This is a genomic window from Halomonas denitrificans, from assembly GCF_003056305.1.
GTDB lineage: Bacteria > Pseudomonadota > Gammaproteobacteria > Pseudomonadales > Halomonadaceae > Halomonas > Halomonas denitrificans.
In genome coordinates this window covers 165,087-277,342 of record NZ_PYVX01000003.1, presented here as the reverse complement: position 1 = coordinate 277,342, position 112,256 = coordinate 165,087, and the positions used below count along the sequence as shown (strand labels likewise).

103 protein-coding genes, 1 tRNA gene and 1 other RNA gene (1 of these 105 only partly in view) are annotated in these 112,256 nt (G+C 69.3%); 42 read left to right on the top strand and 63 right to left on the bottom strand.

The features are described from left to right. Positions 1-14 precede the first annotated feature (14 nt). Together C9F13_RS10720 and glyA are read right to left on the bottom strand one after the other, a co-directional pair. Positions 15-1,265, bottom strand: coding sequence for a sarcosine oxidase subunit beta family protein (locus C9F13_RS10720; protein WP_108446253.1), 1,251 nt, complete (start codon positions 1,263-1,265; stop codon positions 15-17). Between the two features lie 49 nt (positions 1,266-1,314). After that, complete coding sequence (gene glyA, locus C9F13_RS10715; protein ID WP_108446252.1) at positions 1,315-2,613, bottom strand: serine hydroxymethyltransferase; 1,299 nt, start codon at positions 2,611-2,613, stop codon at positions 1,315-1,317. Here glyA and C9F13_RS17495 point away from each other — a divergent pair. Then, positions 2,612-2,770, top strand: coding sequence for a hypothetical protein (locus C9F13_RS17495; protein WP_157955188.1), 159 nt, complete (start codon positions 2,612-2,614; stop codon positions 2,768-2,770). The genes glyA and C9F13_RS17495 overlap by 2 nt on opposite strands. A gap of 113 nt (positions 2,771-2,883) precedes the next feature. Here the strand turns inward: C9F13_RS17495 and C9F13_RS10710 are convergent, their stop codons facing one another. Continuing rightward, entirely contained in the window at positions 2,884-3,939 is a 1,056-nt protein-coding gene (locus tag C9F13_RS10710) for a GlxA family transcriptional regulator (RefSeq protein WP_245888760.1), read from the bottom strand. A gap of 385 nt (positions 3,940-4,324) precedes the next feature. Then, positions 4,325-4,401 (bottom strand) — tRNA-Arg (locus C9F13_RS10705). 225 nt (positions 4,402-4,626) lie between these two features. On the opposite strand from C9F13_RS10705, the gene C9F13_RS10700 reads away from it, so the two are divergent. Then, on the top strand, positions 4,627-5,409 hold the full coding sequence (locus tag C9F13_RS10700; RefSeq protein ID WP_245888759.1) for a c-type cytochrome: 783 nt from the start codon (positions 4,627-4,629) through the stop codon (positions 5,407-5,409). Between the two features lie 98 nt (positions 5,410-5,507). Here C9F13_RS10700 and rep read toward each other — a convergent pair whose 3' ends face one another. From rep to pyrE, 3 genes are all read right to left on the bottom strand, one after another. Next, entirely contained in the window at positions 5,508-7,574 is a 2,067-nt protein-coding gene (gene rep, locus C9F13_RS10695; protein WP_108446251.1) for a DNA helicase Rep, read from the bottom strand. Further along, a complete protein-coding gene (trmL, locus tag C9F13_RS10690) occupies positions 7,571-8,122 on the bottom strand; it encodes a tRNA (uridine(34)/cytosine(34)/5-carboxymethylaminomethyluridine(34)-2'-O)-methyltransferase TrmL (protein ID WP_245888758.1) in 552 nt (183 codons plus the stop codon). The genes rep and trmL overlap by 4 nt, the downstream gene beginning before the upstream one ends. A gap of 105 nt (positions 8,123-8,227) precedes the next feature. Next, positions 8,228-8,920, bottom strand: coding sequence for an orotate phosphoribosyltransferase (pyrE, locus tag C9F13_RS10685; protein WP_108446250.1), 693 nt, complete (start codon positions 8,918-8,920; stop codon positions 8,228-8,230). A 91-nt stretch (positions 8,921-9,011) separates the two neighbouring features. Between pyrE and C9F13_RS10680 the strand changes: the two genes are divergently transcribed. Then, on the top strand, positions 9,012-9,779 hold the full coding sequence (locus tag C9F13_RS10680; RefSeq protein ID WP_108446249.1) for an exodeoxyribonuclease III: 768 nt from the start codon (positions 9,012-9,014) through the stop codon (positions 9,777-9,779). A 295-nt stretch (positions 9,780-10,074) separates the two neighbouring features. On the opposite strand, the gene rph is transcribed toward C9F13_RS10680, so the two are convergent. After that, complete coding sequence (rph, locus tag C9F13_RS10675) at positions 10,075-10,812, bottom strand: ribonuclease PH (RefSeq protein ID WP_108446248.1); 738 nt, start codon at positions 10,810-10,812, stop codon at positions 10,075-10,077. 140 nt (positions 10,813-10,952) lie between these two features. Here rph and C9F13_RS10670 point away from each other — a divergent pair, with 140 nt between their 5' ends. After that, entirely contained in the window at positions 10,953-11,816 is an 864-nt protein-coding gene (locus tag C9F13_RS10670; RefSeq protein ID WP_108446247.1) for a YicC/YloC family endoribonuclease, read from the top strand. Between the two features lie 11 nt (positions 11,817-11,827). Here the strand turns inward: C9F13_RS10670 and C9F13_RS10665 are convergent, their stop codons facing one another. Beyond that, positions 11,828-13,009, bottom strand: a complete 1,182-nt coding sequence (locus tag C9F13_RS10665; protein WP_108446246.1) for an MFS transporter — start codon at positions 13,007-13,009, stop codon at positions 11,828-11,830. Positions 13,010-13,248: 239 nt separating this feature from the next. Between C9F13_RS10665 and gmk the strand changes: the two genes are divergently transcribed. From gmk to thpR, 5 genes are all read left to right on the top strand, one after another. Further along, positions 13,249-13,863: a guanylate kinase gene (gene gmk / locus C9F13_RS10660; RefSeq protein WP_108446245.1), complete on the top strand. Its 615-nt coding sequence runs from the start codon at positions 13,249-13,251 to the stop codon at positions 13,861-13,863. Between the two features lie 168 nt (positions 13,864-14,031). Further along, positions 14,032-14,295, top strand: a complete 264-nt coding sequence (gene rpoZ, locus C9F13_RS10655) for a DNA-directed RNA polymerase subunit omega (RefSeq protein ID WP_108446244.1) — start codon at positions 14,032-14,034, stop codon at positions 14,293-14,295. A 72-nt stretch (positions 14,296-14,367) separates the two neighbouring features. Further along, positions 14,368-16,512, top strand: coding sequence for a RelA/SpoT family protein (locus C9F13_RS10650; protein WP_108446243.1), 2,145 nt, complete (start codon positions 14,368-14,370; stop codon positions 16,510-16,512). 93 nt (positions 16,513-16,605) lie between these two features. After that, positions 16,606-16,995, top strand: a complete 390-nt coding sequence (locus C9F13_RS10645) for a RidA family protein (RefSeq protein ID WP_108446242.1) — start codon at positions 16,606-16,608, stop codon at positions 16,993-16,995. 22 nt (positions 16,996-17,017) lie between these two features. After that, positions 17,018-17,533: an RNA 2',3'-cyclic phosphodiesterase gene (gene thpR, locus C9F13_RS10640; RefSeq protein ID WP_108446241.1), complete on the top strand. Its 516-nt coding sequence runs from the start codon at positions 17,018-17,020 to the stop codon at positions 17,531-17,533. 43 nt (positions 17,534-17,576) lie between these two features. Here the strand turns inward: thpR and C9F13_RS10635 are convergent, their stop codons facing one another. Then, the gene (locus tag C9F13_RS10635) at positions 17,577-18,449 is read right to left on the bottom strand and encodes an SDR family oxidoreductase (RefSeq protein WP_108446240.1); all 873 of its coding nucleotides are present in this window, start codon (positions 18,447-18,449) and stop codon (positions 17,577-17,579) included. A 114-nt stretch (positions 18,450-18,563) separates the two neighbouring features. Here C9F13_RS10635 and C9F13_RS10630 point away from each other — a divergent pair, with 114 nt between their 5' ends. Continuing rightward, positions 18,564-19,484 (top strand): hydrogen peroxide-inducible genes activator, encoded by a 921-nt coding sequence (locus tag C9F13_RS10630; protein WP_108446239.1) that lies wholly within the window; start codon positions 18,564-18,566, stop codon positions 19,482-19,484. Next, on the top strand, positions 19,481-21,562 hold the full coding sequence (recG, locus tag C9F13_RS10625) for an ATP-dependent DNA helicase RecG (protein ID WP_108446238.1): 2,082 nt from the start codon (positions 19,481-19,483) through the stop codon (positions 21,560-21,562). Before C9F13_RS10630 ends, recG begins: the two co-directional genes overlap by 4 nt. A 57-nt stretch (positions 21,563-21,619) precedes the next feature. On the opposite strand, the gene C9F13_RS10620 is transcribed toward recG, so the two are convergent. From C9F13_RS10620 to C9F13_RS10610, 3 genes are all read right to left on the bottom strand, one after another. Beyond that, entirely contained in the window at positions 21,620-21,976 is a 357-nt protein-coding gene (locus C9F13_RS10620; protein WP_108446237.1) for a hypothetical protein, read from the bottom strand. Between the two features lie 65 nt (positions 21,977-22,041). After that, positions 22,042-22,317, bottom strand: coding sequence for an HU family DNA-binding protein (locus C9F13_RS10615; RefSeq protein WP_108446236.1), 276 nt, complete (start codon positions 22,315-22,317; stop codon positions 22,042-22,044). 215 nt (positions 22,318-22,532) lie between these two features. Next, positions 22,533-23,693: an FAD-dependent oxidoreductase gene (locus C9F13_RS10610; RefSeq protein ID WP_108446235.1), complete on the bottom strand. Its 1,161-nt coding sequence runs from the start codon at positions 23,691-23,693 to the stop codon at positions 22,533-22,535. A 160-nt stretch (positions 23,694-23,853) separates the two neighbouring features. On the opposite strand from C9F13_RS10610, the gene C9F13_RS10605 reads away from it, so the two are divergent. From C9F13_RS10605 to C9F13_RS10585, 5 genes are all read left to right on the top strand, one after another. Then, positions 23,854-24,330 (top strand): chorismate--pyruvate lyase family protein, encoded by a 477-nt coding sequence (locus C9F13_RS10605; protein WP_108446434.1) that lies wholly within the window; start codon positions 23,854-23,856, stop codon positions 24,328-24,330. A gap of 36 nt (positions 24,331-24,366) precedes the next feature. After that, positions 24,367-25,263 (top strand): 4-hydroxybenzoate octaprenyltransferase, encoded by an 897-nt coding sequence (gene ubiA / locus C9F13_RS10600; RefSeq protein WP_108446234.1) that lies wholly within the window; start codon positions 24,367-24,369, stop codon positions 25,261-25,263. A gap of 87 nt (positions 25,264-25,350) precedes the next feature. After that, the gene (gene phoB, locus C9F13_RS10595) at positions 25,351-26,040 is read left to right on the top strand and encodes a phosphate regulon transcriptional regulator PhoB (protein WP_108446233.1); all 690 of its coding nucleotides are present in this window, start codon (positions 25,351-25,353) and stop codon (positions 26,038-26,040) included. 1 nt (position 26,041) lies between these two features. Beyond that, the gene (phoR, locus tag C9F13_RS10590; RefSeq protein WP_108446232.1) at positions 26,042-27,370 is read left to right on the top strand and encodes a phosphate regulon sensor histidine kinase PhoR; all 1,329 of its coding nucleotides are present in this window, start codon (positions 26,042-26,044) and stop codon (positions 27,368-27,370) included. A 140-nt stretch (positions 27,371-27,510) separates the two neighbouring features. Then, positions 27,511-29,499 carry a methyl-accepting chemotaxis protein gene (locus tag C9F13_RS10585; protein WP_108446231.1) on the top strand — a complete coding sequence of 663 codons (1,989 nt, stop codon included), beginning with the start codon at positions 27,511-27,513 and terminating at the stop codon, positions 29,497-29,499. 17 nt (positions 29,500-29,516) lie between these two features. On the opposite strand, the gene cysZ is transcribed toward C9F13_RS10585, so the two are convergent. The 6 genes from cysZ to C9F13_RS10555 form a co-directional block, all read right to left on the bottom strand. Then, positions 29,517-30,257 (bottom strand): sulfate transporter CysZ, encoded by a 741-nt coding sequence (gene cysZ, locus C9F13_RS10580; protein ID WP_108446230.1) that lies wholly within the window; start codon positions 30,255-30,257, stop codon positions 29,517-29,519. An 81-nt stretch (positions 30,258-30,338) separates the two neighbouring features. Continuing rightward, positions 30,339-31,067 (bottom strand): phosphate signaling complex protein PhoU, encoded by a 729-nt coding sequence (gene phoU, locus C9F13_RS10575; protein ID WP_108446229.1) that lies wholly within the window; start codon positions 31,065-31,067, stop codon positions 30,339-30,341. Positions 31,068-31,090: 23 nt separating this feature from the next. Beyond that, positions 31,091-31,909 (bottom strand): phosphate ABC transporter ATP-binding protein PstB, encoded by an 819-nt coding sequence (gene pstB / locus C9F13_RS10570; RefSeq protein WP_211310946.1) that lies wholly within the window; start codon positions 31,907-31,909, stop codon positions 31,091-31,093. A gap of 32 nt (positions 31,910-31,941) precedes the next feature. Next, positions 31,942-33,501, bottom strand: a complete 1,560-nt coding sequence (gene pstA / locus C9F13_RS10565; protein ID WP_108446227.1) for a phosphate ABC transporter permease PstA — start codon at positions 33,499-33,501, stop codon at positions 31,942-31,944. Next, the gene (locus tag C9F13_RS10560) at positions 33,498-34,721 is read right to left on the bottom strand and encodes an ABC transporter permease subunit (protein ID WP_108446226.1); all 1,224 of its coding nucleotides are present in this window, start codon (positions 34,719-34,721) and stop codon (positions 33,498-33,500) included. Before C9F13_RS10560 ends, pstA begins: the two co-directional genes overlap by 4 nt. Before the next feature lie 68 nt (positions 34,722-34,789). Further along, a complete protein-coding gene (locus C9F13_RS10555; RefSeq protein ID WP_108446225.1) occupies positions 34,790-35,767 on the bottom strand; it encodes a phosphate ABC transporter substrate-binding protein in 978 nt (325 codons plus the stop codon). A gap of 176 nt (positions 35,768-35,943) precedes the next feature. Between C9F13_RS10555 and C9F13_RS10550 the strand changes: the two genes are divergently transcribed. Further along, a complete protein-coding gene (locus C9F13_RS10550; protein WP_108446224.1) occupies positions 35,944-36,351 on the top strand; it encodes an acyl-CoA thioesterase in 408 nt (135 codons plus the stop codon). Between the two features lie 82 nt (positions 36,352-36,433). On the opposite strand, the gene C9F13_RS10545 is transcribed toward C9F13_RS10550, so the two are convergent. The 3 genes from C9F13_RS10545 to hexR form a co-directional block, all read right to left on the bottom strand. Further along, positions 36,434-37,522 carry a TRAP transporter substrate-binding protein gene (locus tag C9F13_RS10545; protein ID WP_108446223.1) on the bottom strand — a complete coding sequence of 363 codons (1,089 nt, stop codon included), beginning with the start codon at positions 37,520-37,522 and terminating at the stop codon, positions 36,434-36,436. 115 nt (positions 37,523-37,637) lie between these two features. Next, positions 37,638-39,836 (bottom strand): DNA helicase II, encoded by a 2,199-nt coding sequence (gene uvrD, locus C9F13_RS10540; protein WP_108446222.1) that lies wholly within the window; start codon positions 39,834-39,836, stop codon positions 37,638-37,640. A gap of 58 nt (positions 39,837-39,894) precedes the next feature. Then, entirely contained in the window at positions 39,895-40,758 is an 864-nt protein-coding gene (gene hexR / locus C9F13_RS10535; protein ID WP_108446221.1) for a transcriptional regulator HexR, read from the bottom strand. A 268-nt stretch (positions 40,759-41,026) separates the two neighbouring features. Here hexR and C9F13_RS10530 point away from each other — a divergent pair, with 268 nt between their 5' ends. Then, the gene (locus C9F13_RS10530; RefSeq protein ID WP_108446220.1) at positions 41,027-41,242 is read left to right on the top strand and encodes a PA3496 family putative envelope integrity protein; all 216 of its coding nucleotides are present in this window, start codon (positions 41,027-41,029) and stop codon (positions 41,240-41,242) included. 97 nt (positions 41,243-41,339) lie between these two features. Here the strand turns inward: C9F13_RS10530 and C9F13_RS10525 are convergent, their stop codons facing one another. The 25 genes from C9F13_RS10525 to argC form a co-directional block, all read right to left on the bottom strand. Next, on the bottom strand, positions 41,340-42,680 hold the full coding sequence (locus C9F13_RS10525; protein WP_108446219.1) for a sodium-dependent transporter: 1,341 nt from the start codon (positions 42,678-42,680) through the stop codon (positions 41,340-41,342). Positions 42,681-43,023: 343 nt separating this feature from the next. Then, positions 43,024-43,887: a DUF72 domain-containing protein gene (locus tag C9F13_RS10520; protein ID WP_108446218.1), complete on the bottom strand. Its 864-nt coding sequence runs from the start codon at positions 43,885-43,887 to the stop codon at positions 43,024-43,026. Between the two features lie 2 nt (positions 43,888-43,889). After that, positions 43,890-45,725: a glutamine--fructose-6-phosphate transaminase (isomerizing) gene (gene glmS / locus C9F13_RS10515; RefSeq protein ID WP_108446217.1), complete on the bottom strand. Its 1,836-nt coding sequence runs from the start codon at positions 45,723-45,725 to the stop codon at positions 43,890-43,892. Positions 45,726-45,736: 11 nt separating this feature from the next. Beyond that, complete coding sequence (glmU, locus tag C9F13_RS10510) at positions 45,737-47,119, bottom strand: bifunctional UDP-N-acetylglucosamine diphosphorylase/glucosamine-1-phosphate N-acetyltransferase GlmU (protein WP_170121142.1); 1,383 nt, start codon at positions 47,117-47,119, stop codon at positions 45,737-45,739. A gap of 30 nt (positions 47,120-47,149) precedes the next feature. Further along, a complete protein-coding gene (locus C9F13_RS10505; protein ID WP_108446215.1) occupies positions 47,150-48,262 on the bottom strand; it encodes an FAD:protein FMN transferase in 1,113 nt (370 codons plus the stop codon). A 1-nt stretch (position 48,263) separates the two neighbouring features. Further along, positions 48,264-49,067: an undecaprenyl-diphosphate phosphatase gene (locus C9F13_RS10500; RefSeq protein WP_108446214.1), complete on the bottom strand. Its 804-nt coding sequence runs from the start codon at positions 49,065-49,067 to the stop codon at positions 48,264-48,266. An 84-nt stretch (positions 49,068-49,151) separates the two neighbouring features. Then, complete coding sequence (mgtE, locus tag C9F13_RS10495; protein WP_108446213.1) at positions 49,152-50,522, bottom strand: magnesium transporter; 1,371 nt, start codon at positions 50,520-50,522, stop codon at positions 49,152-49,154. Positions 50,523-50,666: 144 nt separating this feature from the next. Further along, positions 50,667-51,095 carry a F0F1 ATP synthase subunit epsilon gene (locus C9F13_RS10490; protein WP_108446212.1) on the bottom strand — a complete coding sequence of 143 codons (429 nt, stop codon included), beginning with the start codon at positions 51,093-51,095 and terminating at the stop codon, positions 50,667-50,669. A 24-nt stretch (positions 51,096-51,119) separates the two neighbouring features. Then, positions 51,120-52,496: a F0F1 ATP synthase subunit beta gene (atpD, locus tag C9F13_RS10485; RefSeq protein ID WP_108446211.1), complete on the bottom strand. Its 1,377-nt coding sequence runs from the start codon at positions 52,494-52,496 to the stop codon at positions 51,120-51,122. A 65-nt stretch (positions 52,497-52,561) separates the two neighbouring features. After that, complete coding sequence (atpG, locus tag C9F13_RS10480; protein WP_108446210.1) at positions 52,562-53,443, bottom strand: F0F1 ATP synthase subunit gamma; 882 nt, start codon at positions 53,441-53,443, stop codon at positions 52,562-52,564. Between the two features lie 71 nt (positions 53,444-53,514). Beyond that, positions 53,515-55,059 carry a F0F1 ATP synthase subunit alpha gene (gene atpA, locus C9F13_RS10475; RefSeq protein WP_108446209.1) on the bottom strand — a complete coding sequence of 515 codons (1,545 nt, stop codon included), beginning with the start codon at positions 55,057-55,059 and terminating at the stop codon, positions 53,515-53,517. A gap of 16 nt (positions 55,060-55,075) precedes the next feature. After that, complete coding sequence (locus C9F13_RS10470) at positions 55,076-55,615, bottom strand: F0F1 ATP synthase subunit delta (protein WP_108446208.1); 540 nt, start codon at positions 55,613-55,615, stop codon at positions 55,076-55,078. An 11-nt stretch (positions 55,616-55,626) separates the two neighbouring features. Further along, positions 55,627-56,097 carry a F0F1 ATP synthase subunit B gene (locus tag C9F13_RS10465; protein ID WP_108446207.1) on the bottom strand — a complete coding sequence of 157 codons (471 nt, stop codon included), beginning with the start codon at positions 56,095-56,097 and terminating at the stop codon, positions 55,627-55,629. A gap of 75 nt (positions 56,098-56,172) precedes the next feature. Further along, positions 56,173-56,400, bottom strand: coding sequence for a F0F1 ATP synthase subunit C (atpE, locus tag C9F13_RS10460; protein WP_089849248.1), 228 nt, complete (start codon positions 56,398-56,400; stop codon positions 56,173-56,175). Positions 56,401-56,458: 58 nt separating this feature from the next. Beyond that, positions 56,459-57,286, bottom strand: coding sequence for a F0F1 ATP synthase subunit A (atpB, locus tag C9F13_RS10455; protein WP_108446206.1), 828 nt, complete (start codon positions 57,284-57,286; stop codon positions 56,459-56,461). A 14-nt stretch (positions 57,287-57,300) separates the two neighbouring features. Beyond that, positions 57,301-57,687: an ATP synthase subunit I gene (locus C9F13_RS10450; RefSeq protein ID WP_108446205.1), complete on the bottom strand. Its 387-nt coding sequence runs from the start codon at positions 57,685-57,687 to the stop codon at positions 57,301-57,303. 227 nt (positions 57,688-57,914) lie between these two features. Continuing rightward, positions 57,915-58,829 carry a ParB/RepB/Spo0J family partition protein gene (locus tag C9F13_RS10445; protein ID WP_108446433.1) on the bottom strand — a complete coding sequence of 305 codons (915 nt, stop codon included), beginning with the start codon at positions 58,827-58,829 and terminating at the stop codon, positions 57,915-57,917. Positions 58,830-58,870: 41 nt separating this feature from the next. After that, positions 58,871-59,641, bottom strand: a complete 771-nt coding sequence (locus tag C9F13_RS10440) for a ParA family protein (protein WP_108446204.1) — start codon at positions 59,639-59,641, stop codon at positions 58,871-58,873. A 31-nt stretch (positions 59,642-59,672) separates the two neighbouring features. Continuing rightward, positions 59,673-60,335, bottom strand: coding sequence for a 16S rRNA (guanine(527)-N(7))-methyltransferase RsmG (gene rsmG / locus C9F13_RS10435; RefSeq protein WP_108446203.1), 663 nt, complete (start codon positions 60,333-60,335; stop codon positions 59,673-59,675). Beyond that, positions 60,332-62,236 carry a tRNA uridine-5-carboxymethylaminomethyl(34) synthesis enzyme MnmG gene (mnmG, locus tag C9F13_RS10430; RefSeq protein WP_108446202.1) on the bottom strand — a complete coding sequence of 635 codons (1,905 nt, stop codon included), beginning with the start codon at positions 62,234-62,236 and terminating at the stop codon, positions 60,332-60,334. The genes rsmG and mnmG overlap by 4 nt, the downstream gene beginning before the upstream one ends. Before the next feature lie 553 nt (positions 62,237-62,789). Continuing rightward, positions 62,790-63,563 (bottom strand): amino acid ABC transporter ATP-binding protein, encoded by a 774-nt coding sequence (locus C9F13_RS10425; protein ID WP_108446201.1) that lies wholly within the window; start codon positions 63,561-63,563, stop codon positions 62,790-62,792. 12 nt (positions 63,564-63,575) lie between these two features. After that, positions 63,576-64,247 (bottom strand): amino acid ABC transporter permease, encoded by a 672-nt coding sequence (locus C9F13_RS10420; protein ID WP_108446200.1) that lies wholly within the window; start codon positions 64,245-64,247, stop codon positions 63,576-63,578. A 110-nt stretch (positions 64,248-64,357) separates the two neighbouring features. After that, a complete protein-coding gene (locus C9F13_RS10415) occupies positions 64,358-65,125 on the bottom strand; it encodes a transporter substrate-binding domain-containing protein (protein ID WP_108446199.1) in 768 nt (255 codons plus the stop codon). Positions 65,126-65,239: 114 nt separating this feature from the next. Next, a complete protein-coding gene (gene erpA / locus C9F13_RS10410) occupies positions 65,240-65,593 on the bottom strand; it encodes an iron-sulfur cluster insertion protein ErpA (protein ID WP_108446198.1) in 354 nt (117 codons plus the stop codon). 232 nt (positions 65,594-65,825) lie between these two features. Continuing rightward, positions 65,826-66,860, bottom strand: a complete 1,035-nt coding sequence (argC, locus tag C9F13_RS10405; protein ID WP_108446197.1) for an N-acetyl-gamma-glutamyl-phosphate reductase — start codon at positions 66,858-66,860, stop codon at positions 65,826-65,828. A 128-nt stretch (positions 66,861-66,988) separates the two neighbouring features. Between argC and C9F13_RS10400 the strand changes: the two genes are divergently transcribed. From C9F13_RS10400 to C9F13_RS10380, 5 genes are all read left to right on the top strand, one after another. Then, positions 66,989-68,758: a chloride channel protein gene (locus C9F13_RS10400; protein WP_108446196.1), complete on the top strand. Its 1,770-nt coding sequence runs from the start codon at positions 66,989-66,991 to the stop codon at positions 68,756-68,758. A 9-nt stretch (positions 68,759-68,767) separates the two neighbouring features. Next, positions 68,768-69,199 carry a protoporphyrinogen oxidase HemJ gene (gene hemJ / locus C9F13_RS10395; protein ID WP_108446195.1) on the top strand — a complete coding sequence of 144 codons (432 nt, stop codon included), beginning with the start codon at positions 68,768-68,770 and terminating at the stop codon, positions 69,197-69,199. Continuing rightward, positions 69,199-70,056, top strand: coding sequence for a bifunctional hydroxymethylpyrimidine kinase/phosphomethylpyrimidine kinase (gene thiD / locus C9F13_RS10390; RefSeq protein ID WP_108446194.1), 858 nt, complete (start codon positions 69,199-69,201; stop codon positions 70,054-70,056). Before hemJ ends, thiD begins: the two co-directional genes overlap by 1 nt. A 178-nt stretch (positions 70,057-70,234) precedes the next feature. Then, positions 70,235-71,524: a glutamate-1-semialdehyde 2,1-aminomutase gene (gene hemL, locus C9F13_RS10385; RefSeq protein WP_108446193.1), complete on the top strand. Its 1,290-nt coding sequence runs from the start codon at positions 70,235-70,237 to the stop codon at positions 71,522-71,524. Positions 71,525-71,551: 27 nt separating this feature from the next. After that, complete coding sequence (locus C9F13_RS10380) at positions 71,552-72,799, top strand: P-loop nucleotide/nucleoside kinase family protein (RefSeq protein WP_108446192.1); 1,248 nt, start codon at positions 71,552-71,554, stop codon at positions 72,797-72,799. Between the two features lie 15 nt (positions 72,800-72,814). Here the strand turns inward: C9F13_RS10380 and C9F13_RS10375 are convergent, their stop codons facing one another. Continuing rightward, complete coding sequence (locus tag C9F13_RS10375) at positions 72,815-73,516, bottom strand: LuxR C-terminal-related transcriptional regulator (RefSeq protein ID WP_108446191.1); 702 nt, start codon at positions 73,514-73,516, stop codon at positions 72,815-72,817. 403 nt (positions 73,517-73,919) lie between these two features. Here C9F13_RS10375 and rdgB point away from each other — a divergent pair, with 403 nt between their 5' ends. The 4 genes from rdgB to C9F13_RS10355 all read left to right on the top strand — a co-directional run bounded on the left by rdgB (position 73,920) and on the right by C9F13_RS10355 (position 77,372). Beyond that, positions 73,920-74,531 (top strand): RdgB/HAM1 family non-canonical purine NTP pyrophosphatase, encoded by a 612-nt coding sequence (rdgB, locus tag C9F13_RS10370; protein WP_108446190.1) that lies wholly within the window; start codon positions 73,920-73,922, stop codon positions 74,529-74,531. Continuing rightward, a complete protein-coding gene (hemW, locus tag C9F13_RS10365; protein ID WP_108446189.1) occupies positions 74,528-75,721 on the top strand; it encodes a radical SAM family heme chaperone HemW in 1,194 nt (397 codons plus the stop codon). Before rdgB ends, hemW begins: the two co-directional genes overlap by 4 nt. Before the next feature lie 37 nt (positions 75,722-75,758). Beyond that, positions 75,759-76,439: a YiaD family glycine zipper/OmpA-like lipoprotein gene (locus C9F13_RS10360; protein WP_108446188.1), complete on the top strand. Its 681-nt coding sequence runs from the start codon at positions 75,759-75,761 to the stop codon at positions 76,437-76,439. 84 nt (positions 76,440-76,523) lie between these two features. Then, positions 76,524-77,372 (top strand): 23S rRNA (adenine(2030)-N(6))-methyltransferase RlmJ, encoded by an 849-nt coding sequence (locus tag C9F13_RS10355; protein WP_108446187.1) that lies wholly within the window; start codon positions 76,524-76,526, stop codon positions 77,370-77,372. A 355-nt stretch (positions 77,373-77,727) separates the two neighbouring features. Here the strand turns inward: C9F13_RS10355 and mnmE are convergent, their stop codons facing one another. The 4 genes from mnmE to rpmH all read right to left on the bottom strand — a co-directional run bounded on the left by mnmE (position 77,728) and on the right by rpmH (position 81,696). Beyond that, entirely contained in the window at positions 77,728-79,098 is a 1,371-nt protein-coding gene (gene mnmE, locus C9F13_RS10350; protein WP_108446186.1) for a tRNA uridine-5-carboxymethylaminomethyl(34) synthesis GTPase MnmE, read from the bottom strand. Positions 79,099-79,238: 140 nt separating this feature from the next. Beyond that, positions 79,239-80,927 carry a membrane protein insertase YidC gene (gene yidC, locus C9F13_RS10345; RefSeq protein ID WP_108446185.1) on the bottom strand — a complete coding sequence of 563 codons (1,689 nt, stop codon included), beginning with the start codon at positions 80,925-80,927 and terminating at the stop codon, positions 79,239-79,241. A 207-nt stretch (positions 80,928-81,134) separates the two neighbouring features. Further along, entirely contained in the window at positions 81,135-81,548 is a 414-nt protein-coding gene (gene rnpA, locus C9F13_RS10340) for a ribonuclease P protein component (RefSeq protein WP_108446184.1), read from the bottom strand. Between the two features lie 13 nt (positions 81,549-81,561). Beyond that, positions 81,562-81,696 carry a 50S ribosomal protein L34 gene (gene rpmH, locus C9F13_RS10335; RefSeq protein WP_008959105.1) on the bottom strand — a complete coding sequence of 45 codons (135 nt, stop codon included), beginning with the start codon at positions 81,694-81,696 and terminating at the stop codon, positions 81,562-81,564. A 554-nt stretch (positions 81,697-82,250) separates the two neighbouring features. Here rpmH and dnaA point away from each other — a divergent pair. The 4 genes from dnaA to gyrB all read left to right on the top strand — a co-directional run bounded on the left by dnaA (position 82,251) and on the right by gyrB (position 88,488). Further along, the gene (dnaA, locus tag C9F13_RS10330) at positions 82,251-83,720 is read left to right on the top strand and encodes a chromosomal replication initiator protein DnaA (protein WP_108446183.1); all 1,470 of its coding nucleotides are present in this window, start codon (positions 82,251-82,253) and stop codon (positions 83,718-83,720) included. 61 nt (positions 83,721-83,781) lie between these two features. Beyond that, positions 83,782-84,885, top strand: a complete 1,104-nt coding sequence (gene dnaN, locus C9F13_RS10325) for a DNA polymerase III subunit beta (protein WP_108446182.1) — start codon at positions 83,782-83,784, stop codon at positions 84,883-84,885. A gap of 55 nt (positions 84,886-84,940) precedes the next feature. Then, complete coding sequence (recF, locus tag C9F13_RS10320; protein WP_108446181.1) at positions 84,941-86,056, top strand: DNA replication/repair protein RecF; 1,116 nt, start codon at positions 84,941-84,943, stop codon at positions 86,054-86,056. A gap of 11 nt (positions 86,057-86,067) precedes the next feature. Then, on the top strand, positions 86,068-88,488 hold the full coding sequence (gene gyrB / locus C9F13_RS10315) for a DNA topoisomerase (ATP-hydrolyzing) subunit B (protein ID WP_108446180.1): 2,421 nt from the start codon (positions 86,068-86,070) through the stop codon (positions 88,486-88,488). Positions 88,489-88,615: 127 nt separating this feature from the next. Here the strand turns inward: gyrB and gmhB are convergent, their stop codons facing one another. The 3 genes from gmhB to glyQ form a co-directional block, all read right to left on the bottom strand. Further along, entirely contained in the window at positions 88,616-89,185 is a 570-nt protein-coding gene (gene gmhB, locus C9F13_RS10310; RefSeq protein ID WP_108446179.1) for a D-glycero-beta-D-manno-heptose 1,7-bisphosphate 7-phosphatase, read from the bottom strand. A gap of 249 nt (positions 89,186-89,434) precedes the next feature. Next, the gene (gene glyS / locus C9F13_RS10305; RefSeq protein WP_108446178.1) at positions 89,435-91,501 is read right to left on the bottom strand and encodes a glycine--tRNA ligase subunit beta; all 2,067 of its coding nucleotides are present in this window, start codon (positions 91,499-91,501) and stop codon (positions 89,435-89,437) included. Then, the gene (gene glyQ / locus C9F13_RS10300) at positions 91,501-92,463 is read right to left on the bottom strand and encodes a glycine--tRNA ligase subunit alpha (protein ID WP_108446177.1); all 963 of its coding nucleotides are present in this window, start codon (positions 92,461-92,463) and stop codon (positions 91,501-91,503) included. The genes glyS and glyQ overlap by 1 nt, the downstream gene beginning before the upstream one ends. 92 nt (positions 92,464-92,555) lie before the next feature. Here glyQ and rfaD point away from each other — a divergent pair, with 92 nt between their 5' ends. Continuing rightward, positions 92,556-93,512 carry an ADP-glyceromanno-heptose 6-epimerase gene (gene rfaD / locus C9F13_RS10295; RefSeq protein WP_108446176.1) on the top strand — a complete coding sequence of 319 codons (957 nt, stop codon included), beginning with the start codon at positions 92,556-92,558 and terminating at the stop codon, positions 93,510-93,512. Continuing rightward, positions 93,505-94,545 carry a lipopolysaccharide heptosyltransferase II gene (gene waaF / locus C9F13_RS10290; protein WP_108446175.1) on the top strand — a complete coding sequence of 347 codons (1,041 nt, stop codon included), beginning with the start codon at positions 93,505-93,507 and terminating at the stop codon, positions 94,543-94,545. Before rfaD ends, waaF begins: the two co-directional genes overlap by 8 nt. Here waaF and C9F13_RS10285 read toward each other — a convergent pair. The 3 genes from C9F13_RS10285 to C9F13_RS10275 are packed head-to-tail and all read right to left on the bottom strand — an operon-like array spanning position 94,542 to position 98,036. Next, positions 94,542-96,173 (bottom strand): sulfatase-like hydrolase/transferase, encoded by a 1,632-nt coding sequence (locus C9F13_RS10285; protein WP_108446174.1) that lies wholly within the window; start codon positions 96,171-96,173, stop codon positions 94,542-94,544. The genes waaF and C9F13_RS10285 overlap by 4 nt on opposite strands. Beyond that, positions 96,166-96,939, bottom strand: coding sequence for a glycosyltransferase family 2 protein (locus C9F13_RS10280; RefSeq protein ID WP_108446173.1), 774 nt, complete (start codon positions 96,937-96,939; stop codon positions 96,166-96,168). Before C9F13_RS10280 ends, C9F13_RS10285 begins: the two co-directional genes overlap by 8 nt. Continuing rightward, positions 96,936-98,036 (bottom strand): glycosyltransferase family 9 protein, encoded by a 1,101-nt coding sequence (locus C9F13_RS10275; protein WP_245888757.1) that lies wholly within the window; start codon positions 98,034-98,036, stop codon positions 96,936-96,938. The genes C9F13_RS10280 and C9F13_RS10275 overlap by 4 nt, the downstream gene beginning before the upstream one ends. A gap of 41 nt (positions 98,037-98,077) precedes the next feature. Between C9F13_RS10275 and C9F13_RS10270 the strand changes: the two genes are divergently transcribed. Beyond that, positions 98,078-99,217, top strand: coding sequence for a glycosyltransferase family 4 protein (locus C9F13_RS10270; protein WP_245888756.1), 1,140 nt, complete (start codon positions 98,078-98,080; stop codon positions 99,215-99,217). On the opposite strand, the gene C9F13_RS10265 is transcribed toward C9F13_RS10270, so the two are convergent. Continuing rightward, entirely contained in the window at positions 99,199-99,924 is a 726-nt protein-coding gene (locus C9F13_RS10265) for a 3-deoxy-D-manno-octulosonic acid kinase (RefSeq protein WP_108446172.1), read from the bottom strand. The two genes, C9F13_RS10270 and C9F13_RS10265, sit on opposite strands and share 19 nt — an antisense overlap. On the opposite strand from C9F13_RS10265, the gene C9F13_RS10260 reads away from it, so the two are divergent. The 3 genes from C9F13_RS10260 to waaA are packed head-to-tail and all read left to right on the top strand — an operon-like array spanning position 99,923 to position 103,741. Continuing rightward, positions 99,923-101,020 (top strand): glycosyltransferase family 9 protein, encoded by a 1,098-nt coding sequence (locus tag C9F13_RS10260; protein WP_108446171.1) that lies wholly within the window; start codon positions 99,923-99,925, stop codon positions 101,018-101,020. The genes C9F13_RS10265 and C9F13_RS10260 overlap by 2 nt on opposite strands. After that, complete coding sequence (hldE, locus tag C9F13_RS10255) at positions 101,010-102,440, top strand: bifunctional D-glycero-beta-D-manno-heptose-7-phosphate kinase/D-glycero-beta-D-manno-heptose 1-phosphate adenylyltransferase HldE (RefSeq protein ID WP_108446170.1); 1,431 nt, start codon at positions 101,010-101,012, stop codon at positions 102,438-102,440. The genes C9F13_RS10260 and hldE overlap by 11 nt, the downstream gene beginning before the upstream one ends. Further along, a complete protein-coding gene (waaA, locus tag C9F13_RS10250; protein ID WP_108446169.1) occupies positions 102,440-103,741 on the top strand; it encodes a lipid IV(A) 3-deoxy-D-manno-octulosonic acid transferase in 1,302 nt (433 codons plus the stop codon). Before hldE ends, waaA begins: the two co-directional genes overlap by 1 nt. Before the next feature lie 97 nt (positions 103,742-103,838). Here the strand turns inward: waaA and rpiA are convergent, their stop codons facing one another. Then, on the bottom strand, positions 103,839-104,513 hold the full coding sequence (gene rpiA / locus C9F13_RS10245) for a ribose-5-phosphate isomerase RpiA (protein WP_108446168.1): 675 nt from the start codon (positions 104,511-104,513) through the stop codon (positions 103,839-103,841). A gap of 151 nt (positions 104,514-104,664) precedes the next feature. Here rpiA and ilvA point away from each other — a divergent pair, with 151 nt between their 5' ends. After that, positions 104,665-106,179 carry a threonine ammonia-lyase, biosynthetic gene (gene ilvA / locus C9F13_RS10240; protein ID WP_108446167.1) on the top strand — a complete coding sequence of 505 codons (1,515 nt, stop codon included), beginning with the start codon at positions 104,665-104,667 and terminating at the stop codon, positions 106,177-106,179. Positions 106,180-106,621: 442 nt separating this feature from the next. Here the strand turns inward: ilvA and C9F13_RS10235 are convergent, their stop codons facing one another. From C9F13_RS10235 to C9F13_RS10225, 3 genes are all read right to left on the bottom strand, one after another. Next, complete coding sequence (locus C9F13_RS10235) at positions 106,622-107,254, bottom strand: 5-formyltetrahydrofolate cyclo-ligase (RefSeq protein ID WP_108446166.1); 633 nt, start codon at positions 107,252-107,254, stop codon at positions 106,622-106,624. Between the two features lie 9 nt (positions 107,255-107,263). Continuing rightward, a non-coding RNA gene (gene ssrS / locus C9F13_RS10230) (6S RNA) lies at positions 107,264-107,447 on the bottom strand. A 53-nt stretch (positions 107,448-107,500) separates the two neighbouring features. Continuing rightward, positions 107,501-107,800, bottom strand: coding sequence for a cell division protein ZapA (locus tag C9F13_RS10225; RefSeq protein ID WP_108446165.1), 300 nt, complete (start codon positions 107,798-107,800; stop codon positions 107,501-107,503). Between the two features lie 161 nt (positions 107,801-107,961). Between C9F13_RS10225 and C9F13_RS10220 the strand changes: the two genes are divergently transcribed. From C9F13_RS10220 to C9F13_RS10205, 4 genes are all read left to right on the top strand, one after another. Further along, entirely contained in the window at positions 107,962-108,540 is a 579-nt protein-coding gene (locus C9F13_RS10220; RefSeq protein WP_108446164.1) for a UPF0149 family protein, read from the top strand. A gap of 34 nt (positions 108,541-108,574) precedes the next feature. Further along, positions 108,575-109,912 (top strand): Xaa-Pro aminopeptidase, encoded by a 1,338-nt coding sequence (gene pepP, locus C9F13_RS10215; RefSeq protein ID WP_108446163.1) that lies wholly within the window; start codon positions 108,575-108,577, stop codon positions 109,910-109,912. A 65-nt stretch (positions 109,913-109,977) separates the two neighbouring features. Beyond that, positions 109,978-111,225, top strand: a complete 1,248-nt coding sequence (gene ubiH, locus C9F13_RS10210; protein ID WP_108446162.1) for a 2-octaprenyl-6-methoxyphenyl hydroxylase — start codon at positions 109,978-109,980, stop codon at positions 111,223-111,225. A 100-nt stretch (positions 111,226-111,325) separates the two neighbouring features. Further along, positions 111,326-112,256 carry the 5' portion of a UbiH/UbiF/VisC/COQ6 family ubiquinone biosynthesis hydroxylase gene (locus C9F13_RS10205; protein ID WP_108446161.1) on the top strand. The gene runs 359 nt beyond the window's last position, so 931 of the gene's 1,290 nt are visible here — the first part of the coding sequence; its start codon is at positions 111,326-111,328; the stop codon falls past the right edge of the window.

Genomic DNA, 112,256 nt, shown 5'->3' with positions numbered 1-112,256 from the left:
TCCTCTGCGGTGGATCAGTGCGCCACGCCGGCGGCACCGTGCTCGTCGACTAGCGCACCGGTGTTGAAGCGGTCGATGGAGAACGGGGCGGCGATCGGATGCATCTCGCCCTTGGCCAGACTGGCGGCGAACACGTGGGCCGAGCCCGGGGTGGCCTTGAAGCCGCCGGTGCCCCAACCGCAGTTGAAGTACAGCCCCTTGACCTTGGTCTTGGACAGGATCGGGCAGGCATCCGGGCAGGTATCGACGATGCCGCCCCACTGACGGTTCATGCGCACCCGGGAGAAGATCGGGAACATCTCGACGATCGCCTGCAGGGTGTGTTCCACGGTGGGATAGCTGCCGCGCTGACCATAGCCGTTGTAGCCGTCGATGCCGGCGCCGATGACCAGGTCGCCCTTGTCCGACTGGCTGATGTAGCCGTGCACGTGATTGGACATCACCACGGTGTCGAGCACCGGCTTGAGCGGCTCGGAGACCAGCGCCTGGAGCGGATGCGATTCCAGCGGCAGCTTGATCCCGGCCATCTTGGCCAGCACCCCGGAGTTGCCGGCGGCCACGCAGCCGACGGTCTTGGCTTCGATGTCACCGCGGTTGGTGTGCACGCCATAGATCTGGCCGTCGCGAATCTTGAAGCCGGTGACCTCGGTCTGCTGCAGGATGTCGACGCCGTGGGCATCGGCCCCGCGGGCGAAGCCCCAGGCCACGGCGTCGTGGCGGGCCACGCCGGCACGCGGCTGCCAGGAGGCCCCCATCACCGGATAGCGGGCATGCTTCGAGCAGTCCATGATCGGCACCAGCTCCTGCACGCCCTTGGCATCCAGCACCTCGCCGTCGATGCCGTTGAGGCGGTTGGCGTTGACCCGACGCTGGATGTCACGCATGTCCTGCAGGGTGTGACCCAGGTTGAGCACGCCGCGCTGGGAGAACATGACGTTGTAGTTGAGGTCCTGGGACAGCCCTTCCCACAGCTTCATGGAATGTTCGTAGAGCGCCGCCGCCTCGTCCCACAGGTAGTTGGAGCGCACGATCGTCGTGTTACGGGCGGTGTTGCCGCCGCCCAGCCAGCCCTTCTCGATCACGGCGACGTTCTTGATGCCGTGCTCCTTGGCCAGGTAGTAGGCCGTGGCCAGGCCATGGCCACCGCCGCCGACGATGATCACGTCGTACTGCTTCTTGGGCACGGGATTGCGCCACTGGCGCTCCCAGTTCTCATGATGGCTCAGCGCGTGCTTGGCCAGCCCGAAGCCTGAATAGCGTTGCATAGGGTCTTCTCCTCGAAGGTCCCCGCCGAGGCGCCGGCGGGGAGCGGGCTCACGCGATGGAGGTTTCGGTCGCCGCGACGGAAGCCGGGGCATAGACCGGGTGGCGCTCGCACAGCTCGGCCACCTTGTCGCGGACCTCGGCCTCGACGGCGTCGGTATTGCCACGTTCGGCCAGCACATCGAGGATGTCGCAGATCCAGCCGGCCAGGTCGCTGCACTCGGTCGCATCGAAGCAGCGAGTGGTCACGGCCGGGGTGCCGATGCGCAGGCCCGAGGTGACGAAGGGGCTCTGGGGATCATTGGGCACGGCATTCTTGTTGACGGTGATGTGCGCACGACCCAGCGCGGCATCGGCATCCTTGCCGGTCACCTCCTGCTTGATCAGCGAGACCAGGAAGAGATGATCGTCGGTGCCGCCGGACACCACATCGAAGCCGCGCTCCCTGAACACCCCGGCCATGGCCTGGGCGTTGTCGATCACCCGCTGCTGATAGGCCACGAATTCCTGACTCATGGCCTCCTTGAAGGCCACGGCCTTGGCGGCGATCACATGCATCAGCGGGCCGCCCTGCTGGCCCGGAAACACCGCACCATTGAGCTTCTTGTAGAGCGCGGCATCGCCATGTGCGGAGAGGATCAGGCCGCCACGCGGGCCGCGCAGGGTCTTGTGGGTGGTGGTGGTGACCACGTGGGCGTGGGGAATCGGGCTCGGGTAGTGGCCCGCGGCGACCAGGCCGGCCACATGGGCCATGTCGACCAGCAGCCAGGCCCCCACCTCGTCGGCGATCGTGCGGAAACGCCGCCAATCCACGACCCGCGAATAGGCCGAGAAGCCGGCGATGATCAGCTTGGGCTGGTGCTCACGAGCGAGGCGCTCGACCTCGTCGTAATCGATCTCGCCGGTCTCCGGGTTGAGGCCGTACTGCACGGCGTTGTAGTGCTTGCCGGAGAAATTGGGCGCGGCGCCATGAGTCAGGTGGCCGCCATGGGCCAGGCTCATGCCCAGCACGGTATCGCCCGGCTGGATCAACGCCATGAAGGCCGCGGCATTGGCCTGGGCCCCGGAGTGCGGCTGGACGTTGGCGTAGTCGGCGCCGAACAGGTCGCAGGCGCGATCGATGGCCAACTGCTCGACCACATCGACATGCTCGCAGCCGCCGTAATACCGCTTGCCCGGATAGCCCTCGGCGTACTTGTTGGTCAGCTGGGTACCCTGGGCCTCCATCACGGCGCGGCTGGCATAGTTCTCGGAGGCGATCAGCTCGACATGAGCCTCCTGGCGCACGACCTCGTCGGCGATGGCAGCGGCGATCTGGGCATCGAAAGTGGCAAGACCAACCTGATTCATGACTGACTCCTTCTTGTTATCGGCGGCGGGCAGGACGTGGATGGAAGCCATCGGCACCTGCCAGCGGGAAAATGGCCATCCTGATGCGCAGATCACTTCTGCGCCGCTTGTCCGGCTTACGTTCCGATTAAAGGCGATGGAGGAGTCCAAAGATTGAATAAATGCGACAGGATTTCTGAACACCGGGACACGTGGAAGGCGGCTGTCAGCGCGACTCGCCGGGCTGGCAGCCAGCATGAGGACACCCGTTTATTAGGGATAGCCGAGAAATCAGAGCGTCGACCGGCCGTCGATATGCAGGAAGAAGGGATCGACCCGGTCGCTGCCGGGTTCGCTGGCGCGCTTGCGCATTTCCGACGGCGTCGCGCCGAAGGCGCTGCGGAATTGGCGGGAGAAGTGGGCCGTATCGGCGAAACCACAGCGCTCGCCGATCTCGGTGATGCTCTTGCCGGTATAGTGCAACAGCCATAGCCCGTAGCGCAGGCGCAGGTCACGGGCGAACTTCTGGGGACCCACGCCCAGGATCTCGCGAAAGCGTCGCTCCAGGTTGCGGCGGGAGGTGCCCACCCGTTCCGATAGGGCGTCCATCGCGATCGCCTCGCCCAGGTGCTGCTCGAGCACGGCGATGGCGCGGCGCACCACACGATCCTCGATCTTGCCGAAGACCACCGGCTGGGGCTGGGGGTGGGTGCCGGCGCGGGCCTCGTCGAGGAGCATGATATTCAGGCTCTTCATCGCCCAGGCCTTGCCCAGATGGCGCTCGACCAGGTAGGCGGCCAGGTCTGCCGCCGCCGCCCCGCCGGCACAGGTGAGTCGATCCCCGTCATCGATGAACAGGCGATCGGCCACCGGCTGGATGGCGGGAAAGCGCTGGATCATGTCGCGATGGTGGTACCAGCTGACGCAGCACCGCCGCTCCTTCATCAGGCCCGCCTGGATCAGGGCGAACACCCCGGTGCACAGCCCCACCAGCGGCACACCGGCCTCCGCGGCCCGGCGAAGGTAGGCATGGGCGCGGGTATCCAGGCGGTCGTGATCATCCTGTACGCCGCCCACGACCACGATGTAATCGAAGGCGCCGGGATCCTGAAACGGCAGGCAGGGGGAGATGGCGGCGCCGCAACTGGACAGCACCTCATTCCCGGTACTGGCCATGAAGGTCCAGTGGCAACGCACCTGCCGCGAGCGGTCCCCCTCGTCCGCCGCCAGACGCAGGCAGTCGAGAAAGGCGGCGAAGGGCAGCAGCGTGAAGCGGTGGAGCAGGACGAAGCCCACCGCCAGCGGCTCACTCTTGTGAAGCGGACCGACCGTCGTGGCTGACATCATGGCGGACACTCTGGCATGTCTCTGAACCTCTCAAGGACCCTTACACTATCCCCTCGCCCGCCTCAGCACCACTCACGCTTTTGCCGTCATGCCATGCGGCTCGACGCTTCGCGTACCTGAAACCGACATCGACCACGCCCGCCGTGTCGCGGGCGTGGAACGTGAAAGGAGCCCGCGCCGGGGGCGCCTCGCGAGGGCACCGTGTTCGCATCCGCCATGTCACCCCCGGGAAACACTCCGAAGACATGACTTGGCCGGTCAAGGTCTCGCCCTGGGGCAATCCATGCAGCGGCATCGCCAGGCGAATCGGGGTTGCCGGCCAGCCCGGTCACAGGCGACAGACGACGAAAAGGGCCTGCGACAGTGTCGCAGGCCCTCGGATTCGTGGCGCGCCCGGCAGGATTCGAACCTGCGACCCTCGGCTTCGGAGGCCGATACTCTATCCAACTGAGCTACGGGCGCACGGCCTGGCGATGGGTGCCAGGCGGGCGCTATCCTACCCGCCCGCCAGAGCGCTGTCCAGCCGACATCCCGAGCGGCCGCCATCCCACCGTGAACCGTGGGGATTTTCCAGGCGTTGGCGATGTCGGTATACTGTCGCCCACTATATATGCGCGCCGTGGCGTCCACCGTCTGACGTGATGCCGAGCGTGATTCCGATGACAGGACCGTCGAGAGGTGGTGAGAGTGAAATCCAGCAAGCTGATCATGGGGTGCCTGGTCACCCTGGGCCTGAGCGCAGGCATGGCCGTTGCACAGGACGACGCGGCGCACGACGCCATCGCGGAACGCCTGAAGCCGGTGGGTGAGCTCTGCCTGCAGGGCGAGGACTGCGGCACCGCCATGGCCGCCGCCAGCGGCGGCGACAGCAGCGCCTCCTCCGGGGGGGCCATCGACGGGGCCGGCATCTACAACAACGTCTGCATGGCCTGCCACGAGACCGGCGCCGCGGGCGCACCGGTGCGCGGCGACGAGGCCGCCTGGAGCGAGCGCACCGGCAAGGGCTTCGAGACCCTGGTGAGCCACGCCATCAACGGCTTCAACGCCATGCCCGCCAAGGGCGGCAACCCGAACCTCTCCGACGCGGAAGTCGAGGCCGCGGTCGCCCACCTGGTCGAGCCGGTCATGGACGTGCCCGCCCAGGAGAGCGGCGGTGACGAGGCCGCCTCGGCCAGCGCCGAAGGCGAGGCGAGCGAAGCCAGCGCCGGTGCCGAGGCCGCCACGGCCGGCATCGATGGCGCCGCGATCTACAACACCGCCTGCATGGCCTGCCACGACACCGGCGCCGCCGGCGCGCCGAAGAAGGGCGACGCCGAGGCCTGGGCGCCGCGCCTCGAGAAGGGCACCGAGACCCTCTACAGCCACGCCATTAACGGCTTCAACGCGATGCCCGCCAAGGGCGGCAACGCGTCGCTCTCCGATGCCGAGGTCAAGGCGGCGGTCGATCACCTGGTCGGCGCCGCGCAGTAAGCACGCGGTCACGCGGAGACCAGCGGGGCGCCCTAGGGCGCCCCGCTTGCGTTGGAAGGTCGGCCGTCGATGACCGACCGCCGCCTTTAGGCCCGCTCTCAGCCCAGCAGTGAGCGAATCCCCGCCAGGGCATCCTTGCCCCGGGCCTGCTTCTTTTCCGGGTCCTCGCGGTCGGCGCGCCCCTCCCACTCCAGGTCGCCCTCCGGCAGCTCGTCGAGGAAGCGGCTCGGCGTGCAGTCCATCAGCTCACCGTAGGCCTTGCGCTGACGCGCCAGGGTCAGCGTCAGGGTGCGCCGCGCCCGGGTGATGCCCACGTAGGCCAGGCGCCGCTCCTCCTCCACGGTGCCCGCCTCCACGGCGTTGCGGTGGGGCAGCAGCTCCTCCTCCAGGCCCATCAGGTAGACGTGGGGGAACTCCAGCCCCTTGGAGGCGTGCATGGTCAAGAGCTGCACCCGGTCGGAGTCGTCCTCCTCGGCCTGCTGCTCGAGGATGTCGCGCAGCACCAGCCGGGAGATCGCCGACTCCACGTCGTCGGTCTCGGTCTCCGTGCTGGCCGCGTCCTCGGGATCGCGGTTCATGGACTTCTCGAGCTGATCGATCAGGATCCAGACGTTGGCCATGCGCCGCTCGGCGATGGTCGGCGCGCTGGCGTTCTGGTAGAGCCAGGCCTCGTAGTCCATCTCGTGGAGCATGCCGCGGATCGCCTCGAGGGCGTCGCCCTGATCCATGCGCCGGCGCACTCCGTCGATGAAGTGGGTGAAGCGCGACAGGCGGTCCATCGCTCGCTCCGGCAGCTGCTGGGCGAGGCCCAGCTCGTGGCAGGCCGCGAACAGCGAGATCGAGCGCCCTGAGGCCTGGTCGTTGGCGTAGTTGGCGAGCTTCTCCAGGGTGCTCGGGCCGATCTCGCGGCGCGGCACGTTGACGATGCGCAAAAAGGCGTTGTCGTCGGCCGGATTGATCAGCAGGCGCAGGTAGGCCATGGCGTCCTTGATCTCGTTGCGCGAGAAGAAGGAGGTGCCGCCGGAGAGCTTGTAGGGGATCTGGTAGTGCTGCAGCTTGAGCTCCAGCAGCCGGGCCTGGAAGTTGCCGCGGTAGAGCACCGCGAAGTCGCGCCATTCGGCGGACTCCTTGATGCGCCGGGTGAGGATCTCGCTGGCCACCCGCTCGGCCTCGGCCTCCTCGTGGCGGTTGACCACCACGCGGATCGGCGCGCCCTCGCCCATCTCCGACCACAGGGTCTTGTCGTAGACGTGGGGGTTGTTGGCGATCAGGGTGTTGGCGGCACGCAGGATGGTGCCGGTGGAGCGGTAGTTCTGCTCGAGCTTGATCACCTTGAGGCGCGGGAAGTCCTCGCCCAGTGTCACCAGGTTCTCCGGGCGCGCGCCGCGCCAGGCGTAGATCGACTGGTCGTCGTCGCCGACCACCGTGAAGGTGGCCCGCTCGCCCATCAGCAGCCGCACCAGCAGGTACTGGCTGATGTTGGTGTCCTGGTACTCGTCCACCAGCATGTAGTGGATCTTGCGCCGCCAGCGGGCCAGCGCCTCGGGGTCGTCGCGCAGCAGCACCACCGGCAGCAGGATCAGGTCGTCGAAGTCCACCGCGTTGTAGGCCTTCAGGTGGCGCACGTAGGCCTCGTAGACCCGGGCGGCGTACTGCGCGTCGTCGTCCTCGGCGTGGGAGAGCGCCTGGCCGGGCAGCAGCAGGTCGTTCTTCCACTGGGAGATCTGCTGCTGCACGGCGTTGATCTGGTCGGCGTCGACCTGGGCGTCCTTGTTCATCAGGTCGCGCAGCAGCGCCTTGGCGTCCTCCGGGTCGAACAGCGAGAAGCCCGGCCGGTAGCCGAGCGCCTTGAGCTCGCTGCGGATGATGTTGAGCCCGAGGTTGTGGAAGGTGGAGACGGTCAGGCCGTGCCCCTCCTTGCCCTTGAGCATGCTGCCCACCCGCTCCTTCATCTCCCGGGCGGCCTTGTTGGTGAAAGTCACCGCGGCGATGCGCCGGGCGCTCATGCCGCACTCCTGCACCAGGTAGGCGATCTTGGTGGTGATCACGCTGGTCTTGCCGGAGCCAGCCCCGGCGAGCACCAGGCAGGGGCCGTCGATGTAGCGCACGGCCTCCTGCTGGCGGGGGTTGAGGCCGGCGACCCGGCTCTGGATGGAGGGGGTCATCGCAGGCTCCTCCCGACGGCGTCGGGATCGATGGCGACCGGGCCGGCCTCAGGAGAGCCGGCACCCGGAAGGCCGGCCCCCGGAAGGCCGGACCCGGCGAACGCGAGCTGGCGCCACGCCTCGAAGACCACCACCGCACAGGCGTTGGAGAGGTTCAGGCTGCGGCTCTCGGGGAGCATGGGGATGCGCAGGCGCTGGGCCTCGGGCAGGGCGTCCAGCATGGCCTGGGGCAGACCGCGGGTCTCGGGGCCGAACACCAGGGCATCGCCCTCGCGATAGCCGGGCTCGTGATAGCCGGTGCGCCCACGGGTCGAGACGGCGAAGACCCGCGCCGGCGCCACGGCGGCGAGGAAGGCCTCCCAGTCGGCATGCACCTTCACCCGGGCCCACTCGTGGTAGTCGAGCCCGGCGCGGCGCAGCCGCTTGTCGTCCAGGGCGAAGCCCAGCGGCTCGATCAGGTGGAGCCGAAAGCCGGTGTTGGCGCAGAGCCGGATCAGGTTGCCGGTATTGGGCGGAATCTCGGGCTGGTAGAGCACCACGTCAAGCATCAGCGACTCCTGATTGGAAGGGCGTACAACGCGCTCGGGCCCCGTGCGGGGCCCGAGGGAGGATCGCCTGGCGGGCAGCGCGCCGCGGGCCTCAGTTGCCGGGTCTCAGTCGCCAGACACGCCGTAGCGGTCGCGGTAGGCGCGGATCGCCTCAGCGTGGCCACGGAGCTCATCGCCGGCGTGCTGCTCGAGGTACTCGAGCACCAGGTCCAGGGTGACGATGCTGACCACCGGCATGCCGTAGGTGGCCTCGACCTCCTGGATGGCGCTACGCGGGTCGTTCTCGTCGCGACCGCGCTCCTGGCGATCCAGGGCGATCACCACGCCCGCCGCCTTCGCGCCCGCGTCGTCGATCAGGCCCATCACCTCGCGGATCGCGGTGCCGGCGGTGATCACGTCGTCGATGATCAGGATGCGCCCGGCGAGCTCGGCGCCGACGATGTTGCCGCCCTCGCCGTGGGCCTTGGCCTCCTTGCGGTTGAAGGCATAGGGCAGGTCGCGGTCGTGGTGGTCGGCCAGCGCCACGGCGGTGGTGGCGGCCAGCGGGATGCCCTTGTAGGCGGGCCCGAAGAGCACGTCGATCTCAAGCTCGCTGTCGGCGATGGCCTGGGCGTAGAAGCGGCCCAGCTGGGCCAGGGCGCGGCCGGTGCGGAACAGGCCGGCGTTGAAGAAATAGGGGCTGACGCGCCCGGACTTCAGGGTGAACTCGCCGAAGCGCAACACGCCCTGTTCGATGGCGAACTCGATGAAAGCCTGCTGGTAGGGTTGCAGGGACGATGCAGTGCGCGGGTCCGCCACGGAGCCTCCTATCACGTTTATCGGCTGACGCCATTTACCCAAACGTCGAAACGTCGGGTATCATACACGCGCGACGCAAAAGGGACCACGTATGAAAATCGCCACCATCAATGTCAACGGCATCCGCGAAGCGGTCGGACGGGGCTTCCTCGACTGGCTGGCCAATCAGGATGCCGACGTCGTCTGCGTGCAGAACCTCAAGGCCAAGAGCTTCGAGCTGGACGATAGCATCCTCTATCCGGAGGGCTACGAGGGCTACTTCCTCGATGCGGAGCAGGACGGCTTCTCCGGGGTCGGCCTCTACTGCCGCCAGATCCCCAAGGCCATCATGTACGGCCTGGGCTTCCCCCAGTGCGACCACGAGGCGCGCTTCCTGCAGGCGGACTACGACCGCTTCAGCATCGCCAGCTTCCTGATGCCCGACGGCAGCGACTACGCCGCCAAGCAGGCCTTCATGGCCCAGTATCAGGAGTACCTGTCGAAGATGGCCCGCAAGCGCCGCGAGTACATCATCTGCGGCACCTGGCACATCGCCCACAAGACCATCGACCTCGAGAACTGGGCCGACAACCAGACCACCCCCGGCTTCAAGCCCGAGGAGCGTGCCTGGATGGACCAGGTCTTCGGCCCGACCGGCTTCATCGACACCTTCCGCGAGATCAACCGCGACGCCGGCGAGTACACCTGGTGGCCGAAGCTCGACCAGGAGGAGCCGCGCTCCCGCCAGGAGGGTTGGCGCATCGACTACCAGATCGTCGGGCCGAACTTCCGCCGCCACGTGGTGGACGCCTGGATCGACTACGACGCGACCTTCTCGGAGTTCGCGCCGCTGATCGTCGAGTACGACCTGACGCTCTGAGTCCGCTCCCTACGTCGCCGTTCCGGCCCGGCCGGAACGCAACGCGCCGGCCCTCGGGCCGGCGCGTTGCGTTGTGGGAGAGGCCTGACCAGGGGCTCAGCCGCCGACAGGCCTTCCGAAGGCGCTGTGAACCCGTCCCTGGGCGCTGGCGCCCTGCGACGCTCTCGCATCCTGCTCCGCTTGCAGGACCGGTGCTGGCCATCCATGGCCAGCCCGTTCGTAGCAGCGCTCCTCACCCCTGGCGCAGGACCTCCTTCAGCCTGTCGTCGGCACATTCCTACAGCGAATATGCCACTCAGCCGCGGATGCCCAGCGCCTCGCGCTGGTGGGCGAACAGCTCGGCGCCGGCCTTCTCGGCCAGGTCGAGCATGGCGTTGAGCTCGGCACGGCTGAAGGTGCCGGCCTCGGCGGTGCCCTGCACCTCGATCAGCTCGCCGCCCTCGGCCATCACCACGTTCATGTCGGTGTCGGCGCTCGAGTCCTCGGGGTAGTCCAGGTCGACCACCGGCATGCCCTTGTAGAGCCCCACCGAAATCGAGCCGACCAGCTGGTGGAAGGGGTCGCCCTTGATCAGCTTCTCGCGCTGCAGGTAGCGGATGGCGTCGATCAGCGCCACGCAGCCACCGGTGATGGAGGCAGTGCGGGTGCCGCCGTCGGCCTGGATGACGTCGCAGTCGACGGTGATGGTGTATTCACCGAGCTTCTTGAGGTTCACCGCCGCGCGCAGCGAGCGGCCGATCAGCCGCTGGATCTCCAGGGTGCGGCCACCCTGCTTGCCGCGGGTTGCCTCGCGGCCGCCTCGGGTATGGGTGGCGCGGGGCAGCATCCCGTATTCGGCGGTCACCCAGCCCTGTTTCTTGCCGCGCAGCCAGCGCGGCACCCCGGCCTCGACGCTGGCGTTGCACAGCACCTTGGTGTCGCCGAACTCCACCAGCACCGAGCCCTCGGCGTGGCGGGTGTAGTCACGGGTCAGGCGGATGTCGCGGGACTGGTCGGCGGCGCGTCCGCTGGGACGCCGGATCTCCGAGGTCATGGCAGCTCTCTTGAATCGGGAAAGATGACGGGAAGACACCCGTGGAATGGCGGCCATTCTACACGCTCTGGTCTACACGGTGTGGCCGGGGAATCGGGTACACTGCGGGCCCCTCACACCACGCGTCACCGGGAGGCACCATGGTCCACAGCATGACCGCCTTTTCACGCCAGGAGCACGACGGCGAGGCCGGCCGCCTACAGCTCGAGCTGCGCTCGGTCAACCAGCGCTACCTGGAGCCCCACTTCCGCCTGCCAGAGGCGCTGCGCGACCTGGAGCCGGCCTTTCGTGAGGCGCTGCGCACGCGCCTGGCCCGCGGCAAGGTCGAGTGCACCCTGCGCTTCGAGCCGGCCGGCGACGAGGCCGAGCCGAGCGTCGACCGGGCGCGACTGGCGGCCCTGGCCGCCACCCTGGAGGAGGTATGCCAGCGCGTGCCCGGTGCCGCCATGCCCGATGCCCTGCGCCTGCTCGATCACCCCGGCGTGCTCGAGCGACGCGACCCGGACCTGGCGGCCATCAAGGAGCAGGCCCTGGCGCTCTTCCAGACCGCTCTGGACGACCTGATCGCCGGCCGCGTCCGGGAGGGCGAGAAGCTCGCCGCGCTGATCCGCGAGCGCCTCACCGCGATCGATGCCCAGGTCGCCGAGGTGCGCCGGCTGATGCCGCGCATCCTCGAGCGCCAGCGGGCCCAGCTGCTGGAGCGGCTCGCGAGCGTGCGCGCCGAGCTCGATCCCCAGCGCCTCGAGGCCGAGCTCGCGCTGCTCGCCCAGAAGGCCGACGTCGACGAGGAGCTCGACCGCCTCGCCACCCACGTCGCCGAGGTGACGCGCCAGCTCGGCCAGCCCGGCCCGGTGGGGCGCCGCCTGGACTTCCTGATGCAGGAGCTCAATCGCGAGGCCAACACCCTGTCGTCGAAGTCGGTGGTCGCCGAGACCACCCGCTGCGCCGTCGAGCTCAAGGTGCTGATCGAGCAGATGCGCGAGCAGATCCAGAACATCGAGTAGCGCCGCGCCCCTCAGCCCGGCATCGCGCGCTCCCGCGCCAGGGCAATCAGGAAGATCACCAGGCCCCCGAGCGCCATGGCCATGCCTACGAGGCCCGTGGCCGACCAGCCGAGGCCGACGGTCACCGCGACGCCGCCGAGCCAGGCGCCGAGGCCGTTGGCGATGTTGAAGGCGGCGTGGTTCAAGGTCGCGGCCATGGTCTGGGCATCGCCAGCCACGTCCATCAGCCGGGTCTGCAGCGGCGGCACCAGGGCCCCGCAGGTGCCCACCAGGCCGACGAACAGCAGCCCGCTCCAGACCCGATCGGCGGCCAGGAAGAAGCCCAGCTGCACCAGCGCGGCCCAGACCAGCACGCCGGCGATGGCCCTGCGCTGGTTGGCGTCGGCGAGCCGCCCGCCGGCCAGGTTGCCGAGCACCGAACCGACCCCGAAGATCGCCAGCACCAGCGGCCCCAGCGCCTCGGGCATGCCGGCCTGATGGGCTAGGGTCGGCATCGCGTAGCTGAAGACGCTGAACATGCCGGCGAAGCCGATGCAGGCCACGGCCAGGGTATAGAGCACCCGGGGCCGGGTGATCGCCGAGAGTTCCGAGCGCAGCGAAGCGCCCTCGTTCGGCGGCTGCACCGGCACCCACAGCCGCACCAGCAGCGCGGTGGCAAGGCCCAGGGCCCCCACCAGCACGAAGGCCGTCTTCCAGCCCGCGAGGCCGCCGATCCAAGTGGCCAGGGGCGCTCCGGCCAGGATCGCCAGGGTCAGGCCCGCCAGCACCCGGCCGACGGCGCGGCCCCGCTCGTGGGGCTCGGCTACGTTGGCAGCCACCAGCGCCGCCACGCCCAGATAGACCCCGTGGGGCAGGCCGGCGATGAAGCGCAGGGCGACGAAGCCGTGAAAGGAGGGCGCCAGCAGGGTCAGCAGGTTGCCGGCGGCGAACCACACCATCAGGCCGATCAGCAGCCTGCGGCGGGGAATCCGTGCGCCGATCGCCGAGATCAGCGGCGCCCCGACCACCACCCCCAGGGCATAGGCACTGATGGCGAGGCCCACCTCCTGCACCGCGATGCCGTAGTCCTCGGCGATGCGCGACATCAGGCCCATGATCACGAACTCGGTGGTGCCGATGGCGAAGCCCCCCAGCGCCAGGGCCGTCTCGGCCAGGCGGGGGGTTGATCGGGGACGAAAAGCGTCCGTTGGCATGCCGCGCTCCCTGGAACGGTGACGGCGCCGCCGTCGGGCGGCGCGCAAGGGGGCGCCATTATTCCAGAGCAGGGCGCGGTGCGCGTCACTCGTGGCAAATAAGGGAGCGGCGAGCGGACGCCGTCGCGCTCACCGGGCCGAACACGCCCCGGCGGCTACAGACGCGGCGCCATTGTGTGCGATACTTCGCCTTTTCAGTCGCCGCCCAGGCGTCGTTCCACCGTCAGAGACCCTCGCTCATGGCCCAAGGTACGCTCTTCATCGTTTCCGCTCCCTCCGGCGCCGGCAAGACCAGCCTGGTGCGCGAACTGATCGAAAGCCTCGACGGCATCCAGGTCTCGGTCTCGCATACCACCCGCGAGCGCCGCGAGGGCGAGGTCGACGGCGTCAACTACCACTTCGTGGACGTGCCGACCTTCGAGGCGATGGTCGAGCAGGGCGACTTCTTCGAGTACGCCCGGGTCTTCGACAACTACTACGGCACCTCGCGCAGCGCCGTACAGGCGATGCTCGCCGCCGGCCAGGACGTGATCCTGGAGATCGACTGGCAGGGCGCCCGCCAGGTGCGCGCGCAGCTCCCCGACGCCGTCTCGGTGTTCATCCTGCCCCCCTCCCGGGAGGAGCTGGAGCGCCGCCTCGCCGGCCGCGGCACCGACGAGCACGCGGTGATCGCACGGCGCATGCGCGACGCGGTGGACGAGATGTCCCACCACGACGAGTACGACTACCTGGTGATCAACGACGACTTCACCACGGCCCTGCGCGAGCTGCAGTCGCTGGTGATCGCCCGGCGCCTGACCCTCGAGCGGGTCAGCGAGCACCATGCCCCGCTGCTGGCGGCCCTGCTGGACTGAGCCCACGCCCCGTCGCGGGGCATCCGGGCCCCGGCCGAGGCGCTTGTCAGGGCAACCGGGCGTCGAGTAATCTATCCGGTCTAGCTGTCGGTGGATGTCCCGGGGCGCTTCCGCGCTGCCCGGGAATTGCCCGTCGGTACCTTATTCTTACATTTCAGGAAGGCATCCATGGCACGTGTCACCGTCGAAGACTGTCTCGAAAACGTCGAAAACCGCTTCAAGCTGGTGATGATCTCCACTCACCGTGCCCGCCAGCTGGCCCGCGGCTCCCGCGACGCCCTGCTGCCCTGGGAGAACGACAAGCCCACCGTGATGGCGCTGCGCGAGATCGCCGCCGGCAAGGTCGACGCCAGTGTGCTCGACGAGCCGGTCGAGGCCGCACCGGTGCGCGTGCGCCCCGAGTTCGAGCCGGGCAGCCACCCCGAGGAGTGATCCTGCCCCGCCGGCGCAGGAGCGCTTTCCCTCTGTCCGCAGAGCCATCACGCAGCATTCAGGGCGCGCCGCATGTTCACCATCGATGACCTGGCCGATCGACTCGGCGGCTATCTTCCCAAGGACGAGATCCAGCAGGTCAGGCGTGCCTTCTACTATGCCGAACAGGCCCACGACGGCCAGCGGCGTCGCTCCGGCGAGCCCTATGTGACCCACCCCCTGGCGGTCGCCAACATCCTCGCCAACATGCACATGGACCACCAGAGCCTGATGGCCGCCATGCTGCATGACGTGATCGAGGACACCGGCGTCGCCAAGCCGGCGCTGGCCCGGCAGTTCGGCGAGCCGGTCGCCGAGCTGGTCGACGGCGTCTCCAAGCTGACCCAGATCACCTTCGAGGACAAGGCGGTCGCCCAGGCGGAGAACTTCCAGAAGATGGTGCTGGCGATGTCCCGCGACATCCGGGTGATCATCGTCAAGCTCGCCGACCGGCTGCACAACATGCGCACCCTCGGCGCCCTGCGCCCCGAGAAGAAGCGCCGCATCGCCCGCGAGACCCTGGAGATCTACGCCCGCATCGCCAGCCGGCTGGGCATCAACACCATCCGCGTCGAGCTCGAGGACCTCTCCTTCCAGGCCCTCTACCCGATGCGCGCCGAGCGCATCAAGCGCGCCGTCTCCAGCGCCCGCGGCCATCGCCGCTCGACGATCCGCCAGCTGCAGACCAGCCTGCAGCAGAGCCTCGACGACGAGGGGCTGACCGGCACGGTGATCGGCCGCCAGAAGCACCTGCTGTCGATCTATCGCAAGATGCGCGACCAGCGGAAGTCCTTTGCCGAGATCATGGACGTCTTCGGCTTTCGCATCATCACAGAGGACGTCGACAGCTGCTATCGCATCCTCGGCGTGGTGCACAACCTCTACAAGCCGGTGCCGGGACGCTTCAAGGACTACATCGCCATCCCCAAGGCCAACGGCTACCAGAGCCTGCACACCACCCTGTTCGGCCGCGGGGGCATGCCCATCGAGGTGCAGATCCGCACCCGCGAGATGGAGGCCCTGGCCAACAACGGCGTCGCCGCCCACTGGCTCTACAAGGCCGGCCAGACCGACCACCCCATCGCCCAGGGCAGCCACGCCCGGGCCCGGGCCTGGGTCAAGGGCCTGCTCGAGATGCAGCGCCACGCCGGGGACTCGCTGGAGTTCATCGAGCACGTCAAGAACGACCTCTTCCCCGACGATATCTACGTGTTCACGCCCAAGGGCGACATCATGGAGCTGCCCCAGGGCGCCACGGTGATCGACTTCGCCTACAGCGTGCACACCGACATCGGCAACAGCTGCATCGCCTGTCGCATCGACCGCCACCTGGCCCCGCTCTCCACCCGGCTCGAGAGCGGCCAGACCCTGGAGATCATCACCGCCCCCGGCGCGCGCCCGAACCTCGCCTGGCTCAATTTCGTGATCACCGCCAAGGCGCGCTCGGCGATCCGCCACGCCCTCAAGCACCAGCAGCAGACCGAGGCGGTCCAGCTCGGCCGCCGCCTGCTCAACAAGGCCCTGGCCCCCTTCGAGACCAGCCTGGAGGAGCTGCCCGAAGGCGTGCTCGACCGCCTGCTCGAGGAGCATTCGCTGAGGAGCGAGACGCCGCTGCTGGAGTCCATCGGGCTCGGCTCCCGGGTCGCCCACGTGGTCGCCCGCCGGCTGGTCGGCCTGCTGCAGGGCGAGCCCGACGCATCCGGCGCTCCCACCACGGAGCCGTCGGCCCCCCATCAGCCGATCCTGATCAGCGGGGCGGAGGGCATGGTGATCAAGTTCGCCCGCTGCTGCCGGCCGCTGCCCGGCGACCCGGTGCTTGGCCATCTCTCGGCGGGCAAGGGCATCGTCGTGCACCGCGCCGAGTGCCGCAACCTGGGCGACCTGAAGGACGACCCCGACAAGCTGTTCGCCCTGGAGTGGTCCCCCGACATCGACGAGGACTTCCCCGCGGCGCTGCGCCTGGAGATGGAGAGCCGCCGGGGACTGGTGGCGGAGCTCGCCGCCCTGATCACCGACGCCGGCGCCAACATCGAGCGCATCGACATCGAGGAGCGCGACGCGCGGCTGTCGATCGTCAACCTGATCCTGTCGGTGCGCAATCGCGTTCACCTGGCGCGCATCATCAAGCGCCTGCGCAACCTCTCCCACGTGGGCCGCATCACCCGACTCGGCAACTGATCCCGCAGCGCCCCACCCGTCGCCGACGGCGGCGGGCGAGGCGTTGCTTTTCTCGATCCGTAGAACACCAACAACGTCATGAGGAGCACTACCATGAGCAACAAGGCCGTGATCAACACCGACCAGGCGCCCGCCGCCATCGGCCCCTACTCCCAGGCCATCAAGGCCGGCAACACCGTCTACATCTCCGGCCAGATCCCCCTGGACCCGACCAGCATGGAGATCGTCTCCGACGACTTCGAGGCCCAGGCGCGCCAGGTCTTCACCAACCTCAAGGCCGTCTGCGAGGAGGCCGCCGGCACCCTGCAGGACGTGGTCAAGGTCAACCTCTACCTGGTCGACCTGGGCCAGTTCGCAGTGGTCAACCAGGTGATGGAGGAATTCTTCAAGGCGCCCTTCCCGGCGCGGGCCGCGGTGGGCGTGAAGGCGCTGCCGAAGGGCGCCCTGGTCGAGGCCGAAGCCGTGATGGTCATCGGCGACTGACCGAAGCCGTCTGCCACCCGGCATGCGCCTCTTCCTGGCCCTGATCCCGCCGCCGGCCCTGCGCCGGCGGCTCGCTGAGCTCGCCGAGCGGGCCCACGCCCGCTTGGGCGGGCGCCGCGTCCCCGACGACAGCCTGCACCTGACCCTCGCCTTCCTCGGCGAGCGCCCGACGGCGCAGGCCGAGGCGCTTGCGCGCTGGGTGGAGGAGCGACCGATCCCCGAGGGGGAGTGGCGCCTGGACGCCTGGGGGAGCTTTCGCCGCCCGGGCATCGTCTGGGTGGGGAGCCGGACGCCCGACCGGGCGCTGACGGAACTCCAGGCCGCGCTATGGCAGGACCTCGAGCGCCATGGCGTGGCGGGTCGGCCGTCAGGCTTTATCCCCCACGTGACGCTGCTGCGCCGGGCCCACCGACTGGACACAGCGGAAATGTCGCCGCCGGACCTGGCCTGGCCCTACCGGCAGCTGGCGCTGGTGCGCTCCTTCACCGACCAGGACCGCGCCCGCTACCAGACCCTCGCGCGCTCGCCGCTCTCCTGAACGAGCCGCCTTAACAAGTCGTCCTGAACACGCCGTCGGCGCATCACGCCCGCGCAGGCAGGAAGCCTCCCGCCTTCAGCACCTGGGCATAGCCCTCGCGATAGCTCGGATAGCGGAAGCGATAGCCGCTCTCGAGCAGGCGCGCGTTGTCGCAGCGCTTGCTGGCGCGGCGACGCAGCGGGGATTGGATGGTCTCGGTGGCCTCGACCTTGAGCTGCCTGGCGAGCCAGGCCATTACCTCGTTGAGCGGGGCGGGTTCGCAGTCGCTGCCGAGGTAGAGCGGTGCAAGCGATTCACCGGCAAGCGACAGGCCGATCAGGTGCGCCAGCACCCCGGCGCAGTCGTCGCGGTGGATGCGGTTGGAGTACATCACGGGGCTGGCCGGGGCGATGCGACCCTCGCCGACCTGGCGGATCAGGCGGTCGCGACCGGGGCCGTAGATCCCCGAGAAGCGCACCACCGTGCCGGGCAGCTCATGGTCGAGCAGCGCCTGCTCGGCCTCGCACATCAGGGTGCCGGAAAAGCCGGAGGGCTCGGCGGGGCTCGTCTCGTCGACCACCTCGCCGTCGCGCTGGGCATAGACGCTGGTCGAGGAGACGAAGAGCACTCGCTGCGGCGGCTTATCGCGGCCGGCGAAGGCCTCGAGCACGGCCTTCAGGCCGTCGGGATAGGCGGCGCGATAGGCCTCCTCGTCGAAGCGATCGGCGCTGACCACGTAGACCAGGGTATCGGCGTCGGGCAGCCCGGTGATAGTGGCCGGGTCGGCGAGGTCGACCGCCACCGCCTCGAGGCCGCTGCCCTCCAGCGCCTGGGGGTGGCGGCGGGCCCCGATCACGCGGTGCCCCGCCTCGAGCAGTTCGCGCCCCAGCGCCGTGCCGATGTCGCCGCAACCGAGAATCAGTGTCGTCGTCTTCACCTTTCCCTCACCCCCTGATAAAAAGTCCCTATTGGCATTATTGTGTCTCGTCCGATCGGGCATGATCGCCTAAGACCGTCACCCGCTTTAGAAGAGGATGCCTGCCGGCACCACATGACTCTAACAGAACTCCGCTATATCGTGACACTGGCCCAGGAACGCCACTTTGGACGCGCCGCGGAGCGCTGCTTCGTCTCCCAGCCGACCCTGTCGGTGGCCGTCAAGAAGCTCGAGGAGGAGCTCGGCGTGGCGCTGTTCGAGCGCTCGAAATCCACCGTGCAGGTCACCCCGATGGGGGAGAAGATCGTCGAGCAGGCCCAGCGCGTGCTGGAGCAGAGCAGCGTGATCAAGGAGCTGGCCACCGCCGGCCGCGACCAGCTGGCGAGCCCGCTGCGCATCGGCGCCATCTACACCATCGGCCCCTACCTCTTCCCCTACCTGATCCCGGAGCTCTCCCGCCAGGCGCCCCAGATGCCGCTCTACATCGAGGAGGGCTTCACCGGCAACCTGCGCCGCAAGCTGAGAAGCGGCGAGCTCGACGCCATCATCATCGCACTGCCCTTCACCGAGACCGACGTGGTCACCAAGCCGCTCTACGAGGAGGCCTTCGAGGTGCTGCTGCCGGCCGACCACCGCTGGGCCGAGCGCGAGAGCATCGACAAGGAGGACCTGCTGGAGGAGCGCCTGCTGCTGCTCGGCGAGGGGCACTGCTTCCGCGACCAGATCCTCGAGGCCTGCCCGGCGATCAGTCACCAGCTCAACAGCCCCTCCAACACCCTCACCGCCGAGGGCGGGTCGCTCGAGACCATCCGCCACATGGTGGCCTCGAAGCTCGGCATCACCGTGCTGCCGCGCTCGGCCATCGGCACCGGGCACTACGAGAGCGGCATGCTGGTGAGCCGGCCCTTCACCGCCCCGTCGCCCTCGCGCACCGTGGCGATCGCCTGGCGCGCCAGCTTCCCGCGGCCCCGGGCCATCGATGCCGTCACCGACGCCATCGCGCACTGCCGGCAGGCCGAGCTCGACCCGGCATGAGCGGCCTCGATGCCCCCGTCACGGACCTCAAGGGCGTCGGCGAGGCGCTGGCCGGCAAGCTTGCCCGGCTCGGCATCGAGCGCGTCGCCGACCTGCTGTTCCACCTGCCGCTGCGCTACCAGGACCGCACCCGCATCACCCCCATCGCCACCCTGAGCGCCGGCCACGAGGCGGTGGTGGAGGGCGAGGTGGTCGCCGGCGAGGTGGTGCACGGACGGCGGCGCAGCCTGCTGGTGCGCCTGCGCGACGGCTCCGGCATCCTCAGCCTGCGCTTCTTCCACTTCTCCCCGGCCCAGCAGCAGCAGTTCCAGGCCGGGGCCCGGGTGCGCGCCTTCGGCGAGGCCCGGGCCGGCGCCACGGGGCTCGAGCTCTACCATCCGGAATATCGCCTGCTGGGCGGCGGCGAGGCCCCGGTGGAGGATCACCTGACGCCGATCTACCCGGCCACCGAGGGGCTGCACCAGACCCGCCTGCGGGCGCTGATCGACCAGGCCCTGGCGCGCCTGGACGCCGATCCCGACGCCCTGCCGGACGGCATTCCCGAGCCGCTGCGCCAACGCTTCGGCCTGCCCGAGCTTCACCACTGCCTGGACACCCTGCACCGACCGCCGCCGGAGGCCGACCCGGAGAAGCTGGCCGGCGGGCAGCACCCGGCGCGGCGCCGCCTGGCCCTGGAGGAGCTGCTGGCGCACCGGCTCAGCCTGCAGGAGGTGCGCCAGCGCATCCAGGAGGACGGCGCCCCGGCGCTGCACGGCGGGCGCGGCCTGCAGGCCCGCTTCCTGACCCAGCTGCCCTTCTCGCTGACCGGTGCCCAGCGCCGGGTGCTCGACGAGCTCGCCGCCGACCTGGGACGCCAGGTGCCGATGCTGCGGCTGGTGCAGGGCGACGTCGGCTCGGGCAAGACGGTGGTCGCCGCCATGGCGGCGCTCTCGGCCATCGCCGCCGACTGCCAGGCGGCGATGATGGCCCCCACCGAGATCCTCGCCGAGCAGCACTACCGCACCTTCAGCGCCTGGTTCGAGCCGCTGGGCATCGAGGTGGCCTGGCTCTCGGGCAAGCTCAAGGGCAAGGCACGCCTGGACACCAAGGCGGCGATCGGCGACGGCCGGGCGCGCATGGTGGTGGGCACCCACGCGCTCTTCCAGGGCGACGTGCACTTCCAGCGCCTGGGGCTCGCCATCATCGACGAGCAGCACCGCTTCGGCGTCCACCAGCGCCTGGCGCTGCGCGAGAAGGGCGAGGCCGGCGGCCTCACCCCCCACCAGCTGGTGATGACCGCCACCCCCATCCCGCGCACCCTGGCGATGAGCGCCTACGCCGACCTCGACGTCTCGGTGATCGACGAGCTGCCGCCCGGCCGCACCCCGGTGAAGACGGTGGTGATGCCCGACGAGCGCCGCCCCGAGGTGATGGCGCGCATCCGCCACGCCTGCGCCGAGGGGCGCCAGGCCTACTGGGTCTGCACGCTGATCGAGGAGTCCGAGGCGCTGCAGTGCCAGGCCGCCGAAGCGACCCGCGACGAGCTCACCGAGACGCTGCCGGAGCTCGCCATCGGCCTGGTCCACGGCCGCATGAAGCCCGCCGAGAAGGCCGAGGTGATGGAGGCCTTCAAGGCCGGCGAGCTGGACCTGCTGGTCGCCACCACGGTGATCGAGGTGGGGGTCGACGTGCCCAACGCCAGCCTGATGATCATCGAGAATCCCGAGCGGCTGGGGCTCTCCCAGCTGCACCAGCTGCGCGGCCGGGTCGGACGCGGGGCCGTGGAGAGCTTCTGCGTGCTGCTCTACCACCCGCCGCTCTCCGCGCACTCCCGGGAACGGCTGGCGGTGATGCGCGAGACCACCGACGGCTTTCGCATCGCCGAGAAGGACCTGGAGATCCGCGGCCCCGGCGAGGTGCTGGGCACCCGCCAGACGGGGCTCGCGCAGATGAAGATCGCCGACCTGGAGCGCGACGCCGACCTCTTGGAGCGGGTCGCCCCGCTGGCCGAGGCCCTGCTGGCGAGCCATCCCGAGGCCAGCCGGCCGCTGATCCGCCGCTGGCTCGGCGAGCAGGCGGGTCGCTACGGGCAGGTCTGACGAGACGAAAGGAAGCGCAAAGGAAGCGAGAGGCGCGACGGCCAGGGCCGTCGCCCCTCAGAGGTGCTTGAGCAGGCGCTGCAGCTGCTTGAGGTCGCCGGAGTCGCCGACCAGGCGCACGGTGCCGGCCATCATGCCGTCGAGGAAGGCCTGCTGGGTGGGCGTCTTGAGCACCTGGAGCGCCGTCGCCTCGTCCGCGAAGCGCAGCTCCAGGTCGAGATCCACCGGCAGGCCCCGTCCGGTGCGGATGCCCTGCGGCGACATGCGGTAGTGCCGGGCGATGGAGAGATCCTCGGTGGCGATGCCCCAGTCCAGCCCGCGCCGCTCGGTCAGCAGCTCGCGAAACCGCGCCTGGCGGCGCAGGGCGCGCTTGAGCAACAGCCCGAGCAGCCACAGCATCAGTCGCAGCTTCATATCGGCTCCGGATCCGGAGAAAGGGAGGTATCACGCGGCCCGCGGGTGGGGCGGGCCGCAGCGCCTTACTTGCCGACGGCGTCCTTGAGGCCCTTGCCTGGCTTGAAGGCGACGGTCTTGCTGGCCGGGATGGTCAGCGGCTGGCCGGTCTGGGGATTCTTGCCGGTGCGCGCGGCACGCTCGCGCACGGTGAAGGTACCGAAGCCGATCAGCGACACGTCCTGCCCCTGAGACACGCTCCCGGTGATCTCGTCGAGAATGACGTTGAGCACGTGGCTGGCCTTGTCCTTGGATAGATCCGCACGCTCGGCAATCGCCGCGGCGAGTTCTGGCTTGCGCATACAGCCCTCCTGGTATTGGCATCGAGATGCCGGCGTTCGTCGCCGACTTAATGATTATTTCATACGACCCGTCAGCGCATCACGCGCCCATCCTCCATCGTGCACATGACGATGGCGCAGTGATCGTGTCCGCGGGATGCACAACGCATCGCGCATTCGGCAGTGCCTCTGGCGCCGCGACCCGATGACCGCGAGAGGCCCGGTGGTTGACGCACCTAGCCTAGCAACGGCGGCGCGGCTCGCGCCAGTTCGACTTTCCGACGCACCGCGCGTCCTGTCAACGCAAAGCCGAGCAGCCGGCCCTCCTCGTCCTCGGCCAGCGCCGTCAGGTCATGCCCCTCGCCCTCGAGGCGCCAGCGCGCCGGGACCCGGGCCGGGGGCAGCGCCACCACCGGCAGCAGCGGCGTCTTGACCAGCACCGGCCAGGGCCCGTAGGCCACCGGGGTGGGGGTGCCGGTCAGGGTCTTCGCCAGGGCCTTGGCGCTGGCCAGCAGGGGCTGGACGTACATGGCGTTGATCCCCTCGACGCAGGCCACGTCGCCCAGGGCATGGATGCCGGGCGCCGAGGTGGCCAGCCGGCGGTCGGTGTGGATGCCGCGCTGGCTGACCCTGAGCCCGGCCGCCTCGGCCAGCGCGGTGCGCGGCTTGAGCCCCGTGGCCACCAGCACCAGGTCCGCCGAGAGCGACGCGCCGTCGTCGAGCCCCACCGCGACCCCCTCGCCCTCGGCTTCGAGGCCGGCCAGGGTGCGTCCGGTGTGAAGGGCCATGCCGGCCTCGCGGAAGGCCTCGCCCAAAGCGTGGCCCAGGGCCTCGGGGATCAGTCGCGGCAGGGGGGCCGGCTCCGGGGCCACCAGCGCCACCGCATGGCCGCCCGCGGCGAGGTCGTTGGCGAACTCGCAGCCGACGAGGCCGATGCCGATCACCGCCACCCGCGCGGGCCGGCCCAGCGCCTCCAGGGCCGCATGGAAGGCCCGATAGTCGTCCAAATCGTTGACACTGAAGACCCGCCCGGCAATGGCCTCAGGCACCCGAAAGGGCCACGCCGGCGCCGCCCCGGTCGCCAGCACCAGTTCGCTCCAGGGCAGGGTCTCGGCGCCGATCTTGAGGGTCCGGGCCGCGGGGTCGATCGCCTCGACCCGGGTGTGGGGGCGCACCACGGCCTCGAGTTCGTCGGCCACCTCGAGGGCCGAGCGGGCCGCCAGGCGCGTCGGCGGCAGGCGCTTGGCGAAGCCGGTGGAGAGCAGCGGCTTGGAATAGTCATCGCCGCTGTCGGCGGTGATCAGGGTCATCGGTCGCGCGGGGTCGAGCTGGCGCAGCTGACGCAGCAGCCCGAGACCCGCCATGCCGGAGCCGATGATGGTCAGGGGGGCGGTCATGGCACTCCTCGAGTCGGGGGCCGGGGCGGCCCGTCACGGGTAAGCGTGTCGACCCATCATGGTACACTAGCCGCCCTCGAAAATGACGCGGAGAGACACGGTGAGCAACGGCTCGGCACGCGATCCACGCTGGCGCCCCCTGGCGGCGGCACGCCCCGCCATGAGTCCCGACTGGTGGCGCTGGGTGGCGTCCCGCGACTCGCTCACCGCCCGGCTGATCGCCGCCGGGGGCCGGCGCGCCTTCCGGGTACGCCTGCTGGACCAACGCCTCGGACGCCCCCGCCGCGACGAGGCCCTGGCCCTGGGGCTGCCCCAAGGCCGCGTGGCCTGGCTGCGCGAGGTGGCGCTCTGCCTGGACGAGCGCCCCTGGGTCATGGCCCGCTCGGTGGTGCCCCTGGACGGGCTGCACGGCCAGCGCCTCGACCGGCTGGGCGAGCGCTCCCTGGGCCACTGGCTGTTCCGCCAGCCCGACCTGGTGCGCGGGCCCCTGGAGGTCACCGCCGACCCGCTGCCCTTCCAGGCCGCCGACGGCCCCTGGGCGCGCCGCTCGGTGTTTCGCCACCGGCGCTTCGCGGTGCTGGTCCAGGAGTCCTTCCTGGCCACCATGACGGATGACCTCGAGCTTCCTTCACGCTAGGCTCTGCCGGCACGCCTACATAAGCGAGAGACCCAGATGGATCGATCCCTGATGCGCCCCAGGGGCCTGGACCGGCTGCCCGACTTCCTGCACCTGACCCGCCTCGACCGCCCCATCGGCACCTGGCTGCTGATGTGGCCTACCCTGTGGGCGCTGTGGATCGCCGCCGAGGGGCTACCCGGCCGCCGGGTGCTGCTGATCTTCATCGCCGGGGTCTACCTGATGCGCGCCGCCGGCTGCGTGGTCAACGACTACGCCGACCGCCACCTCGACGGCCACGTCAAGCGCACCCGGAACCGCCCCCTGGCCACCGGCCGCATCGCCGAGGGAGAGGCCCAGGGGCTCTTCGCGATCCTGGTGATGGCCGCCTTCGTGCTGGTCTGGTTCACCAACCTCTTCACGGTGATGCTCTCGGTGGTGGGCGTGGCCCTGGCCGCCATCTACCCCTTCATGAAGCGCTATACCCACCTGCCCCAGGCGTTTCTCGGCGCGGCCTTCTCCTGGGCGATCCCCATGGCCTTCGGCGCGGTGCTGGGCACGGTGCCGCCGGCGGCCTGGCTGCTGTTCGCCGCCAACGTGGCCTGGACGGTGGCCTACGACACCGAGTACGCCATGGTCGATCGCGACGACGACCTGAAGATCGGCATCAAGTCCACCGCCGTGCTGTTCGGCCGCGCCGACCGGCTGATGATCGGCCTGCTGCAGGGCCTGACCCTGGCGCTGCTGGCCTGGGCCGGGGGACTGCTCGGGCTGGGCGGCTTCTTCTGGCTGGGGCTCGCCGCCATGGCGGCGACCTTCGTGCACCAGCAGCGGCTGATCCGCGAGCGCGACCGCGAGCGCTGCTTCCAGGCCTTCCTCAACAACCACTGGTCGGGCCTGCTGGTCTTCGCCGGCATCGCGCTCTCGCTATGGCCGGCGGCCCCGGGCGGCTGAGCGGGCGACAGCCCCGGCCTGTCACGCTATTGTCATCATGACGTGTTGTCATCGTCATCGACCTGCCATAGACCATGAGGCTTCGGGATGAGCGCCAAGACCGTACTGATCGTCGACGATGAGGCGCCGATCCGCGAGATGATCGCGGTGGCGCTGGAGATGGCCGACTATCGCGTCCTCGAGGCGGACAGTGCCCAGGCGGCCCACGCCATGGTGGTCGATCACCAGCCCGACCTGGTACTGCTCGACTGGATGATGCCCGGCACCAGCGGCATCGAGCTGGCCCGCCGCCTCAAGCGTGACGAGGCCACCGCCGACCTGCCGATCATCATGCTCACCGCCAAGGGTGAGGAGGACAACAAGATTCAGGGGCTCGAGGCCGGGGCCGACGACTACATCACCAAGCCCTTCTCGCCGCGGGAACTGGTGGCCCGCCTCAAGGCCGTGCTGCGTCGCGCCACCCCCCAGGGGGTCGAGGACGCGGTGGAGATCGACGGCCTGGTGCTCGACCCGGTCAGCCACCGGGTCAGCGTCGACGGCCGCTCGCTCGAGATGGGGCCCACCGAGTACCGCCTGCTGCAGTTCTTCATGACCCACCAGGAGCGCGCCTACACCCGCGGCCAGCTGCTCGACCAGGTATGGGGCGGCAACGTCTACGTCGAGGAGCGCACCGTGGACGTGCACATCCGCCGCCTGCGCAAGGCGCTGGGCGAGCCCCACCAGCAGCTGATTCAGACCGTCCGTGGCACCGGCTACCGGTTCTCCGCCAAGGGCTGACGTGGGTCGCCTGTGGAGACGCGAAGGCGTGCGCCTGGCGGCCCTGGTCGCCGCCGGCGCCCTGCTCGGCTGGCCCTTCGCCGCCGTCCCGACCGGCATCGCCGTCGGCCTCGCGGCCTGCCTGGCCTTCCACCTGCGCCAGCTCCACGCCCTCCACCAGTGGCTGACCCATCGCCCCCAGGAGGAACCTCCCGCCGCCAGCGGCCTGTGGGGCGAGCTCTTCGACCGCCTCTATCGCTACCAGAAGAGCCAGCGCCTCACCCAGCAGCGCCTGCGCGCGACCCTGCAGCGCATCCAGGAGTCCTCGGAGGCGATGCGCGACAGCGTGGTGATGCTCGACCGCCACGGCGACCTGGAGTGGTGGAACAGCGCCGCCGAGCAGATGCTCGGCTTCCAGCCCCAGCAGGACCGCGGCCAGCACATCACCAACCTGCTGCGCGACCCGCGCTTCGTCGACTACTTCCACGGCCGCGACTACCGTGAGCCGCTGACCCTGGCCTCGCCCATCGACGAGTCGCGGATCCTGCAGTTCCAGATCACCCTCTACGGCGACGACGAGCGCCTGGTGATGGCCCGCGACATCACCCGCCTGCACCGCCTGGAGCAGATGCGCCGCGACTTCGTGGCCAACGTCTCCCACGAGCTGAGAACGCCCTTGACGGTGCTCGCCGGCTACCTCGAGACCTATACCGACATGGCCGACGCGCTGCCGTCCCGGCTGGGCCGAGGCCTCTCGTCGATGCAGGCCCAGACCGAGCGCATGCAGAACCTGGTCGACGACCTGCTGCTGCTGTCGCGCCTGGAGATCGACCGGGGCGGCCGCCACGACGGCCCGGTCGACATGGCGGCGCTGCTCGAGGCGGTGCGCCGCGATGCCGAGGCGCTCTCCGGCGGGCACCACGTCATCTCGGTGGAGGACACCGCGACCGGCGCGCTGGTCGGCAACGAGAAGGAGATCCGCAGCGCGCTCTCCAACCTCGCCTTCAACGCCGTGCGCTACTCGGGGGACGGCTGCCATATCGTGTTGCGCTGGCGGCCCCAGGGGGACGGCGCCTGCCTGGAGGTGCAGGACGACGGCGAGGGCATCGACCCGGTGCACCTGCCGCGCCTCACCGAGCGCTTCTACCGCGTCGACAAGGGCAGAAGCACCGCCACCGGCGGCACCGGCCTGGGGCTCGCCATCGTCAAGCACGTGCTGCTGCGCCACGACGCCCGCCTGGAGATCGACTCCCGCCCCGGCCGCGGCGCCACCTTCCGCTGCGTTTTCCCCGTCACCCGGCTGGTCGATAACCAGATACCGCCGGCTTCTCAGGCGGTTGACGTGTCCTGACTTGATGCAGGTCATTTCCAGCGGTCTCTCTTCGCCCCAGGACTCAAGCCAGGCCTCAGGGCGCCGTAAGACGTAGGGACTTCGCCCCGGACCGCTTCCTCAGGGAGGTGGCCGTCCCTGACCCTTGGAGAGACGCGTCCATGATCGCCCTGCTACATCGCCTTCCCGTCTCGCGGAAATTCTGGCTGGTTCTGGCTTTGCCCCTACTGGCGCTGGCCTGGTTCGCCACCGGCGGTGCCCTCGAACGCCAGCGCCTCGCCGCCAACATGGACAGTCTCGTCCAGCTGACGCGACTCTCGGACAAGGCGGGCCAGCTGGTCCATGCCCTACAGCTCGAACGTGGCTTGTCCGCGGGCTATCTGGGCAGCAACGGGCGGCGGTTTGGAGAACGCCTGGCGGCGCAGCGCCCGACGACCGATGCCCGCTACGCCGACTTCGAGGGGAGCCTCGACGCGTTGGCCCCCGCCACCCTCGATCGGCAGCTTGCCGAGGGCGCCATCGAGATCCGCCGTCGCATGGCCGAGACCGCGACGCAGCGCCAGCGGGTCGATGCCCTGGACGTGGCAAGCGATGACGTCGTGGAGCACTACACCGCCCTGAACGCCGCCTTGATGGACATGGTAGGTCGCCTGAGCCATGTCGCCGACTCCGCAACCATCACCCGCCAGCTGGGCGGCTACTTCAGCCTCCTGCAGGCCAAGGACCTAGCCGGTATCGAGCGCGCCCTGCTGGCCGGCGCCTTCGCCGCCGATACCATGTCGGAGGTCCAATACCGTCGTCTGCTGGCCATGTTCGGCCAAGAGGCCGCCTTCCTCCAGGCCTTTCGCGCCCAGGCCGACGCCGCGCTGGGCGAGCGTCTCGACCAAGCGCTCAGCGGACCGACGATCGGCCGTCTTGAGGCACTTCGTCGGCTCGCCATGGAGCGGGGCAGCGAGGGCGGCTACGGCGTCGATCCCCAGCAGTGGTTCGACCAGCAGACCCACAAGATCGAAGGGCTCAAGGCCGTTGAGGAAGCGGTGTCGCAGCAGATCCTGGACGGTGCCATCGACCGACGCGATACCGCGCGACGCGAGCTCTGGCAATACCTGGCGATCGCGCTGCTCGCCTCGGCACTGGCCATCGTACTTTCCAGCCTGATCGTGCGCAGCATACTGGGGCCGCTGAACCGCAACCTGGACGCTATCCGGCAACGCGGCAGCGACCTTACCCGACGCCTGACGGTACCCGGCAGCGACGAGCTCTCGTCGCTCTATCTGGCCTTCAATGACTCCTCGGAAGAGACCGAACGGCTGGTCGGCAGCATTCGTCGCGGCGCCCAGTCCGTGGAAGTGGCCAGCGGCGAGATCGCCATGGGCAACCAGGACCTGGCACAGCGCACCGAGCAGCAATCGGCCTCGCTGGTCGAGACCGCTTCCAGCATGGAACAGATCACCGCCACGGTGCGTCACACCGCCGAGACTGCCCGCCAGGCCGAGGCCATGACCGACCGGGTCGCCGACGAGGCCGGCGAGTCGAGCCGGGTCGCCAGCCAGGCCCTAGAGGCCATGCAGCAGATCCACGCGGCCAATCAGCAGGTGACCCACATCGTCGGCGCCATCGATGGCATCGCCTTCCAGACCAACCTGCTGGCCCTGAATGCCTCCGTGGAAGCGGCACGCGCCGGCGAGCATGGTCGTGGCTTCGCCGTGGTGGCAAGCGAGGTGCGTCAGCTGGCCAGTCGCAGCGCCGAGGAAGCCGACCGGATCCGTCGGCTGATCGACAACAATGTGGCACGCATCGATGCCGGAGAGGCCCTGGTCAAGACCACCAGCGATACGCTGGACAGCATCGCCCAGCAGGTACGCGACCTCGACGCCCTGGTCCGGGACATGTCGGCGGCCACCGATGAACAGTCGACCGGCATCGAGCAGATCAACCAGGCCATGGCCCAGCTGGAGGAGGTCACCCAGCAGAATGCCGCCCTGGTGGAGCAGGTCGCCGCCGCCAGCCGTTCCCTGGATGATCAGACCGGCGAGATGAACACCCTCATCGGCCGCTTCCAGATCCGCGAGGCGGACCAGACGATCTCATCAGGCGTGGACCAGAGCGCGGCCACGAGCGCCGGGCGACGCCTCGCCGAGCCGGCATGACGCCGCCCTAGGGGAACTCAGCGCGCCTGAGGCGGTGCGACGGTTTCCAGGCCGCGGTAGTGGCGGTCCCACATCAGCACCCCGGCGGCCACGGCGCCGGGCAGCAGGAAGAGGTTGGCCAGCGGCAGCCAGGTGATCAGGGTCACCCAGCCGCCGTAAGTCAGGGTCGGCCAGCGGCGCGCGGCGAGCCGGGCGCGCATGTCGCGAAAGCTGACCCCATTGTTGTCCATCGGGTAGTCGAGGTAGGTGATCGCCATGATCCAGGCCGTGAAGGCCGCCCACAGCAGCGGCGCAATCAGGTTGAGCACCGGGATCCAGCTGATCACGAAGAGCAGCGCCATGCGCGGCAGGATGTAGGCCAGCTTGACCAGCTCGCGGCCCATGGCGTCCACGGCGGTCTTCGCCAGGCCCCGGTCGTCCAGCGGCGGGCGCCCGGTCGCCTCGACCTCGACCCGCGCCGCCAGAAAGCCATAGAAGGGCGCGGCGATCAGGTGGGTCACCAGGGTGAAGGTGAAGAAGACGATCAGCACCAGGCTCACCACGAACAGCGGCCAGATCAGCCAGGAGAGCCAGGTAAGCCACTCGGGCACCATCGCCATCCAGCCGTCGAGCCAGCCGCCGAAGTTCCCCAGCACGTAGCCGAGCATGGCGCCGTAGACCAGCAGGTTGACGAGTATCGGCAGGAAGACGTAGCGGCGCAGGCCGCGGGAGTAGACCAGGCGGGTGCCGCGGGTCAGCGCGGTCAGGGCATCGAGCATCCGGACAGTCCTCATCATCACGTGAAGGCCGCCGCCCGAGGGGCGGCGGCCTGCGCATTGAGGGTCAAGCGGGGGACGAGGTCAAGACTTGCGCTCGAAGATGTCCTTGTCGAGGTCCTCGGGATCGGTATGGCGGATGTCGAGCCCCTTGACCAGGTAGACGACGTACTCGGCCAGGTTGTTGGCGTGGTCGCCGATGCGCTCCAGGGCGCGCAGGATCCACATCACGCTGAGCACCGGCGAGATCGCGCGGGCGTCCTCCATCATGAAGGTCATCAGCGAACGCATGGCGCTGCCGTACTCGTTGTCGACCTCGTCGTCCTCGTGGACCAGCTTGAGCGCCAGCTCGGTGTCGAGGCGCGCGAACGAGGTCAGGGCGTCGCGCACCATGCGACGCACGTGCTCACTGATCATGCGCACCTCGACGAAGCCGCGGTTGCCGCTGTCGGCCTCGATCAGGTCGATGGCGTTGCGGGCGATCTTGCTCGCCTCGTCGCCGATGCGCTCCAGGTCGGAGGCGGCCCGGATCACCGCCAGCACCAGGCGCAGGTCCGAGGCAGTGGGCTGACGCCGCGCCAGCACCTGGGTGCACTCCTCGTCGATCTTGATCTGCATGTCGTTGACGGCGCGGTCGTTGTCGACCACCCGCTGGCCGAGCTCGGAGTCGCGGTCGAGCAGCGCGCCCACGGCGTCCTGGACCTGCTTCTCGACCAGGCCGCCCATGGCCATCAGGTGGGTCTTGAGCTCGTCGAGCTCCTGGTTGAACTGCCGCGAGATATGCTGGCTGTGGATATCGCTGGTAATGTCCATGGGATCTCTCCTTGGGCCGGCCGTCAGGCCATGCGCCCGGTGATGTAGTTCTCGGTGCGCGCCAGGCGCGGATTGGTGAACAGGGCGTCGGTGGGCGCGTACTCGACCAGCTCTCCCTGCTGCAGGAAGGCGGTGTAGTCGGAGACCCGCGCCGCCTGCTGCATGTTGTGGGTGACCAGCACCAGGGTCAGGTGCGACTTCAGGTTGCGGATCAGCTCCTCGATCTTCAGCGTCGAGATCGGGTCGAGGGCCGAGGCCGGCTCGTCGAGCAGCAGCACCTCGGGCCCCACCGCCAGGGTGCGGGCGATCACCAGGCGCTGCTGCTGGCCGCCGGAGAGCGACCAGGCCGAGGCGCGCAGCCGATCCTTCACCTCGTCCCACAGCGCCGCCGAACGCAGCGCCCACTCGATGATGTCGTCGCGCTTGCGCTTGCTGAGCCCGCCCTGTAGGCGCAGCCCGAAGGCCACGTTGTCGTGGATCGACATCGGGAAGGGGTTGGGCGACTGGAACACCATGCCCACCCGTCGCCGCAGCTCCGCCACCGCCACCTCGGGGGCATGGATGTCCTCGCCCTCGAGCAGCACCTCGCCCTCGCGCACCACCTCGTCGTTGAGGTCATGGAGGCGGTTGAGCACCCGCAGCAGGGTCGACTTGCCGCAGCCCGAGGGGCCGATGAAGGCGGTGACGCGGTGCCGCGGCACCCTCAGCGTGAGGTTCCTGAGCGCGGTCTTGTCGCCATAGGCGAGGCTCAGCCCCCGGATGGCCAGGCTGCTGGCCTCGGGGGGAAAGTCGATGATCGCCGCCGGGTCGGGCGACGACCGCTGTTCCTTCACGAGTGGCATCGAGACTCCCGGGTGGCGCCGCGCGTCGGGCCTCATCGGCGCGTGAGCGCCCCATGACGCGTACTGAGATGATGCCGCAGAAATATTGCGGTCAGGTTAAGCACAAGGATCACCAGCACCAGCAGCAGCGCCGTGGCATAGACCAGCGGCATCGCCGCCTGGACATCGCCGCCGTGGAAGGCGGCATCGAAGATGTGGTAGCCCAGGTGCATGAACTTCCTTTCAAGATGCAGGAAGGGAAAGTCGCCGTCCACCGGCACCTGGGGCGCCAGCTTGGCGACCCCCACCAGCATCAGCGGCGCCACCTCGCCGGCGGCCCGGGCCACGGCCAGGATCACCCCGGTGAGCATGGCCGGGGCGGCCATCGGCAGCACCACCCGGGAGAGCATCTCCAGCCGGGTCGCGCCCAGCGCCAGGGCGCCCTCGCGCTGCTGGTCGGGGATCCGTGCCAGCCCCTCCTCGGTGGCCACGATCACCACCGGCAGGGTCAGCAGCGCCAGGGTCAGCGAGGCCCACAGCAGCCCGCCAGTGCCGAAGGTCGGCGAGGGCAGCGCCGCCTCGAAGAACCAGCTGTCCAGGCGGCCGCCGATACCGTAGACGAAGACCCCGAGGCCGAAGACGCCATAGACGATGGAGGGCACCCCGGCGAGATTGCGCACGGCGATGCGCACCAGCCGCGTCAGCCGTCCCTGGTGGGCCACCTCGTTGAGGTAGATCGCCGCCAGCACCCCGAAGGGCGTCACCAGCAGCGACATCAGCATGACCATCAGCACGGTACCGAAGATCGCCGGCCAGACGCCGCCGGCGGTGTTGGCCGCCCGCGGCCCCTCGGAGAGGAAGCGCCAGACGCCCTCGCCCCAGGCGGCGAGCCTGTCGAGGGGCGACATGGCGTTGGGCCGATAGGCGCCCAGCGCCTGCGCCAGCGGCACCGTGAGGGTGCCGCCGTCGGCGGTGGCGAGCTCGAGGCGCCCGCCCGCCATGGCCGCCTGCAGTTCGCGCAGCCGGGCGTGAGCGGCCTCAAGCTCGCGCGCCGCCGCCTCGTCGTCGCGCCGCCCGGCGAGCGGCAGGATCACCTCCTCGCGCAGGCGGTCGCGGGCGTCGCGCAGGGTGCCGAGCTCGGCCAGGCGCGCCTCCAGGGCCGTCCAGGCGGCCTCCCCCTCGAGCCGCTCTCCCCCCGCGCCCTGGACCGCCACCAGGTGGCCGATGGCGCGACCCCAGCGGCGACGCTCCACCACCACCAGGTCCGCGGGGTAGCCGACCGCCTCGATGGCCGAGACCCGCACCCAGGCCCAGCGCTCGCCGTCCAGGTCGCGATTGCCGGTGCGATAGAGCCGCTCGAGGCCGTCACCGTCGGCGAGCGGCACCTCGCGGACCCCTTCGCCGGCGAGCTGGCGGCCATCCTCGAGGGTGACGAGTGCCACCGGCGAGGGCCAGAAGTGGCCCAGGCCGCGCACCGTCAACAGCACCAGCAGGGCCAGCAGGGCGAGCAGCGAGAGCGCCACGCTGCCCGCACAGAGCCAGGCGCCAGCCCCCTCGCCGCGGGGCAGGCGCAGCCGGCGAGACGCGGCCGTTTTCGTGACTCCTCCCCTCATGCTCCGCCTCCCAGGCGACGATAGCGGCGGCGCAGGCGCGTGCGCACCAGCTCGGCCAGGGTGTTGACCAGGAAGGTGAAGACGAACAGCGCCAGGGCCGCCAGCAGCAGCAGCTGGTAGTGCACGCCTCCGGGGCCGGCCTCCGGCAGCTCGATGGCGATGGTCGCCGCCAGGGAGCGCAGGCCGTCGAGGGGATTGAGGGTCATCAGGGCGGCATTGCCGCTGGCCATCAGCACGATCATGGTCTCGCCCACGGCCCGCCCGGCGCCGATCATCACCGCCGAGAAGATCCCCGGCGAGGCCGCGGGCAGCACCACCTTCCAGAAGGTCTGCCAGCGGGTCGCCCCCAGCGCCTGGGCGCCCTCCGCGAGGCTCGACGGCACCCCCGAGAGGGCGTCCTCGGCCAGCGCATAGACGCTCGGCATCACGGCGAAGCCCATCGCTGCGCCGACGATCAGGGCGTTGCGCACGGCGATGTCGAGCCCCAGGCGCAGCTCCAGGAAGCGGCGCAGGTCGCCGTCGAAGGCGACGGCCTCGAGCCAGGGGGCGAGCCACACGGAGGCGGCCAGCACCAGCGCCAGCCAGGGCACCAGCCACAGGCCGGCCCAGCCCAGCGGCAGCGCCTCGCGCCAGGGCGCGGGGAGCCGCGACCAGAGCCCGCCGGCCAGCAGCGGCCCCGGCACCAGCAGCAGCAGGGCGGCGGCGACCTCCGCCAGGTGCCGCTCGACCCAGGGCGCCAGCACCAGGCCGGCGACGAAGCCCACGACCACGCCCGGCAGCGCCTCCATCAGCTCCAGCGTCGGCTTCAGGCGGCTGCGCAGGCGCCGGGACATGAAGAGCGACGAGTGGGCCGCCGCGCCCAGCGCCAGGGGCACGGCGATCACGAGTGCCCAGGCCGCCGCCTCCAGGGTGCCCCAGGCGAGCGGCGCAAGGCTGATCCGCGGCGTCTCGTCCGGCGCCAGGGTGGCGGTGGGCGCCCAGCGATGGCGGCTGGCGTCCTCGGCGGCCTCTCCGCCGCTCCAGAGCGCCTCGGGGGAGATCGCGCTCGCCTCCCCCGACGGCCAGAACAGCGGCACCACCTCCACCGCCAGGAAGAGCCCGATGGCCAGCAGGGCGGCGATCACGCCGATGCCCCCCGCGGTGATCAGCGCGGTGGCCAGGCGATCGCGCCCCTGACGCAGGCGGCGTCGCACGGCTGTCGGCGGGGGGGAGTCGAGCATGACCGGACCTGTGGAAGACGGGGGCTAACGAAAGAGTACGACAGGGTGATGACAGGCGGATGACAGCGTCAGCCGCCGTCCGCCAGCGACAGCGCACGGCGCTGGCGTCGTCGCTGCGCCTCGGGCAGGGCGACGAAGCCGAGCTCCTCGACGATGGCCTGGCCCGCGGGCGAGAGCACCAGGTCGAGGAAGGCGCGCTCGGGGGGCGGCAGCGCCTCGCCCGGAGGCAGGTTGAGGTAGAGATAGAGCTCGCGGGACAGGGCGTACTCGCCGCGGCGCACCGCCTCGGGGTCGGGGGCGCGAAGCGTGCCGTCGTCATCGCGATGGGCCAGGGCCTTCACGCCCGGGGTGAGGTGGTTGAGGCCGGCATAGCCGATGGCCCGCGGATCCTCGGCCACCGCCGCCACCACCGCCGCCGAGCCGGGGTGCTCGTTGATCGCCGGGCGGAAGAGCCCGCCGCAGAGCGCGACCCGCCGGAACAGCGCCTGGGTACCGGAGGCCGCGTTGCGGCCGTGCAGGCGGATGCGCCCCTCGGGCCAGTCGAGCCCCAGCGCCTGCCAGTCGCGGATCGCGGCCGGCGCCCCGCAGCGCTGCGTGTCGGAGAAGACGGCGTCCAGCTCGCGGCGCCCCAGGCCCGCCAGCGGGTTGTGGCGATGCACCACCACCACGAGGGCGTCCCGGGCCACCGTGAGCTCCCGGGGCGGATAGCCGTGGCGGGCGACGAAAGCGCGACGCTCGACCTCGCTCATGGGGCGCGACATCGGCCCCAGCCGGGTGGTCCCGGCCACCAGCGCCGGCGGCGCGCTGGCCGAGCCGCTGGCCTGCAGCTGCAGCCGGATGCCGGGATGGCGGCGCGCCAGCGCCTCGCCCCAGCGCAGCATCAGGCCCGCCATGGTATCGGAACCCATGGTCCCCAGGGTCCCGACGATCGCCTCGCCGCTGTCACGATCATCGGCCTGCGCCTGGGACTGAACCTGAAACAGGGGCACACAGCACGCGATCAGCAGCAGCCAGAGGAGCGGACGGCGAAACGGGACGGCGGACATGACGGCTCCTCGAAGCGCGAAGGTGAAGCAGACGATAGCGGGAGATCGCGGCCGGCGGCAGGATGTCACACCGCCACGGTGGTGAACGCAGGGCCTCGACGTATACCATGGAGCGGCGATGAACACCTCCACCCCCGACGCTTCCCACAACAACAATGCGAGTCGAAACGCCCGCCATGACCGACATCGACGATACCCCCGCGCCCCAGGGTCGGCTGACCCTCAAGCTGCTGGCCAGCCGCCAGGATACCAATCTGCACGGCGACATTCCCGGCGGCTGGCTGGTCGCCCGCATGGACGAGGCCGCCGAGGTGGCCGCCGGCCGCGAGGCCCTGGGCCGCACGGCCAACGTGGCCATCGAGGCCATGGACTTCCTCTGCCCGGTGCGGGTCGGCTCGATGGTGAACATCTTCACCCGCGTCAGCGAGATCGGCCACAGCTCGATCAAGATCGACGTGGAGGTGTGGATCCGCGCGCCCCACGAACGCGATCCCCAGGAGCTGCACAAGGTCACCGAGGCGCGCTTCGTGATGGTCGCCCTGGACGAGAACGGGCGGATCCGCGGCGTGCGCCAGCACGACTGACGCCCCGCCGGGACGCCGCTCCCGACTGCCCTGGGCGCCGCGAGGGCGCCCGGGGCGGTGTCCGGTACCTCCGGGTGCGCCGTCAGGCGCCGACCTTCTCCCGGGTCTTCAGGTAGGCGAACTCGCCCACGTCGGTGAAGCGGCGCACCTTCTGCTGGAAGGCGGTGTAGGAGTCGTAGATCCGGCGCGACGCCTCGTCCTTTTCGACCTGCTCGGCGAGGACCTGGCGGGCGGCATCGTGAAGCGCCACCAGCACCTCCTCCGGGAAGGTGCGCAGCTGCACATTGTGCTCGTCGACCAGGGTCTCGAGGGCCTCGGCATTGCGCACCGCGAACTCGCTGCTCATCGCCAGGTTGGAGGCCATGGCCGCCTCGGTCACCACCGCCTGGAGATCCTCCGGCAGGGCATTCCAGGCGTCCAGGTTGACCATCCCCTCGAGCACCGCACTGGGCTCGTTCCAGGCCGAGGTGTAGTAGTACGGCGCCACCTGGTGCAGGCCGAAGGCCAGGTCGTTGTAGGGGCCGACCCAGTCGGCCGCGTCCAGCACGCCGGTCTGCAGGGAGGTAAAGATCTCGGACCCGGGCGTGTTCACGGTGGTCACGCCGATGCGGTTCATGGCCTCGCCGGCAAGCCCCGGCAGGCGCAGCTTGAGGCCCTGCATGTCCTCGAGCGAGTGGATCTCCTTCTTGAACCAGCCGGCCATCTGGGTGCCGGTGTTGCCCACCGGGAAGGGCTTGAGGTTGTGCTTGGCGTACTCCTCGTCCCACAGTTCCTGCCCGCCGCCATGGTAGAGCCAGGCGTTGGTCTCGGTGGTGGTCATGCCGAAGGGCACGGCGGTGAAGAACTGGGCGGCCAGGGTCTTGCCCCGCCAGTAGTAGGAGGCGGAGTGACCGAGCTGCGCGGTGCCCTGGCCCACCGCGTCGAACACCTCCAGGGCCGGCACCAGCTCGCCGGCGCCGTGCACCCGGATCTTCATGCGGCCCCCGGACATCCGCTCGATGCGGGCGGCGAAGTCGTTGGCGCCGGTGCCCAGTGCAGGGAAGTTCTTGGGCCAGGAGGTCACCATGTCCCAGGTGATGGTCTCCTGGGCGCTGGCCGTGGCGATGAAGGGGGCGGTGGCGCCGGCGGCGGCACCGACGCCCACGGTCTTGAGAAACTGACGGCGTTGCATTGCGAGCATGACTCCGTGAGGCTTGTTATTCCCGCGGGGGCGCGGGCGATGGGTGTGTCCGCCTCGGAGTATGCGTCACGGCTGATTTAGCCGGCAAGCGCCGCGCCGGGCCGGGTCACAGCGGGGTGAGCTTGGCGAAGCCCAATACCAGCCACTTGTCGCCCTCGCCCTCGAAGCTGACCTGCACCCTGGCGCGCTCGCCCTCCCCCTCGGCGTTGAGGATCACCCCCTCGCCGAAGACCGGATGGCTGACCCGCTGGCCCAGCGACAGCGACGGCAGATCGCCGCCGCCGTCGACGCTCTCCTGGCGCGGTCCGGGGCGCGAGGCGGTCACCGGCCGCGAGATCTGGCCGCGCAGGCGCACCTCTTCCAGATACTCCTCGGGCAGCTCGCGCAGGAAGCGCGACGGCCGCTGGAAGGTCTCCTTGCCGTGCAGCCGGCGAAGCTCGGCGTGGGTCAGGTAGAGCTTGCGCATGGCGCGGGTCAGGCCCACGTAGCAGAGCCGGCGCTCCTCCTCCAGGCGCCCCGGCTCCTCCATGGACATCTTGTGGGGGAAGAGCCCCTCCTCGACCCCGGCGATGAACACCACCGGGAACTCCAGCCCCTTGGCCGAGTGCAGGGTCATCAGCTGCACGCAGTCCTCGAACTCGTCGGCCTCGTGATCGCCGGCGTTGAGCGCCGCCTCGGAGAGGAAGGCCTCCAGCGCCGCCCCGCCCTCGCCGGCCTCGGGCGGCACGAAGGTCTCGCCCTGGGTGAAGGCCTTGGCGGCGGTGACCAGCTCCTCGAGGTTCTCGACCCGCGCCTGCCCCTTCTCGCCCTTCTCGCTGCGGTGGTGCTCGATCAGCCCGGAGACGGTGATGACGTGATCGATGATCTCGTGGAGCGCCAGCCCCGCGGTGTCGTTGTCGAGCCGCTCGATCAGGTCGGCGAAGGCGCGCACGGCCGTGGCGGCGCGCCCCTTCAGCGAGGCGTCGAGCAGCGCATCGTGCAGCGCCTGCCACAGCGAGACCTCGGTCTGGCGCGCCCTGGTGCGCAGCACCTCGACGGTACGGGTGCCGATGCCGCGGGCCGGGACGTTGATCACCCGCTCGAGCGAGGCGTCGTCGTCGCGATTGAGCAGCAGGCGCAGGTAGGCGAGGGCGTTCTTGATCTCCAGGCGCTCGTAGAAGCGCTGGCCGCCGTAGATGCGGTAGGGCACGCCCTGGCGGATCAGCGTCTCCTCGAGCACCCGGGACTGGGCGTTGGAACGGTAGAGGATGGCGATCTCGCGGCGATTGACGCCCTCCTCGACCTTCTCGCGGATGGTATCGACGATGAAGCGCGCCTCGTCCAGGTCGTTGAAGCCCGCGTAGACCGAGATCGGCTCGCCGCGATGGCCGGCGGTCCACAGCTCCTTGCCCATGCGCTCGCTGTTGTGGCGGATCAGGGCGTTGGCGGCGTCGAGGATGGCGCTGGTGGAGCGGTAGTTCTGCTCCAGGCGCACGGTCCTGGTGCCGGGGAACTCCTCCTCGAAGCGGCGGATGTTCTCGATGCGCGCCCCGCGCCAGCCGTAGATCGACTGGTCGTCGTCGCCGACCACGGTCATCGGGGTCGACATGCCGGTGAGCAGCTTGAGCCAGGCGTACTGCAGGGTGTTGGTGTCCTGGAACTCGTCGACCAGCACGTGGCCGAAGCGCTCCCGGTAGTGGGCCAGCAGCGCCGGATTGTCGCGCAGAAGCTCCAGGCTCCTGAGCAGCAGCTCGCCGAAGTCGACCAGGCCGCCGCGCTCGCAGGTGAGCTGGTAGCGCTCGTAGAGCTCGACCATCTGCGCCATGTAGGCGTCGCCGTGGGCGTCAACCTGGTGGGGGCGCAGCCCCTCCTCCTTGCAGCCGGAGATGAACGACTGGACCTGGCGCGGCGGGAAGCGCTCGTCGTCGATGCTATGGTCCTTGAGCAGCCGCTTGATCAGGCGCAGCTGGTCGTCGCTGTCGATGATCTGGAAGTGCTGGGGCAGGCGGGCGTCCTGCCAGTGGGTGCGCAGCAGGCGGTGGGCGATGGAGTGGAAGGTACCGACCCAGACGTTGCGCAGGGAGATGCCGAGCAGCGCCTCCAGGCGGGTGCGCATCTCCCGGGCCGCCTTGTTGGTGAAGGTCACGGCGAGCAGCGCGTAGGGCGAGAGGCCCTCGGCCTGCATCAGCCAGGCGATGCGGTGGACCAGCACCCGGGTCTTGCCGGAGCCGGCCCCGGCCAGCACCAGCAGGTTGCCCTGGGGGGCGCTGACGGCCTCGCGCTGGGCCGGGTTCATGTGGTCGAGAATCGCCGTGACGTCGTCCATAGCGCAGGGGTAGCCGGGTCAAAAAATGGAGGCCCAGCTTAGCATACCGGGGGTCGCCTCAGGGCTTGCCGTCCTGCTCGGGGAAGCGCAGCGGGGTGAGGCTCTTCTTCACCTCGCGAAGCTGCTCGGCGAGCCTGGGCCCGCGGGTCTTGGCCACGCCCACCGCCAGCACGTCGACCAGCACCAGGTGGGCGATGCGCGAGCTCATGGGGGTGTAGATCTCGGTGTCCTCGTGGACGTCGATATAGAGCGGCAGGGTGACCTCCTCGGCGAGCGGGGAGCCGCTGGGGCAGAGCCCGATCACCGTCGCGCCGGCCTCCCGCGCCAGGCGCACGCTGGCCACCAGGGCCCGGGTGCGGCCGGTCTGGGAGATCGCCACCACCACGTCGCCCTCCTTGAGGGTCACCGCCGACATGTTCTGCATGTGCGGGTCGGTGTAGGCGGCAGTGGAGATCTGCAGGCGGAAGAACTTGTGCTGGGCATCGGCGGCCACGGCCCCCGAGGCGCCGAAGCCGTAGAACTCCACCCGGTTGGCCATGGCCAGGGCGTTGATCGCCTGGCTGAGCGCCTCGTTGTCGAGCCGGTCACGCACCGAAAGCAGGGTGCCCACGGTGGAGTCGAAGATGCTGTGGGAAAACTCCACCACCGAGTCGCTGTCGTTCATCGAGAACTGGGCGAACTGGCTGCCGGAGGCCAGCATCTGCGCCAGCTGCAGCTTGAAGTCCTGGAAGCCGTTGCAGCCCAGGGCGCGGCAGAAGCGCACCACGGTGGGCTCGCTGACCTTGGCCTCGGTAGCCAGGTCGACGATGCGCATGTGGATCACTTCCTCGGGGTTGCGCAGCACGAAGCGCGCGACCTTCTGCTCGGAGCGGCGGAAGTGCTCCATGCGACGTCTCATCTCATCGAACAGGGCACGGCTCACTCGGGGGCTCCTTGCTGGCGAGCCGCCTCACGGGAAGGCGGCAAAACGATGGGCGGGTTCATGTTCACAGTATGCCCCAAGGCGAGGGGCGATGCGCACCCCGTCGCGCACGACGGCGCGGTGAGGGGCGCGCCGGGCAGCGTTGACGGCGCGTTGTGCATTAGCGGCATGCGCCGTCATCATTCTGTCAAGTGAGATATAGTAAGAGATGCAGTGTCGCGCAGCGTCATGGATGCCGGCACATTCACTGCAGAAAGGAGAGTCGATCATGCGTAATGTCGAACGGTTATCCTCCCTCAAGAGTGAACTCCTCGACATCTTCATGAGCATGGAAGTGGTCGAGCACGAACAGCGGTCTCGCACCGCCGCCCAGCGCAATTTGCGCGCCCGCCGCGGCATCGAGCTGCACAACGAATTCAAGCGCCTCTCTCAGGAGATCGCCCCCCTTCCCGAGGAGACGCTGGCGGAAGACGAGATGCACTGACCGCCCCAGGCGGCGCCTCTTCCCCCCTACGCAACGAGCCCCGCAGGGCGGGGCTCGTAGGAGACGCGACGCGCCGGCGCCAGCCGGCGAGTCGGGCTCAGAGGCTGGAGACGAACACCGCGATCACGCCGATGGGCGCGATGAAGCGGGAGATCACGGTCCATACCTTCGCGCCGGTCTCACCGAGACCCAGCTCTTGACGCACGCCCTCGCGATCCAGCACCCAGGCGACGAAGACGATCGCCAGCAGGCCGGTCAGCGGCAGCAGGAACTTGCTGGTCACCGTATCGAGCAGGTCGAAGATGTTCAGGCCGAAGATCAGCACCCCATCCCAGACGTTGAACGCCAGCAGCGCGGCGATGCCGAGTGCCCAGGTCGCCGCCCCGGCCACCAGGGTGGAGGCGAGACGCGACAGCGGGGTGCGCTCCTCGACGAACTCCACCACCGGCTCGAGCAGCGAGATCGCCGAGGTCAGGGCCGCGAAGGTGAGCAGCAGGAAGAACATCAGGCTGAGGAGGACGCCGCCGCCCATGTTGCCGAAGGCCAGCGGCAGGGTGACGAAGATCAGTCCCGGGCCGGAGCTGAGATCCAGCCCGTTGGCGAAGACGATGGGGAAGATCGCCAGGCCGGAGACCAGCGCCACCAGGGTGTCGAGGATGATCACGGTCCGCGCGGTCTTGAGCAGGTTGATCTCCTCGTTCAGGTAGGAGCCGTAGGCCATCATGATGCCCATGCCCAGCGACAGCGTGAAGAAGGCCTGACCCATGGCCGCCAGAACCACGCCGCCGTCCACCTTCCCGAAGTCGGGGTTGAACATGAAGCTCAAGGCCTCGCCGAAGTAGCCGGTGGTCATGCCGTAGCCCACCAGCACCACCAGCAGCACGCCCAGTGCCGGCATCAGGCTGCGCACGGCGCCCTCGAGGCCCTTGGTCACGCCGCGGGCGACGATGCCGATCACCAGCAGCATGAACACCGAGTGCCCCGCCAGCAGCAGGCCGGGGCTCGCCAGCATGCCGCTGAACAGCGCGCTGATGCCGTCGGCATCCTGACCGCTGAAGGCCCCGGTGACGGAGCTCAGGGTGTAGTAGAGCGACCAGCCGCCGATCACGCTGTAGAAGGAGAGGATCAGGAAGGCACCGAGGATGCCGCTGATGCCGACGATCATCCAGCCGCGCGAGGCCCCCGCCGACTTGGCCAGGTCGGCCATGGCGTTGGCCGGGTTCTTCTGGCCTCGACGACCGACCAGCCATTCGGCCACCAGGATCGGCAGGCCGACCAGGCCGATACAGAGCAGGTAGATGAGCACGAAGGCGGCACCGCCGCTGTCGCCCACCATGTAGGGGAACTTCCAGATATTACCCAGGCCGACGGCGGAGCCGGTGGCCGCGAGTATGAAGGTCAGTCGGGAAGACCAGTGTGCGTGTTGCTTGGTAGACATAAATCACCCTGATGGTACGTGTCGTCATCGATCGATCGGATGCGATGACGGCGTTGTGGTTGTAGTCGCCACGTCCACGTCATCCCGGATCGCGGGATGCCGCTTTCAAGGGCATTACGGATGCCAGACAGGATCGCTGCCGGTACAACTTCCGCGGGACCTTCGCGAGGTGAGCCGCGGACACCTCATGATGGATCACGGCGAGGAATCACACGGGATACGTACGAAACCCCACAAGATCCGATGGCAAGTGACGATCGACCCGTAAAAGTATCCGATCAGACGCTTGTTGACCAGTCATCGAGGCAAAACCCCGGTGCCTTCCTGCACCGGGCAGGATGGATCAGAACAGCGCCGCCTGGGAGGCGCCGGCGAAGGCCGCCAGGGGCGGGAGGGCGAGGCGCTCGGCGAGCCGCGCATGCAGGCGTCGCGCGAGGTCGGGCGCCCGGCGGTTGTCCGGCGTGTGCACAAGGAGAAAAGGGCTTTTCCCCTGTTTTATCCACAGGCCGAGACGCTCGACCCAGGGCGTGAAGGCCCGTTCGTTGATGGCGTCGTCGAAGTGGCCGATGAAGCGCACCAGCGGGAAGTCGCCCGTGGAAAGCACGTGTAACGGGAGTCGTGGCTTCTCGGCCTGGGCCCGCGCCAGGCCGGGATGGGCCTCGGGGGGCGTGGCGAAGAGCGGGCGGGCATCGAGCATCACCCGATCGGCCCCGTGAGTTATCAACAACCGGTTGAGAGCCGTCTCGGCCCTTCCCTTGTGGAAGAATTCCGGGTGGCGGACCTCGACGGCGCAGGGCAGCCCCGCCGGCCAGCTCGCCAGCAGCGCCTCGAGCCGGGGCAGCGACTCGGGGCCGACGTCCCGGGGCAGCTGCACCATGGTCGGCCCGAGCCGGTCGTGCAGGGGCGCGAGTGCCGCGAAGAAGGCCTCGAGATCGGCCTCGATGCCCACCAGGCGCTTCTCGTGGGTGAGGCTCGCCGGCAGCTTGAAGCAGAAGCGGAAGGAGGGCGGGGCCTGGCGCGACCAGGCGGCCACCGTCGAGGGCCGCGGCGCCCCGCTGTAGAAGGTGGTGTTGCCCTCCACGGTGGAGAAGACCCGGGCGTACTCGGACAGCCGGTCGTCGTCGCCACCGTGGGGCGGGTAGAGGCCGCCGCGCCAGTCGGGGTTGGCCCACATCGGCAGGCCCAGGTGCAGGCGCGGCGGCGACATCGTCACTCCACGGTGACGGACTTGGCGAGGTTGCGCGGCTGATCGACGTCGGTGCCCTTGAGCACCGCCACGTGATAGCTGAGCAGCTGCAGCGGCACGGTGTAGAGGATCGGCGCCAGCGCCTCGTGGACGCCGGGCAGATGCAGCACCTGCACGCCCTCCTCCTCGGCCAGTCCCACCTGGGCATCGGCGAAGACGAACAGCTCGCCGCCCCGGGCCCGCACCTCCTGGAGGTTGGACTTGAGCTTGTCGAGCAGGTCGTCGTTGGGCGCCACCGAGATGACCGGCATCTCGCTGTCGACCAGCGCCAGGGGGCCGTGCTTGAGCTCGCCCGCCGGGTAGGCCTCGGCGTGGATGTAGGAGATCTCCTTGAGCTTCAGCGCCCCCTCCAGGGCGATGGGGAAGTGGGCGCCGCGCCCCAGGAAGAGCGCATGCTGCTTCTCGGCGAAGGCCGTGGCGAGGGCCTCGATGGCCGGATCCAGCGCCAGCACCCGCGCCACCAGGCCCGGCAGGCCGCGCAGCGCCTCGACCAGGCTCGCCTGCTCGTCGGTGGCGAGGCCCCGGACCCGGCCCAGCGCCAGGGTCAGCAGCATCAGGGCGGTGAGCTGGGTGGTGAAGGCCTTGGTGGAGGCCACGCCGATCTCGGGGCCGGCGCGGGTCATCAGGGTCAGGTCGGACTCGCGCACCAGGGAGCTGCCCGGCACGTTGCAGATCGCCAGGCTGCCCAGGTAGCCGCGCTCCTTGGCGAAGCGCAGCGCCGCCAGGGTATCGGCGGTCTCGCCGGACTGGGAGAGCGTCACGAACAGGGTGCCCTCGGGCACCACCACCTGGCGATAGCGGTACTCCGAGGCGACCTCCACCTGCACCGGCACCCCGGTGTAGCGCTCCAGCCAGTAGCGGGCCACCATGCCGGCATGGTAGCTGGTGCCGCAGGCCACGACATGGATCTGCTTGACCCGGCCGAACAGCGCCTCGGCCTCGGGGCCGAAGCTCTCCACCAGCGCCGAGCGCTCGCCCAGGCGCCCTTCCAGGGCAGCGGCGATCACCGCCGGTTGCTCGTGGATCTCCTTGAGCATGAAGTGGCGGTAGTCGCCCTTGCTGGCCGCGCCGTCGCCGTGCTCGAAGGTCTGCACCTCCCGCTCGACCACGTACCCGTCGGCATCGACCACCTCGATCACCCCGCCGGAGGAGAGGCGCACCGCATCGCCCTCCTGCAGGTAGAGGAAGCGGTCGGTGACCTGCAGCAGCGCCAGCGGGTCGGAGGCCAGGAACGCCTCGTCGATGCCCACGCCCACCACCAGCGGGCTGCCCTTGCGGGCGCCGATGATCACGTCGGGCTCGTCGGCGTGGATCACGCCCAGGGCGTAGGCCCCGTCGAGATGAGCCAGCACGCCACGCACCGCGGTGAGCAGGTCGCCCTCGCGGCGGCTCTCGCGCTCCAGCAGATGGGCGATCACCTCGGTATCGGTCTCGGAGGTGAAGACGTAGCCCTCGGCCTCGAGTTCCCGACGCAGGGCCTCGTGGTTCTCGATGATGCCGTTGTGCACCACCGCCAGGCGCTCGCCGGACTGGTGGGGATGGGCGTTCGCCTCGCTGGGGCGACCGTGGGTCGCCCAGCGGGTATGGGCGATGCCGCTGCGCCCCGGCAGCGGCTCGGCGGCGAGCCGCTCCTCCAGGGCCGCCACCTTGCCCAGCGCCCGCTGGCGCTGCAGGCGCCCTTCGGGCGAGCGCACCGTCATCCCGGCCGAGTCATAGCCGCGGTACTCCAGGCGCTTCAGGCCCTCCAGCAGGATGCCCTGGACGTTGCGCTCGGCAACGGCACCGACGATTCCACACATACGATCTCTCCTCAGGATTCCTGGCGCTTGGTCGGCCGCGGCCAGTCGGGCTTGCTGACCTGGCGGCCACGCGTGACCGCCAGGGCATGGTCGGGCACGTCCTTGGCGATGGTCGAGCCGGCGCCCACGGTGGCGCCGCGACCGACGCTCACCGGCGCCACCAGGGCGGTGTTGGAGCCGATGAAGGCGCCGTCGTCGATCTCGGTACGGTGCTTGTTGGCACCGTCGTAGTTGCAGGTGATGGTGCCGGCGCCGACGTTGACGTCGCGCCCCAGCCGGGCGTCGCCGACGTAGCTCAGGTGGTTGATCTTGCTGCCCTCGCCCACCTCGGCGTTCTTGGTCTCGACGAAGTTGCCGACCCGGGCGCCGACCGCCAGGCGCGAGCCGGGGCGCAGCCGGGCGAAGGGCCCGACGCGGTTGTGACCGGCCACCACGGCACCCTCGAGAACGCTGTGGGCCTCGATCACCGACTCGGCGCCGACGTGGCTGTCGCGGATCACGCAGTGGGGGCCGATGCGCACCCCCTCGCCGAGCTCGACGTCACCCTCGAAGACGCAGCCCACGTCGATCTCGACGTCGTGGCCGCAGGTCAGGCGACCGCGCACGTCGAGCCGTGCCGGGTCGGCGAGCGCCACGCCCTGCTCCATCAGCCGCTCGGCGATGTCGTGCTGGAACGCCCGCTCGAGGCGGGCCATCTGGGCGCGGTTGTTGACGCCCTCGACCTCCTGGGGGCGCGCCGGCTGGGCGGTGGCGATGCGCACGCCCTCGGCGGCGGCCATGGCGATGACGTCGGTGAGGTAGTACTCGCCCTGGGCGTTGTCGGCGGAGAGGCTCGGCAGCCAGCGGCGCAGCTGGCCGGCGGTCATGGCCATGATGCCGGTGTTGCACTCGCGCACGGCCCGCTCGGCCTCTGAGGCGTCCTTGTGCTCGACGATCGCCACCACCTCGCCGGCCTCGTTGCGCAGGATGCGCCCGTAGCCGCTCGGATCCTCCAGGGTGACGGTGAGCAGGCCCAGGTGCTGCTCGTCGACGTGCGCCAGGAGCTCGACCAGGGTCTCGCGGCGGATCAGCGGCACGTCGCCGTAGAGCACCAGCACCTTGCCCTCACCGAGACCGTCCAGGGCCTGGGCCACGGCATGGCCGGTGCCCTTCTGCTCGGCCTGCAGGGCGAAGCGCAGGCGGCTCTCGGTCGGGACCTCGGCCAGGGCCTCGCGCACGTGCTCGGCGCCGTGGCCCACCACCACGTGGGTGCGCTCGGCCGCGAGCCCCTCGGCGGTGTCGAGCACGTGCTGCACCATCGGCTTGCCGGCCAGGCGGTGCAGCACCTTGGGCAGGGACGAGCGCATCCGGGTCCCCTGCCCGGCTGCCAGTATCACCACGTCGAGCGTCATCATGACTCCTTGTCCACGTTCATCTGTTGGGTTCTATTCTAGGGGGCGGGCGGGCGCATCCGCCATGCCGGCCGCCGATCCCTCGACCACCGTCACGCCCAGCTCCTCGAGGGTCGCGCGGCCGAAGCGCGCCGCCAACGCCGGGCTCGCCAGGCTGATCCACCCCTCGCCCTGGCGCACCAGCATCAGCACCGCGAGCCCGCGCTCCCGGGCCAGCGCCATGCCCGCCTCCTCGCCCAGCACCAGCAGCGCGGTGGCCCAGGCATCGGCCCAGGCGTCGGAGGGGTGCACGACCGTCGCCGAGGCCAGGCGATGCTCGATGGGGCGACCGGTGCGCGGATCCAGGGTGTGGGAGTAGCGCTGGCCGTCCTCCTCGAAGTAGTTGCGGTAGTCGCCGGAGGTGGCCACCGCGATGCTCTCCAGGGCCAGCACGTGGCGGGCCTCGGGGCGGCCGTCACGGGGCACCTCGATGCCGATCCGCCAGGGGGCCGACTCGCCATCGCGATGGCCGCTCACCTTGATCTCGCCGCCCAGGTTGACCAGGTAGTGCTCGAGCCCCTGGCGATCGAGATAGGCGGCGACCCGGTCGGTAGCGTGCCCCTTGGCCACGCCGGAGAGGTCGACGAAGACGTCGCGCAGGCGTCGCGCCTGGCGGGCCTCGGCATCGACCTCCAGGCTGTCGGGCCCGACCTCGGCCAGCCGCTCGGCCAGCACCGCGTCATCCGGCACCTCCCGGGGGCGCGCCTCGGGGCCGAAGCTCCACAGGTTGACCAGATCGCCGATGGTCATGTCGAAGGCCCCGCCGCTCGCCTCGGCCACCGACTGGCCGATGGCCAGGACCTCGATCAGGTGGTCGGAGAGCGGCTGCCACTTGCCCAGCGGGGCGCGATTGAAGGCCATCAGCTCGGAGTCGTCGCGCCAGGTGGACATGGCGGCATCCACCGCCTCGAGCTCGGCGAGCAGGCCCTCCTCGAGCGCGTTGGCCTCGCCCTGGGTCAGGGGGTCGGCGATGCTCACCTGATAGAAGGTGCCGAAGATGTCGCCCTGAAGGGTCACCGGGGAGTCCAGCGGGCGATCGCGCTCGGAGCAGCCCGCCAGCAGCAGGCCGAGCAGCAGGGAGACCAGCAGCGAACGAAGGTAGATCATGTCAGGCGCCTCCGAAGAGCCAGAGCAGCGCGATACCCAGCACGAGGCGGTAGACCACGAAGGGCTGCATGCCGATCCGCTTGATGAAGACCAGGAAGAAGTGGATGCACAGGTAGGCGCTGATCCCCGAGAGCAGCGCCCCCAGCAGCAACGCGCCCCAGTCCACCGGCACGGCGGCGCCGGCGAGATGCAGGATCTCCAGCCCCCCGGCGAGCACGATGACCGGGATCGAGAGCAGGAAGGAGAAGCGCGCCGCCCCCTCGCGGCTCAGGCCCAGCAGCAGCGCGGCGGTCATGGTGATGCCGGAGCGCGAGGTGCCGGGAATCAGCGCCAGCGCCTGGGCCAGCCCGATCCACAGGGCGTCGCGCCAGGTGAGGCGGTACTCGCTGCGCCCGCCGCGACGCCGCCAGTCGGCATAAGCCAGCAGCAGCCCGAAGCCGATCAGGCCCCCGGCGATGACCCGCGGCGAGCGCATGACCTCCTGGATGACATCCTCGAAGGCGAGCCCCGCCAGTCCGACGGGGATGGTGGCCAGGATCACCCACCAGGCCAGGCGCGCCTCGTCGTCGGTGCCGCGGCCGGCCACGCTGCGACACCAGCTGGTGGTCATGCCGACCAGTTCATGGCGGAAGTAGAGCACCACCGCGCTCAGGCTGCCGATGTGCAGGGCAACGTCGAAGACCAGGCCCTGGTCGTCCCAGTCGGTGAAGACCGGCACCAGGATCAGGTGGGCGGAGCTGGAGATCGGCAGGAACTCGGTCAATCCCTGAACGATGGAGAGGACGAAGATCTGTAGCCAGTCCATGGTACGGTCCGTGTAGAGGAATGTGGTGGCTCGGGCGGCCCCAGAGGATACACCCGTGCGGCCCGCCTGTCCGCCGCCGGCGGCTCAGGAGGTCGACAGGATGGCGGTGGCGAAGCCGAAGTAGATCACCACCCCGGAGGCGTCGATCAGGGTCGTCACCAGCGGCGCCGAGGCGGTGGCCGGGTCCCAGCCCAGGCGGTCGAGCACGAAAGGCAGGCACATGCCGAGCAGGCTGCCGAACAGCACGATGGTGATCATGCTCACCGCCACCACCAGGGCCACCTCCTCGCCGGCGCGGAGCATCCCGATCGGCGCCACCGCCAGCGCCATGGTCAGCCCCAGGGCGCCCGCCACCAGCAGCTCGCGGCCGAGCAGCCTGCCCCAGTCCTTGATGCCCACGTCCCCGGTGGCCATGCCGCGCACCGTCAGGGTGGCCGCCTGGGCGCCGGCGTTGCCGCCGCTGCCGATCAGCAGCGGCAGGAAGAATACCAGCGCCACCTGGGCGGCGATGGTCTCCTCGAAGTAGGCGATGCCCGCCCCGGAGAAGAGGTTGCCGAACACCAGCAGCACCAGCCAGAACACCCGCTTGCGGTAGAGGCTCCACAGCGGCACCCGGCGCACGCCTCCCTCCAGGGCGCCGATCGACATCCCCTTGTGGATATCTTCGGTGGCCTCGGACTCGACCACGTCCAGGGCATCGTCGTGGGTGACGATGCCGATCAGCCGCCCCTCGGCGTCGACCACCGGCAGCGCCAGCAGGTCGTAGCGGGCGACAATGCGCGCCACCTCCTCCTGGGATACGTCCACCCGGGTGTGGATAACTTCATGGATCATCAGGTCATCGACCCGGGCCCCGGGCCGCGCCACTATCAGCTGGCGCAGCGACAGGGTCCCGGCGAGGCGACCGTCGGGATCGACGACGTAGAGCTGGTAGACGGTCTCGGCATCGGGCGCGGTCTGGCGCACCCGCATCATCGCCCGGGAGACCGTCAGGCCGGCGGGAATCGCCACGTAGTCCGAGGTCATCAGCGCGCCGGCGGTGCCCTCCGCGTAGCTCGCCAGGCGCTTGAGGGCCTCGCGCTCCTGGCGCGCCATGCGCCGGAGCAGGGCTTCGCGGCGATCGTCGCCCAGCGTCTTGTAGAGGTCGGCCCGCTCGTCGGCGCCCATCTGCTCGAGGATCGCGAGCAGGGCCTCGTCGTCCAGCGCCTCGGTGATCGCCAGCTGCTCGTCGCCCGGCAGGTGGCCGATCACGCTGGCGCGGCGCTCCAGCGGCAGCCGCGAGAGGAGCGCCAGGGCCCGGGGCAGGTCGCGATCGTCCTCGATCAGGGTCTCGAGGATCTCGGCGAGATCGGCGGAGCGCAGCTCCGGCAACAGCGCCTGCAGCCGCGCGTCATCGCCTTCCAGGGCGGCGAGCAGCGTCGTCTTGTGCGTCTGCAGGGGATCGCTCAGTGACATCCAGGGCCTCCCGACGGCGAGGCCGGCCCGGGGCCGGCAGGAGAAATACGGTGGCGCCTCGCGGTGGCGCCTTAAGGGCCCGGAAACGACGACGCCCCCCGGACAGGGTCCGGAGGGCGTCGAGGTCGAGACACGAGCCGGGCGTTAGCCGCGGCCGGCCTTGCGACGCACCTGCTGGATGGTACGCAGCTGCGCCATGGCCTCGGCCAGCTCCGCGGTGGCACGACTGTAGTCGAGCTCCGCGGACTTGTCGCTCATGGCCTTCAGCGCCTGCTGACGGGCCTCTTCGGCAGCGGCCTCGTCGAGGTCGTCGGCGCGCACGGCGGTATCCGCCAGCACCGTGACCACGTTGGGCTGCACCTCGAGGAAACCGCCGGTGACGAAGAAGTGATCTTCCTCACCCCCGCCATGGACGATCCGGACCGGCCCCGGCGCCAGCTCGGTGAGCAGCGGCGTGTGCCCGGCCAGGATCCCCAGATCCCCCATGATGCCGGCCGCCACGACCTGCTCGGCGGACCCGGAGTAGATCGACGCCTCGGCGCTGACGATCTCGCACTTGAAGCTTTTCGTCATGATGACGTCTCCCAGGTGGAGGGATTACTTCATCTGGTTGGCTTTCTCGACGGCCTCGTCGATGGTGCCGACCATGTAGAAGGCCTGCTCGGGCAGCTCGTCATACTCGCCGTCGAGGATACCCTGGAAGCCGCGGATGGTGTCCTTCAGGGACACGTACTTGCCGGGCGCCCCGGTGAAGACCTCGGCCACGAAGAACGGCTGCGACAGGAAGCGCTGGATCTTACGCGCCCGGGAGACGGCCAGCTTGTCCTCGTCGGACAGCTCGTCCATGCCCAGGATGGCGATGATGTCCTTGAGCTCCTTGTAGCGCTGCAGCACGCCCTGCACGCCGCGGGCGGTGTTGTAGTGCTCCTCGCCGACGACCAGCGGGTCGAGCTGGCGCGAGGTGGAGTCCAGCGGATCGATGGCCGGGTAGATGCCCAGCTCGGCGATCGAGCGCGCCAGTACCACGGTCGCATCCAGGTGCGAGAAGGTGGTCGCCGGAGACGGATCGGTCAGGTCGTCCGCGGGCACGTAGACGGCCTGCACGGAGGTGATCGAGCCTGCCTTGGTGGAGGTGATGCGCTCCTGCAGGACGCCCATCTCCTCGGCCAGGGTCGGCTGGTAACCCACCGCGGACGGCATGCGGCCCAGCAGTGCGGAGACCTCGGTACCGGCCAGGGTGTAGCGGTAGATGTTGTCGACGAACAGCAGCACGTCGCGGCCTTCATCGCGGAACTTCTCGGCGATGGTCAGGCCGGTCAGGGCCACGCGCAGGCGGTTGCCGGGCGGCTCGTTCATCTGACCGTAGACCAGCGACACCTTGTCGATGACGTTGGATTCGGTCATCTCGTGATAGAAGTCGTTACCCTCACGAGTCCGCTCGCCCACGCCGGCGAACACGGAGTAACCGCTGTGCTCGGTGGCGATGTTGCGAATCAGTTCCATCATGTTGACGGTCTTGCCGACGCCGGCGCCGCCGAACAGGCCGACCTTGCCGCCCTTGGCGAACGGGCAGACCAGGTCGATGACCTTGATGCCGGTCTCCAGCAGCTCGCTGGAGGCCGCCTGATCCGCGTAGCCCGGGGCCTTGCGGTGGATCGGCATGCGCTCATCTTCACCGATGTCGCCGGCCTCGTCGATGGGCTCGCCCAGCACGTTCATGATGCGGCCCAGGGTCGGCTTGCCGACCGGCACGGAGATCGGAGCACCGGTGCCGGTGACCTCCAGGCCGCGCTTGAGGCCTTCGGTGGTGCCCATGGCGATGGTGCGCACCACGCCGTCACCCAGCTGCTGCTGGGTCTCGAGAACGGTCCCGGTGTCCGAGACATTCAGCGCGTCGTAGACCTTGGGCACATCGTCCCGCGGAAACTCTACGTCAATCACCGCGCCGATGATTTGTACGATACGTCCGCTCATCTTGGTTCCTCTCAAATACCTGCAAATGAAACCTGCTTGCCGGGAGGGGCCTGCCCTCCCCGACGCTAAACGGCGGCGGCGCCACCGACGATCTCGGAGATTTCCTGGGTAATGGCCGCCTGACGGGCCTTGTTGTACACCAGCTCCAGGTCGTCGATCAGATTGCCGGCGTTGTCGGTGGCGCTCTTCATGGCGATCATCCGAGCGGCCTGCTCGCACGCCACGTTCTCGACCACCGCCTGATAGACCTGCGCCTCGACGAAGCGCACGAGCAGGCTATCCAGCAGCGCCTTGGCATCCGGCTCATACAGGTAGTCCCAGCTACCGGGACGCTTGGTTTCTTCGGTGGACGTTTCCGTCCCCATCTCGGCCGACAGGGGCAACAGCTGACGAACCACCGGCTTCTGGGTCATGGTGTTGACGAACTCGTTGAACACCACGTAGAGGCGGTCCAGCTTGCCCTCGTCGTACGCATCCAGCATGACCTTCACGCTGCCGATCAGGTCCTCCGGATCCGGGGCTTCGCCCAGGCCGCTCTTGGCCGCGACGAGGCTGCCGCCGAACTTGCGGAAGAAACCGGTGGCCTTGCTGCCCAGGGCACAGAAGTCGAGTTCCGCGCCCTGTTCACGCTGGGCCTTGGCATCCTTCACCACGGACTTGAACAGGTTGACGTTGAGGCCACCGCACAGCCCGCGGTCGGAGGAGACCACGATGTAGCCGACCCGCTTGACCTCGCGCTCTTCCATCCACGGATGCTTGTACTCCGGGTTGGCATCGGCGACGTGGCCCACGACGTTGCGGATCTGCTTGGCATAGGGCTGGCTGGCCTTCATCCGGTCCTGTGCCTTGCGCATCTTCGACGCAGCCACCATTTCCATGGCGCTGGTGATCTTCTGCGTGTTCTTGATGCTCCCGATCTGGGTGCGAATCTCTTTTGCAGCTGCCATAGCGATCTACCTTATCGTTCGTGGCCCTCAGAAAGCTCCAGGGCCCGCCCCGGAGGAGCGGGCCGTCGGCATTACCAGCTCTGAGTGGCCTTGAACTTCTCGAGGCCGGCCTTGAGGCCCGCCTTGATCTCGTCGCTGTAGTCGCCGGTCTGGTTGATCGTCTCGAGCAGATCGGCGTGCTCGGACTTCATGTAGTCCTGCAGCGCGCGCTCGAAGGCCAGCACCTTGTTGACCTCGACGTCCTCCAGGTGCCCCTCGTTGGCGGCATACAGGGAGACGGCCATCTCGGCCACGGACATCGGGGCATACTGGGACTGCTTCATCAGCTCGGTGACGCGCTGACCGTGCTCCAGCTGCTTGCGGGTCGCCTCGTCCAGGTCGGAGGCGAACTGGGCGAAGGCCGCCAGCTCGCGGTACTGGGCCAGGGCCAGACGCACGCTGCCGCCGAGCTTCTTGATGATCTTGGTCTGGGCCGAGCCGCCGACACGGGACACCGAGAGGCCGGCGTTGATGGCCGGACGGATGCCCGAGTTGAACAGGTCGGTCTCGAGGAAGATCTGACCGTCGGTGATCGAGATCACGTTGGTCGGAACGAACGCCGAGACGTCGCCGCCCTGGGTCTCGATGATCGGCAGCGCGGTCAGCGAGCCGGTCTTGCCCTTCACCTCGCCGTTGGTGAACTTCTCGACGTAGTCGGCGTTCACGCGAGCGGCACGCTCGAGCAGGCGGGAGTGGAGGTAGAAGACGTCGCCCGGGAAGGCCTCACGGCCCGGCGGACGACGCAGCAGCAGGGAGACCTGACGGTAGGCCACGGCCTGCTTGGAGAGATCGTCATAGACGATCAGGGCGTCTTCGCCGCGGTCGCGGAAGTACTCGCCCATGGTGCAGCCGGAGTAGGCGGCGAGGAACTGCATCGGGGCCGGATCGGCGGCGCCGGCGGCGACCACGATGGTGTGCTCCATGGCGCCGTGCTCTTCGAGCTTGCGCACCACGTTGGCAATGGTCGACTGCTTCTGGCCGATGGCCACGTAGACGCAGGTGACGCCCTTGCCCTTCTGGTTGATGATCGCATCGATGGCGATGGCGGACTTACCGATCTGGCGGTCGCCGATGATCAGCTCACGCTGGCCGCGGCCGATCGGCACCATGGCGTCGATGGACTTGAAGCCGGTCTGGATCGGCTCGTCGACGGACTGACGGGTGATGACGCCGGGGGCGACCTTCTCCACCGCGTCGGTCAGCTTGGTGTTGAGATCGCCCTTGCCGTCGATGGGGTTGCCCAGGGCATCGACCACGCGGCCGGTCAGCTCGGGACCCACCGGCACCTCGAGGATGCGCCCGGTGCACTGGGCGGTCATGCCCTCTTCGAGCTGCAGGTAGTCGCCCAGCACCACGGCGCCGACGTTGTCGCGCTCGAGGTTCAGCGTCATGCCGTAGATGCCGCCGGGGAACTCGATCATCTCGCCGAACATCGCGTCGGCGAGGCCGTGGATCTGCACGATACCGTCAGACACGCTGACGATGGTGCCCTGATTGCGGGCTTCGGATGCGACATCCAGCTTTTCGATACGCTGCTTGATGATGTCGCTGATCTCGGAAGGATTCAGTTGCTGCATGCCATGTCCCTCAGACTCAGGCGGAAAGGGCCTCGTGGAGGCGGTTCAGTCGACCGCGTACCGAGCCGTCGATGACGGTGTCGCCGGCACGCAGGATGACGCCTCCCAGGAGGGTGGAATCCACCTGAGTGGTAATGGAGATTTCGCGGTTCAGACGCTTGGCCAGTGCACTCGCGAGCTTGTCCTGCTGCGCATCGTCCAGCGGGAAGGCGGAGACGATGTTCACGTCCATGCGCTTCTCCTGCTGGGCCTTCAGCATGGTGAACTGCTCGACGATCGCCGGCAGGGCCGCCAGGCGGCCCTTCTGGCCGACCAGGCGCAGGAAGTTGCGGACGGCGTCGCTCACGGCGTCGCCACAGACGTCGACGACCACGTCGGCCTTCTGGGTGCTCGACAGCTGCGGGTTGCCGAGCACCCGGCGCTGCATGTCGTCGTCCTGGACGACGCGCGCCGCGGTCTCGAGCATCGCGGCCCAGTCATCCAGTGCCTGCTGCTCAACGGCGTGCTCGAAGGCCGCCTTGGCGTAGGGTCGTGCGACGGTAGACGTTTCCGCCATGGGTCACCTCCTCAAAGCTCGTTGGCGAGTTCGTCGACGAGCTTCGCGTGCTTCTTCTCGTCGATGGAGGATTCCAGGATCCGCTCCGCACCCACGATGGCGAGCCGCGACACCTGCACCCGCAGGTCTTCCTTCGCGCGATTCACTTCCTGGTCGATCTCGGACTTGGCCTGAGCGATCATCCGCTCGCCTTCCTGGCGCGCCTGGTCGCGCGCCTCCTCGATCATCTGGCTGGACCGCTTGTGGGCCTGCTCCAGGATCTCGGCGGCCTGCTCCTTGCTCTCGCGCAGCGTCTCGCTGGCCTGCTCTTCGGCCAGCTCCAGGTCACGCGAGGCACGGCTGGCCGCGTCCAGGCCGTCGGCGATCTTCTTCTGACGCTCATGGAGCGCGTTGCTGATCGGCGGCCACACAAACTTAATGCAAAATCCGACGAAGATCGCGAAGGCGATCATCTGTCCGATTAGCGTCATGTTGATATTCACAGGGACGTACCTCTGACAGATTCGTGGCGTCCGGAAACAAGCAAACCGAGCGCGGTGCGCCCGGTATGCCAAACGTTAACCGGCGACGACGAAGATCAGGTACATCGCGATGCCGACGCCGATCATGGGCACGGCGTCCAGCAGGCCCGCCATCAGGAAGGTCTTGGTCTGCAGCTGGTCACCCAGCTCCGGCTGGCGAGCGGTGGTTTCGAGCAGCTTGCCACCCAGCAGGGCGAAGCCGATACCGGTACCCAGTGCGCCCAGGCCGATCATGAGGGAGGCAGCAATGTAGACGAGTTCCATGGTGATGCTCCTATCGAGTTTACGTTTAGGTTCAAGGGTTTAGCGGGTGTTACGTGATTCAGTGATGCTCATGAGCCGCGCTCAGGTAGACCACCGTCAGGACGGTGAAGATGAACGCCTGCAGGGTGATGACCAGAATGTGGAAGATGGCCCAGGGCACGTTCAGCGTCCAGGAGACCCAGAACGGCAACAGCGCGATCAGCAGGAAGATGACCTCGCCGGCGAACATGTTGCCGAAGAGACGCAGACCGAGGCTGAGCGGCTTGACCAGCAGACCGATGAGCTCCATGACCAGGTTGAAGGGGATCAGCGACCAGTGGTTGAACGGGGTGAACGAGAGCTCCTTGACGAAGCCGCCGGCGCCCTTGACCTTGATGCTGTAGTAGATGATCAGGCAGAACACGCCCAGGGCCATGCCGAGGGTGACGTTGGGGTCGGTGGTCGGCACGAGCTTCATGTACTCGACGCCGAACTTGGCGAACAGCTGCGGGGCCAGGTCCACGGGCACCAGCTTGAGCAGGTTCATCAGGAAGATCCAGACGAACAGCGTCAGCGCCAGCGGGGCGATGAGCGAGTTCCGGCCGTGCAGGAAGGCGCCGCGCACCGTGCCCTCGACGAACTCGAAGACCATCTCGATGGCGCACTGCAGCTTGCCCGGCACGCCGGTGGTGGCGGCCTTGCCGACCATGCGGAACAGCCAGATGAACAGCGCGCCCATCGCCAGCGACCAGCCCATGGAGTCCAGGTGGATGGCCCAGAAGCCCATCTCCTGCGCCTCGGCGGCCGAGTGCGCCAGGGACCAGCCGTTTTCGGGATGGTAGCCGTAGGTCAGATTCTGCAGGTGGTGCTGGATATACTCCGTGGGAGTCGAGTTGTTGCCTGCCATGAGCTGCCTCGATTTCAGTTGGGTGTCTGACGCGTCACCAGCCAGGAGGCCAGCCAGTACGCGAACAGGGTCACCACATAAGCGCCAAAGAATAAAGCATGATTTGAGAGGGGCACTGAGATGAACACCAGTGCGAAGAGTGCCACTGTCAAACCAAACTTTCCGGCCGCCGCACGGTAGAGGCCGTGTACCGCGCGACGCGCCTGGCGACCGCCGCGGTGGCGAAATACGCGCCAGGCGAAGTAGACATTGGGCAGCAGCGCCACGGCGCTTCCCACCAGGACCGATACGGCATCGGCGGGACCCTTGACCCCGGCAGCGACGCCGACCATGAACGCCATGGCGGCGAGCTGTGCGACCCACAGTGGTCGCAGGCTGGGGCGCCGGTTCCTGGCTGCCATGGGGGTCTCCGTTCACGCTAGCGTTGGTCGGCGACCCCTCTGCTTCGCTGCGCCTCGCCGCGCGCGAGTCAACGAAAGGTCCGGCGCGATTATAGGGAAGCCCCACTTAAGCTTCAACCGAGGACGCCGCCAATAGCCGCGATATCTCGTTGCTCTACGACTAAAAGTCGATAAATTCGCCCAGCATGTTTAGCCGGCTAATGGCTGATCGACGCGCCAAGGGCCCGCTAACGGATGTGCTCGAGGATGCCGTCGAGCTCATCGAGGCTGGCGTAGCGAATCGTCACGCGCCCCTTGCCGCCGCGCCCGTGCTGGATCTTGACTGGCGCCCCCAGCACCTCGGCGAGACGCGTCTCGAGGCCGGCCACGTCCGCGGACGGCGCCTCGGGGGAGGGCCTGGCCGGTTCGCCGTTGGCCAGGCGCTTGACCAGCGCCTCGGTCGCGCGAACGGTGAGGTCCTTGTTGACCACCTCGTGGGCGGCCTTGCGCTGCCTGGCCCCCGACAGCGCCAGCAGCGCCCGGGCGTGGCCCATGTCGAGATCGCCCCGCTCGAGCAGGGTCTGCACTTCGGGGTCCAGCGTCAACAGGCGCAGCAGGTTGGCCACCTGGGCGCGGGAGCGGCCCACGGCGTCGGCGGTCTGCTGCTGGGTGAGCGAGAACTCCTCGAGCAGCCGCTTCAGCGCCATCGCCTCCTCGACGGGGTTCAGGTCCTCGCGCTGGATGTTCTCGATCAGCGCCAGCGCCAGCGCCACCTCATCGGTCACCTCGCGGATCACCGCGGGGATCACGTCGAGCTCGGCGAGCTGGGCGGCTCGCCAGCGACGCTCGCCGGCAATGATCTCGTAGCGCGCCTCGCCCACCGGGCGCACCACGATCGGCTGCATCACGCCCTGGGCGCGGATCGAGTCGGCCAGCTCCTCGAGGGCCTCGGGCTGGATATCGCGACGCGGCTGATACTTGCCGCGGGAGAGCTGCCCCAGCGGCAGGCGCTCGAGGCGTTCGTCGGGCTCGGCCGCGCGGGGCGCCGCGGGCTCGGCGTCCTCCCCGATCTCGACCTCGGGCAGGTCCAGGCTTTCACGACGGCGGGCGTTGGCACCGATCAGGGCATCCAGGCCACGTCCCAGGGCGCGTTTACGCGTCATCGACATTCCCTCATCACTACCAGCGGTGTGCGACGGCCGGCCTACAGCGACAGGCGTCGGATCAGTTCCTTGGCCAGCACCCGGTGGGCCTGGCTGCCTCGCGAGAAGCGCGCGTACTTGGTGACCGGCAGCCCGTGGCTGGGCGCCTCGGCGACCCGGATGTTGCGCGGGATGGTGGTCTTGAGCAGGGCATCGCCGAAGTAGTCGCGCAGTTGCTTGCTGACGTCCCGGGTCAGGCTGTTGCGGGCGTCGAACATGGTGCGCAGGATACCGAAGATCTCGATCTGCGGGTTCACGCTGTCCTTTATCTGCTCAACGGTATCGAGCAGCGCCGAGAGCCCTTCCAGGGCATAGAACTCGCACTGCAGCGGGATCAGCACGCCGTCGGCCGCGGTCAGCGCGTTGACGGTGAGCATGTTCAGCGACGGCGGGCAGTCGATCAGCACCACGTCGTACTCGCCGGCCACCTCGGCCAGCGCCGTGACGAGGTTACGTGCCCGGTCGTCGCCGCCGGCGAGCAGCTCCACCTCGGCGGCGGTCAGGTCGCCGTTGCCAGGCAGCAGGGCGTAGCCGGCCTGGGGGCAGTCAAGGATCACCTCGGTGGGTTTCTTGTCGCCCAGCACCACGTCGAGCACGCTGCCGTCCAGGTCATGCTTGTCGGCGCCGCTGCCCATGGTGGCATGCCCCTGGGGGTCCAGGTCGACCAGCAGCACGCGGCGGTCCAGCGCCGCCAGGCTGGCGGCGAGGTTGACGGCGGTCGTGGTCTTGCCGACGCCGCCCTTCTGGTTGGTCAGGGCAATGATCTTGGTCACGTGCAACTCCCTTGCTGGGGAAACAGACGCCTCAGGGGCGGGCCTCGCTGGACGCCCGGTGGCGCAGGACCACCAGCGGTCGGCTGCCGGACGCGAAGGGCACCTCGAGGTCGTGGCGGGCCGCCACGACGACCTCCTCGGGGAGGCCGGCCAGCTCATCTTCCACGGCGGGGCCTTTCATGGCCAGCCACTCGCCGTCGGGGGCCACCAGCGACGCGGTCAGCGCGACGAAGTCGCCGAGGCTCGAGAAGGCCCGTGAGATCACCTGCGCGTAGCCGCCGGCGATCGGCGTGAAGGTCTCGACCCGCGCCTGCACCGGGGTGACGTTGGTCAGTCCGAGCTCCATCACCGCCTGGCGCTGGAAGCGCACCTTCTTGCCGTTGCTGTCGAGCAGCGTGACCCCAAGCGACGGCTTGAGGATCGCCAGGACCAGGCCGGGCAAGCCCGGGCCCGAGCCCACGTCGAGCAGCGTCGGCCCCTTGACGAAGGGCAGCACCGCGGCGCTGTCGAGCAGGTGGCGGCTGACCATCTCCTCCGGCGCGCGTACCGCGGTGAGGTTATAGGCGCGGTTCCACTTGTGCAACAGCCCCACCAGCGCCAGCAGGCGGGCGCGCTGCTCGGCGTCGACGGGGATGTCCAGCGCGGCCAGGCCGCGGTCGAGGCGCGCCTCGACGGTCGCGTCGAGGCCCTTCATGCGCTGGCCGCCTTGCTGTCGTCGAGCAGCCGGCGCTTCTTGAGGTGGATCAGCAGGATCGAGACCGCGGCCGGCGTCACGCCAGAGATGCGGCCCGCCTGGGCCAGGGTCTCGGGGCGGGCCGCCTCGAGCTTCTGGCGAATCTCGTTGGAGAGCCCCTCGACGCGCTGGTAGTCCAGGTCTGCCGGCAGCGGGGTCGCCTCGTGGCGCTTGAGCTTGTCGATCTCCTGCTGCTGACGGTCGATGTAGCCCTGGTACTTGGCCTGGATCTGCACCTGGTCGGCCACCGCCTCGTCCGCGACCGGCTCGCCCTCGATGCCGGGCAGGTCGGCGAGGTCGGCGTAGACGAGCTCGGGGCGCTTGAGCAGATCCATCAGGCTGTACTCGCGGGGCAGCGGCGCGCCGGTCCTCGCCTCGACCCGGGCCGCCGCGGGGCTGCCCGGCTGCACCCAGCTGGCCTTGAGGCGCGCGCTCTCGCGCTCCACGGCGTCGCGCTTGGTGGCGAAGGCTGCCCAGCGGGCGTCGTCGACCAGGCCTAGCTCGCGGCCGAGCTCGGTGAGGCGCATGTCGGCGTTGTCCTCGCGCAGCAGCAGGCGGTACTCGGCCCGGGAGGTGAACATCCGGTAGGGCTCCTTCGTCCCCAGGGTGATCAGGTCGTCGACCAGCACCCCGAGGTAGGCCTCGTCGCGACGCGGCGACCAGGCCTCCTGGCCGCGGGCCCGGCGGGCGGCGTTGAGCCCCGCCAGCAGCCCCTGGGCGCCTGCCTCCTCGTAGCCGGTGGTGCCGTTGATCTGGCCGGCGAAGAACAGGTTGTGGATGAATTTGGTTTCCAGCGAGTGCTTGAGGTCCCGCGGATCGAAGAAGTCGTACTCGATGGCATAGCCCGGGCGCGTGATGTGCGCGTTCTCGAAGCCCTTGATCGAGCGCACCACCTGCAGCTGCACGTCGAAGGGCAGCGAGGTGGAGATCCCGTTCGGGTAGAGCTCATGGGTATCGAGGCCCTCGGGCTCGACGAACACCTGGTGGCTGGCCTTGTCGGCGAAGCGGTGCACCTTGTCCTCGATCGAGGGGCAGTAGCGCGGCCCGACCCCCTCGATTACCCCCGAGTACATCGGCGAGCGATCGAGATTGGCATGGATGATCTCGTGGGTGCGCTCGTTGGTGTGCGCGATGTGGCAGCTCACCTGGCGCGGATGCATCTCGCGGCTGCCCAGGTAGGACATTACCGGGGTCGGGGTGTCGCCGGGCTGCTCCTCGAGGGAGGCGAGATCGATGCTCTTGGCATCGAGGCGCGGCGGCGTGCCGGTCTTCAGGCGATCGACCCGGAACGGCAGCGAGCGCAGGCGCCCGGCCAGGCCGTTGGAGGCGGGATCCCCGGCGCGACCGCCGCGGCTGGTGTCCAGGCCGATGTGGATCACCCCGCCGAGGAAGGTTCCGGTGCACAGCACCACCGTCTCGGCGAGGAAGCGGATGCCGGTCTCGGTGACCACGCCGCGCACGGTATCGCCGTCGACGATCAGGTCGCCCGCCGCCTGCTGGAACAGGGTCAGGTTGGCCTGGTTCTCCAGCATGGTGCGGATCGCGGCCTTGTAGCGGACCCGGTCGGCCTGAGCCCGGGTGGCCCGCACCGCCGGTCCCTTGCGGGCATTGAGCACGCGGAACTGGATGCCGCCGAGGTCGGTTGCCAGGCCCATGGCACCGCCCAGGGCATCGATCTCCTTGACCAGGTGACTCTTGCCGATCCCGCCGATGGCGGGATTGCAGGACATCTGGCCGAGCGTCTCGATGTTATGGGTCAGCAGCAAGGTCCGGCAGCCCATGCGGGCCGAGGCCAGGGCGGCTTCGGTTCCGGCATGGCCGCCGCCGATGACGATGACGTCAAAGCGGTCGGGGTACTCCAAGGGTCACCTCTTGGCGCGGCGCGCCGATGTGGCAGTCAGGGGTGGAAATCAGCGGGCCAGTATAAACCCCCTGTGGGTAATCGTCAGGGTTTTCCACACCCGAATTCCCTCCCCGCGGTCGTCAACGCACTTCATATACAATAAAACAGAATATAAAAGAGAAGTTCTGTTGTGGTTGTAACTACTGGTGTGGACATTTTTGGTGGATAAGGGAATAAACCATAATCTTATCAACAGCTTGTATTGTTGATCCCTCGCGGGAGAAAGGCGTGACTGCCTGCGGACGACGTGCGCGGAGGCTGTGGATGGAATGCCGCCTTGTCCACACGGCGAAGCGATCACCGCTTGTCCACCGCTCCCTACCGGGCTTGTTACCGCGACTGTGAACATTCACCGGCCTGGCTGCCATCGCCCGGCGTGGCGGGCCTTCCAGGCCGATCGTCGCGACCCGCCGCGATGTTCTGTCCACAGGCAAAAAAAGGCCCTGTCGATAACGACAGGGCCTTTTTGGATGGGCTGCTGAGGGGCTCCAAAAGGAGCTAGGCAGACGTGGTCAGTGCTTGAGGACCCGCGAGAGGAAGCTCTGGGTGCGCTCGTTCTCGGGCGAATCGAAGACCTTCTCGGGCGGTCCCTCCTCGGTGATCTCGCCCTTGTGAATGAAGATCACCCGATCGGCGACCTCGCGGGCGAAGCCCATCTCGTGGGTGACGATCAGCATGGTCATGCCTTCCTTCGCCAGTTCCCGCATGGCGTCCAGCACCTCGCCGATCATCTCCGGATCCAGCGCCGAGGTGGGCTCGTCGAACAGCATCAGGCGCGGCTCCATGGCCAGCGCACGGGCCAGGGCCACGCGCTGCTGCTGGCCCCCGGAGAGCTGCCCGGGATGCTTGGCGGCCTGGTCGCTGATGCCGACCCGCTCGAGCAGGCGCTCGGCGGTCTCGGTGGCGTCCTCCTGGCTCCAGCCGCGCACCTTCATCGGCGCCAGGGTGACGTTGTCCAGCACGCTGAGGTGGGGGAAGAGGTTGAACTGCTGGAAGACCATGCCGACCTCGGTGCGGATCTTCTGCAGCGCCGCCGAGGCCTTGCCGTGGGGCACCAGCTGGCTGCCGTCGACCTCCAGGTAGCCCTGCTGGAACTCCTCGAGGCCGTTGATGCAGCGGATCAGCGTCGACTTGCCCGAGCCGCTGGCACCGATGATCACCACCACCTCGCCCGGCGAGACCGAGAGGTTGATGTCCTTCAGCACGTGCAGGCTGCCGAAATGCTTGTTGACCTTGTCCATGCGCACGATGGGATCGCTGCCGGACGTGGACTTCTCGTGTGTCATGTCGCGCGTTCCTTATTGTCCGACCAGGCCTCGGCGCTCGAGCTGGCGCAGCACGAACGAGAGGGTCAGGGTGATCGCCAGATAGAGCAGGGCGACCATCAGGTAGACCTCGAGGGCGTTGAAGGTGGTGGCGATATAGACCTGGCCCTGGCGGACCAGTTCGCCGACCCCGATCACCGAGAACAGCGAGGTGTCCTTGATGCTGATGATGCCCTGGTTACCGAGCGACGGGATCATGCGGCGGAAGGCCTGGGGCCAGATGATGTAGCGGAAGGTCTGGCGGCGCGACAGGCCGAGCGACAGGCCCGCCTCGCGCTGGCCGCGCTCGATGGACTGCACGCCGCCGCGCACGATCTCCGAGATGTAGGCGCCGGAGTTGACGGCGATGGCGGCGATACCGGCCACCAGGGCGTTGATCGGACCGCCCAGCAGCTGTGGCAGGCCATAGAAGATGAACAGCACCTGCACCAGCACCGGGGTGCCGCGGAAGATCTCGATGTAGGCCACGGCCGGGATCTTCAGCCACGCGAGGCGGCTGATGCGCAGCAGGCCGAACAGGATGCCGATCAGAAAGCCGATGGCCAGGCCACCGAAGGAGATCAGCAGGGTATAGGGGATACCCTTGAGCAGGAAGGGAATGGAGGCAAAGGCCGCCTGCCAGTCGAATTGGAAGGTGACGTCCACAAGGTTTCTCCGTCAAGACGCGGGGGATGACGACAGGGGAGGATAACGGAGGCGCAACGCAGCGGGGCCGGGCCACATGACCCGACCCCGCAGGCGGAAGTCGCCGGGCATCACTCGCCGCTGGCGCTACCGAACCACTTGGCGTGGATCTCGTCGTAGGTGCCGTCTTCCTTCATCTCGGCCAGGGCCTCGTTGACGGGCTCGACCCACTCGCTGCCCTGGACGAAGACGATGCCGTACTGCTGGCCCTCGTAGAGGTCGCCCACGACCTTCACGCGCCCCTCGCCCTTGGTCTGGGAGAAGTAGCCGACGTTGGGCGCATCGTAGAAGACCGCGTCGACGCTGCCGCCGAGCAGGGCCATGTACATGTCGCTGCTGCCCGGATAGGGGGTGATGTCGGCGTCGTCGCCGAGGTTCTCCTGCAGGAAGTCGTAGCTGGTGGAGCCGACCTTGGTGCCGATCTTCTTGCCGTTGAGGTCCTCGAGATCCTGGACGCTGTCGTCGTTGGCGCCGACCAGGATGCGCAGGCCGCTGTCGTAGTAGGGATCGGAGAAGTCGACGATCTCGGCCCGCTCGTCGGTGATGGTGATGCCGGCGATGGCGATGTCGACGTTGCCGGTCTGCACGGCGGGAATGATGCCGTTGAAGTCCATCGTGCGCAGGTTGTATTCGAAGCCGGCACGATCGGCCAGTTCGCTGATGATGTCCATGTCGAAGCCGACCATCTCGCCGGATTCCTGGTCCATCATCTCGAAGGGCACGAAGCTCGGGTCGGTGACGACCTCCAGCACGTGTTCATCGGCGTTGGCCAGCGCCGCACCACCCAGTCCAATGGCGATGCTGGCGGCCAGCGCGGCTCGTTTCAGTTGCGGTTTCATAGCATTCCCCGTGGAAGGATTTCTTATCATTCGCGCCATCAACGATGGCGAGTTCCCGGAGAAGCGTCAAGTGACGGGCAAGGCGGGCTTTGGCCGCTCAGCCAACGTTGTCGTTCAGACCATGAAGGAGGCGCCGCACCCGCAGGTGGTGGTGGCGTTGGGGTTCTGGACCAGGAAGCGGGCACCGGCCAGGCCCTCCTCATAGTCGACGGTGGAGCCGACCAGGTACTGGTAGGAGAGCGGGTCGACCACCAGGGCCACCGCACCGAACTCGACGAGGGTATCGTCCTCGGCGGTCTCCTCGGCGAAGTCGAAGCCGTACTGGAAGCCCGAGCAGCCGCCTCCGGTGACGTAGACGCGCAGCTTGAGCCGGGGATTGCCCTGTTCCTCGATCAGCGACGCGAGTCGAGCCCGGGCGCCGTCGGAGAGCATCAAGGGGGTGGGAACGAAGGATTCGGCACCGCTCATGGGTGACCTCCCCTGGATCGATGAATGGCGTGACTGCCGACGATTATCCCCATGCCCCAGCAAAAGGGTCAACTTTTACTGGGGGAAGAGGGATCTCGGTGGGCAGGCCCCGGGATGCCGCACCATCGCGAGGGTGCTGTGAACACTTCCCTGTACGCTACTTTTTCCTTCCCTGGAAAAAGACCCTCGCTGCGCTCTCCCACCGAGCTTCGCCCATGGAAGAGCGGGGAGGTCAGGGCATGATGGCCGGGGCGTCGAGGCCGGCGGTCTCGTCGAAGCCGAACATCAGGTTGAGGTTGTGCACGGCCTGGCCCGAGGCGCCCTTGACCAGGTTGTCGATCACCGCGAGTACCACCACGGTGTCGCCATCGCCGGGGCGATGCACCGCCAGCCGGCAGAGGTTGGCGCCCTTGACGCTGCGCGTCTCGGGGTGGCTGCCGGCGGGCATCACGTCGACGAAGGGCTCGTCGGCGAAGCGGCGCTCGAAGAGCGCCTGGAGATCGCCGGGCTCGCCGGTGAGGCGCCCGTAGAGGGTGGCGTGGATGCCGCGGATCATCGGCGTCAGGTGCGGCACGAAGGTCAGGCCCACCGGGCCGCCGGCGGCATCGCCAAGCCCCTGGCGAATCTCCGGCAGGTGGCGGTGGCCCGAGGCGCCATAGGCCTTCATCGACTCGCTGGCCTCGGCCAGCAGCGAGGGCACCTTGGCGCCGCGCCCGGCGCCGGTGACGCCGGACTTGCAGTCGGCGATCACGTGCTCGACGTCGATCAGGCCGGCCTCCAGCAGCGGCAGCAGGCCGAGCTGCACGGCGGTGGGGTAGCAGCCGGGCACCGCGATCAGCCGCGCCTCGCGGATGCGCTCGCGACGCACCTCCGGCAGGCCGTAGACCGCCTCGCCAAGCAGCGCCGGGGCGCCGTGGGGCTGGCCGTACCAGTGGGCCCACTCGTCGGCGTCGCGCAGCCGGAAGTCGGCCGAGAGGTCGATCACCCGGGTGCCGCGCTCGAGCAGCTCGCCGGCCAGGGCGTGGGCCACGCCGTGGGGAGTGGCGAAGAAGACCGCGTCGCAGCGTCCCAGCCGGTCGGCGTCGGGCTGGCTGAAGGCCAGCTCGTCGTAGTGGCCGCGCAGGTTGGGGTACAGCTCGCTGACGGCCATGCCCGCCTCGGAGCGCGAGGTGATGGCATCCACCTCCACGTGAGGATGACGAGCCAGCAGCCTGAGCAGTTCGACGCCGGTGTATCCGGTGCCGCCGACGATTCCGACCTTGATCACGATGGACTCCTGGAAACGGGACTGGGAGGGGAAGCGCTGAGACCTCCGTGTCTGGATATGATACACAAGAGGGCAGGGTCCACCCAGACGGGGGATCCCCGATGCTCAGGCCGAACAGGAACGTCGCCGTGCCGCGCTTCTCGCTACCCGACTTCAGCCTGGATGGCTTCCGTCGCCAGCTGGCCAACGTGGATGCCCTGCCCCAGCTGTGCGTGCTGGGCGTGGTCTCGGGGCTGATCACCGGGGGGCTGATGGTGGCGTTCCGGCTGCTGCTCGCCCTGGGCGCCCTGGCCTTCATGCCCGACGGCAACCCCGAGGCCTTCGAACAGCTCCCGCCCTGGGGGCGCGCCCTGCTGCCGCTGCTGGCGGTGGCGCTGATCGGCCTGTGGCTGTGGCGCCAGCCGCCCGCCAGCCGCAAGATCGGCGTGGCCCACGTGATCGAGCGGCTGACCTATCACCAGGGGCGCTTTCCGCTGCGCAACTGGATCACCCAGTGGTGGGTCGGGCTGGTCTCGGTGCTCGGCGGCCTCTCGGCCGGCCGTGAGGGGCCGGCCATCCACCTGGGCGCCGCGGCCGTCAGCGGCCTCGGCCAGCGGCTCAAGCTGCCGCACAACAGCCTGCGGGTGCTGGTGGCCTGCGGCACCGCGGCGGCCATCTCGGCCTCCTTCCATACCCCCATCGCCGGGGTCATCTTCGCCATGGAAGTGGTGATGATGGAGTACACCATCGTCGGCTTCATGCCGGTGATCCTGGCCTCGACCATGGGCGCGGTGGTGGCCCAGCTGGCCTTCGGTACCGAGCGCGCCTTCCAGGCCACGGACGTGGCGCTGGGCTCGCTGGTCAACCTGCCGTGGCTGGTGGTCTGTGCGCTGGTCATCGGGCTTTTGGCCGGGCTCTTCGTGCGGGTGGCGCGCGCCGGACGCCGACTGGAGCGACTGCCCTGGGCCCTGCGCTGTGCGCTGGTCGGGCTGGTGGTGGGCGGCGTGGCCTGGTGGTACCCCCAGGTGCAGGGCATGGGCTACGACACCCTGGCGATGACGCTCTCGGGGGGCCTGCCGCTGGACGTGCTGCTGGCGGTGGCCATCGGCAAGCTGCTGCTCACCGCCGGCGCCGTGGCCTGCGGCATTCCCGTCAGCATCATCGGGCCGGTGCTGGTGGTGGGCGCTGCGGCCGGCACCCTGCTGGGCCTGCTCGGTGCCCAGCTGATGCCGAGCCTGGCCGCCGGGCCCGAGATCTACGGCATGCTCGGCATGGCGGCGATGATGGGAGCGGTGCTGCAGGCGCCGCTGGCCGCGCTGATGGCGCTGCTCGAGCTGACCCACAACCCCAACATCATCCTGCCGGGCATGCTGGCGGTGGTGGTCGCGGGTCTGACCTCCCGCCAGCTGTGCCGCTGCGACGGCTTCTTCATCAGCGTCACCCGGCACGGCCTGCATCCGCTGCAGCAGCCGCTGATGCAGGCGCTCTCCCGGGTCTCGGTGCCGGCGGTCATGGAGCGCAGCCTGGTGCGCAGCGCGCGCATGGTGACCCGCGACCAGGCCCGGGCCCTGCTCGAGGCCAATCCCGTCTGGGTGCTGATCGAGCGCTCCTCCGCCGACAAGCCGCTGCTGGCGCTCAAGGCCGCCGACCTGGCGCGCTGGCTGCTGGAGCACGACGAGGAGCGCGACGACGACAGCGCGCTGCTGGACCTGGTCGAGATCCCCGGCCAGCGCCTGGACATGGCGCCGATCCACCTCCAGGCGACGCTCACCGAGGCCTTCGACCGGCTCAACGACCGGGGCGTGGACGCGCTCTACGTGGAGCATGGCCATCGGCCGAAGAACAAGCGGATTTCCGGTATCATCACCCGCGACGCCATCGAGCGACACTATCGTTTCTCCGATTCACCGAACGGCTGAGGAGTCGTCATGTACCTGTGGATGAAGGCCCTGCACCTGGTGGCCATGGTGACCTGGTTCGCCGCGCTCTTTTACCTGCCGCGCCTCTATGTCTACCACGCCCAGGCCCGCGACCGCGGCGAGCAGCAGGCGATCGACCACTTCCTCGTCATGGAGCGCAAGCTCTATCGCGGCATCATGACCCCGTCGATGATCGCCGTGCTGCTCTTCGGCGGCGCCCTGCTGGCACTCAATCCCGCCTGGCTCGGCCAGGGGTGGCTCCACGCCAAGCTCACGCTGGTGGTGGCGCTGGTGGCCTATCACCATGTCTGCCTGATCTACCTGAAGCAGTTCGCCGCGGCGCGCTGCACGCGCGGCCACGTCTTCTTCCGCTGGTTCAACGAGCTGCCGGTGATCGCCCTGCTGCTGATCGTCTTCCTCGCGGTGATGAAGCCCTTCTGATGGCCGATCACGCGGAACTGAGTCCCCACCTGCCGACCGTGCTGGTGCTGGCCGGCCACGATCCCACTGGCGGTGCCGGCCTGGTCGCCGACAGCGAGGCGGTGGCCGCCTGCGGCGGCTGGGCCCTGACCCTGCCCACGGCGCTGACGGTGCAGAACTGTCGCGACGTCAGCGCGGTGCACCCCGTCGGTGTCGATCAGCTGCGCGCCATGGCGGCGGCCCTCGACGACTTCGAGATCGCCGCCATCAAGATCGGGGTGATCCCTGACGTGGCCGTGCTGGATGCCGTGGTGGACATCGTGCGCCGGCGGCCGGGCGTGCCGGTGGTGATGGATCCGGTGCTCAGCGCCGGCGGCGGCAGCGAGTTGTCCACAAGCGAGCTGATCGACGCTATCCGCCATCATCTGCTACCGCTTGTGGATATCCTGACCCCCAATCGTCGCGAGCTGGCGCGGCTGGCCGACCGCGACGGCGAGGACGATACGGAGCGGGCGGTGGCGCTGATGTCGCTGGGCTGCCAGGCGCTGCTGGTGACCGGGACCGACGATCCCGAGGGGCGGGTGCCGGCGGATCGCGTGGAGCATACCCTGCACGCCCCGGACACCAGTCGCCAGTGGACCTGGCCGCGCCTGGCCGGCGTCTACCACGGCTCCGGCTGCACCCTGGCGAGCGCCCTGGCGGCGCGCCTGGCCGCGGGCGAGTCGCTGGTCGCCGCCTGCGAACAGGCCCAGGCCTTCACCTGGCAGGCGCTGACCCACGGCTGGCAGCCCGGCCAGGACCAGCGGCTGCCGCGGCGCCTCTGGGCGCTGCCGGCACGGCCGACGTGGCTCGCGCCCGAGGCGACGAGCGGGCGCTGACGCCGGCCGGGCTGGTCATCGCCCCGCCGGCAGACGAGAATAGGGACGCAGTCGGGCCGCGCCGGTGGCGCCCACTTTGAGCGAGATTCACCGGCAGTTCACCGCCCGTCACAGGGTTATCCAGAGAACTATCCACAGCCTGCCCGAGGGGCAGGTCTCAACAGGGCAAGAGGTTGACATGACCACATCCGCACAGCTCTTCGAACAGGCCTGCCGGCACATCCCCGGCGGGGTCAACTCGCCGGTGCGCGCCTTCAAGGGCATGGACCGTCCCCCGGTGTTCATGGAGCGTGCCAAGGGCGCCTACCTGTTCGATGTGGAAGGCAAGCGCTATGTCGACTACGTCGGCTCCTGGGGGCCGATGATCACCGGGCACGCCGACCCCGAGGTGCTTAGCGCGGTGCGCGAGCGCCTCGACGCCGGCCTCTCCTTCGGCACGCCCACGGCCGTCGAGACCACCATGGCCGACCTGATCTGCGAGATGATCCCCTCCATCGAGATGGTGCGCATGGTCAACTCCGGCACCGAGGCCACCATGTCGGCGGTGCGCCTGGCGCGCGGCTTCACCGGCCGCGACAAGATCGTCAAGTTCGAGGGCAACTACCACGGCCACACCGACTCGCTGCTGGTCAAGGCCGGCTCCGGCGCCCTGACCCACGGCGAGCCGAGCTCGCCGGGCGTGCCGGCCTCCCTGGCCGAGCACACCGTGACGCTTTCCTACAACGACCCCGATGCCGTGGAGCAGTGCTTCGAGGAGATCGGCAGCGAGGTGGCCTGCATCATCGTCGAGCCGGTGGCCGGCAACATGAACTGCATTCCGCCACAGCCTGGCTTCCTCGAGACCCTGCGCGAGGTCTGCGACCGCTTCGGCAGCGTGCTGATCTTCGACGAGGTGATGACCGGCTTCCGGGTGGCGCTGGGCGGGGCCCAGGCGCACTACGGCGTCACCCCCGACCTGACCTGCCTGGGCAAGATCGTCGGCGGCGGCATGCCGGTGGGGGCCTTCGGCGGGCGTCGCGAGATCATGGAGGTCGTCTCGCCGCTGGGGCCGGTCTACCAGGCCGGTACCCTCTCGGGGAACCCGCTGGCCATGTCGGCGGGCATCGCCCTGCTCAACAAGCTCAAGGCGCCCGGCTTCCACGATGCCCTGGCGCAGCGGGTCGAGACGCTCTGTCACGGCCTCGAGGCGCGCGCCGAGGCGGCGGGGATCGACATGATCACCCAGCGCGCCGGCGGCATGTTCGGGCTCTTCTTCACCGGCCAGAGCCGGGTCGACAACTTCGCCCAGGCCACCGCCTGCGACGGCGACGCCTTCCGTCGCTTCTTCACCGCGATGCTCGACGAGGGGGTCTACCTGGCGCCGTCGGCCTTCGAGGCCGGCTTCATGTCCAGCGCCCACGCCCCGGAAGACATCCAGCTGACCCTGGACGCCGCCGAGCGCGCCTTCGCGGCGATGCAGCGCGGCTGATCCCCTTCACCGACCGGGAGACCCGAGATGGCCCAGAGAGAGGCGCAACACCAGGCGGCATGCGAGGATGCTCTGCAGCTGGAGGCACTGGTCGACCGGCTGGTGGCCTTCCATGCGCGCGACAGCGCGGCCTCCCTTCCCGACGATGCCGGCCTGGTGGCCTTCCAGGCGCGCATCGAGGGCGAGATGGCGGCCCTCGAGCCGCTGCTGCTCGGCGAGGAGGATCGGCATCGCCTCGCCGCGCTCCGCCAGTGGCTCGATCAGGACGTGCAGCGCCTGGCCCCGGACTTCCTGTCGCGACGGGAACGGCTGCTGACGGCCAGCTGGGCCGCCGCGCATCCCGATAGCCGGCTCTGCGACGAGGGACGGGTGCTGCTCGCCAACGCCATCGGCCGCGATCTCAAGGGGCCGGGCGCTGACGGCGTGCTCGATCCCGGCAGCGACCTGGCCGCGTTGCTGGTGGGGCTGGACGCCCGCGGCGAGACCGGCCTGGCCCGCCAGGCGCTGGATCGCTACCTGCGCCTCTCCGGCGATTACGGCATGGCGCGGCTGCTCTCGGTGTTTCGCGTCGTCGAGGCCCTCGCCGGGGCCCGCCGGGTCCTGGCGCGTCGAGGCGAGGCGGGGGAGGACGTCGAGCGTCCAGCGCTGCTCGCCGAGACCATGCGGGCCTGCCACGAGTACCTGACCCTGGCCGAAGGCTATGCCGAGTTCCGCTTTCCGCCGCTGGTGATCGGCATCGGCGTCTCCGGCAGCGGCAAGAGTCGTTTCACGCGCACCCTGGTGTCACGCCTGGGCGCCGTACGGATCTGCTCCGACGTGGAGCGGCGGCGCGTCCACGGTCTCGATCCACAGGGGGCATCGACGCCACCGGCTGTGGATATCTTCACCCGGGAGGCCACCGCGCGGACCTATCGCCGCATGGCCGAGTGCGCCGGCAGGCTGCTGGAGGCGGGGTTCCCGGCCTGCGTCGACGGCACCTTCCTGAAGCGCGAGCAGCGCGACCTGCTGCGTCAGGAGGCCGAGGCGCGGGGTCTACCGGTGCTGCTGGTCAGCTTCGAGGCCGACGAGGCCACCCTGCGCCGCCGCATCGAGAAACGTGCCGGACGCCAGGGCGTCGAGGCCCGGGAGAGCCTGGCGATACTCGAGGCCCAGCAGGCCGCCTTCGAGGCGATCGGCGACGAGGAGCGCCTGCACCTGCTGCGCCTGGACACCACCGCCGACAACGCCGCCGAGACCCTGGCGGGGCTGATCCAGGAGCACGTGCGCCTGACCTGAGCGGCGGTCAGGCGATCAGGAGCGGGGGGCGGTGCCCGGCGGCGGGGTGTCGCGCTGGCGGCGGCCGACCAGCGGCGGCGGGGCGCCGAGGTTCTGGCGGGCCCAGTTCACCGCCTGCAGGCGATTGTGCACCTTGATCTTGCGAAAGATGTTGTAGAGGTGGGACTTGACGGTGTGCTCGCTGACGAAGAGCTGGTCGGCGATCTCGATGTTCGAGGCCCCGGTGCCGAGCATGGCGATGATCTCCAGCTCCCGGTGCGTCAGGCCGCAGACCGGCCGATAGGAGTTGAGCTGCTGGCGCCGGAAGAACTGGATCATCCGGGTCATCAGCGAGCGCGACATCCACAGGTTGCCCTCCAGCAGGATGGTCAGCCCCTTGCAGATCATCTCCAGCGAGTCGCTGCGATAGAAGACCCCCTGCAGGTTCATGGCCGAGAGGATCTCGACGGCATGCTCCTCGTCGCGCAGATTGAAGGCGGCCAGGGACATGTCCTCGGCCTCGGCGGCCCTGACGTGCCACTGCTGCATGGTGGCCTCGTCGATGTGATCCGCGTCGAGCAGGACCACCGTCGGCGAGGCCTCCCTGCCCTTCCACTCGGCGGCGGGGGCGACGACCGAGACCTGGCAGTCGAGCTGCTGGTGCAGGTAGTCGATGAAGAGTTGTGACTGAGGGTTGTTGGCGGTGACCAGCAACACCAGGCGTTGGCCCTGCTCCATGATCCCGACCCCTTCGCATCTGCGATGATGTTTCTAGATAAGCAATCAGACGAATGTGGCAGTTTTGCCACCCTGGGAGTAAGTCTTGGTCAGAATGTAAGTTTTAGTTACGAACTTTTGGTTATGTGATTATCTTTGCTTATTCATTCTTGCCCGGACGCGCGGCGTAATTCTTGCCAATCAACGGGTTTTGGCCGCTGCGCGGCATCGCTGGCGCCGCCGCCGTAGACCGCTTTCAACGAAATTCATCCCCCCGCTCGTCGTTTCTCAACGTGCCTCTCATTCGTGAACATGAGAAAAGTCCTCAGGTGGCATGTCATGCTTTTGACGCAGGAGATGCGCGTTTCCCAGCGGGATGGCGGGCTCGTAGAATGGGGCCCCCTGATGTCTTGGAGAATCGATCATGAGTCCAGCCCAGCTGGTCCTGGCCAGTGGCAACGCCGGCAAGCTGCGCGAGTTTCATCAGCTGCTCGCACCGCTCGGGTTCGAGGTGCACGCCCAGGCCGACTATGGCGTGGCCGACGTCGAGGAGACCGGCCTGACCTTCGTCGAGAACGCCCTGCTCAAGGCCCGGGAGGCCAGCCGCCTCAGCGGGCTGCCGGCGCTGGCCGATGATTCCGGCCTGGAGGTCGATGCCCTGGCGGGGGCCCCCGGCATCTACTCGGCCCGCTATGCCGGCGAGCCGAAGAGCGATGCCCGCAACAACGCCAAACTGCTCGAGGCCCTGGCCGAGGTGCCGGAGGGGCGTCGGCGGGCGCGCTACTGGTGCGTGCTGGTGCTGCTGCGCCACGCCGAGGACCCCGTGCCGCTGATCGTGCAGCGTAGCTGGGAGGGCGAGATCCTCCAGGCGCCGCGCGGCGAGGGCGGCTTCGGCTACGACCCACTGTTCTGGCTCCCCGACCAGCAGGCCAGCGCCGCCGAACTCGATGCCGAGCAGAAGAACCGCCTCAGCCATCGGGGCCGGGCCCTCCAGGCGCTGGTGGCCGCTATGGCGCCGGAGCCCGCGCGCTCATGAGCGAACCGCTGCCGACCACGACCGGCCTGCCGCCGCTGTCGCTCTACGTTCACGTGCCCTGGTGCGTGCGCAAGTGCCCCTACTGCGACTTCAACTCCCACGGCGTCGGGCGGGGCGCGGAGCTGCCGGAGGCGGCCTATCTCGCGGCGCTGATCGCCGACCTCGAGGCCGATCTTCCCCTCGCCGCGGGGCGCGAGCTGGTCAGCGTCTTCATCGGCGGCGGCACTCCGAGCCTGATGTCGGCCGACTTCTTTGAACGCCTGCTCGAGGCCGTGGCACAGCGCCTGCCGCTGGCCCGCGACGTCGAGATCACCCTGGAGGCCAACCCCGGCACCCTGGAGCGCGGGCGGTTCGCCGGCTATCGGGCGGCGGGCATCAATCGCCTCTCGCTCGGGGTGCAGAGCTTCCAGGCGGCCCAGCTCTCGGCCCTGGGGCGCATCCATAGCGGCGATGATGCCCGGGCGGCCTTCGACGAGGCGCGCCGGGCCGGCTTCGACAACCTCAACCTCGACCTGATGCACGGGTTGCCCGGCCAGACGCCGGCCCTGGCGCTGTCGGACCTGGAGCAGGCCCTGGCGCTCGCCCCGGAGCATCTCTCCTGGTACCAGCTGACCCTGGAGCCCAATACCGAATTCCACTCCTATCCGCCGGTCCTGCCGGAGGAGGAGACGCTGTGGGACATCCAGGACGCCGGCCACGCGCGCCTCGAGGCCGTCGGTCTCGCGCGCTACGAGATCTCCGCCTATGCGCGGCCGGGCCGGGCGTCGCGCCACAACCTCCACTACTGGCGCTTCGGCGACTACCTGGGCATCGGCGCCGGCGCCCACGGCAAGCTCAGCGCGCCGGCCCCCGAGGGCCTTCGGATCGAGCGGCGCTGGAAATCCCGACGGCCCGAGGACTACCTGCGCCGGGTCAACGATCCCCGCGGCTTCGTGGCCGGCCGCAGCCCCATCGACGAGCGCGAGCTGCCCCTCGAGTTCGCCATGAATGCCCTGCGCCTGGTGGAGGGGGTGCCGCTCTCGACCTGGCAGGCCCATACGGGGCGCGATGACTCGGTGCTGCTCGCCAGGCTCGCGGCGGCGCGGGAAAAAGGACTTCTTGTGGAAGATGCCGACAGGCTTGGGGCCTCGCCCCAGGGTCTATTATTCTTGAACGAACTGCTGGCCATGATGGACGATGTCGGCCAGTGAAGGATGACCCCTGATCACCCAAGGAGGAGAGGACACGATGAGAAGAGCGATGCGATGGATGGCCCCCCTGGCCGCTTCGGCGCTGCTGGTGGGCTGCACCACGACCGACCCCTATAGCGGTCAGACCCAGCGCAGCCAGACCGGCACCGGCGCGGCCATCGGCGCGGCCATCGGCGCGGCGGCCGGTGCCCTCAGCGGCGACGGCAGCACCAGCCGACGCGATCGGGCCCTGATCGGGGCCGCCGTAGGGGCCGCCGCCGGGGGCGGCATCGGCGCCTACATGGATCGCCAGGAGGAGCAGCTGCGCCAGGACATGCAGGGCACGGGGATCGGCGTCGATCGTCGCGGCGATGACATCGTGCTCAACATGCCGAGCCAGGTGACCTTCGGCTTCGACTCCAGCGACCTGACCATGAGCGCCACCAATGCGCTCAACGACGTGGCCAGGGTGCTCCAGCAGTATCCGGACACCCGGGTCAACATCGCCGGCCATACCGACAGCACCGGTGACGCCGGCTACAACCAGCAGCTCTCCGAGCGGCGGGCCAACGCGGTGGGCAATTACCTGGCCCAGTCCGGCGTGACCCGCAACCGTCTGTACATGACCGGCTACGGCGAGAACCAGCCCATCGCCAGCAACCAGACCGAGCAGGGGCGCGCCCAGAACCGTCGGGTGGAGATCACCCTGACGCCGATCCAGGAGCGCTTCCAGCAGTAGTCGCCGGTTGCCTGGCATCACCCTCCGGGCCCGCCACTGTCGCAGTGGCGGGCCCTTCTGTCTCGACGACCCACGGATCCCTCCATGCTCTCCTACCAGCATGCCTACCATGCCGGCAACTTCGCCGACGTTCACAAGCATCTGACGCTGTTTGCCGTCATCGATCATCTGTTACGTAAGAAATCACCTGTTACGTACATGGACACCCATGCCGGTCGTGGCCTCTATCCCCTGGCCGCCGAGGAGACGGCCAGGCTTCAGGAGTATCGCGAGGGGGTCGCCAGGCTATGGCAGGCCCGGGCGCGCCTCGCCGGGGAGCCGTTGCTCGACGACTGGCTCGCCGCGGTGGGCCGCGTGCAGTCCCGCGCGGGCGGGCTCGATCACTACCCCGGCTCGCCCTGGTGGCTCTCGGCGCGCTTGCGCGCGCAGGACCGGCTGATGCTCTTCGAGCTCCATCCCGGCGAGCATGGCCACCTGACCCGCCAGGCGCTGCCGGACAACGTGCAGCGCATTCACGGTGACGGGCTCCAGGGGCTGGTGAAGCGTCTGCCGGTGCCCACGCCGCGCCTCTGCGTGCTGGTCGACCCCAGCTACGAGCGCAAGGCGGAGTACGCCGAGGTGGCCGAGGCCGTCTGTCAGGCCATGCGCAAGGCGCGCCATGCGGTGGTGCTGGTGTGGTACCCGCTGCTGCCGGCGGGCCGCCACCGGGAGCTGCTGGAGGGGCTGCGCGAGGGCGGGGTGCGCAAGATCTGGCGCAGCGAGCTGCGCCTGCGCGAGTCCCGGGAGGGCGAACGCGGCATGGTCGGCAGCGGCATGCTGGTGATCAATGCGCCCTGGGGGCTCGATGAACGTCTGGAGGCCGCGATGGCCAAGGTCCTGCCGCTGCTGGGCGAGACCAGCCGTCATCGCGGCGACTGGTGGGTGGGGGAGTAGAGAACGGGCCGCCGGTCGATATAGCTGCTGCCGAGGCTTTCGCCCGGCAGAGTCCTTATGAACCGCCGCTCAGCGTCGCCTCTGTGATCTACTTACCGATGCAGAAGCTTCCGAAGACCTCGCCCAGCCGCCATTGGTGAGCCGGTGCGTCAGCGCCGACGGCTGGACGCCATTGCGCTACTTGCCAATGCAGAAGCTGCCGAAGAGCTCGTCCAGCCGCCATTGGTGAGCCGGCGCATCAGCGCTGACGGCTGGGAGCCATTGCCCTATTTGCCAATGCAGAAGCTGCCGAAGACCTCGCCCAGCCGCCATTGGGGAGCCGGCGCGTCAGCGCCGACGGCTGGATGCCATTGTGCTACTTGCCGATGCAGAAGCTGCCGAAGATCTCGCCCAGCAGGTCGTCGGCGCTGAACTCCCCGGTGATCTCGCCCAGCGCCTGCTGGGCGTCGCGCAGGTCCTCGGCCAGCAGCTCGCCGGCGCCGTGGCCGGCCAGCTGGGCCTCGCCGTTGGCGAGCGCCTGCCCGGCGCGGTCCAGAGCGTCCAGGTGGCGACGGCGCGCCGAGAAGCGGCCCTCGGTGGTCGCCGCGAAGCCCATCACCGACTTGAGGTGCTCCTTGAGGCTGTCGATGCCGGCGCCGCTCCTGGCCGACAGCCGGATCACCGGCCGCTCGCCGGCGGTGTCGAGCCCGGGCGTCTCCTGGCTGGCATCGATCTTGTTGCGCACCAGGGTCAGCCGCGAGGGATCGGCCAGGCGCGCGACGAACTCCGGCCAGATGGCCATGGGATCCACCGCCTCGGTGGTCGCGGCATCGACCATCAAGAGCACCCGGTCGGCCTTCTCGATCTCCTCCCAGGCCCGCGCCACGCCGATCTGCTCGACGGCATCCGGGGTGTCGCGCAGGCCGGCGGTATCGATCACGTGCAGCGGCATGCCGTCCAGGTGGATGTGCTCACGCAGCACGTCCCGGGTGGTGCCCTCGATGTCGGTGACGATGGCGGTCTCCTGCTCCGTCAGGGCGTTGAGCAGGCTCGACTTGCCGGCGTTGGGGCGCCCGGCGATCACCACGCTCATGCCCTCCCGCATCAGCGCCCCCTGGCCGGCGGCGGCGCGCACCTCGGCCAGGTCGCCCTGGATGGCGGCGAGCTTGCCGGCCACGTGCCCGTCGGCGAGGAAGTCGATCTCTTCCTCGGGGAAGTCGATGGCCGCCTCGACGTAGATGCGCAGCTCGATGAGCCGCTGGACCAGCGCCTGGACGCGGTGCGAGAACTCGCCCTGCAGGGAGCGCAGGGCGTTCTCGGCGGCTCCCCTCGAGCTCGCCTCGATCAGGTCGGCGATCGCCTCGGCCTGGGCCAGGTCCAGCTTGTCGTTGAGGAAGGCGCGCTCGGAGAACTCGCCGGGCCGGGCCAGCCGGGCGCCGAGCTGCACGCAACGCTCGAGCAGCAGGTCCATGATCACCGGCCCCCCGTGGCCCTGGAGCTCCAGCACGTCCTCGCCGGTGAAGGAGTGGGGCCCGGCGAAGTAGAGCGCGATGCCCTCGTCGATCACCTCACTGGCGCCGCGGAAGGGGCCGTAGTGGGCCTGGCGCGGGGCGGGGCAGTGGCCGAGCATCGCCTGGGCGATCGTCGTGCAGGCGGGTCCGGAGACGCGGATGATCCCCACGCCGCCGCGGCCCGGCGGCGTGGCCAGGGCGGTGATGGTGTCCTGATCGTAGAGGCTGGCGGCCATGGACGGTTCCTGTGGTCGAAAGGCGGGTGAGCGACGGGGCGCTCGGGGATATTGTCCGGGGTGGAGCGATCGAAGGCCAGACCCCCAAACGCCAGACCCCCGCCGAGGCGGGGGTCTGGAGAGACGGGAGAGGACCTTGGCTACTTGGTCTTCATGCCCTTGCCGATACTGGGGTCGGCTTCGATCTTGCGGGTGATGGTGTACTGCTGAATGATCGAGATGCAGTTGTTGACCACCCAGTAGATGACCAGGCCTGCCGGGAACCACAGGAAGAAGAAGGTGAAGACGATCGGCAGCATCTTCATGATCTTCGCCTGCATCGGGTCCGGGGGCGTCGGGTTGAGCATCTGCTGCACGAACATCGAGGCGCCCATCAGGATCGGCAGGATGAAGTAGGGATCCTTCACCGACAGGTCCTGGATCCAGAACATGAAGGGCGCATGGCGCAGCTCGACGGACTCGAGCAGCATCCAGTACAGGGCGATGAACACCGGCATCTGCACCAGGATCGGCAGACAGCCCCCCAGAGGATTGATCTTCTCCTTCTGGTAGAACTTCATCATCTCCTGGGACATCTTCTGGCGGTCGTCGCCGAACTGCTCCTTGAGGCGCTGCATCTCCGGGCCCAGCTTGCGCATGCGGGCCATGGACTTGTAGGCCTTGGCGGAGAGCGGCCACAGCGCGGCCTTCACCAGCATGGTCAGCAGGACGATGGACCAGCCCCAGTTGCCGATCAGGTCATGGATGTGGTCGAGCAGCCAGAACAGCGGGTTGGCGATGAACCACAGCCAGCCGAAGTCCACCGTCAGCTCCAGGTTGGGCGCCACGGCCTCGAGGCGATCCTGGATCTTGGGGCCCATGTAGAGGGTCGCGCCCAGCGTCGCCTCGGCGTTGCCGGCCACGCTGCTGGTCGGGCCGGCGAAGGCCGCCACGTTGCGGTCGCGCGCATCGGTGGTGGCGTAGAAGAGGTTCTGCTGGTTCTGGGCCGGGACCCAGGCCGAGGTGAAGTAGTGCTGGATGATGGCGACCCAGCCGCCCTCGACGTCGCGGTTGTTGAAGGCGCCTTCCTGGATCTCCTCGAAGTCGACCTTGAGGTAGCGGTCCTCCGGGGTGGAGTAGGCGGCCCCGAGGTAGGAGCGCATGCCCATCTTCGGACCGCTGGAGGGATCGCTGCTGTTGTCGCGGACCAGCTGGCCGATGAAGCGGGCGGTGACCGGCTCCTCGGTGTTGTTGGCCAGGAAGTAGTTCACGTCGACCGCGTAGCTGTCGCGCTCGAAGGTGAGGCGCTTGATCACCTCGACGCCGTTGACCTCGGCGGTCATGTCGACCTCGAGGCGATCGTCGTTCTCGCCCAGCCGGTACTCGGTGGCCTCGGGGGTGAAGGTGATGCGGCCCTCGTGGCCCTCGAGCTGCAGCCCCGAGCGGGCCACGTAGCTGCGCGTCTCGCTGTCGGAGAGCAGCACGTAGGGGCGCTCGGAATCGAGGCTGAAGCGGTGCTTAGGCAGCGCCGCATAGACGATGTCGCCGCCCTGGGGGTCGATGCGCACGTCCAGCACGTCGGTGACCACGGCCACCAGGTCGCGGCTGCCTGCCGGTGCCTCGGCCGCGCCGGGAATCCCGCTGGCCATGTCGCTCGACGAGGCGCTGGTGGGCACAGAGAGGTCGTCGCCGCCATCGGTCGGCGCGGAAGCACCGTTCGACGCGCTGCTCGTCATGGCGGGGGCTTGCGGCTCAGGAGAAACCTGGCCGTAGTCCTGATTCCACTGGACCATCAACAGGTAGGCGAGTACCGCCAGGGGAATCAGCAGGAGTAGTCGTTTTACGTCCATGAGGGGTCTGCCCGATGGGTAGTGAACATTCCGATGGCGCAACGCAGGTCGCACACCCGAGATACACGAAAGCCTGCCGGAGGCAGGCTGGGAAACGCACGCTGTCCGGCGGCATCCGAGGCGTCGACGCGATGGGGCGCGGCAAAGAGCGGGGTGATGAGGCTCATGCAGGCTCCGGGATGCGCTGGGACCGAAGGGGGCCGGTCATCATTTGCGGTGCGTGTCTTCGCTCCGCGTGGTGCCTCGCTCCGGCTCGCGGGCGGACTTGCTCGCCTCGCGCTCGAGGCGGCGCCACATCCCGTGGAGTTGGCGATGCACGGTAGCGTTGTCCAGCTCGTGGACTCCTCGCCGGGCCAGCACCACGATATCGACCGCGGGAAGGCGCTGCTGCCGGAGCCGGATGGAGTCACGCACGATGCGCTTGAGGCGGTTGCGATCGACGGCCCGGCGTACGTTCTTCTTGCTGAAGATCAGGCCGAGTCGCGGGTGGCCGAGCGCGTTGGGTGAGGCCAGAGCCATCAGCCCCTTGCCATGGACCTTGAAAGCCGCCGTTTCGAAGACACGACGATAGTCCCCGGCAGTCAGCAGTCTCAGCTGCCGGGGATAGCCCTGACGAGACACGCGAGGGCCGCGATCAGGCGCTCAGGCGCTTGCGGCCCTTGGCGCGACGACGAGCCAGCACGGCACGGCCGTTCTTGGTGGCCATGCGAGCACGGAAGCCATGTGCGCGCTTGCGCTTGAGGACGCTGGGTTGAAAAGTACGTTTCATAACTCGTTATTCCCACGTGGTTTTCTGAATGATTGGATCACTCGTAGAGATCCGGATGCCGCTGGCGGATCCGGGGGTATTCGACTCAAGACCGGAAATTGTAGTGATTCCAGCCCTGCGGTGCAATTCTTACCTGTGTTTTGCGGCGCCGGGAACGCCCTGACGGCGCGGCTTTCGGCGCGATCGTGGGACCGCGTGCCCCTGCCCGTTCGCCCCCATGACAGGCCGGGGTGTCTCGTACCCTGTGGTCACTCCTGGGGACGGGCTGTGTGAACAAGTCGTTTTATTTTATATATATCAATGCATTGTTGATGTGTATCTGCTGTGGACAAAGTGGGGATGGGGTGAAGGGGGAGTGCACTCACCGCGATGCGCCCGTGTCGGGCAAGGCTCGAGGGGCCGGCGGCGTCCGAGGGTCGCTGACCGCTGCGTCCCGCAAGCCGCCGAGGGGTGGCGGGGTTTTCCACAGGACCCGGCGTTGGCTCGGTCATGTGGATAACCCGAAGCCCGAGCGATACAATGGGCGGTCGTTTTCTACGCAAAGGTGAGGTCGCGTGTCACTGGCTCTCTGGCAACAATGTCTGGATACCCTGCAGGATGAACTGAATTCGCAGCAGTTCAATACCTGGATCCGTCCGCTGCAGGCGGAGGAAGGGGAGTCCAACCAGTTGCGCCTGCTGGCGCCGAATCGCTTCGTGCGCGACTGGGTCAGCGACAAGTATGCCAAGCGGATCAGCGAGCTGATGCGTGAGCTCTCGCCGGCCAAGCCGCCCAAGGTGGTGCTGACCGTGGGCAGCCGCCGCAGCGCGGCGCCGAACCCGCAGCCCCGTGAGCTGGGCAACCCGGTCTCCGCCGCGCCCCGGGCACCGGCGGCGCCCGCCGTGCAGGTCCCGCCCCGGGGCGACGTGGGCGACGAGCGCGAGATCGACCAGCTGCGCGAGGAGGGGGCCGGCCAGCGGCGGGGCGGTGAGCGCGAGGTGCAGGTGGAGGGCAGCCTCAAGCACAATAGCGGCCTCAATCCCAACTTCACCTTCGAGACCTTCGTCGAGGGCAAGTCCAACCAGCTGGCGCGCGCCGCCTCCCGCCAGGTCTCCGAGAACCCCGGCGGGGCCTACAACCCGCTATTCCTCTACGGCGGCGTCGGCCTGGGTAAGACCCACCTGATGCATGCGGTCGGCAATGCCCTGGCGACCCGGCGCGAGAACGCCCGCGTGGTCTACCTCCATTCCGAGCGCTTCGTCGCCGACATGGTGAAGGCGCTGCAGCTCAATGCGATCAACGACTTCAAGCGTTTCTACCGCAGCGTCGACGCCCTGCTGATCGACGATATCCAGTTCTTCGCCGGCAAGGAGCGCTCCCAGGAGGAGTTCTTCCACACCTTCAATGCGCTGCTCGAGGGCGGCCAGCAGATGATCCTCACGTCCGACCGTTATCCCAAGGAAATCAGTGGGGTAGAGGAGCGCTTGAAGTCGCGCTTCGGCTGGGGGCTGACGGTGGCCATCGAGCCGCCGGAGCTGGAGACGCGCGTGGCCATCCTGATGAAGAAGGCCGATCAGGCCAAGGTCGACCTGCCCCACGATGCCGCCTTCTTCATTGCCCAGAAGATCCGCTCCAACGTCCGCGAGCTGGAGGGCGCGCTGAAGAAGGTGATCGCCGACTCCCACTTCATGGGTAAGACGATCACCCAGGACTTCATCCGCGAGTCGCTCAAGGACCTGCTGGCGCTGCAGGACAAGCAGGTCGGGGTGGATAACATCCAGCGCACCGTGGCCGAGTACTACAAGATCAAGCTCTCCGATCTGCTCTCCAAGCGGCGCTCGCGCTCGGTGGCCCGTCCCCGCCAGGTGGCCATGGCGCTCGCCAAGGAGCTCACCAATCATAGCCTGCCCGAGATCGGCGACGCCTTCGGCGGCCGCGATCACACCACGGTGCTGCACGCCTGCCGCAAGGTGAAATCGCTGCAGGAGGAGAGCGCGGACATCCGCGAGGACTACAAGAATCTGCTGAGGCTGTTGACCAGCTGAACGGAACACCAGCGGTCGGGACGCCGGCCTCAATCCCTCCAGGACAAGTAGTGGAGTCGACATGAAATTTTCCATCTCCCGAGAAGCGCTGCTGCGCCCGCTGACGCTGGTTGCCGGCGTGGTGGAGCGGCGCCAGACCCTGCCGGTACTCTCCAACGTGCTGATTCAGGTCGACCAGGAGCAGGTGTCGCTGACCGGCACCGATCTCGAGGTCGAGCTGATCGGGCGCACCGCGGCCAGCCACGTGGAGGAGCCGGGCTCCGCCACCGTGCCGGCCCGTAAGCTGATGGATATTTGCAAGTCGCTGCCCGATCAGTCGGAGATCCAGCTGACCCTCGAAGAGGGGCGGGCCGTGCTGCGCAGCGGTCGCTCGCGCTTCACGCTCTCGACCCTGCCGGTGGCCGAGTTCCCGAACATCGAGGACGACCAGGGCACCGTGGAGCTGAGCCTGCCGCGGGGCACGCTCAAGCACCTGATCGATGCGACCTCCTTCGCCATGGCCCAGCAGGACGTGCGCTACTACCTCAACGGCATGCTGCTGGAGATGGGCCCCAACCTGGTGCGCACCGTGGCCACCGACGGCCACCGCCTGGCCGTCTGCTCACGCTCCGCCGATATCCAGGTGGAGCCGTCTCAGAAGCTGATCGTGCCGCGCAAGGGCATCATGGAGCTGGTGCGCCTGCTCGATGACGGCGAGGAGCCCGTCAGCCTGACCCTCGGCGCCACCCACGTGCGGGCCCATACCGGCGACTTCACCTTCACCTCCAAGCTGGTGGACGGCAAGTTCCCCGACTACGAGCGGGTCGTGCCGCGCGGCGGCGACAAGGTCTTCATCGCCGATCGCGCTGAGCTGCGCCAGGTGCTGTCGCGCACCGCCATCCTCTCCAACGAGAAGTACCGCGGCGTGCGCCTGCACCTCGAGGAGGGCAACCTGCGGGTCATGGCCAACAACCCCGAGCAGGAGGAGGCCGAGGAGAACGTGGCCATCGAGTACAGCGGTCCGGCCATGGAGATTGGCTTCAACGTCGGCTACCTCGTCGACGTGCTCAGCGTGCTGGACGAGGATCGCGTGCAGATGACCCTCGCCGACCCCAACAGCAGCGCGCTGATGGAAGAGCCCGGTGGCGGCGACGCCATGTACGTCGTCATGCCCATGCGCCTCTGAGACGCCGTCCGGCGGCGCCCGACGAGGGGGCCGCCGACGCCGTCGACCTGCTCTCATGCCTCTCGATCGCCTTACCTTTCAGGGCCTGCGCAACCTGCAGGCCATCGACATCACGCCCGGCCCGCGCATCAACCTCCTCACCGGCGCCAACGGCAGCGGCAAGACCAGCCTGCTCGAGGGCATTCATGTCCTCGGCATGGGTCGCTCGTTCCGGGCGCGCCAGCTGCGCCACGCCATCGCCCACGACGCCGACGCCATGACGCTGCACGCGCGGCTGGCCGGCGACCCGGCCGTGACCATCGGCGTGCGGCGCCACCGTGAGGCCGCGGAGCTCGAGATGCGCCTCTCCGGCGAACGGCTCGACCGGGTCTCGCGGCTGGTGGAAACCCTCCCGCTGCAGCTGATCAACCCCGATGCCTTCCGCCTGCTGGAGGGCCCTCCCGCCGGTCGCCGCGAGTTCCTGGACTGGGGCGTGTTTCACGTGGAACACGATTTTCTCGACGCCTGGCGCCGCTTCCGGCGCGCGCTGAAACATCGGAATGCCCTTCTCAGGCATGGTAGAATGTCGGATGCTTCACTGGATGCCTGGGAACAGGAACTGGTGCACTGGAGCAGGTTGCTGGACGGTATGCGCCGTGACTGGATCGAGAGGTTCCTGCCGGTGTTCGAGGACACCCTGCAGGAACTCATCACGCTGCCCGGCCTGGCCGTGCGCTACGCGCGGGGCTGGGACCGCAAGCGTGAGCTGAGCGACATCCTCCGCCAGGCGCGCCACACCGATCACCAGATGGGCTTCACCCAGCAGGGGCCGCAGCGCGCCGAGCTGGGCATACGGCTCGGCAAGCGGCCGGCGGTGGAAGTGCTCTCACGTGGCCAGCAGAAGCTGGTGGTGAGTGCCCTGAAGCTGGCCCAGGGGCGTCTGCTCGAGCAGCTGACCGGGCGGACCTGCCTCTACCTGATCGATGATCTGCCTGCCGAGCTCGACAGCGACCACCGGCGCGTCTTCTGCCAGTGGCTGGAGCGCATGCAGTGCCAGGTATTCATCACCAGCGTCGACCCCGATGCCCTGGCGGGCCTGTGGCAGGCGGACACCCAGTTGACGATGTTCCACGTGGAACATTCCGAATCAGGCCAGGGGCAGCTGCTGCCAATGGACAGACAGACTTCATGACGGAGTAGTCAATGAGCGAACAGGCTTACGACTCATCGAGCATCAAGGTTCTCAAGGGCCTGGATGCCGTACGCAAGCGGCCGGGCATGTACATCGGCGACACCGACGACGGCACGGGCCTGCACCACATGGTGTTCGAGCTGGTGGACAACTCCATCGATGAAGCGCTGGCCGGACACTGCAGCGAGATCCGGGTGATCATCCACCCCGATGAGTCGATCACCGTGACCGACAACGGTCGCGGCGTGCCGACCGATATCCACGAGGAGGAGGGGGTCTCGGCGGCCGAGGTGATCATGACCGTGCTGCACGCCGGCGGCAAGTTCGATGACAACTCCTACAAGGTGTCCGGCGGCCTGCACGGCGTCGGGGTCTCAGTGGTCAACGCCCTGTCCGAGGAGCTCAAGCTGACCATCTGGCGCGCCGGCCAGGTCTTCGAGCAGATCTATCACCACGGCGTGCCCGACGCCCCCCTGGCGGTGGTCGGCAAGACCGAGCAGAGCGGCACCCGGGTGCATTTCCGCCCCTCCGCCGAGACCTTCCACAACATCGAGTTCCACTACGATATCCTCGCCAAGCGCCTGAGAGAGCTCTCCTTCCTCAACTCCGGCGTGGCGATTCGCCTGATCGACGAGCGCAGCGGCAAGGAAGAGCTGTTTCACTACGAGGGCGGCCTCAAGGCCTTCGTCAACCACCTGAACACCAACAAGACGGTGCTCAACCCGGTGTTCCACTTCAACGCCGAGCGCGAAGACGGCGTGGGCGTCGAGGTGGCGATGCAGTGGAACGATACCTTCTCGGAAAATATCTTCTGCTACACCAACAACATCCCCCAGCGGGATGGCGGCACCCACCTGGCCGGGTTTCGCGCTGCGCTGACGCGCTCGCTGAACCACTACATCGAGGCCGAGGGGCTACTCAAGAAGGCCAAGGTCAACACCTCCGGCGACGATGCCCGCGAGGGCCTCACGGCGATCATCTCGGTGAAGGTGCCGGATCCCAAGTTCTCGGCCCAGACCAAGGACAAGCTGGTCTCCTCGGAGGTCAAGACCGCGGTGGAGCAGGAGATGGGGCGCCTGTTTGCGGACTACCTCATCGAGAAGCCCAACGAGGCCAAGGCGATCGTCAACAAGATGCTCGACGCCGCCCGCGCCCGCGAGGCGGCGCGCAAGGCGCGCGACATGACGCGCCGCAAGGGCGCGCTGGACATCGCCGGGCTGCCCGGCAAGCTGGCCGACTGCCAGGAGAAGGATCCCAGCCTCTCCGAACTGTTCCTGGTCGAGGGTGACTCGGCCGGCGGCAGCGCCAAGCAGGGGCGCGATCGTCGTACCCAGGCGATCCTGCCGCTCAAGGGCAAGATCCTCAACGTCGAGAAGGCGCGCTTCGACAAGATGCTCTCGTCGGCCGAGGTCGGCACGCTGATCACGGCCCTGGGCTGCGGCATCGGGCGCGAGGAGTTCAATCCCGACAAGCTGCGCTATCACTCGATCATCATCATGACCGACGCGGACGTCGACGGCTCGCACATCCGCACGCTGCTGCTGACTTTCTTCTTCCGTCAGATGTCGGCACTGATCGAGCGCGGCAACGTCTTCATCGCCCAGCCGCCGCTCTACAAGATCAAGCGCGGCAAGCAGGAACTCTACCTGAAGGACGAGCAGGCGATGGTCGACTACCTGACCACCACCGCCCTGGACGGGGCTCGCCTGCACGTCAATGCCGACGCCCCCGGGATCGCCGGCGCCCAGCTCGAGGAGCTGGTCAACCAGTATCGCGACGTGATGAAGCGCATCGAGCGGCTGTCGCGGGTCTATCCCGACGTCGTGCTGCGCAAGATCGTGCATGCCGCCAGGCTCGACGGCGAGCAGAGTCTGCGCGATCGTCTCACCATGCAGAACTGGATCGCCTACCTGCAGGACGAGATGGACGCCCTGGTCTCCTACGAGGGCGGGCCGCGCTACACCTTCCGCCTCGAGGAGGACGGCGAGCGTGGCTTCTACCTGCCGGCAGTCTCCCTCACGGCCCACGGCGTCACCACCGACTACGTCTGGGGCGTCGAGTTCTTCACCAGCGCCGACTACCGTGCCATGGCGGCGCTGGGCGAGACGCTGGACGGCCTGCTGGAGGAGGGCAGCTACGTGGCGCGCGGCGAGCGCAAGCGCCCCGTGACGAACTTCTACGATGCCCTGACATGGCTGATGGCCGAGGCGCAGCGCGGCCTCTCCCTCCAGCGCTACAAGGGCCTGGGCGAGATGAACCCCGAGCAGCTCTGGGAGACCACCATGAACCCGGAGACCCGGCGCATGCTGCGGGTCTCCATCGAGGACGCGGTGGCGGCCGACATGATGTTCAACACCCTGATGGGCGACGAGGTAGAGCCGCGACGCGACTTCATCGAGCGCAATGCCCTGGTGGCGAACCTGGACATCTGATCGTCCCGGCGATGTTCCACGTGGAACATCGCACTTCCCGCCACCCCCGACGGGCGGCACCAACGACGAGGCCGGCTTGATAGCCGGCCTCGTTGCGTTTCGGGCTGCCTGTTGGCGGCGTGTCGTCTCACTCGCCGGCGTGCCCCTCCGCGACGAGCAGCCAGGTCACGAAGGCGGCCAGGTCGTCGAAGATCATCGCCTGGTCGAGGCCTTCCCCCTTCGCCTCCGTACGACGCCCCTTGCCGGTCCTGACCAGCACCGGACGACAGCCCATCGGCTCGCCCGCCTGCAGGTCGCGCAGGCTGTCGCCGACCATCCAGCTGCCCTCCAGGTTCTCCAGGTGGAGTGCCCGGCGGATCTGCTCGAGCAGGCCGGTCAGTGGCTTGCGGCAGTCGCAGCCGTCGTCCGGGCCGTGGGGACAGTAGGCGATGTGGGCGATCTCCCCGCCGGCCTGGTGGACCAGCTGCTCCAGCCGTTCGTGCATGCTCGCCAGGACCGCCTCGCTGTAGTATCCCCGGGCGATGCCCGACTGGTTGGTGGCGATGGCCACGGTCCAGCCGGCCCGGCTCAGCCGGGCGATGGCCTCGATGGCGGTGGGGTAGGGGATCCACTCGTCGAGGGACTTCACGTAGTTATCGGAATCGTGGTTGATGACACCGTCGCGATCGAGGATGACGAGCTTCGAGGGATGAGGCATGGGGCGAATCCGGTGGTAGCGGCCAGGAGATGGCGGGAGTGTTTCACGTGGAACATCGTCTGCCAAGGGTTACCCACCTGGCTCTCGACGAGGGCTCGGGGCGGGCGGCTGACACAGGTTGTGTCGTCGCCGATACCGGCGATGTTCCACATGGAACATGCCATCTCCGTCAGGGAAGGATGGCCATAAATGACGGACATGAAAAAGGCCGGCGATCGCTCGCCGGCCTTGAGTCCCTGAGGGGGTTGCCTACTGCTGGAGCAGGGCGATGTCGGCCACCTCGAGGAACAGCGCCTGCAGCCCGGCCAGCAGCGCCAGACGGTTGCGACGCACGGCGGGATCCTCGGCCATGACCATCACCTGGTCGAAGAAGCGGTCCACCGGCTCGCGAAGGGTCGCCAGGGTGTCCAGGGCCTGGCTGTAGCGGGCCTCGGCGAACAGCGGCATCACCTGGCCCCGGCACGCCTCCAGCCCCTCGAAGAGCGTCTTCTCGGCCGCTTCCTGCAGCCGGTCGGCATCGACACTGAGGTCGCCGTCATGCTGCTGCTTGGCGAGGATGTTGGAGACACGCTTGTTGGCGGCGGCCAGCGCGGCGGCTTCCTCGCGGCGCGCGAAGCCCTGCACGGCGCGCAGGCGACGGGCGAAGTCGAGGGGCTCGGTGACCGGCCGGGCGCGTACGGCCAGGTAGACCTCGGTGGCGATGCCCTCGTCGCTGGCCCAGGCGCGGAAGCGGTCGAGCATGTAGGTGAGTACTTCGTCGACCAGTCCCTCGGCGTAGGGCAGCTCCTGGTGCTGGGCGGCCGACAGCTCGAGCAGCTCGCGCAGGTCGAGGCTGAGCTCGCCCTTGACCAGGATGTTGATCACGCCGATGGCCGCACGGCGCAGGGCGAAGGGGTCCTTGGTGCCGCTGGGGCGCTGGCCGATGCCGAAGATGCCGGTCAGGGTGTCGAGGCGGTCGGCCAGGGCCAGCGCCAGGCCGGTGCGGCCCTGGGGGATGGCGTCGCCGGCGAAGCGCGGCAGGTACTGCTCCTCCAGCGCCAGGGCGACCTCGTCGGGCTCGCCGTCGTTGAGCGCGTAGTAGCGACCCATGGTGCCCTGGAGCTCCGGGAACTCGAGCACCATCTCGGTGACCAGGTCGCACTTGGCGAGCTCGGCGGCGCGCCGGGCATCGTGCACGTCGCCCTCGATGCGGCCGGCGATGAAGGCGGCCACGGCGGCGTTGCGGTGGGCCTTGTCGGCCAGGCTGCCGAGCTGCTTCTGGAACACCACGCCGGCCAGCGCCGGGGCGCGCTCGGCCAGGGTCTGCTTGCGGTCGGTGTCGTAGAAGAAGGCGGCATCGGCCAGGCGCGGACGGATCACCCGCTCGTTGCCCTGGATCACCTGGTCGGGGTCGGCGCTGTCGATGTTCGAGACGGTGATGAACAGCGGCTTGAGCCGGCCCGCCTCGTCCAGCAGGTGGAAGTACTTCTGGTTGGCCTTCATCGACGAGATCAGACACTCCGGCGGCACCTCGAGGAAGCGCTCGTCGAAGCTGCCGGTCAGGGCCACGGGCCACTCCACCAGGCCGCTGACCTCGACGAGCAGCTCCTCGTCGATCACCGCCGTGGCCTCCTGGACCTCGGCCTCGGCCAGCACCTGCTCGCGGATCCGCTCGCGGCGCTTGTCACGATCGGCCAGCACCCAGGCGCCCTCGAGGGCGGCGAGGTAGTCGTCGGCATGGGCGAGCTCGATGGGCGCAGGGGCGTGGAAGCGATGGCCGCGGGTGGTGCGGCCGGCCTCGAGGCCCAAGGCGCTGGCCTCGACCACCTGGCTGCCGTAGAGCATCACCAGCCAGTGGACGGGGCGGGAGAACTCGACCCGCGAGGCGCCCCAGCGCATGTTCTTGGGCACCGGCAGCGCACCGATGGCCTTCTCGACGATGGCCGGCAGCAGCGCGGTGGTGGCCTCGCCGGGCTGGTGCTCCCGGTACCCGAGCCAGGTGCCCTTGTCGGTCTCCAGGTGGATCAGCTGGTCCACGCTGACCCCGCAGGAGCGGGCGAAGCCCTCGGCGGCCTTGGTCGGCTGGCCCTCCTTGAAGGCGGCGGCCAGCGCCGGGCCGCGGCGCTCGACCTCGCGGTCGGGCTGCTTGTCGGCGAGCTCCTGGATCTGCACGGCCAGGCGACGCGGGCTCGCGTAGGCCCGCACCTCGCCGGCGTCGATGTCGGCCTCGCTAAGGCCGCGGCGGATGCCCTCGGCCAGGGCATCGGAGAGGGCATCGATGGCGCCCGGCGGCAGTTCCTCGACGCCCAGTTCGACCAGTAGGGTGTTGGCAGCCATCAGACATCTCCCTGTTCGGCAAGCGGCGCGTCGGCCAGCAGTTCATGACGCAGGGCCTCGGGGGCCAGCGGGAAGCCAGCGGCCTTGCGTGAGTCGTAGTAGGCCTGGGCTACGTTCCGGGCCATGGTGCGCACGCGCAGGATGTAGCGCTGGCGCTCGGTGACCGAGATGGCGTGGCGGGCGTCCAGCAGGTTGAAGGTGTGGGATGCCTTCAGCACCTGCTCGTAGGCGGGCAGCGGCAGCCGGGCCTCCAGCAGCTTGGTGCACTCGCGCTCCTGGTGATCGAAGGAGGCGAACAGGAAGTCGATGTCGGCATGCTCGAAGTTGTAGGCCGACTGCTCGCGCTCGTTCTGCAGGTAGACGTCGCCGTAGGTGACCCTGGTGCCGTCCGGGGCCACCGTCCACACCAGGTCGTAGACGCTGTCGACGTCCTGCAGGTACATGGCGATGCGCTCGAGGCCGTAGGTCAGCTCGCCGGTGACCGGGTAGCACTCCAGGCCGCCGGCCTGCTGGAAGTAGGTGAACTGGGTCACCTCCATGCCGTTGAGCCAGACTTCCCACCCGAGCCCCCAGGCGCCCAGGGTCGGCGACTCCCAGTTGTCCTCGACGAAACGGATATCATGGACCAGCGGGTCGAGCCCCAGACGCTTGAGCGAGCCCAGGTAGAGCTCCTGGAGCTCGGCGGGGGAGGGCTTCATCACCACCTGGAACTGGTAGTAGTGCTGCAGGCGGTTGGGGTTCTCGCCGTAGCGGCCATCGGTGGGGCGGCGGGAGGGCTGCACGTAGGCCGCGTTCCAGGTCTCGGGCCCGATGGAGCGCAGGAAGGTGGCGGTATGGAAGGTGCCGGCACCGACCTCCATGTCCAGGGGCTGGAGGATCACGCAGCCCTGTTCGGCCCAGTACTGCTGCAGGGCGAGGATCAGGCCCTGGAAGGTTGTCACGTCTGGCGTCGACTGTGTCATTGGAAGCACCGTTGGCCATGAATTCACGAGCCGTCAAGTATACAATTACTGGAAGATCGGTTATAGGCGCAGGCCCGGAGAAGAGGATTCCCATGATCGTAGTAACAGGCGGAGCCGGCTTCATCGGCTCGAATCTGGTCAAGGCACTGAATGCCCGCGGCCGCGACGACGTCCTGGTGGTCGACGACCTCAGCGACGGTACCAAGTTCGTCAACCTGGCCGACTGCACGCTGGGCGACTACCTGGACAAGGACGACTTCCTGGCCCGGGTGAAGGCGGCGATGAACGGCGAGGAGTCGCACCTCCCGCCCATCGAGGCGATCTTCCACGAGGGCGCCTGCTCGGACACCACCGAGTGGGACGGCCGCTTCATGCTCGAGAACAACTTCGAGTACTCCAAGGTGCTGCTGCACTTCTGCCAGCGCGAGGGCATCCCCTTCCTCTACGCCTCATCGGCCGCCACCTACGGCGGCAGCGAGGTGTTCTACGAGGCCCCGGAGCACGAGAAGCCGCTCAACGTCTACGGCTACTCCAAGCTGCTGTTCGACCAGTACGTGCGGGCCCGCCACGACGACTTCGAGAGCCAGGTGGTGGGCTTCCGCTACTTCAATGTCTACGGCCCCCGCGAGCAGCACAAGGGCAAGATGGCCAGCGTCGCCTACCATCACCATACCCAGATCCGCGATGGCCATGACCTCAAGCTGTTCGGCGCCTGGGACGGCTATGAGGCCGGCATGCAGAGCCGCGACTTCGTCTACGTCGGCGACGTGGTGGACGTGAACCTGTGGTTCCTCGATCACCCCGAGGCCTCCGGCATCTTCAACCTGGGCACCGGCCGTGCCGAACCCTTCAAGGCGATCGGCGAGGCGGTCATCGAGCATTACGGCAAGGGCCAGATCGAGTACATCGACTTCCCCGAGGAGCTCAAGGGGCGCTACCAGAGCTACACCCGGGCCGACATCTCGCGGCTGCGCGAGGCGGGCTACGACCGCGAGTTTCGCACCGTGGCCGAGGGCGTGCGCGACTACCTGGAGTGGCTGAATGGGTGAAGCCGCTGGGGCGCCCGGCGGTGAGGGAGAGCGCATCCTGGTGGTGGGTCCCTCCTGGGTCGGCGACATGGTCATGGCCCAGAGCCTGTTCAAGACCCTCAAGGCGCGCCACCCGGGCTGTCGCATCGGCGTGGTGGCGCCCGGCTGGTCGAGACCGATCCTCGAGCGCATGGACGAGGTCGACGAGGTCGCGGGCCTCGAGGTGGGTCACGGCGAGTTCGGCCTGGCGACGCGCCGGCAGCTGGCCGCCTCCCTGAGAGGGCGCTTCGATCGGGCGATCGTGCTGCCGCGCTCCTGGAAGGCGGCGCTGGTGCCCTTCCTGGCGCGCATCCCCCGGCGCACCGGCTTCACCGGCGAGCAGCGCTACGGGCTGCTCAACGACCGCCGGCCCCTCGACAAGGCGACGCTGGACCAGACCGTCAAGCGCTTCGTGGCGCTGGGCCTGCCCCGGGAGGAGGCCGAGGGCGGCGACTTCGTACTGCCACGGCCCTCCCTGCGCCTGGACATCGACAACCTGGTCGAGCAGCGTCTCGCCCTGGGGCTGTCGTCGCGCCCGGCCATCGGCATGATGCCCGGCGCCGAGTACGGCCCCGCCAAGCAGTGGCCCCTCGCGCACTTCCGCGAGCTCGCCCGGGCCCTGGTGGTGGAGGGGTTCGAGGTGCGGGTGCTGGGCGGCCCCAAGGATGTCGAGGCCGGCGAGACGATCGCCGACGGCCTGCCCCACACCCACAACCTCTGCGGCCGGACCCGGCTGGCGGATGCCGTCGACCTGCTGGGCGACTGCCGGCAGGTGGTGACCAACGACTCGGGGCTGATGCACGTGGCCGCGGCGGTGGGGACCCGGGTCCAGGCTCTCTACGGCTCCTCGTCACCGGCCTACACGCCGCCGCTGACCGACAACGCCGAGATCCACTACCTGGCCCTGGACTGCTCGCCCTGCTTCCAGCGGACCTGTCCGCTGGGCCATACCGACTGCCTGAAGCGCCTCACCCCCGAGCGCGTCCTCAAGGCGGTGCTGGCGACGCCCCTCTAGGGGGGCGTCGCCGGGCCGGCCTCGGGGGGCGCGTTCGCCGCTTCGCTCCGCGTGGGTGCCAGGCCCTCCCACAGCCGCTCCTGGAGGGCGGTCTCCTCCCGCAGGCGGGCGTTCAGGGTCTCGAGGCCGTGCTCTTCGACCAGCGTTGGCTGGTCGGAGAGCAGCGAGACGCCGAGACCCGCGCGGTGCCAGTCGATGACGAAGCCCATGGCCTCGAGCACCGTCGGCAGGACGTCCATGGTCGACGCCTCGACCTTCAGCCGGCGCGCCTCGACCCCCTCGCCCAGCAGCATCAGGGTGTTCTCCCGCTCTCCGGCGACCAGCTGCTCCCAGGCGGAAACGCGCATGGTCAGGTGGTCGCTGGCGATCACCACCAGGGTGTTGTCCAGCACACCGTCCGCCTCGAGCCGCTCCACCAGGCGGCGCGCCAGCCAGGCCGAGCACTCCACCGAATAGAGGATGTCGGTGCCGTCGAACTCGCCCTGCCGCTCGCGGCAGGCGCGGGCCGGGTAGCCGTGGGGGGCGTGGCCGGCGAGGCTCAGGTTGACCACCCCCCAGGGGCCGCCCCGGCGCTCCAGGCGGCGGATCTCCTCGATCGTGAGGTCATAGAGGGTGTCATCAAAGAGGCCCCAGCTGTTGACGTAGTCGGGATCCGACAGCCGCGGCTCGAGCTCCTCGCGCCCCATCACCCGGTCGAAGCCGTGATCGCGGTAGAAGACCCCCTTGCCGGCGAAGCGGGTGCTGGCCCCGCCCAGGTAGGAGAGCGCATAGCCGCGCTCGGCGAGCAGGTCGCCCAGGCAGTCGACGCCCGGCACGACCCGGCCGAGCGGCTCGAACTGGCTGTCGTGGAGCAGGCCCGCCGGCATCAGCGGCGTGCCGCACTGGCTGGCGATCATGCCGGCCATGGTCCAGCCGGTGTTGTCGAGCTGGCGCACGCCTTCGACGACCAGGGCTCGCTCGCCCAGCGCCTTCAGGGGCGCGTAGGCATCGCCGAAGCGCGCCGAGTCGGCGTAGGTGCGCTCCAGGCTCTCCAGGTAGATCAGCAGCAGATTGGGCGGCGAGCGGGGCGCATCGAGGATCACCGGCGCCACGTACTGCCGATCGAGCCAGGCGCCGTCGTCGGTGACGATGGCGGCGCCGCGCTGGCCGAGACCGTAGAGCATGGGGTTGGCGGCCAGCAGCACCACGGCCAGCAGGCGCTCCGTCGTGCGCCAGCGGCGATCGACCCGCACCAGCCAGGTGAAGGCGGCGAGCAGCAGCAGCATGCCCAGGGTGTGGAGGAGGGCGGAAACGATGCGCTCCGCGCCGCCGTGCTCCGACATGCCGGCCTGGAGGTGGAAGAACACCGCCCCGAGATCGACCTCGCCGAAGCTGGCGGCCAGGTAGACGTAGAAGCCCCACAGGGTCAGGGGCACGAGCGACCAGGGCCACACCCGGGTCGCCGGCCGGGGATCCCGGGGGGCGCCCCAGCGCCGCCAGCGCGCCAGGAGCAGCCAGGCGCCGGTCACCGCGGGCAGCGCCCAGGTCGGCAGCCGGGTCAGCATGGCCAGGGCATAGCCGAGCCACAGGCCCAGCACCAGCAGCGCCCACCAGCGCGGATGACGCAGTCGGCGCGCCGCCCTAAGCATGGTCGGTCGGCGCCGCGGCCCGTTCGTTCTCATGCAGCTCGTTCAGCTTGGCGTACTTCATGTAGGCATGGAACGCCGTGGTGATCGCCACCGTCATGCCGTCCGCGCCCTGGAAGAGCCCCCCCTTGAGGATCAGCTTGCGCAGCATGGCGCTGGCGGCATGCAGGGTAGGGCGCCAGCGCGAGGGGCCCTTGCCGCGCTCCTTCATCGCCCAGGCGTCGCGGCTCGAGAGCTGGTCGATTCGGGTGATCCAGTGCGACAGGTCGCGGTAGGTGAAGTGCCGGATGTGGCTGTGGGTATCCACGACGCTCGGCGCCTGCACCGAGGAGTGGGCCTTCTTCGGCAGGTAGCCCGAGGTGGTGCGGTTGTAGAGCCGCGTGACGGGATCGGGATAGAAGCCGGCCGCCTTGATCCAGTGGTGCCCGGCGAAGTTGCGGCGGTTGAAGCGGTACGCCTGGCGGGGGTCGTCCAACGGCAGGGCGTGGATCGCCGCGACCGCGTCCTCGTCGAGGCGCTCGTCGGCGTCGAGGGCGAGGATCCAGTCGTGCCGCGCCTGGGGCACGGCGAAGGCCTTCTGGGGGCCGTCGCCGAGGTAAGGCTGGTGGAGGACGCGGGCGCCCAGCGACTCGGCAATGGCCACGGTGTCGTCCCGGCTGCCCGAGTCGACCACGATGATCTCGTCGCAGACCGGTCGCAGCGAGGCGATGCAGTCGGCGATGTTCTCTGCCTCGTCGAGGGTGATGATGATTCCGGTGATCGGCGTCATGGGCTCGTCTCGCGGGTCGGGAGGGGCAGCAGGCGCTCGGCGATGCGGGTCGCCGCGGCGTCGAGGTCGATGCTCGACATGTCGCGCTCGCCCGCCCCCTCCGGGGGACAGAAGGCCAGGCGATGACCTTCGGCGTTGCAGGTCTGCCAGCGCAGCGGGGTAGCCGAGCGGCGCGACGGGTAGAAGCCCGCCGTCGGTCGGTCCAGGGCCCCGGCGATGTGCAGCGGGCCGGTGGAGCCGGCGATGAACAGGTCAGCGGCAGCAAGGCTCCGGGCGAAGTCGTCGATGCCGCGACGGGCGGGCAGCCGGTGGGCCGTGATCGCCGCCTCGGCGAGTCGCTCGCGAAGCCGCTCGGCCGCCGCCTCCTCGCCCGGGCCCGCGGTCAGCACCCAGTGTGGCCGCACGGCGTCGGCGGCGTCGAGGCGCGCGTCCACGGCGGCCACCAGACGCGCGTACTGCTCGAGGGTGAGGTTGACCGCCGAGCCGCCGCTGCCCGGATGCAGGAAGACCCAGGGCGTCGCGGGGTCGAGGGCGAGCTCGTCGACGATGCGCCCCCGCTCGGCCTCGCGGGTGCCGGCCGGCAGCGGCCAGCAGGGCGGCGCGGGGCGCGGCGGCACGGCGAGGCCCAGGGCGTCGAGCAGGGCCTCGGCCAGCTCCAGGTTGTAGACGTACTCGGGTTTCTCGGAACGCGACCTGCGCTGGGTGACCCGGCGGTTGTAGAATAGCTGCGCCCACTTGGTGGCCGGGGCCAGGCGCAGCGGGATGCCGGCTCGCCAGCCCAGCCGGCCGATGCGCGGGGTCGAGAAGAGGGTCAGCAGCGCATCGAAGCGGCCCGCGCGCAGGGTGCCGAGCAGCTCGCGCTGCGCCTCGCGGCCGGCGTCGTCGCCGGGGTCGAGCAGCACCTCGTCGATCCACGGGCACTGGCGGGCGAGCGGCGCGGTGTAGGCCGGCACCAGCACGCTGACGTGGGGGGCCGGCTCGGCCGCCTTCAGGCAGGCCAGCGCCGGCCAGGCCAGCATGAAGTCGCCGAGCTTGTCATTGCGCACGACCAGCAGGCGAGGGCGGCCGCCGTCCCTGGCAGGGGAAAGTGTCATCATCCGGGCTCCCGAGCCCCGCAACCGCACGTAAGGAGAGCGCCTTGTCCTGCAAGTCGTCCCGCAAGGTCCTGCATATCTGCCTCTCGAACGGCTGGGGCGGACTGGAAATGTATCCGTCGCGCATTATACCCGAGCTTGCGCGACAGGGGTGGGAGGCCCACGGCCTGGCCCTGGCCGGCTCCCGGGTGGCCGATAGCCTCGCCGAGGCCGGCATCACGCCGCTGACGGTGTCCTCGCGCGGTCGAGCGCTGCTGGGGATCGGCCGGCTGCTGAGCTACCTGAAGCGCCACGGGATCGGCGTGCTGCACTGCCACAAGTCCAGCGACCTTCGCCTGGGCGCCCTGCTGGTGAGCCTGCGCCCCTCCCTGCGGCTCTTCTTCACCGACCACATGGGCGTCACCCGCCCCAAGAAGGACCCCTACCACCGCTGGGCCTACGGCCGCGTCACCCGGGTGTTCTCCATCAGCGAGACGACCCGTCGACGCAACCAGGCGGCCTTCCCCCTGCCCGCCGAGCGCATCCAGCGCCTCTACCTGGGCATCGACCCGGCGCCCTATGCGCCGCGGCTGTCACCGGACGAACGGGCGGAGTTGCGCCAGGCGCTCGGCGTGGCGCCGGGCGCGGTGGCGATCGGCCTGGCCGGGCGCCTGACCCCGGGCAAGGGGCAGCGGGTGTGGATCGAGGCGCTGGCCTGGCTGGCCGAGCAGCGGCCGGCCCTGGCCTGGCAGGGCCTGCTGGTCGGCGGGCTCACCGCCGCCGAGGGTAGCAGCGAGGCCTTCGTCGCCGAGCTGCGCGAGCGGGTCCGCGCGCTCGGCCTGGAGGAGAGCATCGCCTTCGTCGGCTTTCGCCGCGACCTGCCGCGGCTCTTCGAGGCGATGGACATCGTCTGCGTGCCGTCGCGCAACGAGGCCTTCGGGTTGACGGTGATCGAGGCCATGGCGGCCGGCAAGGCGGTGGTCGGCAGCGACAGCGGCGCCCTGCCCGAGCTGATCGAGCCCGCCACGGGCCGGCTCGCCGCGCCCGACGACCCCGCGGCCTGGGGCCGGGCCCTGGCCGAGCTGGCCGACGATGCGGCCCTGAGGGCGCGGCTGGGAGAGGCGGCGCGCTTACGCGTTGAGCGCGACTTCACCCTCGAGCGGCACGTGACGGAACTGCTGGCCGCCTACGCCGAGGCCTCGTAGCCGCGGCGCACGGCCGCCATGGCGCCGGAGGCGCCGAACTTCTCGAAGGAGCGCTGCAGGCGCGCCAGGTTGGCCGCCCGCCAGCGGCCGGGCCGCCGCAGCCGGCAGCGGTCCAGGTCGATCAGCCAGACCCGCCCCTCGGGGTCGATCAGGAGGTTGCGGGCGTTGAGGTCGACGTGATCCAGGCCTTCGTCGTGGAAGCGGCGCACCGTGGCGCCGACCCGCGCGAGCAGGGCCTCATCGGCCTGCTGCCGGGTGATCAGCTCGGCCAGGGCGCGGGCGCCGGGGATGCGCACGGTGACGAGCGCCGCCTCGTAGCCTAGCCCGTGGCGCGTCACCAGCGCCGCCACCGGGCGGGGCACCGGCAGGCCGCGGTCGTGCAGGTGGGCGGTGAGGCGCAGTTCGCGGAAGGCGCGGGTGCGCTCCAGGCCGGTCCAGAGGTAGCGGGTCTCGCTCGCCCTGGCGATCAGGCCGCCGCGGCGGTAGGGGCGCAGCACCCACTCGACGCCTTCGCCAGCGTCCAGGAAGAGGCTGGCGCCGCGGCCCGGCGCCTCGCCGGTGACCCGGCCGGCGTCGCGCCACCAGGCGGGGTCGAAGCCCTCGGCGATGAGCCTTGGCGCGGTTTGTGGCGCCCGGCCGGCGTCACATAAACTGTCCGCATCATATAGAATGCAACTCTTTCCCGCTCGATACGTTGCCAACCGCATGAAGCATCCTCTGCCCGATCGACCCCAGCACATCTGCGTGCTGCGACTCTCCGCCCTGGGCGATGTCTGTAACCTGGTGCCGACAGTCCGTGCCCTGCAGCGTCAGTGGCCCGAGGCGCGGATCACCTGGATCGTCGGCAAGGGCGAGCACAGTCTACTGGCGGGCCTCTCCGGGGTCGAGTTCGTGGTCTACGACAAGGCGACGGGCCTGGCCGGCATGCGGGCCCTGTGGCGGCAGCTCGCCGATACGCGCTTCGACCTGCTGCTCCACATGCAGCAGGCGCTGCGCGCCAGCGTGCTCTCCCTGGGGCTCAAGGCCGACCTGCGGGTGGGCTACGACAAGGCGCGGGCCAAGGATGCCCAGCACTGGTTCACCCAGCGCCAGCTGGCCCCGCATCCCCGTGCCCACGTGCTCGAGTCCTACCTGGACTTTGCGCGCCTGCTCGGCGTCGAGGACCTCTCGCTCGCCTGGGACCTGCCGGTGCCCGAGGCCGCCGTCGAGGAGGCCCGCGGCATCACCGGCGAGGCGCCCTACCTCTTGATCAGCCCCTGCGCGAACCCGCGGCTGCGCAACTTCCGCAACTGGTCCGCCGAGGGCTATGCGGCGGTGATCGAGCATGCCTGGCGCCAGCACGGCCTGAAGACGGTGCTGACCGGCGGCGGCAGCACCCAGGAGCGCGAGCTCGGCGAGCGCATCCAGTCGCTCTGCTCGGCGCAGGTGGTGACCGACGTCATCGGCGAGACCTCGCTCAAGGGCCTGCTGGCCCTGATCCGGGACGCCCGGGCGGTGATCGCCCCGGATTCGGGGCCGGTGCACATGGCCAACGCCCTGGGCGCGCCGGTGGTGGGGCTCTACGCCACCACCAACCCCGATCGGGCGGCGCCCTACTGCTGGCGGTCGTTCGTGGTGAATCGCTACCCGGACGCCGTGCGCACCTATCTGCACAAGGACCCCGAGACGCTGCCCTGGGGCCAGCGGGTCCGCCACCCCGACGCCATGTCGCTGATTCGTGCCGAGGACGTGATCGAGCGCCTCGAGGCACTGCTGGCCCTCCCCGAGTCCCCCATCGAGACGGAGTCCCCCGATGAAGCTTGACCTGACCGCCCTGGAGCGCTCCCGCCTGCTGGTGGTGGGCGATGTGATGCTCGACCGCTACTGGCACGGCGGCACCTCGCGGATCTCGCCGGAGGCCCCGGTCCCGGTGGTCAGGGTCGACGAGGCCGAGGATCGTCCCGGCGGCGCCGCCAACGTGGCCCTCAACGTCGCCTCCCTCGGGGCCCATGCCGCCCTGGCCGGCCTGGTGGGGGACGACGACAACGCCGATCGGCTGGCGACGCGTCTCGAGGATGCCGGAGTGAGCACTCGCTTCGCGCGCAGCCCCGGCATCCCGACGATCACCAAGCTGCGCGTGATGAGCCGCAACCAGCAGCTGATCCGCCTGGACTTCGAAGAGGGGCTCGGCGAGGTCGACACCTCGGGGCTTTTGGCCCAGGTCGAGGCGGCCCTGCCCGGCTGCGACCTGGTGATCCTCTCCGACTACGGCAAGGGCACCCTGAACCGCGTTGAGGAGCTGATCCGGATGATCCGCGGCGCCGGCAAGCGGGTGCTGGTGGACCCCAAGGGCGGCGACTTCCGCAAGTATCGCGGGGCCAGCGTGATCACCCCCAACCTCGGCGAGTTCGAGGCGGTGATGGGCCACTGCCGCGACGACGCCGAGCTCGCGGCCAAGGGCGAGACGCTGCGCGCCGAGCTCGAGCTCGAGGCGTTGCTGATCACCCGCAGCGAGAAGGGCATGACGCTGATCCGCGAGGGGCACGAGCCGCTGCACCTGCCGACCCGCGCCCGGGAGGTCTACGACGTCACCGGCGCCGGCGACACCGTGATCGGCGTGCTGGGCCTGGCGCTCGCCGCCGGCCACGGCTTCGCCGAGGCGATGACCCTGGCCAACCTGGCCGCCGGCCTGGTGGTGGCCAAGCCCGGCACCGCGACGCTCTCCATTGCCGAGCTCTACACCGCCCTTCACGGCGACAAGCTCGCCGAGTTCGGCGTCATCGAGGAGGCGCCCCTAGTCGAGGCGGTGCGCGCCGCCCAGGCCCGCGGCGAGCGGGTGGTGATGACCAATGGCTGCTTCGACATCCTGCACGCCGGCCACGTCGCCTACCTGGAGCAGGCGCGCCGGCTCGGCGACCGGCTGGTGGTGGCGGTCAACGACGACGCCTCCATCGGTCGCCTCAAGGGGCCCAAGCGCCCGATCAACCCCCTGGCCCGGCGCATGCAGGTGCTGGCCGGCCTCGGCGCCGTCGACTGGGTGGTGCCCTTCGGCGAGAACACCCCCCAGCGGCTGATCGAGACGGTGCTGCCGGACGTGCTGGTCAAGGGCGGCGACTATCGCCCCGAGGAGATCGCCGGCGGCGTCGCGGTGCGCGAGGCCGGCGGCGAGGTGCGGGTGCTGGGCTTCGAGGACGGCGTCTCTACCACCGCGATGATCTCCACCATCCTCGATCGCGAGACCTGATGGGCCTCGCGCCGCCCTGGGCCCGCCGCGCCTACTCGGCGGCCCTCTACCTGCTTGCGCCGCTGGTCTGGAAACGGGTCTGGCGCGAGCAGCTGCCCGGTCGCCCCCGCCGCGAGCGGCTGGGGCTCATTCCCCCCGCCGGTGAGGGCGAGCGGATCCTCTGGCTGCACTGCGCCTCGGTGGGCGAGGTGCAGGCCGCCCGTCCGCTGATCGCGGCGCTGGCCGAGCGCTGGCCCGGGTATCAACTGGTGATCACCACCATGACCGCCACCGGTGCCGAGCGGGTGCTGGCGCTGTCACAGACAGCCGGTCAGACAGAGCGTGGGGCCGAAGTGAGCCATCACTTCGTGCCGCTGGACTTCCCCGGCGCCGCGCGGCGCTTCGTCGCCCGGCTGCGTCCGGCGCTCGCCCTCTTCTTCGAGACCGAGCTGTGGCCCAACCTGCTGGCCGCCTGCGACCGCGCGGGCGTGCCGGTGGCGGTGGTCAACGGCCGGCTCTCGCCCCGCGCCTTTCGCGGCTATCGCCGCCTGAGGCCGCTGATGCGCGACGCCCTGGGCCGGGTGCACTGGCTGGCGGCCAAGTCCGACGAGGACGCCGAGCGCTTCCACGCCCTGGGCATGCCGGCCGAGCGCAGCGCGGTGGTGGGCAGCCTGAAGTTCGACCTCGCCGTCGACGACGCGACCCGCGAGGTGAGTGAGCGCTTGCGTGCCCGGCTGGGCGACCGCCCCGTCTGGGTGGCCGGGTCCACCCATCCCGGGGAGGACGAGCAGCTGCTGGCGGCCCACGCGCGGCTGAGGGCGCAGCGGCCCGAGGCGCTGCTGGTGCTGGTGCCGCGCCATCCCCGGCGCTTCGACGACGTGGCCGAGCTCTGCGCGCGGGAGGGCCTTGAGGTGGCGCGCCGCTCCCGGGGCGAGTGGCCCGGCGACGACACGGCCGTCTACCTGGGTGACACCATGGGCGAGCTGCTGGCGCTCTACGGCGCGGCGGACCTGGCCTTCGTGGGCGGCAGCCTGGTGCCCATCGGCGGGCATAACCTGCTGGAGCCGGCGGCGCTGGGCGTGCCGGTGCTCACCGGGCCGGCGCTCGCCAACTTCCTCGACGTGGCCGAGGCGCTGCGCGAGGCCGAGGCGCTGGTCGAGGTGGCCGACGGCGAGGCGCTGGGCGAGGCCCTGGGGCGGCTCTTCGATGACGCCGCCGAGCGCCGGCGCCTCGGCGAGGCCGGCCTCGGCGTGGTGGCGGCCAATCGCGGGGCCCTCGAACGCACCCTGGCCGGCCTGGAGGCGCTGCTGCCGGCGGAGTGAGGGCTTGGGCCAGCTCGTTCGGAGGAATCCTCCTCACCCCAAAGGCCCTCGCGTCGTCCTGCCCCGGCGTTCATCATCGGGAGCTCGAGATGGCCCCCTACTGCGGCGTCAGGCGCTCCACGCCCTGCTCGCCGCCGAGCAGCAGCAGGTCCGCGCCCCGGGCGGCGAAGAGCCCGTTGGTGACCACCCCGACGATGGCGTTGATCCGCGCCTCCATGGCGACCGGGTCCTCGATCATGAACTCATAGCAGTCGAGGATCTGGTTGCCGTTGTCGGTAATCACGCCCTGGCGGTAGACCGGGTCGGCGCCCAGCTTGACCAGCTCGCGGGCCACGTAGGAGCGCGCCATGGGGATCACCTCGACCGGCAGCGGGAAGTCCCCCAGGGTGGCGACGCGCTTGGAGGCGTCGGCGATGCAGACGAAGCGCTCGGCGCAGGCGGCGACGATCTTCTCGCGGGTCAGGGCCGCGCCGCCGCCCTTGATCATGTGCAAGTGAGCGTTCACTTCGTCGGCGCCGTCGACGTAGACCGGCACGGTGCCCACCTCGTTGAGCTCGAAGCAGTCGATGCCGTGGCCCCGGAGGCGCTCGGCGCTGGCCTCGGAGCTCGCCACGGCGCCGCGGAAGTCGTCGCGCAGGGCGGCCAGCCGGTCGATGAAGCGGTTCGCGGTGGAGCCGGTACCGACGCCGATCACGCTGTCACGGCCGAGGTGCGGGCGGATCTCGTCGATGGCGGCGGCGGCCACGGCGTCCTTGAGTTCGTCCTGGGTCATGTCGGGCTCGCTGTCTGATGGGGGCGAAAGGGGCGTCATTATAGGCCATGGCGCCGATGGATGCTGGACGCCGCGGCCGCGGGAATGCTACCAATACGGGTTCCTCGCGGCGCCGCCCATGGCGCCCTCGCGTCACTTCTGGGATATCAGGATGCTCGAAGCTACCGTCAAGAAGATTCTCCAGGCCCGGGTCTACGAGGCCGCCCGGGAAACCCCCATCTCGCCGGCCCCCTTCCTTTCCCGTCGCTTCAATAACCAGATCCTGATCAAGCGCGAGGACCTCCAGCCGGTCTACTCCTTCAAGATCCGCGGCGCCTACAACAAGATGGCGCAGCTCACCGACGAGCAGAAGGCCAAGGGCGTGATCGCCGCCTCGGCGGGCAACCATGCCCAGGGCCTGGCCATGGCGGCGAAGCTGATGGGCGTCAAGGCGGTGATCGTCATGCCGCGCATCACCCCGGAGATCAAGGTGGCCGCGGTGCGCGCGCGGGGCGCCAAGGTGGTGCTCAAGGGCGACGCCTTCGCCGAGGCGGCGGCCCACGCCCAGGAGCTGATCGCCGAGCACGGCTACACCTACATCCCGCCCTTCGACGACCTCGACGTCATCGCGGGCCAGGGCACCATCGCGGTGGAGATCCTGCGCCAGCACGGCGGGGCGATCGATGCCATCTTCGTGCCGGTGGGCGGCGGCGGCCTGATCGCCGGCGTGGCGGCCTACGTCAAGTACCTGCGGCCCGAGATCAAGGTGATCGGCGTGGAGTCCGAGGACAGCGCCTGCCTCAAGGCGGCCCTGGCGGCGGGCGAGCGCGTGGTGCTGGACCAGGTCGGGGTGTTCGCCGAGGGCGTCGCCGTGGCGCAGATCGGCGAGGCGCCCTTCGCCGTGATGCGCGGCCTGGTCGACGACGTCATCACCGTCAACACCGACGAGATGTGCGCGGCGGTGAAGGACATCTTCGAGGACACCCGCGCGGTCTCCGAGACCTCCGGCGCGCTGTCGCTCGCCGGGCTGAAGAAGTACATCCAGCAGACCGGCGCCGAGAACGAGACCCTGGTCTGCATCAACTCCGGGGCCAACACCAACTTCGATCGCCTGCAGCACATCGCCGAACGCACCGAGCTCGGCGAGCAGCGCGAGGCGATCCTCGCCGTGACCATCCCCGAGAAGCCCGGCAGCTTCAAGAAGTTCTGCCGCACCATCGGCAAGCGCATGGTCACCGAGTTCAACTACCGCTACGCGGAGCCCGAGCAGGCCCACATCTTCGTCGGCGTGCAGGTGAAGCCCGGCGGCGAGGATCGCCAGGCGGTGATCGACCGGCTGCGCGACGCCGGCTACCCGGTGGAGGACCTGACCGACAACGAACTGGCCAAGCTGCACATCCGCCACCTGGGCGGCGGCCGTCCCAAGGAGCACTTCGAGGAAGAGGTCTATCGCTTCGAGTTCCCGGAGCGCCCCGGCGCGCTGATGAACTTCCTCACCCACCTGCCCCAGGACTGGAACATCTCGCTCTTTCACTACCGCAACCACGGCGCCGCCTACGGCCGGGTGCTGGTCGGCATGCAGGTGCCCAACGGCGACCGCCGCCACGTCGAGGGCTACTTCGACGAGATCGGCTACCGCTACTGGAAGGAGAGCGACAACCCGGCCTACCGGCTCTTCATGGCCTGATGGGCGAGGCGTCGAGACGGGGCAGCGACATGGGATGGCGCTAGAGGCTCGGAAGTGAGCGCTGACTCACCGTATGATCCAGGTCATGTAAGTGTTTAGATATGTAACGTACTGAGAATGCCGGTTGTCATGCGTAAGCACGAGGCTCTATAGTCATCCCGGTGTCATCACCGCCGTGGTGACGCCGCCATCATCTTCACATCGGACCGACGCGGTCCCGTCTCCCATGGAGTCCATCACAATGAAGCGCAAGCCCGATCTGGTCATGGCACTGGTGCTGGTCTTCGGCATCGGGATCGTGGCCACCGGCTACGCCCAGGCGCTGGCGGGCGGCTGAGGCCCTCGCAGCAGAGCGGCCATCGCCCTGCCCGCCTCGCCCGATGACGACGGCCGATGCATCTGCATCGGCCGTCGTCGTTGGTGGCACCTGGGGAGGGCGGCCTCAGGGGCGAAGCACGCGGGCGTCGCTGACGATGGCATCCAGCGGCACGTCCCAGGGGGCCGTCGGCAGGCGCGACACCCGCTGGCAGTCATGGGCCAGGCCGATCAGCCGCGGGCGAGGCCCGGGGCGGCGGGTGAAGGCCAGGGTGCGGTCGTAGAAGCCGCCGCCCATGCCGATGCGCTGGCCGTGATCATCGAAGCCCACCAGCGGCAGCAGGATCAGGTCCAGCGCCCAGGCCGGGGTGCGCCGGGCGCGGTGCGCCCCGTGGCGGGTCTCGGGCTCGGGGATGCCGTAGCGGTTGGCCACCATGGGCGTGCCGGCATGGTAGTGCACGAACCACAGCTGGTTGTCGCAGAGTGGCTTCAGGACCGGCAGGTGGACGCGGCAGCCGCGGCGCTCGAGCCAGTCGATCAGCGGCGTGGGATCGATCTCGCCGTCGTTGGGCAGGTAGAGGGCCACGCGGCGGGCGCGCTGGAGTTCGGGGAGGCGGCGCAGGCGTCGGCAGAGTCGCTCGGCGGCCTCGCGGCGCTGCCGGGGCGACAGCTCGCGTCGGCGGCGACGCAGTTCGCGTCTCAGCCGGCGACGGTCATCGTCGGAGGGAGTGGGTGCGGCGATATCCTGCATGGTGGTCATGTCGGATCGGAGTTCCCCAGAGTGCCGCTGTCGTTCTGGCCCTTGAACCCAGTGGTTCAAGGTGGGTGGCCGCAGCCGAACCGTCAGGCTTTCCGACGCACGGACGTGCACACGGGTTCGGCTAGCTTTGGCCCCCTGGGTACTGCGCATAGGCTCGAGGGACTATAACGACTGGCCAACACCCCAGGGAACACCTTCATCCTACCAGAGGCCGGGGCCGGGCCAAAGGGGCGATTGCGTCTCGGCTCAGCGGCCGGGGACGGCGTCCAGCGCCTTCTCGAGGCGCGCGGTGAGGGCGTTGAGGCTCTCCTCGCCGGCGCGCTGGTCGTCGAGGGTCTCGAGCAGCTCGTGGGCGATGTTGAGGGCCGCCATGATGGCGATCTTCTCGCGGTCGACCACCCGGCCCTGGGCGTGGATGCCCTGCATGGCGCGATCGAGGTAGCGGGCGGCCCGCTCCAGCTTGTCCTGCTCCTCCGGCGGGCAGGCGATGGAGTAGGAGCGCTCCAGGAGGGTGATCTCGGTGGTCGGCCGTGTCGGCTCGGTCATGGCGGGCTCCGGCAAGGGCCTGTGGCAGCGGGGGCGCAGCGGGTGCGCGTCATGCAGGGTCGATGCGTTAACATCGAGGCCTGAAGCGAAACCCAGTCACTATAAGAGAGCCGTTTGCGGGCGGTCAACGCGCCCGTCGGCTCCCCCAGCGGAACCTTGCCATGTCACTGATCAACGAGCGCCAGGACTTCTCCACCATCGCCGACACCTTTCTGCTCCACGGCAGCATGCAGTCACCGGCCTTCCTCGACGGTCGCCTCTGCGCCTCCCTCGCCCTGCACGACATCACGCCGGAGGCCTGGCTGGAGGAGGTCTGCCTGAGCCTGGGCGTCGAGCAGCCCCGCGACGAGGCCAGCGCCGAGCGCCTGCTGGGCTGGCGCCGCCAGACCCTCGAGGCGCTGTCGGCCGCCGAGCTCAACCTCGAGCCGCTGTTGCCCGACGAGCTGTTCTCGCTGGCCGAGCGGGCCCAGGGCCTGCAGGAGTGGACCCTGGGCTTCCTCGAGGTGGTGGCCGATGCCGGCGATGCCCCGCGAGGCGACTGGTCGCCGGCCCTGCGCGAGGCCCTGGAGGATCTCGCCGGTCTGACCTCCATCGAGACCGACCTCGAGGACAGTGCCGAGAACGAGAACGACCTCTTCGCCCTCACCGAGCATGCGCGCATGGCCGCCATGCTGCTCTACACCGAGCAGCATCCCGGCAAGCCCCAGGTCGAGCAGGTCGACGAGCCGACCCAGCACTGAGCCGCCGACCCCACCCCGCCACCGAGGAGCCGCGATGTCCCCCGAGACCCTGCCCCGCCCCGCGCCGATCGCCAGCGACGAGTACCGCGCGAGGCGCCGCGCCCTGATGGCGCAGCTTTCCGCCGGCAGCGCCGTGCTGCTGCCGGGCGCCGCCCTGGTCACCCGCTCGCGCGACAGCGAGTTCCCCTTTCGTCAGGACAGCGACTTCCACTACCTGACCGGCTTTCCCGAGCCGGAGGCGCTGCTGGTGCTGCTGCCCGGCCGCGAGGCCGGCGAGAGCGTGCTGTTCTGCCAGGATCGCGACCCGGCGCTGGAGACCTGGACCGGCCGGCGCCTGGGCGCCGAGGGCGCGGTGCGCGACCACGGCCTCGACCAGGCCTTCGAGAATGCCGAGCGCGACGAGCGCCTGGCCCTGCTGCTGGAGGGTCGCGAGACGCTCTACCTGCCGCTGGACGACGCCGGGGCCCTGGCGCTCGCCGAGGAGGTGCGCGGCGAGCTGGCGGGGCACGCCCGCCGCGGGGCGTCGATACCGGCCGCCTTCGCCGACGTCAGCGCGCTGATCCACGAGCAGCGCCTGGTCAAGAGCCAGGCCGAGCTCGCGCTGCTGCGCCATGCCGGGGAGATCTCCGCTCGGGCCCAGGCACGCGCCATGCGGGCCTGCCGCCCCGGCCTGGTGGAGCGCCAGCTGCAGGCCGAGCTCGAGCACGAGTTCCGCTGGCAGGGCGGCAGCGGGCCGGCCTACGCCAGCATCGTCGGTGGCGGCCCCAACGCCTGTGTGCTGCACTATCTCGAGAATGACGCCCCGCTGCGGGACGGCGAGCTGGTGCTGATCGATGCCGGCGTCGAGTTCGACCTCTATGCCGGCGACATCACCCGCACCTTCCCGGTGAACGGCCGTTTCACGGCGGCCCAGCGGGCTCTCTACGAGGTGGTGCTGGCGGCCCAGGAGCGCGCCATCTCGGCGGTGCGGCCCGGCGCCACCCTGGCGTCGATCCACGCCGGCGTGGTGCACGACCTCACCGCCGGGCTGATCGAGCTGGGGCTCCTGGCGGGGGACGTCCAGGCGCGCATCGACGACGGCAGCTACCAGCGCTTCTACCTGCACTCGACCTCCCACTGGCTGGGGCTCGACGTGCACGACGTCGGCGCCTATCGCCAGGCGGGCCAGCCGCGGCCCCTGCGTCCCGGCATGGTGCTCACCGTGGAGCCGGGGCTCTACGTGCCCGACGCCGACGACCTGCCCGAGGCCTTCCGGGGGATCGGCATCCGCATCGAGGACGACGTGGCGGTCACCGCCGAGGGGGGCGAGGTGCTGACCGCCTCCGTGCCCAAGCGGGTGGCCGATATCGAGGCGCTGATGGTCACGGAGTGACCAGCTGGCGAGAGGCTTTCAATGCTTTTATGTAATGTACGTTATGAAACAAAGGGGCGGCAGGCATGACGTCGACGCGGGACGCGCGGGGTAGCGAAGCGGTAGCGGAGCGGCGGGGCGAGCGGGTCGATATCGCCATCGTCGGCGGCGGCCTGGTGGGCGCCAGCCTGGGCTGTGCCCTGGCCGCGCAGGTCGAGCGGACGGGGCTCAGGGTCGCGGTGATCGAGCCGGCGCCGCTGGATCGCCGGCTGGCCGAGCCCTGGCAGCCGAGCTTCGATGCGAGGGCCAGCGCCATCGCCTGCGGCTCGGCCCGCCACTTCGGGTGCCTGGGGGTCTGGGAGACCATGGCCGAGCAGGCGGCGCCGATCCGCACCATCCACGTCAGCGAGCGGGGCCGGCTCGGCGTGACCCGGCTGCGCGCCGCGGAGCTCGGCGTCGAGGCGCTGGGGCACGTGGTGCCCAACGCCTGGATGGGGCGCGCCCTGCACGGGCGGCTGGGCGAGCTGCCGCTCGACTGGCACTGTCCGGCGAGCGTGGAGGGCATCGCCCCCGTCGCCGAGGGACATCGGCTCACCCTCTCGGACGGCAGCGTGCTGGAGGCGGGCCTGACGGTGCTCGCCGACGGCGGGCGCTCGGGGCTCAAGGAGCGCCTGGGCATCGAAAGCCGCGAGCGGCCCTATGAGCAGGTGGCGCTGATCGCCAGCGTCGAGGTCAGCCGCCCCCACGACGGCATCGCCTATGAGCGCTTCACCCCCGAGGGCCCCATCGCCCTGCTGCCCCTTCCGGGGCAGACCATGGAGCTGGTCTGGACCCACGCGCGGGGCGAGGAGACGCGGCGGCTGTCGCTTGCCGACGGCGACTTCCTGGCCGAACTGCAGCGCGCTTTCGGCGATCGCGCCGGGCATTTCCGCCGGGTCGGGCGCCGCCATGCCTACCCGCTCTCGCTGGTCACGGCGCGGGAGACGGTGCGCCCGGGGCTGGCCGTGCTCGGCAACGCGGCCCATTCTCTGCACCCGGTGGCCGGTCAGGGCTTCAACCTGGCGCTGCGCGGGGTGATGGACCTGGTGGCGGCCATCGAGGCCGGCGACGAGCGCGGCGAGGCGCCGGGGAGCGCGGCGGTGCTGCAGGACTTCGAGGCGCGCCGCGACGGCGACCGCCAGGACGTCATCCGCTTCAGCGACGGCCTGATCCGGCTCTTCGGCCTCGACCACCCCGTACTCTCCCACGCCCGGGCGGCGGGGCTCGTCGGGCTGAACCTGGTGGGGCCGCTGCGCCGGACCCTGGCGCGCCGGGCCATGGGGCTGGAACGCTAGCGCCAGGGCCGGCAAGGTGAAAGACCGGAAGGATAGGGACGGAAACGCATACGATGAACAGACGGCATGGCCCGCCGGGCCACCACGAGGAGCAGACGCCATGAGCGCAGAACCGCAAGCCGCGCCGCAGGCGTTCGAGGCGATCATCGTCGGCGGCGGCATGGTGGGCGCGACCCTGGCCTGCCTGCTGGGCCGGGCCGGGCTGCCGGTGGCCCTGCTGGACGCCCGCGAGGCGCCGCTCGACGGGCAGGCCGCGGGCCGGGGGGCGCCCGCCATGCGGGTCAGCGCCCTGACCCCGGTCTCCCGCCAGCTGCTGGTGGGACTGGGCGCCTGGCCGGCCATGGCCGCGCGCCGGGTCAGCCCCTACCGCTTCATGCAGGTGTGGGACGGCGAGGGCAGCGGGGAGGTGAACTTCTCCGCGGACCAGGCCGGGGTGCCGGTGCTCGGGCACATCGTCGAGAACGACGTGACCCTGGCGGCCCTGGAGGCGTGCCTGGCGGAGCTGCCCACGGTCACCCTGCGCTACGGCGCCCGGGTGGCCGAGCTCGAGGCCGGGGGCGAGACAGAGAGCGAGGGCGAGCCGCGCACGGTGGTGCTGGGAGATGGCGAGCGGCTCCGGGCCCCGCTGATCGTGGCCGCGGACGGCGCCCGCTCGCCGCTGCGCGAGCGGGCCGGCATCGAGACCCGCGAGCGCGACACCGGCCAGGTGGCGGTGGTCACCACGGTGCGCACGGCCCGCGAGCACGGCGGCGTGGCGCGCCAGGTCTTCTTGGCGACGGGGCCGCTGGCCTTCCTGCCGCTGTCCGTCGAGGGCGACGCCCGCCACTGCTCCATCGTCTGGTCGACGACGCCGGAGGAGGCCGAACGCCTGACGGCGCTCTCCCCGGAGGCGCTGGGGCAGGCGCTGGGCGCGGCCCTCGAGCATCGCCTCGGCGAGGTGACGGTGGTCGACCGGGCGCTGGCGGTGCCGCTGATCCAGCGCCACGCCCAAGCGTACGTGCGCCCGGGCTTCGCCCTGGTGGGCGATGCGG

Coding starts and splice junctions, on each gene's coding strand:
- ilvA (WP_108446167.1), top strand. CDS start 104,665: ATGCTCGAAGCTACCGTCAAGAAGATTCTCCAGGCCCGGGTCTACGAG.
- phoU (WP_108446229.1), bottom strand. CDS start 31,067: ATGGACATTACCAGCGATATCCACAGCCAGCATATCTCGCGGCAGTTC.
- hemL (WP_108446193.1), top strand. CDS start 70,235: ATGACCACATCCGCACAGCTCTTCGAACAGGCCTGCCGGCACATCCCC.
- yidC (WP_108446185.1), bottom strand. CDS start 80,927: ATGGACGTAAAACGACTACTCCTGCTGATTCCCCTGGCGGTACTCGCC.
- hldE (WP_108446170.1), top strand. CDS start 101,010: ATGAAGCTTGACCTGACCGCCCTGGAGCGCTCCCGCCTGCTGGTGGTG.
- phoB (WP_108446233.1), top strand. CDS start 25,351: ATGAGCGCCAAGACCGTACTGATCGTCGACGATGAGGCGCCGATCCGC.
- C9F13_RS10610 (WP_108446235.1), bottom strand. CDS start 23,693: ATGACCGCCCCCCTGACCATCATCGGCTCCGGCATGGCGGGTCTCGGG.
- gmhB (WP_108446179.1), bottom strand. CDS start 89,185: ATGCCTCATCCCTCGAAGCTCGTCATCCTCGATCGCGACGGTGTCATC.
- gyrB (WP_108446180.1), top strand. CDS start 86,068: ATGAGCGAACAGGCTTACGACTCATCGAGCATCAAGGTTCTCAAGGGC.
- atpG (WP_108446210.1), bottom strand. CDS start 53,443: ATGGCAGCTGCAAAAGAGATTCGCACCCAGATCGGGAGCATCAAGAAC.
- pepP (WP_108446163.1), top strand. CDS start 108,575: ATGTCCCCCGAGACCCTGCCCCGCCCCGCGCCGATCGCCAGCGACGAG.
- C9F13_RS10275 (WP_245888757.1), bottom strand. CDS start 98,036: ATGATGACACTTTCCCCTGCCAGGGACGGCGGCCGCCCTCGCCTGCTG.
- C9F13_RS17495 (WP_157955188.1), top strand. CDS start 2,612: ATGACTGACTCCTTCTTGTTATCGGCGGCGGGCAGGACGTGGATGGAA.
- C9F13_RS10650 (WP_108446243.1), top strand. CDS start 14,368: ATGTTCACCATCGATGACCTGGCCGATCGACTCGGCGGCTATCTTCCC.
- C9F13_RS10445 (WP_108446433.1), bottom strand. CDS start 58,829: ATGACGCGTAAACGCGCCCTGGGACGTGGCCTGGATGCCCTGATCGGT.
- trmL (WP_245888758.1), bottom strand. CDS start 8,122: ATGCTTGACGTGGTGCTCTACCAGCCCGAGATTCCGCCCAATACCGGC.
- C9F13_RS10425 (WP_108446201.1), bottom strand. CDS start 63,563: ATGACACACGAGAAGTCCACGTCCGGCAGCGATCCCATCGTGCGCATG.
- rsmG (WP_108446203.1), bottom strand. CDS start 60,335: ATGAAGGGCCTCGACGCGACCGTCGAGGCGCGCCTCGACCGCGGCCTG.
- C9F13_RS10220 (WP_108446164.1), top strand. CDS start 107,962: ATGTCACTGATCAACGAGCGCCAGGACTTCTCCACCATCGCCGACACC.
- C9F13_RS10545 (WP_108446223.1), bottom strand. CDS start 37,522: ATGCAACGCCGTCAGTTTCTCAAGACCGTGGGCGTCGGTGCCGCCGCC.
- ubiH (WP_108446162.1), top strand. CDS start 109,978: ATGACGTCGACGCGGGACGCGCGGGGTAGCGAAGCGGTAGCGGAGCGG.
- hemJ (WP_108446195.1), top strand. CDS start 68,768: ATGTACCTGTGGATGAAGGCCCTGCACCTGGTGGCCATGGTGACCTGG.
- C9F13_RS10550 (WP_108446224.1), top strand. CDS start 35,944: ATGACCGACATCGACGATACCCCCGCGCCCCAGGGTCGGCTGACCCTC.
- C9F13_RS10645 (WP_108446242.1), top strand. CDS start 16,606: ATGAGCAACAAGGCCGTGATCAACACCGACCAGGCGCCCGCCGCCATC.
- C9F13_RS10500 (WP_108446214.1), bottom strand. CDS start 49,067: ATGGACTGGCTACAGATCTTCGTCCTCTCCATCGTTCAGGGATTGACC.
- dnaN (WP_108446182.1), top strand. CDS start 83,782: ATGAAATTTTCCATCTCCCGAGAAGCGCTGCTGCGCCCGCTGACGCTG.
- C9F13_RS10585 (WP_108446231.1), top strand. CDS start 27,511: ATGATCGCCCTGCTACATCGCCTTCCCGTCTCGCGGAAATTCTGGCTG.
- C9F13_RS10665 (WP_108446246.1), bottom strand. CDS start 13,009: ATGCCAACGGACGCTTTTCGTCCCCGATCAACCCCCCGCCTGGCCGAG.
- C9F13_RS10360 (WP_108446188.1), top strand. CDS start 75,759: ATGAGAAGAGCGATGCGATGGATGGCCCCCCTGGCCGCTTCGGCGCTG.
- rfaD (WP_108446176.1), top strand. CDS start 92,556: ATGATCGTAGTAACAGGCGGAGCCGGCTTCATCGGCTCGAATCTGGTC.
- C9F13_RS10380 (WP_108446192.1), top strand. CDS start 71,552: ATGGCCCAGAGAGAGGCGCAACACCAGGCGGCATGCGAGGATGCTCTG.
- recF (WP_108446181.1), top strand. CDS start 84,941: ATGCCTCTCGATCGCCTTACCTTTCAGGGCCTGCGCAACCTGCAGGCC.
- pstB (WP_211310946.1), bottom strand. CDS start 31,909: ATGCCACTCGTGAAGGAACAGCGGTCGTCGCCCGACCCGGCGGCGATC.
- C9F13_RS10680 (WP_108446249.1), top strand. CDS start 9,012: ATGAAAATCGCCACCATCAATGTCAACGGCATCCGCGAAGCGGTCGGA.
- C9F13_RS10450 (WP_108446205.1), bottom strand. CDS start 57,687: ATGGCAGCCAGGAACCGGCGCCCCAGCCTGCGACCACTGTGGGTCGCA.
- C9F13_RS10280 (WP_108446173.1), bottom strand. CDS start 96,939: ATGACGCCGATCACCGGAATCATCATCACCCTCGACGAGGCAGAGAAC.
- C9F13_RS10265 (WP_108446172.1), bottom strand. CDS start 99,924: ATGCGGTTGGCAACGTATCGAGCGGGAAAGAGTTGCATTCTATATGAT.
- mgtE (WP_108446213.1), bottom strand. CDS start 50,522: ATGTCACTGAGCGATCCCCTGCAGACGCACAAGACGACGCTGCTCGCC.
- glyQ (WP_108446177.1), bottom strand. CDS start 92,463: ATGACACAGTCGACGCCAGACGTGACAACCTTCCAGGGCCTGATCCTC.
- C9F13_RS10260 (WP_108446171.1), top strand. CDS start 99,923: ATGAAGCATCCTCTGCCCGATCGACCCCAGCACATCTGCGTGCTGCGA.
- C9F13_RS10415 (WP_108446199.1), bottom strand. CDS start 65,125: ATGAAACCGCAACTGAAACGAGCCGCGCTGGCCGCCAGCATCGCCATT.
- C9F13_RS10355 (WP_108446187.1), top strand. CDS start 76,524: ATGCTCTCCTACCAGCATGCCTACCATGCCGGCAACTTCGCCGACGTT.
- rph (WP_108446248.1), bottom strand. CDS start 10,812: ATGACCTCGGAGATCCGGCGTCCCAGCGGACGCGCCGCCGACCAGTCC.
- ubiA (WP_108446234.1), top strand. CDS start 24,367: ATGGATCGATCCCTGATGCGCCCCAGGGGCCTGGACCGGCTGCCCGAC.
- C9F13_RS10520 (WP_108446218.1), bottom strand. CDS start 43,887: ATGTCGCCGCCGCGCCTGCACCTGGGCCTGCCGATGTGGGCCAACCCC.
- C9F13_RS10670 (WP_108446247.1), top strand. CDS start 10,953: ATGGTCCACAGCATGACCGCCTTTTCACGCCAGGAGCACGACGGCGAG.
- C9F13_RS10490 (WP_108446212.1), bottom strand. CDS start 51,095: ATGACGAAAAGCTTCAAGTGCGAGATCGTCAGCGCCGAGGCGTCGATC.
- C9F13_RS10225 (WP_108446165.1), bottom strand. CDS start 107,800: ATGACCGAGCCGACACGGCCGACCACCGAGATCACCCTCCTGGAGCGC.
- C9F13_RS10710 (WP_245888760.1), bottom strand. CDS start 3,939: ATGATGTCAGCCACGACGGTCGGTCCGCTTCACAAGAGTGAGCCGCTG.
- glmU (WP_170121142.1), bottom strand. CDS start 47,119: ATGATGACGCTCGACGTGGTGATACTGGCAGCCGGGCAGGGGACCCGG.
- rpmH (WP_008959105.1), bottom strand. CDS start 81,696: ATGAAACGTACTTTTCAACCCAGCGTCCTCAAGCGCAAGCGCGCACAT.
- C9F13_RS10505 (WP_108446215.1), bottom strand. CDS start 48,262: ATGATCTACCTTCGTTCGCTGCTGGTCTCCCTGCTGCTCGGCCTGCTG.
- recG (WP_108446238.1), top strand. CDS start 19,481: ATGAGCGGCCTCGATGCCCCCGTCACGGACCTCAAGGGCGTCGGCGAG.
- gmk (WP_108446245.1), top strand. CDS start 13,249: ATGGCCCAAGGTACGCTCTTCATCGTTTCCGCTCCCTCCGGCGCCGGC.
- erpA (WP_108446198.1), bottom strand. CDS start 65,593: ATGAGCGGTGCCGAATCCTTCGTTCCCACCCCCTTGATGCTCTCCGAC.
- pstA (WP_108446227.1), bottom strand. CDS start 33,501: ATGAGGGGAGGAGTCACGAAAACGGCCGCGTCTCGCCGGCTGCGCCTG.
- C9F13_RS10555 (WP_108446225.1), bottom strand. CDS start 35,767: ATGTCCGCCGTCCCGTTTCGCCGTCCGCTCCTCTGGCTGCTGCTGATC.
- atpB (WP_108446206.1), bottom strand. CDS start 57,286: ATGGCAGGCAACAACTCGACTCCCACGGAGTATATCCAGCACCACCTG.
- glyA (WP_108446252.1), bottom strand. CDS start 2,613: ATGAATCAGGTTGGTCTTGCCACTTTCGATGCCCAGATCGCCGCTGCC.
- atpA (WP_108446209.1), bottom strand. CDS start 55,059: ATGCAGCAACTGAATCCTTCCGAGATCAGCGACATCATCAAGCAGCGT.
- C9F13_RS10615 (WP_108446236.1), bottom strand. CDS start 22,317: ATGCGCAAGCCAGAACTCGCCGCGGCGATTGCCGAGCGTGCGGATCTA.
- atpE (WP_089849248.1), bottom strand. CDS start 56,400: ATGGAACTCGTCTACATTGCTGCCTCCCTCATGATCGGCCTGGGCGCA.
- thiD (WP_108446194.1), top strand. CDS start 69,199: ATGGCCGATCACGCGGAACTGAGTCCCCACCTGCCGACCGTGCTGGTG.
- rdgB (WP_108446190.1), top strand. CDS start 73,920: ATGAGTCCAGCCCAGCTGGTCCTGGCCAGTGGCAACGCCGGCAAGCTG.
- waaF (WP_108446175.1), top strand. CDS start 93,505: ATGGGTGAAGCCGCTGGGGCGCCCGGCGGTGAGGGAGAGCGCATCCTG.
- atpD (WP_108446211.1), bottom strand. CDS start 52,496: ATGAGCGGACGTATCGTACAAATCATCGGCGCGGTGATTGACGTAGAG.
- mnmE (WP_108446186.1), bottom strand. CDS start 79,098: ATGGCCGCCAGCCTCTACGATCAGGACACCATCACCGCCCTGGCCACG.
- glyS (WP_108446178.1), bottom strand. CDS start 91,501: ATGGCTGCCAACACCCTACTGGTCGAACTGGGCGTCGAGGAACTGCCG.
- C9F13_RS10285 (WP_108446174.1), bottom strand. CDS start 96,173: ATGCTTAGGGCGGCGCGCCGACTGCGTCATCCGCGCTGGTGGGCGCTG.
- C9F13_RS10470 (WP_108446208.1), bottom strand. CDS start 55,615: ATGGCGGAAACGTCTACCGTCGCACGACCCTACGCCAAGGCGGCCTTC.
- C9F13_RS10235 (WP_108446166.1), bottom strand. CDS start 107,254: ATGACCACCATGCAGGATATCGCCGCACCCACTCCCTCCGACGATGAC.
- glmS (WP_108446217.1), bottom strand. CDS start 45,725: ATGTGTGGAATCGTCGGTGCCGTTGCCGAGCGCAACGTCCAGGGCATC.
- C9F13_RS10620 (WP_108446237.1), bottom strand. CDS start 21,976: ATGAAGCTGCGACTGATGCTGTGGCTGCTCGGGCTGTTGCTCAAGCGC.
- C9F13_RS10525 (WP_108446219.1), bottom strand. CDS start 42,680: ATGTCTACCAAGCAACACGCACACTGGTCTTCCCGACTGACCTTCATA.
- C9F13_RS10605 (WP_108446434.1), top strand. CDS start 23,854: ATGAGTCCCGACTGGTGGCGCTGGGTGGCGTCCCGCGACTCGCTCACC.
- rpoZ (WP_108446244.1), top strand. CDS start 14,032: ATGGCACGTGTCACCGTCGAAGACTGTCTCGAAAACGTCGAAAACCGC.
- C9F13_RS10630 (WP_108446239.1), top strand. CDS start 18,564: ATGACTCTAACAGAACTCCGCTATATCGTGACACTGGCCCAGGAACGC.
- rep (WP_108446251.1), bottom strand. CDS start 7,574: ATGACCCCCTCCATCCAGAGCCGGGTCGCCGGCCTCAACCCCCGCCAG.
- rpiA (WP_108446168.1), bottom strand. CDS start 104,513: ATGACCCAGGACGAACTCAAGGACGCCGTGGCCGCCGCCGCCATCGAC.
- C9F13_RS10375 (WP_108446191.1), bottom strand. CDS start 73,516: ATGGAGCAGGGCCAACGCCTGGTGTTGCTGGTCACCGCCAACAACCCT.
- waaA (WP_108446169.1), top strand. CDS start 102,440: ATGGGCCTCGCGCCGCCCTGGGCCCGCCGCGCCTACTCGGCGGCCCTC.
- C9F13_RS10720 (WP_108446253.1), bottom strand. CDS start 1,265: ATGCAACGCTATTCAGGCTTCGGGCTGGCCAAGCACGCGCTGAGCCAT.
- uvrD (WP_108446222.1), bottom strand. CDS start 39,836: ATGGACGACGTCACGGCGATTCTCGACCACATGAACCCGGCCCAGCGC.
- C9F13_RS10530 (WP_108446220.1), top strand. CDS start 41,027: ATGCGTAATGTCGAACGGTTATCCTCCCTCAAGAGTGAACTCCTCGAC.
- hemW (WP_108446189.1), top strand. CDS start 74,528: ATGAGCGAACCGCTGCCGACCACGACCGGCCTGCCGCCGCTGTCGCTC.
- thpR (WP_108446241.1), top strand. CDS start 17,018: ATGCGCCTCTTCCTGGCCCTGATCCCGCCGCCGGCCCTGCGCCGGCGG.
- C9F13_RS10560 (WP_108446226.1), bottom strand. CDS start 34,721: ATGCTCGACTCCCCCCCGCCGACAGCCGTGCGACGCCGCCTGCGTCAG.
- cysZ (WP_108446230.1), bottom strand. CDS start 30,257: ATGCTCGATGCCCTGACCGCGCTGACCCGCGGCACCCGCCTGGTCTAC.